The 109,729-nt window shown below is 67.7% G+C and carries 118 protein-coding genes, 2 tRNA genes and 1 pseudogene (1 of these 121 cut by a window edge); 31 read left to right on the forward strand and 90 right to left on the reverse strand.

Going from position 1 to position 109,729, the window contains the following annotated elements; translation table 11 throughout:
• The 9 genes and pseudogenes from KK131_RS14235 to grxD all read right to left on the reverse strand — a co-directional run.
• Nucleotides 1-314 (reverse strand): annotated as a pseudogene (locus KK131_RS14235) (nitrite reductase, copper-containing); the annotation flags it as partial.
• Between the two features lie 125 nt (nt 315-439).
• Complete coding sequence (locus tag KK131_RS14240) at nt 440-1,201, reverse strand: helix-turn-helix domain-containing protein (RefSeq protein ID WP_214557408.1); 762 nt, start codon at nt 1,199-1,201, stop codon at nt 440-442.
• A gap of 219 nt (nt 1,202-1,420) precedes the next feature.
• A tRNA-Asn gene (locus KK131_RS14245) sits at nt 1,421-1,497 on the reverse strand.
• A gap of 70 nt (nt 1,498-1,567) precedes the next feature.
• A complete protein-coding gene (gene ppnN, locus KK131_RS14250; RefSeq protein WP_214557409.1) occupies nt 1,568-2,968 on the reverse strand; it encodes a nucleotide 5'-monophosphate nucleosidase PpnN in 1,401 nt (466 codons plus the stop codon).
• 157 nt (nt 2,969-3,125) lie between these two features.
• Complete coding sequence (locus tag KK131_RS14255) at nt 3,126-6,389, reverse strand: carboxypeptidase regulatory-like domain-containing protein (RefSeq protein WP_214557410.1); 3,264 nt, start codon at nt 6,387-6,389, stop codon at nt 3,126-3,128.
• Between the two features lie 365 nt (nt 6,390-6,754).
• Nucleotides 6,755-8,467, reverse strand: coding sequence for a lysophospholipid acyltransferase family protein (locus KK131_RS14260; protein ID WP_214557411.1), 1,713 nt, complete (start codon nt 8,465-8,467; stop codon nt 6,755-6,757).
• 89 nt (nt 8,468-8,556) lie between these two features.
• On the reverse strand, nt 8,557-9,156 hold the full coding sequence (locus KK131_RS14265; protein WP_214557412.1) for a YhgN family NAAT transporter: 600 nt from the start codon (nt 9,154-9,156) through the stop codon (nt 8,557-8,559).
• Nucleotides 9,157-9,217: 61 nt separating this feature from the next.
• The gene (locus KK131_RS14270) at nt 9,218-9,988 is read right to left on the reverse strand and encodes an SDR family NAD(P)-dependent oxidoreductase (RefSeq protein ID WP_214557413.1); all 771 of its coding nucleotides are present in this window, start codon (nt 9,986-9,988) and stop codon (nt 9,218-9,220) included.
• Entirely contained in the window at nt 9,985-10,308 is a 324-nt protein-coding gene (gene grxD, locus KK131_RS14275; protein ID WP_214557832.1) for a Grx4 family monothiol glutaredoxin, read from the reverse strand. Before grxD ends, KK131_RS14270 begins: the two co-directional genes overlap by 4 nt.
• A 113-nt stretch (nt 10,309-10,421) precedes the next feature.
• Between grxD and KK131_RS14280 the strand changes: the two genes are divergently transcribed.
• The gene (locus tag KK131_RS14280; protein WP_214557414.1) at nt 10,422-11,000 is read left to right on the forward strand and encodes a Fe-Mn family superoxide dismutase; all 579 of its coding nucleotides are present in this window, start codon (nt 10,422-10,424) and stop codon (nt 10,998-11,000) included.
• A gap of 67 nt (nt 11,001-11,067) precedes the next feature.
• Here the strand turns inward: KK131_RS14280 and KK131_RS14285 are convergent, their stop codons facing one another.
• Entirely contained in the window at nt 11,068-12,222 is a 1,155-nt protein-coding gene (locus tag KK131_RS14285) for a 5-(carboxyamino)imidazole ribonucleotide synthase (RefSeq protein ID WP_214557415.1), read from the reverse strand.
• Nucleotides 12,219-12,719 carry a 5-(carboxyamino)imidazole ribonucleotide mutase gene (purE, locus tag KK131_RS14290; RefSeq protein ID WP_214557416.1) on the reverse strand — a complete coding sequence of 167 codons (501 nt, stop codon included), beginning with the start codon at nt 12,717-12,719 and terminating at the stop codon, nt 12,219-12,221. The genes KK131_RS14285 and purE overlap by 4 nt, the downstream gene beginning before the upstream one ends.
• 64 nt (nt 12,720-12,783) lie before the next feature.
• On the opposite strand from purE, the gene KK131_RS14295 reads away from it, so the two are divergent.
• The 4 genes from KK131_RS14295 to KK131_RS14310 all read left to right on the forward strand — a co-directional run bounded on the left by KK131_RS14295 (nt 12,784) and on the right by KK131_RS14310 (nt 16,736).
• Nucleotides 12,784-13,053, forward strand: coding sequence for a Trm112 family protein (locus KK131_RS14295; protein WP_214557417.1), 270 nt, complete (start codon nt 12,784-12,786; stop codon nt 13,051-13,053).
• Between the two features lie 125 nt (nt 13,054-13,178).
• A complete protein-coding gene (locus KK131_RS14300) occupies nt 13,179-15,431 on the forward strand; it encodes a DUF1631 domain-containing protein (protein WP_214557418.1) in 2,253 nt (750 codons plus the stop codon).
• Nucleotides 15,428-16,285, forward strand: coding sequence for a carboxylating nicotinate-nucleotide diphosphorylase (gene nadC, locus KK131_RS14305; RefSeq protein WP_214557419.1), 858 nt, complete (start codon nt 15,428-15,430; stop codon nt 16,283-16,285). The genes KK131_RS14300 and nadC overlap by 4 nt, the downstream gene beginning before the upstream one ends.
• Nucleotides 16,286-16,328: 43 nt before the next feature.
• Nucleotides 16,329-16,736, forward strand: a complete 408-nt coding sequence (locus KK131_RS14310; protein WP_214557420.1) for a DUF3301 domain-containing protein — start codon at nt 16,329-16,331, stop codon at nt 16,734-16,736.
• 45 nt (nt 16,737-16,781) lie between these two features.
• Here KK131_RS14310 and KK131_RS14315 read toward each other — a convergent pair whose 3' ends face one another.
• The 5 genes from KK131_RS14315 to petA all read right to left on the reverse strand — a co-directional run bounded on the left by KK131_RS14315 (nt 16,782) and on the right by petA (nt 20,593).
• On the reverse strand, nt 16,782-17,210 hold the full coding sequence (locus KK131_RS14315; protein ID WP_250887309.1) for a ClpXP protease specificity-enhancing factor: 429 nt from the start codon (nt 17,208-17,210) through the stop codon (nt 16,782-16,784).
• Nucleotides 17,211-17,220: 10 nt separating this feature from the next.
• Nucleotides 17,221-17,859 (reverse strand): glutathione S-transferase N-terminal domain-containing protein, encoded by a 639-nt coding sequence (locus KK131_RS14320; protein ID WP_214557422.1) that lies wholly within the window; start codon nt 17,857-17,859, stop codon nt 17,221-17,223.
• 73 nt (nt 17,860-17,932) lie between these two features.
• Entirely contained in the window at nt 17,933-18,673 is a 741-nt protein-coding gene (locus KK131_RS14325) for a cytochrome c1 (RefSeq protein WP_214557423.1), read from the reverse strand.
• A gap of 13 nt (nt 18,674-18,686) precedes the next feature.
• Complete coding sequence (locus KK131_RS14330) at nt 18,687-19,988, reverse strand: cytochrome bc complex cytochrome b subunit (RefSeq protein ID WP_214557424.1); 1,302 nt, start codon at nt 19,986-19,988, stop codon at nt 18,687-18,689.
• A complete protein-coding gene (petA, locus tag KK131_RS14335; protein ID WP_007507459.1) occupies nt 19,988-20,593 on the reverse strand; it encodes a ubiquinol-cytochrome c reductase iron-sulfur subunit in 606 nt (201 codons plus the stop codon). The genes KK131_RS14330 and petA overlap by 1 nt, the downstream gene beginning before the upstream one ends.
• 160 nt (nt 20,594-20,753) lie before the next feature.
• Between petA and KK131_RS14340 the strand changes: the two genes are divergently transcribed.
• Entirely contained in the window at nt 20,754-21,929 is a 1,176-nt protein-coding gene (locus KK131_RS14340) for a trypsin-like peptidase domain-containing protein (protein ID WP_214557425.1), read from the forward strand.
• 33 nt (nt 21,930-21,962) lie between these two features.
• Here the strand turns inward: KK131_RS14340 and KK131_RS14345 are convergent, their stop codons facing one another.
• Entirely contained in the window at nt 21,963-23,105 is a 1,143-nt protein-coding gene (locus KK131_RS14345; protein WP_214557833.1) for a lytic transglycosylase domain-containing protein, read from the reverse strand.
• A 235-nt stretch (nt 23,106-23,340) separates the two neighbouring features.
• Here KK131_RS14345 and miaB point away from each other — a divergent pair, with 235 nt between their 5' ends.
• A complete protein-coding gene (gene miaB, locus KK131_RS14350) occupies nt 23,341-24,693 on the forward strand; it encodes a tRNA (N6-isopentenyl adenosine(37)-C2)-methylthiotransferase MiaB (RefSeq protein ID WP_214557426.1) in 1,353 nt (450 codons plus the stop codon).
• A complete protein-coding gene (locus KK131_RS14355) occupies nt 24,690-25,184 on the forward strand; it encodes a GNAT family N-acetyltransferase (protein ID WP_214557427.1) in 495 nt (164 codons plus the stop codon). Before miaB ends, KK131_RS14355 begins: the two co-directional genes overlap by 4 nt.
• Before the next feature lie 27 nt (nt 25,185-25,211).
• Here the strand turns inward: KK131_RS14355 and KK131_RS14360 are convergent, their stop codons facing one another.
• Genes KK131_RS14360 through KK131_RS14375 form a run of 4 tightly spaced genes read right to left on the reverse strand, consistent with a single transcriptional unit; the run spans nt 25,212 to nt 28,913 of the window.
• Nucleotides 25,212-26,321 (reverse strand): ABC transporter permease, encoded by a 1,110-nt coding sequence (locus KK131_RS14360; protein ID WP_214557428.1) that lies wholly within the window; start codon nt 26,319-26,321, stop codon nt 25,212-25,214.
• A complete protein-coding gene (locus KK131_RS14365; RefSeq protein WP_250887310.1) occupies nt 26,318-27,271 on the reverse strand; it encodes an ABC transporter ATP-binding protein in 954 nt (317 codons plus the stop codon). The genes KK131_RS14360 and KK131_RS14365 overlap by 4 nt, the downstream gene beginning before the upstream one ends.
• Nucleotides 27,268-28,242 carry an HlyD family efflux transporter periplasmic adaptor subunit gene (locus tag KK131_RS14370; RefSeq protein ID WP_214557429.1) on the reverse strand — a complete coding sequence of 325 codons (975 nt, stop codon included), beginning with the start codon at nt 28,240-28,242 and terminating at the stop codon, nt 27,268-27,270. The genes KK131_RS14365 and KK131_RS14370 overlap by 4 nt, the downstream gene beginning before the upstream one ends.
• Nucleotides 28,239-28,913 (reverse strand): TetR/AcrR family transcriptional regulator, encoded by a 675-nt coding sequence (locus tag KK131_RS14375; RefSeq protein WP_214557430.1) that lies wholly within the window; start codon nt 28,911-28,913, stop codon nt 28,239-28,241. The genes KK131_RS14370 and KK131_RS14375 overlap by 4 nt, the downstream gene beginning before the upstream one ends.
• 110 nt (nt 28,914-29,023) lie before the next feature.
• On the opposite strand from KK131_RS14375, the gene KK131_RS14380 reads away from it, so the two are divergent.
• From KK131_RS14380 to KK131_RS14410, 7 genes are all read left to right on the forward strand, one after another.
• The gene (locus KK131_RS14380) at nt 29,024-30,004 is read left to right on the forward strand and encodes a PhoH family protein (protein ID WP_214557431.1); all 981 of its coding nucleotides are present in this window, start codon (nt 29,024-29,026) and stop codon (nt 30,002-30,004) included.
• On the forward strand, nt 30,001-30,462 hold the full coding sequence (gene ybeY, locus KK131_RS14385) for an rRNA maturation RNase YbeY (RefSeq protein ID WP_214557432.1): 462 nt from the start codon (nt 30,001-30,003) through the stop codon (nt 30,460-30,462). Before KK131_RS14380 ends, ybeY begins: the two co-directional genes overlap by 4 nt.
• Nucleotides 30,463-30,543: 81 nt before the next feature.
• On the forward strand, nt 30,544-31,383 hold the full coding sequence (locus KK131_RS14390) for a transporter associated domain-containing protein (protein ID WP_214557433.1): 840 nt from the start codon (nt 30,544-30,546) through the stop codon (nt 31,381-31,383).
• Between the two features lie 6 nt (nt 31,384-31,389).
• Complete coding sequence (locus tag KK131_RS14395) at nt 31,390-32,598, forward strand: DUF4105 domain-containing protein (RefSeq protein WP_214557434.1); 1,209 nt, start codon at nt 31,390-31,392, stop codon at nt 32,596-32,598.
• 52 nt (nt 32,599-32,650) lie between these two features.
• On the forward strand, nt 32,651-33,667 hold the full coding sequence (locus KK131_RS14400) for a magnesium and cobalt transport protein CorA (protein WP_214557435.1): 1,017 nt from the start codon (nt 32,651-32,653) through the stop codon (nt 33,665-33,667).
• A gap of 76 nt (nt 33,668-33,743) precedes the next feature.
• The gene (locus KK131_RS14405; protein WP_214557436.1) at nt 33,744-34,307 is read left to right on the forward strand and encodes an NUDIX hydrolase; all 564 of its coding nucleotides are present in this window, start codon (nt 33,744-33,746) and stop codon (nt 34,305-34,307) included.
• A gap of 214 nt (nt 34,308-34,521) precedes the next feature.
• Nucleotides 34,522-34,884 carry a hypothetical protein gene (locus KK131_RS14410; RefSeq protein WP_214557437.1) on the forward strand — a complete coding sequence of 121 codons (363 nt, stop codon included), beginning with the start codon at nt 34,522-34,524 and terminating at the stop codon, nt 34,882-34,884.
• Nucleotides 34,885-34,988: 104 nt separating this feature from the next.
• On the opposite strand, the gene KK131_RS14415 is transcribed toward KK131_RS14410, so the two are convergent.
• From KK131_RS14415 to KK131_RS14460, 10 genes are all read right to left on the reverse strand, one after another.
• Nucleotides 34,989-35,288: an STAS domain-containing protein gene (locus KK131_RS14415; RefSeq protein WP_056390516.1), complete on the reverse strand. Its 300-nt coding sequence runs from the start codon at nt 35,286-35,288 to the stop codon at nt 34,989-34,991.
• 10 nt (nt 35,289-35,298) lie between these two features.
• The gene (locus tag KK131_RS14420) at nt 35,299-36,486 is read right to left on the reverse strand and encodes a methyl-accepting chemotaxis protein (RefSeq protein ID WP_214557438.1); all 1,188 of its coding nucleotides are present in this window, start codon (nt 36,484-36,486) and stop codon (nt 35,299-35,301) included.
• Between the two features lie 17 nt (nt 36,487-36,503).
• Nucleotides 36,504-37,595: a chemotaxis response regulator protein-glutamate methylesterase gene (locus tag KK131_RS14425; RefSeq protein ID WP_214557835.1), complete on the reverse strand. Its 1,092-nt coding sequence runs from the start codon at nt 37,593-37,595 to the stop codon at nt 36,504-36,506.
• 85 nt (nt 37,596-37,680) lie between these two features.
• Nucleotides 37,681-38,322 (reverse strand): chemoreceptor glutamine deamidase CheD, encoded by a 642-nt coding sequence (gene cheD, locus KK131_RS14430; protein ID WP_214557439.1) that lies wholly within the window; start codon nt 38,320-38,322, stop codon nt 37,681-37,683.
• A complete protein-coding gene (locus KK131_RS14435; RefSeq protein WP_345777259.1) occupies nt 38,322-39,200 on the reverse strand; it encodes a protein-glutamate O-methyltransferase in 879 nt (292 codons plus the stop codon). The genes cheD and KK131_RS14435 overlap by 1 nt, the downstream gene beginning before the upstream one ends.
• A 1-nt stretch (nt 39,201) precedes the next feature.
• The gene (locus KK131_RS14440; protein ID WP_214557440.1) at nt 39,202-40,941 is read right to left on the reverse strand and encodes a methyl-accepting chemotaxis protein; all 1,740 of its coding nucleotides are present in this window, start codon (nt 40,939-40,941) and stop codon (nt 39,202-39,204) included.
• 14 nt (nt 40,942-40,955) lie between these two features.
• Complete coding sequence (locus tag KK131_RS14445; protein WP_214557441.1) at nt 40,956-41,462, reverse strand: chemotaxis protein CheW; 507 nt, start codon at nt 41,460-41,462, stop codon at nt 40,956-40,958.
• Nucleotides 41,463-41,568: 106 nt separating this feature from the next.
• Nucleotides 41,569-43,557 carry a chemotaxis protein CheA gene (locus KK131_RS14450; protein WP_214557442.1) on the reverse strand — a complete coding sequence of 663 codons (1,989 nt, stop codon included), beginning with the start codon at nt 43,555-43,557 and terminating at the stop codon, nt 41,569-41,571.
• Between the two features lie 8 nt (nt 43,558-43,565).
• Entirely contained in the window at nt 43,566-43,928 is a 363-nt protein-coding gene (locus KK131_RS14455; protein WP_027492089.1) for a response regulator, read from the reverse strand.
• 13 nt (nt 43,929-43,941) lie between these two features.
• Nucleotides 43,942-44,289, reverse strand: coding sequence for an STAS domain-containing protein (locus KK131_RS14460; protein WP_214557443.1), 348 nt, complete (start codon nt 44,287-44,289; stop codon nt 43,942-43,944).
• Nucleotides 44,290-44,468: 179 nt separating this feature from the next.
• On the opposite strand from KK131_RS14460, the gene KK131_RS14465 reads away from it, so the two are divergent.
• Both KK131_RS14465 and KK131_RS14470 read left to right on the forward strand, forming a co-directional pair.
• Nucleotides 44,469-45,611, forward strand: a complete 1,143-nt coding sequence (locus KK131_RS14465; RefSeq protein WP_214557444.1) for a flagellar hook-length control protein FliK — start codon at nt 44,469-44,471, stop codon at nt 45,609-45,611.
• A complete protein-coding gene (locus tag KK131_RS14470; protein WP_214557445.1) occupies nt 45,608-45,862 on the forward strand; it encodes a flagellar biosynthesis protein in 255 nt (84 codons plus the stop codon). Before KK131_RS14465 ends, KK131_RS14470 begins: the two co-directional genes overlap by 4 nt.
• A 26-nt stretch (nt 45,863-45,888) precedes the next feature.
• Here KK131_RS14470 and KK131_RS14475 read toward each other — a convergent pair whose 3' ends face one another.
• The 44 genes from KK131_RS14475 to KK131_RS14690 form a co-directional block, all read right to left on the reverse strand.
• Nucleotides 45,889-46,242, reverse strand: coding sequence for a DUF2802 domain-containing protein (locus KK131_RS14475; protein WP_214557446.1), 354 nt, complete (start codon nt 46,240-46,242; stop codon nt 45,889-45,891).
• On the reverse strand, nt 46,232-46,711 hold the full coding sequence (locus KK131_RS14480) for a chemotaxis protein CheW (RefSeq protein WP_214557447.1): 480 nt from the start codon (nt 46,709-46,711) through the stop codon (nt 46,232-46,234). Before KK131_RS14480 ends, KK131_RS14475 begins: the two co-directional genes overlap by 11 nt.
• Before the next feature lie 37 nt (nt 46,712-46,748).
• Nucleotides 46,749-47,771, reverse strand: coding sequence for a flagellar motor protein MotD (gene motD, locus KK131_RS14485; protein ID WP_214557448.1), 1,023 nt, complete (start codon nt 47,769-47,771; stop codon nt 46,749-46,751).
• Nucleotides 47,768-48,508 carry a flagellar motor protein gene (locus tag KK131_RS14490; RefSeq protein ID WP_214557449.1) on the reverse strand — a complete coding sequence of 247 codons (741 nt, stop codon included), beginning with the start codon at nt 48,506-48,508 and terminating at the stop codon, nt 47,768-47,770. The genes motD and KK131_RS14490 overlap by 4 nt, the downstream gene beginning before the upstream one ends.
• 5 nt (nt 48,509-48,513) lie before the next feature.
• Nucleotides 48,514-50,388 carry a chemotaxis protein CheA gene (locus KK131_RS14495; RefSeq protein ID WP_214557450.1) on the reverse strand — a complete coding sequence of 625 codons (1,875 nt, stop codon included), beginning with the start codon at nt 50,386-50,388 and terminating at the stop codon, nt 48,514-48,516.
• 13 nt (nt 50,389-50,401) lie between these two features.
• On the reverse strand, nt 50,402-51,043 hold the full coding sequence (locus tag KK131_RS14500) for a protein phosphatase CheZ (protein ID WP_214557451.1): 642 nt from the start codon (nt 51,041-51,043) through the stop codon (nt 50,402-50,404).
• A complete protein-coding gene (locus KK131_RS14505) occupies nt 51,040-51,447 on the reverse strand; it encodes a chemotaxis response regulator CheY (RefSeq protein WP_056390470.1) in 408 nt (135 codons plus the stop codon). Before KK131_RS14505 ends, KK131_RS14500 begins: the two co-directional genes overlap by 4 nt.
• Nucleotides 51,448-51,509: 62 nt before the next feature.
• Nucleotides 51,510-52,238 (reverse strand): RNA polymerase sigma factor FliA, encoded by a 729-nt coding sequence (locus tag KK131_RS14510; protein WP_214557452.1) that lies wholly within the window; start codon nt 52,236-52,238, stop codon nt 51,510-51,512.
• The gene (locus tag KK131_RS14515) at nt 52,235-53,170 is read right to left on the reverse strand and encodes a P-loop NTPase (RefSeq protein ID WP_214557453.1); all 936 of its coding nucleotides are present in this window, start codon (nt 53,168-53,170) and stop codon (nt 52,235-52,237) included. The genes KK131_RS14510 and KK131_RS14515 overlap by 4 nt, the downstream gene beginning before the upstream one ends.
• Nucleotides 53,171-53,184: 14 nt before the next feature.
• Nucleotides 53,185-54,453, reverse strand: coding sequence for a flagellar biosynthesis protein FlhF (gene flhF / locus KK131_RS14520; RefSeq protein ID WP_214557454.1), 1,269 nt, complete (start codon nt 54,451-54,453; stop codon nt 53,185-53,187).
• A gap of 127 nt (nt 54,454-54,580) precedes the next feature.
• Nucleotides 54,581-56,674 (reverse strand): flagellar biosynthesis protein FlhA, encoded by a 2,094-nt coding sequence (flhA, locus tag KK131_RS14525; RefSeq protein WP_214557455.1) that lies wholly within the window; start codon nt 56,672-56,674, stop codon nt 54,581-54,583.
• A 15-nt stretch (nt 56,675-56,689) separates the two neighbouring features.
• The gene (gene flhB, locus KK131_RS14530; RefSeq protein WP_214557456.1) at nt 56,690-57,826 is read right to left on the reverse strand and encodes a flagellar biosynthesis protein FlhB; all 1,137 of its coding nucleotides are present in this window, start codon (nt 57,824-57,826) and stop codon (nt 56,690-56,692) included.
• A 4-nt stretch (nt 57,827-57,830) separates the two neighbouring features.
• Nucleotides 57,831-58,601, reverse strand: a complete 771-nt coding sequence (gene fliR / locus KK131_RS14535; protein ID WP_214557457.1) for a flagellar biosynthetic protein FliR — start codon at nt 58,599-58,601, stop codon at nt 57,831-57,833.
• Complete coding sequence (gene fliQ / locus KK131_RS14540) at nt 58,598-58,867, reverse strand: flagellar biosynthesis protein FliQ (protein ID WP_007506969.1); 270 nt, start codon at nt 58,865-58,867, stop codon at nt 58,598-58,600. The genes fliR and fliQ overlap by 4 nt, the downstream gene beginning before the upstream one ends.
• An 835-nt stretch (nt 58,868-59,702) precedes the next feature.
• On the reverse strand, nt 59,703-60,452 hold the full coding sequence (gene fliP / locus KK131_RS14545; protein ID WP_214557458.1) for a flagellar type III secretion system pore protein FliP: 750 nt from the start codon (nt 60,450-60,452) through the stop codon (nt 59,703-59,705).
• On the reverse strand, nt 60,449-60,820 hold the full coding sequence (gene fliO / locus KK131_RS14550; RefSeq protein ID WP_250887311.1) for a flagellar biosynthetic protein FliO: 372 nt from the start codon (nt 60,818-60,820) through the stop codon (nt 60,449-60,451). The genes fliP and fliO overlap by 4 nt, the downstream gene beginning before the upstream one ends.
• 47 nt (nt 60,821-60,867) lie before the next feature.
• Nucleotides 60,868-61,215, reverse strand: coding sequence for a flagellar motor switch protein FliN (gene fliN / locus KK131_RS14555; protein WP_214557459.1), 348 nt, complete (start codon nt 61,213-61,215; stop codon nt 60,868-60,870).
• The gene (fliM, locus tag KK131_RS14560) at nt 61,212-62,228 is read right to left on the reverse strand and encodes a flagellar motor switch protein FliM (protein WP_214557460.1); all 1,017 of its coding nucleotides are present in this window, start codon (nt 62,226-62,228) and stop codon (nt 61,212-61,214) included. Before fliM ends, fliN begins: the two co-directional genes overlap by 4 nt.
• Nucleotides 62,229-62,244: 16 nt before the next feature.
• Nucleotides 62,245-62,778 (reverse strand): flagellar basal body-associated FliL family protein, encoded by a 534-nt coding sequence (locus tag KK131_RS14565; protein ID WP_250887312.1) that lies wholly within the window; start codon nt 62,776-62,778, stop codon nt 62,245-62,247.
• Nucleotides 62,779-63,030: 252 nt separating this feature from the next.
• Complete coding sequence (locus tag KK131_RS14570) at nt 63,031-64,152, reverse strand: flagellar hook-length control protein FliK (protein WP_214557461.1); 1,122 nt, start codon at nt 64,150-64,152, stop codon at nt 63,031-63,033.
• Nucleotides 64,153-64,252: 100 nt separating this feature from the next.
• A complete protein-coding gene (gene fliJ / locus KK131_RS14575; protein WP_214557462.1) occupies nt 64,253-64,678 on the reverse strand; it encodes a flagellar export protein FliJ in 426 nt (141 codons plus the stop codon).
• Nucleotides 64,675-66,042 (reverse strand): flagellar protein export ATPase FliI, encoded by a 1,368-nt coding sequence (gene fliI / locus KK131_RS14580; protein ID WP_345777260.1) that lies wholly within the window; start codon nt 66,040-66,042, stop codon nt 64,675-64,677. The genes fliJ and fliI overlap by 4 nt, the downstream gene beginning before the upstream one ends.
• Entirely contained in the window at nt 66,039-66,668 is a 630-nt protein-coding gene (locus KK131_RS14585) for a FliH/SctL family protein (protein ID WP_214557463.1), read from the reverse strand. The genes fliI and KK131_RS14585 overlap by 4 nt, the downstream gene beginning before the upstream one ends.
• Entirely contained in the window at nt 66,668-67,684 is a 1,017-nt protein-coding gene (fliG, locus tag KK131_RS14590) for a flagellar motor switch protein FliG (RefSeq protein ID WP_250887313.1), read from the reverse strand. The genes KK131_RS14585 and fliG overlap by 1 nt, the downstream gene beginning before the upstream one ends.
• A complete protein-coding gene (gene fliF, locus KK131_RS14595; RefSeq protein WP_214557464.1) occupies nt 67,674-69,377 on the reverse strand; it encodes a flagellar basal-body MS-ring/collar protein FliF in 1,704 nt (567 codons plus the stop codon). The genes fliG and fliF overlap by 11 nt, the downstream gene beginning before the upstream one ends.
• A gap of 47 nt (nt 69,378-69,424) precedes the next feature.
• A complete protein-coding gene (gene fliE / locus KK131_RS14600) occupies nt 69,425-69,751 on the reverse strand; it encodes a flagellar hook-basal body complex protein FliE (RefSeq protein ID WP_214557465.1) in 327 nt (108 codons plus the stop codon).
• 173 nt (nt 69,752-69,924) lie between these two features.
• The gene (locus KK131_RS14605; RefSeq protein WP_214557466.1) at nt 69,925-71,349 is read right to left on the reverse strand and encodes a sigma-54 dependent transcriptional regulator; all 1,425 of its coding nucleotides are present in this window, start codon (nt 71,347-71,349) and stop codon (nt 69,925-69,927) included.
• A 350-nt stretch (nt 71,350-71,699) separates the two neighbouring features.
• Nucleotides 71,700-72,284, reverse strand: coding sequence for a PilZ domain-containing protein (locus KK131_RS14610; RefSeq protein ID WP_214557467.1), 585 nt, complete (start codon nt 72,282-72,284; stop codon nt 71,700-71,702).
• A gap of 77 nt (nt 72,285-72,361) precedes the next feature.
• Nucleotides 72,362-72,646 carry a flagellar protein FliT gene (locus KK131_RS14615; RefSeq protein ID WP_345777261.1) on the reverse strand — a complete coding sequence of 95 codons (285 nt, stop codon included), beginning with the start codon at nt 72,644-72,646 and terminating at the stop codon, nt 72,362-72,364.
• Nucleotides 72,643-73,050, reverse strand: coding sequence for a flagellar export chaperone FliS (gene fliS, locus KK131_RS14620; protein ID WP_214557468.1), 408 nt, complete (start codon nt 73,048-73,050; stop codon nt 72,643-72,645). The genes KK131_RS14615 and fliS overlap by 4 nt, the downstream gene beginning before the upstream one ends.
• A gap of 17 nt (nt 73,051-73,067) precedes the next feature.
• Complete coding sequence (fliD, locus tag KK131_RS14625) at nt 73,068-74,462, reverse strand: flagellar filament capping protein FliD (protein ID WP_214557469.1); 1,395 nt, start codon at nt 74,460-74,462, stop codon at nt 73,068-73,070.
• 62 nt (nt 74,463-74,524) lie between these two features.
• Nucleotides 74,525-75,982 (reverse strand): flagellin, encoded by a 1,458-nt coding sequence (locus KK131_RS14630; RefSeq protein ID WP_214557470.1) that lies wholly within the window; start codon nt 75,980-75,982, stop codon nt 74,525-74,527.
• Nucleotides 75,983-76,107: 125 nt separating this feature from the next.
• Entirely contained in the window at nt 76,108-77,310 is a 1,203-nt protein-coding gene (gene flgL / locus KK131_RS14635; RefSeq protein WP_214557471.1) for a flagellar hook-associated protein FlgL, read from the reverse strand.
• 3 nt (nt 77,311-77,313) lie between these two features.
• Nucleotides 77,314-79,188 carry a flagellar hook-associated protein FlgK gene (gene flgK, locus KK131_RS14640; RefSeq protein WP_214557472.1) on the reverse strand — a complete coding sequence of 625 codons (1,875 nt, stop codon included), beginning with the start codon at nt 79,186-79,188 and terminating at the stop codon, nt 77,314-77,316.
• Between the two features lie 72 nt (nt 79,189-79,260).
• Nucleotides 79,261-80,337: a flagellar assembly peptidoglycan hydrolase FlgJ gene (gene flgJ / locus KK131_RS14645; RefSeq protein WP_214557473.1), complete on the reverse strand. Its 1,077-nt coding sequence runs from the start codon at nt 80,335-80,337 to the stop codon at nt 79,261-79,263.
• 16 nt (nt 80,338-80,353) lie between these two features.
• Nucleotides 80,354-81,577, reverse strand: coding sequence for a flagellar basal body P-ring protein FlgI (locus KK131_RS14650; RefSeq protein WP_250887314.1), 1,224 nt, complete (start codon nt 81,575-81,577; stop codon nt 80,354-80,356).
• Nucleotides 81,577-82,260: a flagellar basal body L-ring protein FlgH gene (gene flgH, locus KK131_RS14655; RefSeq protein ID WP_214557474.1), complete on the reverse strand. Its 684-nt coding sequence runs from the start codon at nt 82,258-82,260 to the stop codon at nt 81,577-81,579. Before flgH ends, KK131_RS14650 begins: the two co-directional genes overlap by 1 nt.
• An 11-nt stretch (nt 82,261-82,271) precedes the next feature.
• The gene (gene flgG, locus KK131_RS14660; RefSeq protein WP_214557475.1) at nt 82,272-83,057 is read right to left on the reverse strand and encodes a flagellar basal-body rod protein FlgG; all 786 of its coding nucleotides are present in this window, start codon (nt 83,055-83,057) and stop codon (nt 82,272-82,274) included.
• Nucleotides 83,058-83,106: 49 nt separating this feature from the next.
• Nucleotides 83,107-83,847 carry a flagellar basal-body rod protein FlgF gene (gene flgF / locus KK131_RS14665; protein ID WP_214557476.1) on the reverse strand — a complete coding sequence of 247 codons (741 nt, stop codon included), beginning with the start codon at nt 83,845-83,847 and terminating at the stop codon, nt 83,107-83,109.
• Nucleotides 83,848-83,894: 47 nt separating this feature from the next.
• Nucleotides 83,895-85,118, reverse strand: a complete 1,224-nt coding sequence (gene flgE / locus KK131_RS14670; RefSeq protein WP_214557477.1) for a flagellar hook protein FlgE — start codon at nt 85,116-85,118, stop codon at nt 83,895-83,897.
• A 37-nt stretch (nt 85,119-85,155) separates the two neighbouring features.
• Nucleotides 85,156-85,794 (reverse strand): flagellar hook capping FlgD N-terminal domain-containing protein, encoded by a 639-nt coding sequence (locus KK131_RS14675; RefSeq protein WP_250887315.1) that lies wholly within the window; start codon nt 85,792-85,794, stop codon nt 85,156-85,158.
• A gap of 34 nt (nt 85,795-85,828) precedes the next feature.
• A complete protein-coding gene (gene flgC, locus KK131_RS14680; RefSeq protein ID WP_056390382.1) occupies nt 85,829-86,245 on the reverse strand; it encodes a flagellar basal body rod protein FlgC in 417 nt (138 codons plus the stop codon).
• On the reverse strand, nt 86,245-86,646 hold the full coding sequence (gene flgB / locus KK131_RS14685) for a flagellar basal body rod protein FlgB (protein ID WP_214557479.1): 402 nt from the start codon (nt 86,644-86,646) through the stop codon (nt 86,245-86,247). Before flgB ends, flgC begins: the two co-directional genes overlap by 1 nt.
• A gap of 168 nt (nt 86,647-86,814) precedes the next feature.
• Nucleotides 86,815-87,747 carry a chemotaxis protein gene (locus KK131_RS14690; RefSeq protein WP_214557480.1) on the reverse strand — a complete coding sequence of 311 codons (933 nt, stop codon included), beginning with the start codon at nt 87,745-87,747 and terminating at the stop codon, nt 86,815-86,817.
• Between the two features lie 186 nt (nt 87,748-87,933).
• Here KK131_RS14690 and KK131_RS14695 point away from each other — a divergent pair, with 186 nt between their 5' ends.
• The 5 genes from KK131_RS14695 (at nt 87,934) to KK131_RS14715 (ending at nt 92,229) form a co-directional block, all read left to right on the forward strand.
• Nucleotides 87,934-89,238 (forward strand): methyl-accepting chemotaxis protein, encoded by a 1,305-nt coding sequence (locus tag KK131_RS14695; RefSeq protein WP_214557481.1) that lies wholly within the window; start codon nt 87,934-87,936, stop codon nt 89,236-89,238.
• Complete coding sequence (flgA, locus tag KK131_RS14700; protein ID WP_214557482.1) at nt 89,235-89,966, forward strand: flagellar basal body P-ring formation chaperone FlgA; 732 nt, start codon at nt 89,235-89,237, stop codon at nt 89,964-89,966. Before KK131_RS14695 ends, flgA begins: the two co-directional genes overlap by 4 nt.
• Before the next feature lie 108 nt (nt 89,967-90,074).
• A complete protein-coding gene (flgM, locus tag KK131_RS14705) occupies nt 90,075-90,398 on the forward strand; it encodes a flagellar biosynthesis anti-sigma factor FlgM (RefSeq protein ID WP_214557483.1) in 324 nt (107 codons plus the stop codon).
• The gene (locus tag KK131_RS14710; protein WP_214557484.1) at nt 90,395-90,841 is read left to right on the forward strand and encodes a flagellar protein FlgN; all 447 of its coding nucleotides are present in this window, start codon (nt 90,395-90,397) and stop codon (nt 90,839-90,841) included. Before flgM ends, KK131_RS14710 begins: the two co-directional genes overlap by 4 nt.
• A gap of 107 nt (nt 90,842-90,948) precedes the next feature.
• The gene (locus tag KK131_RS14715) at nt 90,949-92,229 is read left to right on the forward strand and encodes an HDOD domain-containing protein (RefSeq protein ID WP_214557485.1); all 1,281 of its coding nucleotides are present in this window, start codon (nt 90,949-90,951) and stop codon (nt 92,227-92,229) included.
• A gap of 45 nt (nt 92,230-92,274) precedes the next feature.
• Here the strand turns inward: KK131_RS14715 and KK131_RS14720 are convergent, their stop codons facing one another.
• The 7 genes from KK131_RS14720 to rsmD all read right to left on the reverse strand — a co-directional run bounded on the left by KK131_RS14720 (nt 92,275) and on the right by rsmD (nt 97,982).
• Nucleotides 92,275-93,309 (reverse strand): TMEM43 family protein, encoded by a 1,035-nt coding sequence (locus tag KK131_RS14720; protein WP_214557486.1) that lies wholly within the window; start codon nt 93,307-93,309, stop codon nt 92,275-92,277.
• Nucleotides 93,309-94,181: an MBL fold metallo-hydrolase gene (locus KK131_RS14725; protein ID WP_214557487.1), complete on the reverse strand. Its 873-nt coding sequence runs from the start codon at nt 94,179-94,181 to the stop codon at nt 93,309-93,311. The genes KK131_RS14720 and KK131_RS14725 overlap by 1 nt, the downstream gene beginning before the upstream one ends.
• 9 nt (nt 94,182-94,190) lie before the next feature.
• Entirely contained in the window at nt 94,191-95,915 is a 1,725-nt protein-coding gene (gene ggt, locus KK131_RS14730; RefSeq protein ID WP_214557488.1) for a gamma-glutamyltransferase, read from the reverse strand.
• A complete protein-coding gene (locus tag KK131_RS14735; protein ID WP_056390353.1) occupies nt 95,912-96,172 on the reverse strand; it encodes a YfhL family 4Fe-4S dicluster ferredoxin in 261 nt (86 codons plus the stop codon). The genes ggt and KK131_RS14735 overlap by 4 nt, the downstream gene beginning before the upstream one ends.
• A 149-nt stretch (nt 96,173-96,321) precedes the next feature.
• Nucleotides 96,322-96,825 (reverse strand): hypothetical protein, encoded by a 504-nt coding sequence (locus tag KK131_RS14740; protein WP_214557489.1) that lies wholly within the window; start codon nt 96,823-96,825, stop codon nt 96,322-96,324.
• A complete protein-coding gene (gene coaD, locus KK131_RS14745; RefSeq protein WP_056390349.1) occupies nt 96,818-97,357 on the reverse strand; it encodes a pantetheine-phosphate adenylyltransferase in 540 nt (179 codons plus the stop codon). The genes KK131_RS14740 and coaD overlap by 8 nt, the downstream gene beginning before the upstream one ends.
• A 43-nt stretch (nt 97,358-97,400) precedes the next feature.
• Nucleotides 97,401-97,982 carry a 16S rRNA (guanine(966)-N(2))-methyltransferase RsmD gene (gene rsmD, locus KK131_RS14750; protein ID WP_214557490.1) on the reverse strand — a complete coding sequence of 194 codons (582 nt, stop codon included), beginning with the start codon at nt 97,980-97,982 and terminating at the stop codon, nt 97,401-97,403.
• Between the two features lie 89 nt (nt 97,983-98,071).
• On the opposite strand from rsmD, the gene ftsY reads away from it, so the two are divergent.
• The 6 genes from ftsY (at nt 98,072) to KK131_RS14780 (ending at nt 102,320) form a co-directional block, all read left to right on the forward strand.
• Nucleotides 98,072-99,211 carry a signal recognition particle-docking protein FtsY gene (gene ftsY / locus KK131_RS14755; RefSeq protein WP_214557491.1) on the forward strand — a complete coding sequence of 380 codons (1,140 nt, stop codon included), beginning with the start codon at nt 98,072-98,074 and terminating at the stop codon, nt 99,209-99,211.
• Nucleotides 99,212-99,234: 23 nt separating this feature from the next.
• Nucleotides 99,235-100,302, forward strand: coding sequence for a membrane assembly protein AsmA (locus KK131_RS14760; protein WP_214557492.1), 1,068 nt, complete (start codon nt 99,235-99,237; stop codon nt 100,300-100,302).
• Nucleotides 100,299-101,360, forward strand: coding sequence for an A/G-specific adenine glycosylase (gene mutY / locus KK131_RS14765; RefSeq protein ID WP_214557493.1), 1,062 nt, complete (start codon nt 100,299-100,301; stop codon nt 101,358-101,360). The genes KK131_RS14760 and mutY overlap by 4 nt, the downstream gene beginning before the upstream one ends.
• A 53-nt stretch (nt 101,361-101,413) precedes the next feature.
• Entirely contained in the window at nt 101,414-101,692 is a 279-nt protein-coding gene (locus KK131_RS14770) for an oxidative damage protection protein (RefSeq protein WP_214557494.1), read from the forward strand.
• 82 nt (nt 101,693-101,774) lie between these two features.
• A tRNA-Phe gene (locus tag KK131_RS14775) sits at nt 101,775-101,850 on the forward strand.
• A gap of 131 nt (nt 101,851-101,981) precedes the next feature.
• Complete coding sequence (locus tag KK131_RS14780; RefSeq protein ID WP_214557495.1) at nt 101,982-102,320, forward strand: hypothetical protein; 339 nt, start codon at nt 101,982-101,984, stop codon at nt 102,318-102,320.
• 71 nt (nt 102,321-102,391) lie between these two features.
• On the opposite strand, the gene KK131_RS14785 is transcribed toward KK131_RS14780, so the two are convergent.
• On the reverse strand, nt 102,392-102,751 hold the full coding sequence (locus tag KK131_RS14785) for a hypothetical protein (RefSeq protein ID WP_214557496.1): 360 nt from the start codon (nt 102,749-102,751) through the stop codon (nt 102,392-102,394).
• A gap of 314 nt (nt 102,752-103,065) precedes the next feature.
• On the opposite strand from KK131_RS14785, the gene KK131_RS14790 reads away from it, so the two are divergent.
• The 3 genes from KK131_RS14790 to KK131_RS14800 all read left to right on the forward strand — a co-directional run bounded on the left by KK131_RS14790 (nt 103,066) and on the right by KK131_RS14800 (nt 105,579).
• Nucleotides 103,066-103,713 carry an HK97 family phage prohead protease gene (locus KK131_RS14790; protein WP_214557497.1) on the forward strand — a complete coding sequence of 216 codons (648 nt, stop codon included), beginning with the start codon at nt 103,066-103,068 and terminating at the stop codon, nt 103,711-103,713.
• A 19-nt stretch (nt 103,714-103,732) separates the two neighbouring features.
• Complete coding sequence (locus KK131_RS14795) at nt 103,733-104,896, forward strand: phage major capsid protein (protein WP_214557498.1); 1,164 nt, start codon at nt 103,733-103,735, stop codon at nt 104,894-104,896.
• Nucleotides 104,897-105,204: 308 nt separating this feature from the next.
• Nucleotides 105,205-105,579: a hypothetical protein gene (locus KK131_RS14800; RefSeq protein ID WP_214557499.1), complete on the forward strand. Its 375-nt coding sequence runs from the start codon at nt 105,205-105,207 to the stop codon at nt 105,577-105,579.
• Nucleotides 105,580-105,674: 95 nt separating this feature from the next.
• Here the strand turns inward: KK131_RS14800 and KK131_RS14805 are convergent, their stop codons facing one another.
• The 7 genes from KK131_RS14805 to KK131_RS14835 all read right to left on the reverse strand — a co-directional run.
• The gene (locus KK131_RS14805) at nt 105,675-106,727 is read right to left on the reverse strand and encodes an AAA family ATPase (protein ID WP_345777262.1); all 1,053 of its coding nucleotides are present in this window, start codon (nt 106,725-106,727) and stop codon (nt 105,675-105,677) included.
• A gap of 29 nt (nt 106,728-106,756) precedes the next feature.
• Nucleotides 106,757-107,716: a DNA-primase RepB domain-containing protein gene (locus KK131_RS14810; protein WP_214557501.1), complete on the reverse strand. Its 960-nt coding sequence runs from the start codon at nt 107,714-107,716 to the stop codon at nt 106,757-106,759.
• Entirely contained in the window at nt 107,700-108,017 is a 318-nt protein-coding gene (locus tag KK131_RS14815; protein ID WP_214557502.1) for a hypothetical protein, read from the reverse strand. The genes KK131_RS14810 and KK131_RS14815 overlap by 17 nt, the downstream gene beginning before the upstream one ends.
• The gene (locus KK131_RS14820; protein ID WP_214557503.1) at nt 108,014-108,655 is read right to left on the reverse strand and encodes a hypothetical protein; all 642 of its coding nucleotides are present in this window, start codon (nt 108,653-108,655) and stop codon (nt 108,014-108,016) included. The genes KK131_RS14815 and KK131_RS14820 overlap by 4 nt, the downstream gene beginning before the upstream one ends.
• Entirely contained in the window at nt 108,652-108,918 is a 267-nt protein-coding gene (locus KK131_RS14825) for a hypothetical protein (protein ID WP_214557504.1), read from the reverse strand. The genes KK131_RS14820 and KK131_RS14825 overlap by 4 nt, the downstream gene beginning before the upstream one ends.
• Complete coding sequence (locus tag KK131_RS14830; RefSeq protein WP_214557505.1) at nt 108,915-109,112, reverse strand: helix-turn-helix domain-containing protein; 198 nt, start codon at nt 109,110-109,112, stop codon at nt 108,915-108,917. The genes KK131_RS14825 and KK131_RS14830 overlap by 4 nt, the downstream gene beginning before the upstream one ends.
• A gap of 69 nt (nt 109,113-109,181) precedes the next feature.
• On the reverse strand, nt 109,182-109,729 hold the 3' portion of the coding sequence (locus KK131_RS14835; RefSeq protein WP_214557506.1) for a hypothetical protein. Its footprint extends 70 nt past the window's final position; only the last 548 of its 618 coding nucleotides appear in the window; its start codon lies beyond the right edge, outside the window; its stop codon occupies nt 109,182-109,184.

Here is a 109,729-nt window from a genome sequence, read left to right on the forward strand (position 1 = left end):
ACCGTGCCGCCGAAGGTCCAGAACGTGTAGCTCACCCCTTCGGAGATCGGCATCTCCTTCTCCACCACCTCCAGCTCCACGATCACCTTCGCCGGGTAGTTGCGGTTGACCGGCGGCGGTACCTGCGGCGGGCTGGTCAGCACCGCGTGGATCGGCTCGCCCTGCGGCGGGCCGAAGTCGCCATGGGTGGCGGCGATCGCGGCAGGGCTGGCGTCAGCCTCCCCCACCGGCGACACCGCGGCCGGCTTGCCGGAGCAGCCGGCGAGCGCCAGCATGCCGGCCGCGGCCAGGACAATGAACAACGAACGTGACATGGGTTTCTCCCTGTGGTTTCTGGCTGTGAGCCTAGGGAACCGTCAGGAAGCGCGCTTGACGTACGTCATTTCTGTCGATGGAAAACGGCGAGTGCGTCAAGCCGCCGCAGCTGCCGCGAAGGTGTTCAGTGCGACAGCAGATTCTTGCCGATCTGGCGCAACCCCTCGGGGTCGCGCAACAGCATTTCGCGCCCCTCGAGTTCGATCAGGCCCTGCTGGCGGAAACGGCTGAGCACGCGGCTCACCGTCTCAGCCGCCAGCCGCAGGTAGTTGGCGATGTCGCCACGCGACATGCTGAGATGGAAGCGCGTGCCGGAAAAGCCGCGCTCCTCGTAACGTGCGGCGAGATCAGTGAGAAAGGCAGCCATGCGCATGTCGGCGTTGTGGTCGCCGGCGAGCAAGGTGGCCATGCCGAGTTCCTTGCTGATCAGCCGGAACAGCCGCTGCTGTACCGCCGGCATGCGCGTGGCCAGCGCACTCATCGCGGGGAACGAGAAGCGGCAGAAATAGGCGGTATCCAGCGCGACCGCGTCGCACGGGAACTGGTCGGGATAGATCGCGTTGAGCCCGATCACCTCGCCGGGCAGGTAGAAGCCGAGCACCTGTTCGTGTCCATCGGGGTCGACCATGCTGGTCTTCACCGTGCCGGCGCGCACCGCGAAGATCGAGCGGAACGGGTCGCCGGTACGGAAGATGTGCTCGCCGGCGTGGAACGGCCCGACGTGCTCGACCAGGCAATGCAACTCGAGCAGCTCCGGCTTGCCGTAACCTTCCGCGATGCACGCGCCGGAGAACGCACAAGTGCGACAGAAGTGGGTCTCGTCACCGTCGTCGGCAATCGGATTGGGCGGTTCGGGCAGGCGGCCTGCCGGGTTGTTGCGGCGCATGGGGGACCTGTGGGCATCGCGCGGATCAGATCAGGCGTGGTCGGCACCGGCCATGACCGGTACGCCAACGCACGGCGAAATATATCGCGATGATACGCAATGGCGGCGACTGGCGTGGGGCGACCTGTGTGCCATGACGCCGCACCGGCGCATTCGTGCCTGTTTTGCACGGCACAAAAAGAACAAGGGCCGGCATTGCTGCCGGCCCTTGCTTGTATCTGGCGCCCGAAGTTGGACTCGAACCAACGACCCCCTGATTAACAGTCAAGTGCTCTAACCAGCTGAGCTATTCGGGCGTGAGCTGCGTAGTTTGCTGAGCGTGCGGCGAACTGTCAAGCCGCCGAGGAACGGTCGCCGCACTTTTTTTCAGGCGTTCAGTACCTGGTAGCACGGCTCGTACGCGGTGCCTCCGGGGAGCTTCATGCGGTGCTGTTCGACGAACGCCTGCAGCAGCTTGTCCAGCGCCCGCATGATGTCCGCATCGCCATCGATGACGAACGGGCCGTGCTGCTCGATCGCCTGCACGCCCTCCTCCTTCACGTTGCCGGCGACGATGCCGGAAAACGCCCGGCGCAGGTCCGCCGCCAGCTCGTGCCGCGGGCGCTCGTGGTGGATCTGCAGCGCGCGCATCGCCTCGTGGGTGGGGCGGAACGGCTGCTGGAACTCCAGCGGAATCTGCAGCGCCCAGTTGAAGAAGAATGCGTCCTTGGTATCCAGACGGTTGTGGCGCACTTTCTCGAGGCCCTTGACCATCGTTCGCGCCACCGTCTCCGGATCGTCCACGATGATCTGGTAGTGCCGGGCCACCTCGTCGCCCAGGCTGAGCCGCAGGAAGCGGTCGATCTGCTCGAAATAGGCGGCCGACTGGCGCGGCCCGGTGAAGATCAGCGGAAACGGCGTGCCGGCGTTGTCCGGGTGCAGCAGGATGCCGAGCAGGTAGAGGATTTCCTCGGCCGTGCCGACGCCGCCGGGGAACACGATGATGCCGTGGCCCAGGCGCACGAATGCTTCCAGCCGCTTCTCGATGTCCGGCATGATCACCAGGTGGTTGACGATCGGGTTCGGCGATTCGGCCGCGATGATGCCCGGCTCGGTGATGCCGATGTAGCGGTTGTGCCGGCGCCGCTGCTTGGCATGCGAGATGGTCGCGCCCTTCATCGGCCCCTTCATCGCGCCCGGGCCGCAGCCGGTGCAGATGTCCAGCCCGCGCAGGCCGAGCTGGTAACCGACCAGCTTGGTGTAGTCGTACTCCTGGCGCGAGATCGAGTGGCCGCCCCAGCACACCACCAGGTTCGGGTCGACCTGCGGTTTCAGGATGCGCGCATTGCGCAGGATCTCGAACACGCTCTGGGTCAGCGCGGCCGAGGCATCCAGGTCGTAGCCGATCTGCTCCAGCTGGGTCGACACGTAGACGATGTCGCGCACCACCGCCACCAGCAGCTCGTTGATGCCGCGGATGATCTGGCCGTCCACGAACGCCTGTGCCGGCGCGTTGGTCAGCTCGATCTTCATCCCGCGGTCCTGCTGCAGCACCTGGATGTCGAAATCCGGGTACTGCTCCAGGATCGCCCGCGGGTCGTCGCTGATGTTGCCGGAAGTCAGCACCGCCAGTGCGCAACGGCGCAGCAGCGCATGCAGGCCCGAGCCGCTGGCGCCGCGCAGGCGCGCCACCTCGTTGCGGGAAAGGACGTCCAGGCCGCCGATCGGGGAGATGCGTGCGCTGACGGTGCCGGGCTTTGCCGGCGCACCGGCGTATGTGTCGCTCATTCGAGTGCTTCTCCTTGCCGCTCTTCGCGGATCATGCGCCTGCGCCAAGCGGAGCAGGCCGCGTAGCTTCCCGCGCCGGTTGCGCATGGTCAAGCGCGCAAAAAAGAAGCCGGTGCCCGCAAGGGCACCGGCTCCAGGCTTCAAACCACCGATGCGCTTAGAACGTGTAGCGCAGCGTGACCATGGCCGACCAGCGCGACACCACGTTGGTCTTGGTGTTGCGACCGGCGTCGTAAATGATCTTCTGGCCCGGCTGGTAGTTGCCGCTCTTGTCGGTGGGCAGCGAGTAGATGTATTTGCCGTCCGCATCCACGCCTTCGTAACTGGCCAGCGTACGGGTGTACGGGAATCCGATGTAGCTCTGCTGGCCCCAGTCGTTGTTCAACAGGTTCATGAAGTTGTAGATGTCCAGGCGCAGCTCGCCCTTGTTGCCCTTGAAGATGCCGGGCACTTCCTGGCGGAAGCTCAGATCCACCTGGTTCACCCACGCCGAGGCAGCACGGTTGCGGCCGGCGATGGCACCCTGGTGGTCCTTCAGGTAGGAGTCGCTCTGAATGAAGTTGAAGAACTGGTCGATCGCCGCCTGGCTGGTGCCCGTCTTGAAGCTCACATCGCCCTTGTTCGGGATGTAGACCAGGTCGGTCTTGTACGAGTCGCCGTTGGCGTCGTTGCCGAAGACCCAGCTGTACGGCTGGCCGCTGTGGCCGTCGTAGAACGCGCTGACGCTGGTCACGTAATCGCCGAAGAAGCGGTGCTGCCAGGTCAGCGAAGCATTCAGGCGCTGCTTGATCGCATAGTTCGACGTGGACGCCACGTCCTCGTTCGGATTCACCCAGGCGTTGTTGGAGTAGTTCGAGCTGGCCTGGCTGGACACGCCCGGGTTCACCTCGGTGGCATTGCCGAAGGTCACGCCCAGGCTGCCGAACCAGCTCTCCGAGAACGGCTTCTTCAGCGACAGGGTCAGCGCCTCGGAGCGGCCCTTGTGGGTGTTGGTCAGCAGGGTCGACGTGCCGGAGAAACGCCGGTCCTGGTTGGCCCGCGCGTCGCCGGAGACGCTGCCCTCGCCCGGGGTCTTCCAGTACTGGTTGCGGCCGTCCGGCAGCACGCCGGTCGGCGCGCCGATATTGATGTTCTTGTAGAGAATGCCGTTGCGGGTGATGATCCGCTGGTATTCGGCCGAGAAGATCGTGCCCAGCCACGGCAGCTCGCGGTCGAACGCCAGGCTCATCTTCCACACCGACGGCAGCTGGAAGTTCGGGTCGACCGTGTCGACGTTCATCTGCGCGCTGCCCGGAGGCGGCAGGTTCTGGTTGAACGGATCGGCGCTGAACACCGGCAGCGTGTTGCCCACGCCGGGCTGCAGGCCCTGGTCGTTGAACACCGAGTAGGTGGCCACGGTCATGCCGTTGTTCTGGTACGGGTTGGTCATCCACACCGTCGGCGGGTTGGACTGGAACAGGCCCACGCCGCCGCGGAGCTGCATCATCCGCTCGCCGTCGAAGTTGTAGTTGAACGACAGGCGCGGCTCGACCAGCTTCATGCCGTCGATGGTGTTGTCGTTGCGGTACCCGAACGCGGTCGTGAAGGTCGGGTTGTAGATCGGCGAATCACCCGTCTTGTTGAGGTTCACGCGCACGCCGTACTGCACCGACAGGTTGCCGGTGGGCTGCCAGGTATCCTGCAGGAAGAAGCCGTACTGGCGCAGGGTCCAGGCGGCAGCCACGTCGGCCAGCGTGTAGCCCGCGGCCGGCTGGTAGAGGTTGTAGGAGCCGTAGATGCCCTTCTCGAAGTTGTCGATGCCATAGAACTCGTAGGCACCGAACTGGGTACGGCCGAACAGGTTGTAGATCTTGTTCTGCTGGAAGTCGACGCCGCCCTTGATGGTGTGTTCGTCCAGGTACAGCGTGCCGGCGAACAGGCCCTTCCAGGTCTTGATGTCCAGCACGTTGTAGTGGCTGAACTGATCCTCACCCAGGTCGACGTACGGCGCCCCGCCCGTCTGCTTGCCGTTCTTGATGGTCCGGGTGATGTCCACCCACACCTGCGGCTGCTGCGCATCGACCGTGCGCACCTGCGAGAACTGCGAGTAGCCGATCTTGGCCTCGGTGGAGAAGTTGCTGGTCCAGTCGTCGAACACCTGCAGCACGGTGTTCTTGGTGTCGCTGTTCTTGGTGTACCAGTAGCTGGTCAGGCCGATGGCATTGGAGGAGTTGCCCTGCACGATCGGCTGGGTTTCCTTGGTACGCTGGTAGGACAGGCTCGCGCGATGGTTGTCGGCGATGTTCCAGTCCAGCTTCATCAGGTAGCGCTTGTCCTGCAGGTTGGAAGTGCCGCCGCTGAAGGAGCCTGGCTTCAGGCCGAGGGCGTTCGCGGCATCGATGATGCGCTGCAGGTCGGCCGGCGAGACCTTGTTGGAGGTCGACGCACCGGTCAGCGAGGGATCCAGGCCGTTGGCCGAGTCGGCACCCAGGCCAATGGTCTTTTCCTTCTCGAAGTTCGCGAAGAAGAACAGCTTGTCCTTGATGATCGGGCCGCCCAGCGTCGCGCCGGCGGTCCAGTCGCTCTTGTAGCCCTTGTAGCCGCGGTTCTCGTCGAGCCAGCCGGCATTGCCCACCAGCTTGTCCGCATTGCGATAGGCGTAGTACACCGAACCGTGGAATTCGTTCGTGCCGCTCTTGGTCACCGCATTGATGTTGGCGCCGACGGTGTCGGAAGCCACGTCGAAGTTCGCGGTCGAGATGTTGTATTCCTCGATGGTGTCGGTGGACACCGGCGAGCCGATGTACGGCATGCCATTCGAGTTCAGGCCGAACGGGTCGCCGACGGAGACGCCATCGACGCTGATGTTGTTGTAGCGGCTGTTCTGGCCCATCGACGACATCGAACCGTCGCCACGATCGGTAATGACGATGCGGGGATCCAGGCGGGCGATATCCTGGATCGAGCGCCCCGGCGTGGGCGCCGCCAGCAGTTCGCGCTGCGACACGTTGGTCGAGAGTCCCTTGTTGTCCGGCGTGAAAGTTTGCGCCAGGGCCGTGGCCGAAACGGTGACGCCTTCCAGGTTCTTCGCTGCTATCGCACCCATGGTCAGGTTCACCGCGGTGCTCTGCGACAACTGCAGGTAGACCTTGTTCTGCTCGGCCTGGGTCAGGCCGGCCTTGGACGCCGTCACGTCGAACGGGCCGCCGACGCGCAGACCCTGCGCCGAATAGCGGCCATCCGCGTCGGTGGTGGTGATCTTGGTGGTGCCCGACGGCTCGTGCACGATCTGCACGGTGGCGCCCGCCACCGGCTGGCCGTTCGCGTCAAGCACGCGGCCACTGATCGAGGAGGAGGTGTCCTGCGCGATGGCAGGCACCGACGCCGCCAGCAACGAGGCAATGGCAAACGGCAGGAGTTTGGCGCGAATTCGGCTGTTCATTCTTGATCGACCCTCGGGCTCGCAACGAAAAAAAACTCTTGATTGGGGGCCAAAAAAAGCCCGACCTCGCCCGGCGCATGCCAGGCGCAACATCGACGCGATGCGTGACCCCAGTTGTGGTATTGCCGCGACTCCACGGAGCATGGAACCGCAAACCTCAGCTCGCCGGACCTTCCCGCCTGCGGCGATTGTTAAGCGATTTTAACGGTATTGTATGGCAATTTTGTAACATTTACACGTCAGTTGCGGTCGCCCAATTTCCCCAAGCCGCGACACGAACCTTTTGAAATCAGACAGATGGAGGCCGCCCCCGCGCCCCCATCGCCGCCATGTTGCATCACATCCGGCACGCTGCCCATACCCGATCAGTCGCGCTTGCCGAGATAGCGCGCACGCTTCGCCGGTTTCAGGTTGGCCAGGTCCAACATCACCAGGCCGTCCACGCAGCCGGAAAAATCCGGATCCTCGCCGAAGTCGAGGAACTGCACGCCGGCGGGCTCGACCAGGTCGACATATTGGCGATACAGCACCGGCATGCTGACGCCCAGCGCATCCAGATGGTGTTTCAGTTGGCCCAACCCCGCAGCGGCGTCCAGCCCCTCCAGCGCTGCGCGCACGCCCTGCACCACTTCAGGCGAGACAACGAAAGGCTGGCGTGCGGCGGCCAGCCCCGGCGCACCGAAATAATGCTGGTGCGCCGCCGCGATCCATTCGCGCGCCTCGCGCGGCAGGTTCACCGACATGCTGACCGGACCGAACAGGTAACGCAGTTCCGGATGCCGCTGCAGGTACAGGCCGATGCCCTGCCACAGCTGGTCCAGCGCGCGCGAGCGCCAGTACGCCGGCGCGATGAAACTGCGCCCCAGCTCCAGCCCCTGCGCCAACCGCGACTCCAGCGCCGGCGAGTAGTCGAACAGGCTGGAGGTGTACAGGCCGGCCATGCCGCGCTCGGCGATCAGCCGTCCGCCGTGGCCGAAGCGGTAGGAGCCGACGATGCGCAAGGCCTGCGGGTCCCACAGCACCAGGTGCTCGTAATGCTGGTCGTAGGCATCCAGGTCGCGTCGCGCGTTGGTGCCCTCGCCGACCTTGCGGAAGGTCAGTTCGCGCAACCGGCCGATCTCGCGCATCACCGCGCTGTCGGGTGTGCCCTTGAACAGCCAGGCCTGCTTGCCGTCGCCGAGATCGGCCAGTTTCTCGCAGCGCGCCAGTTCCGCAGCGACCTGTTCGACCGGCTCGGGCAAGGCCAGCGGCGCCTGTCCGCCAAAGACCAGGCCGCGATGCTGGCCGACCCGGTACACGTGCCGGCGCATCAGCTTCGCCGCCTGTGCCGGCGAACCGCCGCTGCGCTGACCTAGTTCCTCGGCGCCGACCAGCGCGCCGATGCTGAAACCGATCCGCCGCTTGCCCGGCGCCACCGCTTCGCGCGGCAGCATCGCCGTGCTCAGCGGCCTGGCCAGCATCGACAGGCCGTAGAACATCGCCGAATTGCGCGCCGAAACATGCACCGGCAGCACCGGTGCCTTGCTGCGCAACGACAACCGTGCGAAACCGTCCGACCAGCGGCCGTCGCGCACGCCGCCGGCACGCACGCGCGAGACCTCGCCGGCAGGAAACACGATCAGCGCCTCGCCATTCTCCAGCGCCCGATAGATGCCGCGCAGGCGCGAGGCAGCGCCCTTGCCGAACACGTCCACCGGCAGCAGCAGCTTGCCCAGTGGCGGTACCGTAGCCAGCCAGTCGTTGCCCAGGATGCGCACGTCGCGGCGCACCGAGCCGATCACCTGCAGCACCGCCAACGCGTCCTGCATGCCCAGCGGATGGTTGGCCACCACCAGCAGCGGGCCTTCCGCCGGAATGTTCTCGAGATCGCCCGGATTGACGTGATGGCTGGTGCCGAGCACATCCAGTACGCGATCGACGAAATCGAAACCTTCGGCGGTACCGACCCGATGCAATACACGGTTGAAACCGTCTTCGTCGGCCAGGCGTCCGAGCATGCCCGCCACCGGCCGGCGGAGGCGCGGGTACTGCGCCAGCCATGGCAGCCGTTCGACAAGGGACTGTTCGATACTCAGCATGTCTGCGTCCTCGGATTCCCCCCATCCTGGCGGCCGATTATGACAGCTGCACGATCACCCGAAGCGACGCTTGCGACGTCGTCGTCGTTTCAAACGCTCATGTGCAGGAACGACGCCACGCCGGCCATGAACATCTGCACCGACAGCGCGATCAGCAGCATGCCCATCACACGCTCCAGCGCAGTCAGCACGCTCTCGCCCAGCCAGCGGAACAGGTAGGTCGCACTGAGCAGGATCAGCGAACTGGCCAGCCACGCCAGCAGCAGCGCGATCGTCCAGTCGGCGGTGCGGCCGGGCTGGGTATTGGTCAGCAGCAGCAGCGCCGCCATCGCCGAGGGACCGGCCACGCCGGGTATCGCCATCGGCACGATGAACGGTTCGCCGCCGCCGGACTTGCCGAAGATGCCGCTGCCGTCGGCGGGCGGAAACACCATGCGGATGCCGATCAGGAACAGCACGATGCCGCCGGCGATGCTGATCGATTCCTGCTTCAGCTGCAGCAGCTTGAGGATGTACTGGCCGCCGAACAGGAACGCCAGCAGCACGCCCAGTGCGATCAGCAGCTCGCGCACCATGACGCGACGGCGCCGCTTCGGCGGCACGTCCTTCAGCAGGCTCAGGAACAGCGGGATATTGCCCAGCGGATCCATGATCAGGAACAGCAGGATGCCCGCCGACAATGTGGTCATCTGCGATTCCATCTCAACTCCATTCTCGTTGGGCGGGCGCCACGCCGGCACCGCCGGGCGTTCAGTCGACCCGCAAATCCAGTATGGCGCCACGCACCGGCGCACCCTGCGCGCTGAGCAGGTAGACCGCCGCCTTGGCCGCCGCATCCGGCAATGGCCGCTGCAGGATGTCTTCGCCGAAATACGCCAGTTGCCGCAGCGCCGTGCGCATCGGCCCGGGCAGCATCGCATGGGTGCGCAACGTGCTGCTATCGGTTTCCTCGTGCAGGATCGACACGAACCGCTCCAGCGCCGCCTTCGACGCGCCGTAAGCGCCCCAGTGCGCACGCTGCAGCAGTTCGGGATCGTCCAGCACGAATACCACGGCGCTGTCGCCGGCCTGGCTCAGCAGCGGCAGGCAGACCTGGGTCAGCGCAAACGGCGCGTTCACGTTGACGTGCATGGCGCGCAGCCAGGCATCCGGCTTGTGCATGCTTATGGGTGTCAACCCGCCGAAACTGACGGCCGCGTGCACGATGCCGTCGAGCCGGCCGAAGTCGCGCTCCAGCCCCTCGGCCAGCGCGGCGTATTCGCGCGGCGTGGCCACCTCCATGTCCAGCGGATGGATCACCGGCTCGGCCAGGCCTTCGGCCCGCATCGCGTCGTACAGCTGTTCGAGCTGACGCTTGCGCTTGCCGGTGATCACCACCGTGGCGCCGGCGCGCGAAGCCGCGCGCGCCACCGCGCCGCCGAGCCCGCCGTAGGCGCCGGTGACCAGCACCACGCGATCGGCCAGGGTATCGGCAGCCGGCTGCCAACCTGCGGGCAACCGTGAAACGGGCAGCGTCGTCAAGGCGCCACCCCGGCCACGTCGCTGGCCATGCGCGACAGCTCGCCGGCGGAGTTCAGGTCCTCGATGATGTCGCAGCCGCCGATCAGCTCGCCCTGGATGAACAACTGCGGAAAGGTCGGCCAGTTCGAGAAATGCGGCAGTGCCGCGCGGATCTGCGGATCGGCCAGCACGTTCACCGCATGGAACACGGCACCGGCTTCGGTCAACGCCTGGGCCGCACGACTGGAAAAGCCGCACATCGGAAATTCGGGCGTGCCTTTCATGAAAAGCACGATGGGGTGCGCGGCCAGCATCGCCTTGATTTGCTCGTTGATGTCCATAGCTCGGTGTTTCATCTTTACAATGCAGGCAGACCGATATTGTATCAGTCACCCGTCGGCTGCCGTTTGCTGCGCCGACACATCTCCCCCAGCCACCGCTAAGGAGCCTCATCATGGCGATCGAACTTCCACCGCTTCCGTACGAAAAGAACGCACTGGAGCCGCACATTTCCGCCGAAACGCTGGAGTACCACTACGGCAAGCACCACCAGGCCTACGTGACCAACCTCAACAAGCTGATCGAAGGCACCGAGTTCGCGAACGCGCCGCTCGAGGAAATCATCAAGAAGTCGTCCGGCGGCGTGTTCAACAACGCCGCGCAGATCTGGAACCACACGTTCTACTGGAACTCGATGAGTCCGAAGGGCGGCGGCGCACCGAGCGGCAAGCTGGCCGACGCGATCAACAAGGCGTTCGGCTCGTTCGATAAGTTCAAGGAAGAATTCAGCAAGTCCGCCGCCGGCAACTTCGGCTCCGGCTGGACCTGGCTGGTGCAGCGCCCGGACGGCTCGCTCGGCATCGTCAACACCTCGAACGCGGCTACCCCGATCACCGGCAGCGACAAGCCGCTGTTCACCACCGACGTGTGGGAACACGCCTACTACATCGACTACCGCAACGCCCGTCCGAAGTACGTGGAAGCGTTCTGGAATCTGGTGAACTGGGAATTCGCGGCCAGCAACCTGGCCTGATTCCCCCGGCTGAAACAGGAACGGAGCCCTCGCGGCTCCGTTTTTTATGCCAGCGCCTGCGCTTCGCTCAACCGAGTTCCGGCAGCACCGGCGCCACTTGCACCTCGCGCCCCAGCGCACTGGCAATCCCGCCCAATCGCGCTGCCAGCTGGCCGGCATCCGGCGCGCACACCGTGGCATGGCCTACCTTGCGGCCCGGCCGGGCCTGCTTGCCGTAGTCGTGCCAGTGCGCGTCGACCGCCTGCAGTACCGCCGAGGCGTCGGGCAGCTCGCCGATCCAGTTGAACATCGCCGACATGCCGCGCGCTCCGGTATCGCCCAGCGGCAGGCCGAGCACTGCGCGCACATGGTTCTCGAACTGGCTGGTGCGCGCGCCCTCGATGGTCCAGTGGCCGGAGTTGTGCACGCGCGGCGCCATCTCGTTGCCCAACAGCTCGCCGTCCCTGACGAACAGCTCCAGCGCGAACACGCCGACGTAACCCAGCCGCTCGGCCAGCGTGCGGGCCAGTTCGGTGGCGCGCGGCTGCAGCAGTTCGATGTCCGGCGCCGGCGCCAGGCTCATCGACAGCACGCCGTCGACGTGCCAGTTGCGGGTCAGCGGCCAGGTGCGGAAATCGCCGTCGCGGCTGCGCACGGCAAGCACCGACAGTTCGCGCTCGAACGGCACGAACGCTTCCAGGATCAGGCCATGTTTCGACGCCTGCGCGCCAAGCGCGGCCCACGCCGCATCCGCATCGGCCGGTTCGCGCAGCCGGAACTGGCCCTTGCCGTCGTAGCCGAGCCGGCGCGTCTTCAGGATCGCCGGTGCGCCGACCGCGGCCAGTGCCTGATCCAGCTGTTCGCGCGTATCCACCGTCATGAAGTCCGGAGTGGGCAGGCCGCACTCGCGGAACAGGGTCTTCTCGGCCAGGCGATCCTGCGCCACCGCCAGCGCCTGCGGTGCGGGGAATACCGCGACCCGCTCGGCCAGCCAGTGTGCCGTCTCGGCCGGCACGTTCTCGAAATCGAAGGTGACCACGTCGACCCGGGCGGCAAATGCCTCCAGGGCGGCGTAGTCGGTCCAGTCGGCCACTACCAGCGGCGCGACCTGCCCCGCACAGGCGTCAGCGGAACTGTCCACCGCCAGGGTTTTCACGCCCAGCGGTGCCGCCGCCAGCGCCAGCATGCGCGCCAGCTGTCCACCTCCGAGTACGCCCAGCACGGGCTGTCGCCGTTCGCTCACTGGCGCGGGTCCGGCTGCTCGATCACGGCCTGGGTCTGGCGTGCGCGCCAATTGTCCAGCGACGCGGCCAATGCCGGATCGTGCAAGGCCAGCACCGCCACGGCCAGCAAGCCGGCATTCACCGCGCCGGCACGGCCGATCGCCAGGGTGCCGACCGGGATGCCGGCCGGCATCTGCGCGATCGACAGCAGCGAATCCATCCCGTTCAGCGCCTTCGACTGCACCGGCACGCCGAACACGGGCAAGCGGGTCTTCGCCGCCAGCATGCCGGGCAGATGGGCGGCGCCGCCGGCACCGGCGATGATCACCTGGATGCCGCGCGCCGGGGCCTGCTCGGCGTAGCTGAACAGCAAATCCGGTGTGCGATGGGCGGAAACCACCCGCACTTCATGCGCCACGCCCAGCTCGGTCAGCACGTTCGCGCTGTGCTGCATGGTTTCCCAATCCGAACGCGAGCCCATCACGACGCCAACGCGCGGTCTGCTTGTTCCTGTCATGGCCGGACCGTCCAAAAACGGCTATTGTACGGGCTTTCCCTACCCCGGCACACCCAAGCGATCCATGGACAAGCGCCTACTCGACATCCTGTGCTGCCCGGTCAGCAAAACGCCACTGCGCCCGCTGGGCAAGCGCGAGCTTGATGCGCTGAACGACGCCATCGGCGCCGGCAAGGTCGACACCGTGGCCGGGGTCGCCGTGCGCGAGCGGATCAGCGAGGGCCTGATCACCACCGACCACAAGGTGATCTACCGGATCGAGGACGGCATTCCGGTGATGCTGCCCGAGGAAGGCATCGGCACCACCCAACTGGCCGGCTTCCCCGCAGCCTGAAGCCGTACTGGCGGTTCCCGGCGGATACCCGCGCATGACACGGACACCCGCTTTGCCTTATCGTCGACACCTGCGCGGCCCGTCCTGGATTCAGCTGCGCATCGCAATGCTTCAGGGGTTTGGCGATGAACGAAGCCAGTGATCCATCCCGAGTCATCAGCCTGAGCCAGCGCCTGGATCCGGCCAGCGAGCGCGTCGGCGAGTTGCTGGGTGCGGTGCGCAACATCGCCAGCAAGCGCTTGCAGCAATGGGTCGGCAACGCCTTCGAACACGTCGATGACGCGCTGTTCGACCTGGCCGAGAAAGCCGAGAACAATGCGGCCCAGATGCATTACTTCGACGGCATGCGCGAGGTGCGCAAGCGCCGTCCGGCGGTGGAACGCAGCTTCCTGGGCGCGATCAGCCGCAACATCGGCGAACTGGCCCATCCGCCGCAGCAGTCGCCCGGCTCGTCGACGTCGTTTGGCGCGGTCGAGCTGACCCTGGTGGCTGACAACGAGCTGGAAGAGTCGCTGGCGATCACCAGCATGATCGGCAAGAACGAATCGCGCCTGTCGCGCGACCTGTTCGCGGTCAACCAGCGGCTGTCGGTGATCTGCGGCGGCCGCAAGGTCGAGGACGCCAGCAATCCGGTGGCTCCGGCGATCCTGGCGCAGGCGTTCCGCCAGGCGTTGCACGAACTCAGCGCCGACATGCGGGTCAAGCTGATCATCTACAAGCTGTTCGACCGCTACGTGCTGTCGTCGCTGGAAGAGCTCTACCAGGAAATCAATACCGAGCTGGTGCGTGCCGGCGTGCTGCCGCAGCTGCGCCACGAAGTGCCGCGTGGCGACGCGAAGGCCGCGGGCGCTGCCGGCCAGGCGACGGACGAAGCGGCCGGCGAGATTCCCAGCGACCTGCTGCAGACCCTGCATGCGCTGTTCAGCGCGCGCCGCGGCCCTGCCGTCGGCGCCGGCATGCACGCGCTATCGAACGGCCCGCTGCCATCGGCGAACGAATTGCTCGGCGCACTCAGCGTGCTGCAGAGCCAGATCGCCAGCGCCGGCCCGTTGCCGTACGCGCAGCCGGACGATGCCGCCGCGCTCACCCGCGAGGTGTTGCAGCTGAAGGGCCAGTTGCTGACCCAGATCGGCGCGCTGCGCGGCGAGAGGCCCAGCCATGTCGCGACCATCGACGAGGACACCATCGACCTGGTCGGCATGCTGTTCGAATTCATCCTGGAGGACCGCAACCTGCCCGCCGCCATGCAAGTCATGCTGGCGCGGCTGCAGATCCCCTACCTCAAGGCGGCGATCCTCGACCGCAAGCTGTTCGCGCATCGCCAGCATCCGGCGCGGCGACTGCTGGACTGCCTGGCCGAACAGGCCAAGAGCTGGTCGGAGGAATCCGACCGCGACCGTCGCCTGCACGACAAGGTGAAGTCGATCGTCGACCAGTTGCTGCATGACTTCGACGACGACATGGGCATCTTCGAACGCCTGCTGGTCGATCTGCAGCAATTCCAGGACATCAACAAGCGCCGCTCCGAGCTGGCCGAGCAGCGCGTGGCCGAATCCACCCGTGGCCGCGAGAAACTCGAGCAGGCGCGCCGCCGCGCCGCCCGCGAGATCCTCGACCGCATCGGCGAGCACAAGCTGCCGCCGCTGGTGCACGGCGTGCTGGCCCGTGCCTGGGCCAACCACCTGGTGCTGACCCTGCTGCGCCAGGGCGAAACCTCGCCCGAGTTCAAGGGCGCGCTGCGTTTCGTCGACGACTTCATCGCCAGCACCAAGCCGGCCGTCACCCCGGAAAGCCGGCAGATGCTGCGGCAGATGCTGCCCGGGATCGAGCGTGCGCTGCGCCAGGGCCTGGCCAACGTGGCATTCCAGGAACAGGACATCGAGCGCCTGCTGGGCCAGTTGCACACCTATTACCGGCAGCAGCTCGGCGAAACACTGGATGCCACCGAGGTGGTCGCCGTCGACGAAGACGCCGCCATGCTGGCGATCCCCGACAGCATCCAGCCGGTCATCGACCACGACGCCACGCCGCAGGACAGCATCGAAGAAGACATCGTCGAGGCGCCGCTGGACAGCCCGGAATGGCACCAGGTGCAAGCATTGCAACCCGGTACCTGGCTGGAATTCTGCCTGCCCGACGAACCGATGACCCGCGCCAAGCTGTCGTGGATCAGCCCGATGAGCGGCCGCTACCTGTTCGTCAACCGGCGCGGCCTGAAGGTGGCCGACTACTCGCCGCAGGAGCTGACCGTGCTGCTCACCGACGGCCAGGCCCGCATGCTCGCCGCCAACGCGCTGTTCGACCGCGCGATGAGCGCCATCGTCGACAAGCTGAGCCAACCCGACACCGCCCCGCCCGCGGGTACGGCCGCCGAATGAGCCAGGTTCCATCGTTCGCGGCGCCGGACGCCGCGCAGATCGCCATCGATATCGAACGCGCCCTCGCCGAAGACCTCGGCCAGGGCGACGCCACCGCTGGACTGCTGCCGGTCGACGCCCAGGCCCATGCCGTGCTGACCTGCCGCGATGCGGCGGTGATTGCCGGCACGGCATGGTTCGACGCCTGCTTCCGGCGGTTCGACCCGGCCGTGCGGATCGACTGGCAGGTCCGCGACGGCGACCGGGTTGCCCCCGGCGCGGTGATCTGCCGCCTGTCCGGACATGCCCGTTCGCTGGTCACCGCGGAACGCTCGGCGCTGAACTTCCTGCAGTTGCTGTCCGCCACCGCGACGGTGACCGCGGACTATGTCGCCGCCGTCGCTGGCACAGCAGTGCGCGTGCTGGACACCCGCAAGACCATTCCCGGCCTGCGCCTGGCGCAGAAATACGCAGTGCGCTGCGGCGGCGGCCACAACCAGCGCATGGGCCTGTACGACGCGATCCTGGTCAAGGAAAACCACATCATCGCCGCCGGCAGCATCGCCGCCGCCGTGCAGGCGGCGCGTCGGCTGCACCCGGACCTGCTGCTCGAGGTCGAGGTCGAGAACCTCGACGAACTGGAGCAGGCGCTGCAGGCCGGCGTGGACCGGATCATGCTGGACAATTTCGGGCTGGCGCAGATGCGCGAGGCGGTGCGGCACACCGCCGGCCGCGTGCCGCTGGAAGTATCCGGCAACGTCGACCTGCGCACGATCGGCGAATACGCGCACACCGGCGTCGACTTCATCTCGGTCGGCGCACTGACCAAGCACGTGCACGCCGTCGACCTGTCGCTGCGCCTGCAACTGGACTGAACGCCAGCTTGCGCCCGGCCGCCTGCGCCCACACACTGCGGGGATGAGCGACCTTTCCAACCTGTTGCTGCTGCTGGCGCTTGGCGCCATCGTGGGGCTGTGGCTGAAGCTCAGCGTGGCGCGCGAACGCGCCGTGCAGGAAGCGCGGCAGCAATGCCAGCAGCACGGCCTGCAACTGCTCGACGAAACCGTCGGCCTGCGCGGCGTGCGCCTGCGCCGCGTCAACGGCCTGCGCATGATCGAGCGCTGCTACGGCTTCGAGGTGAGCATCGACGGCCACGACCGCGAATCGGGCCGGCTGTGGATGATCGGCAACGCGCTCAGCAGCCTGAGCCTGCCCACGATCGAACTGCTGCCGCACGAGGAGGTCGCCGCACGGAGCAACGCCCTGCCCCCGCCGTCCGGCAACGTCGTGCCACTGCGCCCGCGTCCGCGCGACCGGCTGAACTGAACACCAGTCGCGTTCGCCCGCTCCGGCGAACGCGACAGCGGATTCCTACTTGACCACCCGCAGATGCGGCGTGCTGCGCTTCGGCTTGTCGCCGCCGGCGTTGGCGCCCGGCGCCGGCGCGGTGTCGTCGGGCCCGGGAGCGGGCGGCGGCGTGTCGCCGCCTTCTTCCTCGGCCGGGAACATCATGCCCTGGCCGTTTTCCTGCGCGTACAGCGCCAGCACGGCCTGCACCGGGATCTGGATCGCCTGACTGACCCCGGAAAAACGCGCCTGGAAGCTGATCCACTCGTTGCCGAGATCGAGGTTCGCCACCGCGCGCATCGCCAGGTTGAGCACCACCTGGCCGTTCTTGACCACCTGCGGCGGCACCCGCACCCCGGCAAACCCGGCGTCGACCAGCACGTACGGGGTCAGGTTGTTGTCGCTGATCCAGTCATAGATCGCCCGCAGCAGGTACGGGCGATTGGTGGTCATCGGTACTGCTTCATTCTTGCTCATGGACTTGCCGCATCGCCTTTTCCTGATCGGTCATGCTGCGCGCAAAACCCTGACTATGGAACAAACGCTCGCCGTAATCGATCACCGGCTTGCCCTCGCGCCCCAGATCCACGCCCAGCCAGGGCAGCCGCCAGATCACCGGCGCCACCAGGCAGTCGGCCAGGCTCATTTCCGGGTTGAGGAAGAATTTCGCGGCCTTGAACAGCGGCACCGAGGACAGCAGGTGCCCGCGCAGGCGCTTGCGCGCCGCATCCGCGGGCCGGCCGCCGGCGCGGATGATGTCCACTTCGGTCAGCCAGTCCTTCTCGATGCGTACCGCGGCCACCCGCAGGCGCGCACGCGACTGCGGATCGATCGGCATCAGCGGCGGATGCGGGTAGCGTTCGTCGAGGTATTCGCAGACCACCGAGGTATCGAACAAGGTGAGGTCACGATCGACCAGGGTCGGCGTACTGGCATACGGGTTCAGGTCGACCAGGTCTTCCGGCGGCTTGGCCGGGTCCACCAGGACCCGTTCATAGCTGACCCCTTTGGCGGCCAGCACCAGCCGGGCGCGATGACATTGCACGTCGTCGGCGGTGGTGTAGAGCGTCAGTACGCTACGTGAGCGAGCGCTTGGGACCATGCGCAATTCCCCATCGGTGAGACGACTGCGGCGGCTCGTAGCCGCCGCAGTCGGATAATGCCATCCAGGCTGCTCAGTGGACGTCCTTCCAGTATTCCTTCTTCAGCATGGCGGCCAGAAAGGTGAAGAACGCCAGGAACAACAGCACCCACACGCCGTAATGATGGCGCTGCAGGGCAGCCGGTTCGGAAGCGTATTCCAGGAAGGTCGTCAGGTCGCGGCTGGCCTGCTGGAACTGCGCCGGGGTCAGCTTGCCCGGCTGCGACAGCACCAGCTTCTCCACCCGGGCGTCCTCGCCCGGCTTGGCTTCCGCCATCACCGCGGTCTGCAGGCCCTGCAGCTCCCACAGCGGGAACGGCATCGACGCGTTCGGGAACACCGTGTTGTTCCAGCCCACCGGGCGGCTCGGGTCCAGGTAGAACGAGTTGAGGTAGGCGTACACCCAGTCGGCGCCCTTCGCGCGCACTTCCAGCGACAGGTCCGGCGGAGCCTTGCCGAACCACTTGGCGGCCGACCCTTCCGGCATGTGCGAAACCACGGTCTCACCGAACTTGGCACCGGTGAAGTTGAGGTTCTGCATCACGTCCTGCTCGGTCAGCCCCAGGTCGCCGGCGATCCGCTCGTAACGCATGTACTTCAGCGAGTGGCAGCCGACGCAGTAGTTGAAGAACAGCTTGGCGCCGCGCTGCAGCGAGGCCTGGTCCTGCACGTTGGTGCCGGCCGCGGGCAACCCGCCCTCCTCCGACGCATGCACCGGCACGCTGCCGACGATCAGACCGAACGCCAACGCCACCGGGAAGATGTATCGCTTCATTAGCAGCTGCCGCTTAGTCATGCGTCGTCACCCGTTCCGGAACCGGCTTGGTCTTTTCCCAGCCGAAGTGTGTATAGGCCCAAAGGAATGCGAAGAACCCGAAGTAGATCGCCGTCATCACGCGGCCGAACAGGTTCTCCCAGAACGTCACGTCGACGTCGCCGAACCAGACCGGGATCACCTCGGCGGTGATGCCCGCGCCCACCGCGCCGAGCATGAAGAACGACAGCACGAACAGGCCCAGCGCCACCTTGAAACCGGTGCCGCGGTAGCGGATCGACTTGACCTTGCCGCGGTCGAACCAGGGCAGCAGGAACAGCACCGCGATCGAACCGAACATCGCGATCACGCCCCATACGGCCGAGCCGAGGAAGGACGGGATCATGCGCACGATCGCGTAGAACGGGGTGAAGTACCACACCGGCTTGATGTGCGACGGCGTCGCCAGGTTGTTCGCCGGAATGAAGTTGTCGTGTTCCAGGAACCAGCCGCCGAAGGTCGGCGCGAAGAAGATGATGAACGCGGCGATCAGCAGGAAGAAGCCCACGCCGACCAGGTCCTTCACCGTGTAGTACGGATGAAAGGGGATGCCGTCGGTCGGCTTCAGCGCATCCCAGCGGTTGCCCTTGGGCCCCTTCTTGATCTCCACACCGTCCGGGTTGTTCGAGCCCACCTCGTGCAGCGCGGCGATATGCAGCACCACCAGCAGCAGCAGCACGATCGGCAGCGCGATCACGTGCAGCGCGAAGAAGCGGTTCAGCGTGGCGTCGGCCGGCAGGAAGTCGCCCATGATCCACTCGACTAGGTCGCCGCCGATGTAGGGAATCGTGCCGAACAGCGAGATGATCACCTTGGCGCCCCAGAACGACATGTTGCCCCACGGCAGCACGTAGCCCATGAACGCTTCGGCCATCAGCACCAGGAAGATCAGCATGCCGAGCAGCCACACCAGCTCGCGCGGCTTCTTGTACGAGCCGTACATGATGCCGCGGAACATGTGCAGGAACACCACCACGAAGAACAGCGAGGCGCCGGTGGAGTGCATGTAGCGGATCAGCCAGCCCCACTCCACGTCACGCATGATGTACTCGACCGAGGCGAAGGCTCCCGCCGCGCTCGGGTTGTAGTTCATGGTGAGGAAGATGCCGGTGACGATCTGGTTGACCAGCACCAGCAGCGCCAGCGAACCGAAGTAGTACCAGAGGTTGAAGTTCTTCGGCGCGTAGTACTCGGTCATGTGCGCGCGGTACATCGGCATCATGCCCGGTGCGCGCTCGTTGACCCACTCGCCGATGCTCGTGAATACGTTGGCCATTAGCCAGCCTCCTTCGGATCCACGCCAATCTGGATGGTGCTGTCGTCGATGAAATGGTACGGCGGCACCGGCAGGTTCTTCGGTGCCGGCACGCCGGCATAGACGCGGCCGGCCAGGTCGTAGCGCGACTTGTGGCAGGGGCAGTAGAAGCCGCCCTTCCATTCCGGGTCGAACGGCTCGGGCTTGATCTCGGGCACGAAGTCGGGCACGCAGCCCAGGTGCGTGCAGATGCCGATCACCACCAGCCATTCCGGCTTGATCGAGCGTCCCTCGTTCTGCGCGTACTTCGGCTGCTGGTCGGCGGAGGCGCCGTCGGACTTGGGGTCCACCAGGCGCGAGTCGACCTGCGGCAACGTGGCCAGCTGTGCCTTGGTGCGGTTGAGCACGAACACCGGCAGGCTGCGCCACGACACGGTCAGCATCTGCCCCGCCTCGATCTTGGCCAGCGACTGGGTGACCGGAGCGCCAGCGGCCTTGGCGCGCGCGCTGGGTTCCCACGACTTGATGAAGGGCACAGCCGCCGACACGATTCCGATACCACCAACCACCGCGGTGGTTGCTGTCAGGAAGCGGCGGCGGCCATGATCGACGACTTCGTTCGCCATCAGGCTCTCCGGTACTTGCAATGTCATGCCAGTGGGGTTTGGGGCCCCGCAAAAATCGCGTTAGTGTAGCGTCAGGCCCCGCCCCGTACAATAAACCGCATCGCGGCGAAGTCCAGCCGCCGCAACACTCGCCACGATTGCCGGGACCTTTCCTTTCGACATGAAACATGCCGCCGGCACGCTCCTCTTCATCGCGCGCTTCGCCGTCCTCGGCCTGGCCATGGCCTTCGTGGTCGGCCTGTTCTGGCCCGGCAGCGGCGAGCGTCTGCGCGAACGCTTCGGCCTGACCGCGCCGCCGGCACAGCACGCCAGCCAGGGCCATGTCGGCAACGGCCCGGTCTCGTACGCCGACGCGGTGGCTGCCGCGGCACCGTCGGTGGTCAACATCTACGCGAACAAGATCGTCACCGAGCAGGCCGTGCGGATGTACGACAACCCGGTGCTGCAGCAATTGTTCGGCGGCCAGCCCACCACCTTCCAGCACCGCGAGCAGACCCTCGGCTCCGGCGTCATCGTCAGCGCCCAGGGCCAGGGCTACGTGCTGACCAACAACCACGTGATCGCGCACGCCGCGGACATCCAGGTGCTGCTGTACGACGGCCGCATCGCCAAGGCGAGCCTGGTCGGCGCGGACGAGGAGTCCGACCTGGCGGTGCTGAAGATCGAGGCCAGCAACCTGCCGGTGATCCACATCGCCGAACAGCCACTGCGCCCCGGCGACGTGGTGCTGGCGATCGGCAACCCGCTCGGCCTCAACCAGACCGTCACGATGGGCATCGTCAGCGCGATCGGCCGCCAGCTCAATGGTTCCAGCGCGGAAGATTTCATCCAGACCGACGCGGCCATCAACCTGGGCAATTCCGGCGGCGCGCTGGTCAACGCCGAAGGCGAGCTGGTCGGCATCAACACCTTGCTGATCGGCAAGGCCGCCGGTGCCGAAGGCATCGGCTTCGCGATTCCGGTCACCACCGCCAAGAAGGTGCTGGATCAGATCATCGCCACCGGCCACGTGGTGCGCGGCTGGCTCGGCGCCGACTACGCGTTCGTGCCGGTGGCCGCCAACGGCGGCCTGCCGGCGGCGGCGCGCGGTGCCCTGGTCACCGTGGTCTATCCCGGCAGCCCGGCCGCACTGGCCGGCATCCGGCCGCGCGACATCCTGCTGAGCATCGGTACCGACGACATCCTCGACCCGGCCGATTTGCGCCGGCACGAGGCTGCGCTCAAGCCCGGCAGCAAGGTGCAGGTCTCGGGCCTGCGCAACGGCAATCCGTTCCACGTCGAAGTCACCCTGGCCCAGCGCCCCGCGATGAGCGCCAGCGCCGAGCTGGACAATTGAATTCGTGAATCCGGCGGCCGGTGCCGGCGGGAATCAACCCGGCCCGCGCGATGCCAGCGGCGGATGGATCGCCGCGCCGTAGCGCCTGCGCAAAGTGTCCACGCGCTCCACATACACCTGGGTCTCGGCATACGGCGGCACGCCCTTGTAGCGCTGCACCGCACCGGGACCGGCGTTGTAGGCCGCGGCGGCCAGCCGCTCGTTGCCGTCGAAGTCGCGCAGCAGCAGGCCCAGGTAACGCGCGCCGCCACGGATGTTCTGATCGGAATTGAATGCATCCAGCACGCCCATGTCGCTGGCCGTGCCCGGCATCAATTGCATCAGCCCTTGCGCACCCTTGAGTGACAGCGCGCGCGGATTGAACGCGCTCTCGGCGTGGATGATCGCGCGCAGGAACGCCTCGTCGACACCGTACTCGATGCTGGCCGCGCGAATCGTGTCCGCGTATGCGGTGAGGTTGAGCGACACGCTGCCCCAGCGGATCGTCGAATGCAGGTTGCACGCGGCGCAGGTGGCGATATAGGTGAACAGCATGGTCACCGCATGGCCCTTGCCGCCGGCCGGGCGCAGGTTGGTGTACTCCACGCTGCCGTCCGCACGCACGATGCGGTACACCGCGCCGCGCAGGATCTTGTCCGCCGAGTCATCCGCCGCCGGCGCCGCCGTTGCCGCGGCTGTGTGCGATTCGCGATAGCTCCATTGTCCGGGCACACCGGCAGCAGCCGCTGGAAGTTTCCTGCGGGTCTCGGCCGAGCCCTGCACCGCTGCCAGCGACGTTTGTTCCGCCTGGACCTCGCCGATGCGCCGTGCGCTGGTTTCGACCGTCCCGCGCACGCCGGTCAGCGAGGTCGATTCGGCGCCGTTCGCCAGGAGGTTGCGCGCCGTGGTCGCGACCGAACCGGTTACCCCGGTCAACGACGCCCGTGGCGGCGGCGCCCGACGTCGTGACGTGGGCGCGGCATAGCTGCTGATCGCCTTGCAGCCGCGATACCCGACTTTGCTGCTGCTGAATACCGTCTCGCCGCTGGCGCCGGTGCATTGATACAGGACGCCGGCGCGGGCGGCCGGCCACCACAGCAGCACGCAGCCGAACGCGACCCCGCAAAGGATCGAACGTAATGGGAAGCCCCCGGCAGGCCGATCGGCGCTTCCCCCATGGCTTGCGACGCCGAACATGGGGCGCAGTGTGCCGCCATGCGCTGCCAACGCCAAGTGCGCGCGGGCGATTCCGTGGACTGCTGCTCCGAACCATGCGTACTTGGAGGGGCAGGCACTGCCGAAAGGCCGCTCACGGCCGGTGCAAGTGCTTGATCCGCCATGTCGAATTACTGGCAGGCGCGCCTTCACGCGGGTAAACTGCGCGGTTCGGCGGACCCTGCGTCCTGCCTCACGAAACCACGGTGTCCACGCCATGAGCGGCAAGCTTTTCATCAAGACCCACGGCTGCCAGATGAACGAGTACGACTCGGCCAAGATGGCCGACGTGCTGAAGGCCTCGCACGGCCTGGAGCTGACCCAGGACGAGTCCGAGGCGGACGTGATCCTGATCAACACCTGCTCGATCCGCGAGAAGGCGCAGGAAAAGGTCTTCAGCCAGCTCGGCCGCTGGAAGCAGCACAAGAAGGACGGCAAGCCGGTACTCATTGGCGTGGGTGGCTGCGTGGCGTCGCAGGAAGGCGCGGCGATCGTCAAGCGCGCGCCCTACGTGGACCTGGTGTTCGGCCCGCAGACCCTGCATCGGCTGCCGCAATTGATCGAGGCACAGCGGGCCAGCGGCCTGCCGCAGGTCGACATCAGCTTCCCCGAGATCGAGAAGTTCGACTGCCTGCCCGAGCCGCGCGCGGAAGGCCCGACCGCCTTCGTCTCGATCATGGAAGGCTGCTCGAAATACTGCAGCTACTGCGTGGTGCCGTACACCCGCGGCGAGGAGATCAGCCGTCCCTTCGACGACGTGCTGGTGGAAGTGGCCAAGCTCGCCGCGCAGGGCGTGCGCGAGGTGAACCTGCTCGGCCAGAACGTCAACGCCTACCGCGGCCCGACCTTTGATGGCGGCATCGCCGACCTCGCCGTGCTGATCCACGCGATCGCGCAGATCGACGGCATCGGCCGCATCCGCTTCACCACCTCGCATCCGCTGGAGTTCTCCGACTCGCTGATCGAGGCCTACGCCAACGTGCCGCAGCTGGCGAACTACCTGCACCTGCCGGTGCAGGCCGGCTCCGATCGCATCCTCGGCGCGATGAAGCGCGGCTACACAGCGCTGGAATTCAAGCAGAAGATCCGCAAGCTGCGCGCGGTGCGGCCGGACATCTGCGTGTCGTCCGACTTCATCGTGGGCTTCCCCGGCGAGACCGACGAGGATTTCGAGAAGACCATGAAGCTGATCGACGACGTCGGCTTCGACCAGAGCTTCTCCTTCATCTTCTCCGCCCGCCCCGGCACGCCGGCGGCAAAGCTCGCCGACGACACCCCGATGGCGGTGAAGCACGAACGGCTGGCGCGCCTGCAGGCCGCGATCAACGCGAACGCGAAGAAGATCAACGAGGCGATGGTCGGCTCCGTGCAGCGCGTGCTGGTGGAAAAGCCCAGCACGCGCAATCCGGACGAACTCAGCGGCCGTACCGAGAACATGCGCTACGTGAACTTCGCCGGCCACCCGCGCCTGATCGGCCAGTTCGTCGACGTGGTGATCACCGACGCGATGAGCAACTCGCTGCGCGGGCGCATGAAGCTGGCCGACGAAACGGCGGCGCTCGCTTCGTGACGACCGGGCTGGTGCTGCGGGAAATCGGCGCGGACGAGTTCGTGCGGGTGTGGCCGTTTTTTCTGCCGATCGTCGCGGCCGGCGACACCTATGTCTACCCGCTCGACCTGAGCCTCGAGCAAGCCCGTGTCATGTGGACCACGCCGCCGGCACGCTGCTTCGTGGCCGAGCGCGACGGCCAGGTGCTGGGCTGCTACCGACTGGCACCGAACTTCCCCGGGCTGGGCGACCACGTGGCCAACGGCAGCTACATGGTGGCGCCCGAGGCGCGCGGCCAGGGCATCGCCTCGGCACTGTGCGAACACTCGCTGGAACAAGCGCGACGCGCCGGCTTCACCGCGATGCAGTTCAACTGCGTGGTGGCCAGCAACACCACCGCGGTGCGGCTGTGGCAGCGCCACGGCTTCCGCATCGTCGGCCAGGTGCCCGCTGCGTTCCGCCACGCGCACCTCGGCCCCACCGACATCTACGTGATGCACCGCATGCTGTGAGCGGGTGGCCGCGCACAGCGCGACGGATCAATCCAGCCGCTTGCGAAAGCGCAGTATCGCCAGCGCCATCATCACCAGCGTGAACACCACCAGCGCGAGCACGTCGATCCACATCTCCCACAGGCCCGCGCCGCGCAGCATCACGCCGCGGATCAGGCGCAGGAAATGGGTCAGCGGCAACACCTCGGCGATCCACTGCACCAGCTTCGGCATGCCGGCGAACGGGAACATGAAACCGGACAGCAGGATCGACGGCAGGAACACGAAGATCATCATCTGCATCGCCTGGAACTGCGACTGCGCGCGTGTCGAGATCAGCAGACCCAGGGTGAGATTGGCGAGGATCAGCAGCCCCGACGCCAGGTACACGTCGAGCACGCTGCCGCGGATCGGCACGTCGAACAGCCACATGCCCAACGCGAGCACCACGCTGGTTTGCACCAGGCCGATCGCGACATACGGCAGCACCTTGCCGACCATCAGTTCGGAACTGGTCAGCGGCGTGGCGATCAGCAATTCCATGTTGCCGCGCTCGCGTTCGCGCACGATCGCGATGGCGGTGAACAGCACCATCGTCATGGTCAGGATCACGCCGATCAGGCCGGGCACGATGTTGACCGCCGAGCGTCGCTGCGGGTTGTAGAAACTGACCACGCTGATCCGCCCGCTTGCCGGCGTGCTGGTCAGCGGTGCGCGCATGTCCGGCTGGGCACTGTCGATCGGCGCCTGCGCAAGCTGCGCGGCGGCGCCCTGCACTGCCGTGTCGCTGCCGTCGACCAGCACCTGCGCCAGCTCGCGGCCGTCGATGCGGCGACGTTCGAAATCCGGCGGCACCACGATGCCGATGCTGATCCGGCCCTGGCGGATCATCGCCATCAGTTCCTGCGGCGTGTCCGCCCTCGCCACCGGCGCGACCACGCCGGTGGCCAGCATGTCCATCACCAGCGCGCGCGAACCGGCGGTGTTGGCCTGGTCGACGATGCCGGTATCGAGCCCGCGCAGGTTGGTGTTGATCGCATAGCCGAACAGCACCAGCTGGATCACCGGAATGCCCACGATCATCGCCAGCGTGACGTGATCGCGGCGCATCTGGCGCAACTCCTTGATCACGATCGCCCACAGCCGGCGCCAGTTCATGCGGCACGCTCCTCGTCGCCGTCGCCCTTGCGCGTGGCGGCGACGAATACGTCTTCGAGATTCGGCGCCGCCGCCGCCAGTCCGGCCTTCTGCCCGGCCGTAGCCAACGCCTTGTCCATGTCCGGCGTCGCGCCGTCGGCACCAGTCAGCACGCGCAAGGTATTGCCGACCTGGGCCACGCCGAGCACGCCCGGCACATCGACCAGCACGCGCTGGGCCGCGCGCGGGTTGTCCGTCTCGACGATGAAGGTGCGCCCCTCCAGTTGCGCGGTCAGCTCATGCGGCGTGCCGTCGGCAACCAGCGCGCCTCGGTCGAGGATCGCCAGCCGATGGCAGCGCTCGGCCTCGTCCATCAGGTGGGTGGACACCAGCAGGGTGGTGCCGATGTCGGCCAGTTCGAACAACTTCTCCCAGAAATCGCGGCGCGATTCCGGGTCGACCGCGCTGGTCGGCTCGTCCAGGAACAGCAGCTCCGGCTCGTGGATCACCGCGCAGGCCAGCGCGAGGCGCTGCTTCTGGCCGCCGCTCATGGTGCCGGCCAGTTGCTTCTGCCGGTCGCCGAAGTGGTACTGCCCGATCAGTTCGTCGATGCGGGCTTTCGTCTTCGCCTTCGGCACGCCCTGGATCGCGGCCAGGAACTCCAGGTTCTCGCGCACGCTGAGGTCCTCGAACAGCGAGAATTTCTGCGTCATGTAGCCGATGTGCGGGCGCAGCGCGTCGGCCTGCGCCGGGATGCGCAGGCCGAGCACCTCGATCTCGCCCTCGCTCGGCGTCAACAGGCCGCACAGCATGCGGATCGTGGTCGACTTGCCCGAGCCGTTCGGACCGAGGAAGCCGTAGACGCGTCTGGCCGGTACTTCGAGGTCGACATGATCGACCGCCACCAGCTTGCCGAAGCGCCGGGTCAGGCCGCGCGCGCGGATGGCCACGCCGTCGGCATCGGTGGTCATTTCGCGGCCCCGCGAAATTCGACGCGCACCGGCAGGCCGGCGGGAAGCTCGGCCGCATCCGCGCCCAGCGCGACCTCGGCGAGATAGCTCAGCCGCGCCGCGTCGTCGCCGATCAGCGCGTAGTACGGGGTGAAGTCGGGCTCGCTGCGGATCATCCGCACCTTGCCGGCATACGGCTGGTCGCGGCCGGCCACGAATACCCGGATCGCATCGCCCACATGCACCCCGGCGCGCTGCGGCTCGGGCACGTAGATGCGCGCATACGGCGCATCGCCGGCCAGCAGGATCGCCACCGGCGCGCCGACCGGGGCCTGGTCGCCCAGCTTGTACGGAAGGCTGTCGACCCGCCCGCCACGCGGCGCCACGATGTCCAGCTTGCCCAGCAGCACCTGCTGCGCGCTGGCCTGCGCCTCCGCCGCCGCGACGGCGGCCCGTGCCTGGGCGATCTGCTCGGGACGGGTGCCGTGCAACAGCTCGTCGAGCGCGGCCTGCGCCGCCGCCACCTGGCCCTCGGCGTTGCCCGCCGCGGCGCGGGCACGGTCGAGATCGGCCGCCGCCACATAACCCTTGCCCTTCAGCGGCGCCAGGCGGTCGTAATAGGCACGCGCCTCGCGCGCCTGCGCCTGCGCGGCCGCCAGGTTCGCCCGCGCCCTGTCGATGTCCTCCACGCGCGGGCCGGTCTCGAGCTCGGCCAGCACTTCATGCTGCTGCCGCACCTGCGCCTGGGCCGCGGCGAGTTCGGATCGGGTATGCGCGGGATCGAGCTGCAGCAGCGCCTGTCCGGCCGAGACCTGTTCGCCCTCGCGCACCTCGATCGCCACGATGCGCTCGGCGGCCGGTGCCGGCAGGGTGATGCGGTCGTATTCGAGCGTGCCCAGCGCCTGCGGCGGTTGCTTGCTGCAGGCGGCAAGGCCGGCGACCGCGAGCAGGATGGCCAGTGGCAGGCGACGAAGCGTGCGTGCGACGTTCATGCGGTTTCTCCGGATCCGGCTGCACCCGCGCCACGATCGAGCAGCGCAAGCGTGTGTCTGAGCATGGCCTCGGGTCCCAGCCCCTCGGCACCGAACGCGCGCCGCCAGATCGGCGCACCGGCGGCGGGGAACAGGGTCAGCCCGACCAGCGAGACGACCAGCAGGCGCGGATCGAGATCGGCATTCAGCCGTCCATCCGCCTGCGCCGCCGCGAAGCGCCGGGCCAGCAGCTGCGGCACGCCCGGAACGGCCTGGGCGAACAGCACTTCGCGCAACGCGCCGCCATCGCACAGCACCTCGCGCACCCATAGCGGCGGCAGCCATGGGTGGCGCGCCACCACTTCGCCGATGCCGCGCACGAAAGTTTCGATCAATACCCGCGGATCGTCGCCGACCTGTTCCAGTTGCACGCGCAGCGGTGCCAGGGCCGGCAACAGGCGCTCCTCGACCAGCGCCTGGACCAGCCGCGGCTTGTCGCCGAAGTAGTAATGCAGCATCGCGGGCGTGACCTCGGCCTCGCTGGCGATCGCGCGCAACGGGGTCGCGCCGATCCCCACCCGGGCGAACTGCGCGATCGCGGCATCCAGCAGGCGCGCGCGCAGGTCCAGGTCGTCGCCGCTGGGGCGTCCGGCGCGGCGCCCGGCTTTCGCACGCTTGGTCGAGGTAGCCATGCGCATAAATTAATTCAACATTTAATTGTACGCAACCGATGAAATCGTGCTCCTCACGGCCGACTGTCGTCATGGCTCTTCCGGCAGCGGCGCGCTACTCTCGCGCCCCTATGAGCGAACTCAACCAGCGCGATTTCATTCTCGACCCCGAAGACAATGCCCGCCTCGCCAACCTGTGCGGGCCGTTCGACGAGCACCTGCGCCAAGTCGAGCTGCGCCTCGGCGTGGAGATCAACCACCGCGGCAGCATCTTCCAGGTGATCGGCGAGGACGCCCCCGCCAGGGCCACCGAGAAGGTGCTGCGCGCGCTGTACGCCACCACCGAAGACGAGGCGTTGACCGGCGCGAAGATCAACCTGCAGCTGGCCGAATCCGGCATCGACGCGATCACCGAGGCGGCCGCCGAAGGCGCCCAGGAAGTGGTGATCAAGGTCAAGCGCGGCGTGATCAAGGGCCGCGGTCCGAATCAGGCACGCTACCTGCACGCGATCGCCAGCCACGACATCAACTTCGGCGTGGGCCCGGCCGGCACCGGCAAGACCTACCTGGCCGTCGCCAGCGCGGTCGAGGCGCTGGAGGCGAACCGGGTGCAGCGGCTGATCCTGGTGCGCCCGGCGGTCGAGGCCGGCGAGAAGCTGGGCTTCCTGCCCGGCGACCTGTCGCAGAAGGTCGATCCCTACCTGCGCCCGTTGTACGACGCGCTGTACGAGATGCTCGGCTTCGAGAAGGTGGCCAAGCTGATCGAGCGCAACGTGATCGAGATCGCCCCGCTGGCCTACATGCGCGGGCGCACCTTGAACGATTCCTACGTGATCCTCGACGAGGCGCAGAACACCACGGTCGAGCAGATGAAGATGTTCCTCACCCGCATCGGCTTCGGCACGGTGGCGGTGATCACCGGCGACGTCACCCAGGTCGACCTGCCGCGCAACACCCGCTCGGGCCTGCGCCAGGCGATCGAGGTGCTGCGCGGCGTCAGCGGCATCAACTTCACCTTCTTCACCTCGCGCGACGTGGTGCGCCACCCGCTGGTGGCGAAGATCGTGCGCGCCTACGAGGCGTTCGAACAGAAGGACGAGGACGGCGAATGAGCGCACCGCTGACGCTCGCCGTCGGCTACGCCGTGCCGCGCGCCGGCCTGCCCGCGCCGGCCAGCTTCCGGCGCTGGGTCGAAGCGGCGCTGCGCGGGGCGAAACGGCGCAAGAGCGCCGAGCTGGCGATCCGCATCGTCGACGCCGACGAAGGCCGTGCGCTCAACCGCGACTATCGCGGCAAGGACTACGCCACCAACGTGCTGTCGTTCCCCGTCGAACTGCCGCCCGGGGTGGCCCTGCCACTGATCGGCGACCTGGCGATCTGCGCCCCGGTGGTGCTGCGCGAGGCCGCCGAACAGGGCAAACCGCCGCGCGACCACTGGGCTCACCTGACTGTCCACGGCGTACTGCACCTGCTCGGTTACGACCATATCGAAGATGCCGAGGCCGAAGCGATGGAGGCGCTGGAAACCCGCATCCTGGCCAGCCTGGGCATCGCCGACCCGTACCGGTAGGGGTGTTTGTGCCCTGAACCGTCACGATTTTTCCGCTAGAATCGGCCTTCCGCCCGGTCTCGGGCAGAATCCCAACGAGTAATGAGCGACGACCCTGGCAGTACCAGCGGCCCGGCCCACCGAACCTGGTGGGATCGACTGGGCCACATGTTTTCCGGCGAACCGCGCAACCGCGACGAACTGATCGAGGAGCTGCGTTCCGCCCAGAGCAACGGACTGCTGTCCGCGAACACCCTCACCATGGTCGAGGGTGCGATCAAGGTCACCGAACTGAGCGTGGACGACGTGATGGTGCCGCGCGCGCAGATCGTGATGCTGGCGGCCGAGTCGCCGCTGCCCGACATCCTCGCCGCGGTGGTCGAATCCGGCCACTCGCGCTTTCCCGTGCACGGCGAGGACAAGGACGAGGTCCTCGGCATCCTGCTGGCCAAGGACCTGCTGAAATACTTCGGCGCCGCCGAGCACTTCGACATCCGCGCGATCCTGCGCCCGGCCGTGCTGATCCCCGAGTCGATGCGCCTGAACGTGCTGCTGGAGGAATTCCGGCTCAGCCGCAACCACATGGCGCTGGTGGTCAACGAGTACGGCGGTGTCGCCGGCCTGGTCACCATCGAGGACGTGCTGGAACAGATCGTCGGCGAGATCGACGACGAGCACGACGACGGGGAAGAGCCCGAGTTGATGCACGCGCAGCCCGGCGGCGACTGGCTGGTCAGCGCGCTGACCCCGATCGAGGATTTCAACGAACAGACCGGCGCCGATTTTTCCGACGAGGAATACGACACCGTGGGCGGCATGGTCACCTCCGAATTCGGCCACCTGCCCGAGGTCGGCGAGGAGGTCGGCATCGGCGACTACCTGTTCCACGTCACCGAAGCCGACGACCGCCGCGTGCAGCAGTTCCGCGTGGTCAAGCAGTAAGGCCGCATGAACCTGATCAGCCGCAACCTCCTGCTGCTCGCGCTGTCGATGCTGGCCCTGCTCCCGCCTGCCCATGCCAGCGTCGCCAACGCCCCCGGCGCCAACCTCGAAGTCTCGCTGGTCACCTACGGCCCCGGCGAAACCTACTGGGAGCGCTTCGGCCACGACGCGATCGAGCTGCGCGACACGGCCTCGGGCGAGGCGGTCAACTTCAACTACGGCGTGTTCGATTTCAGCGAGAAGAACTTCCTGCTGAACTTCGCCCGCGGCCGCATGCACTACCTGATGGACGCCGCGCCCAGTGGCCTCGACGAGAGTTTCTACGTCGAGGCCGGCCGCTCGATCACCCGCCAGCAATTGGCGATGACTGCCGACCAGGCCACTGCGCTGCGCGACTTCCTGCTGTGGAACCTGCGCCCGGAGAACGCCGGCTACGCCTACGACTACTACGTCGACAACTGCACCACCCGCGTGCGCGACGCGCTGGACAAGGCACTCGGCGGCGTGCTGGAAAGCCGCCTGAAGGCACGCCGCGGCGGCATGACCTACCGCCAGCAGACCGACCGGCTGATGAGCGCGCAGCCCTGGCTGATGCTGGTGCTCGACCTGGGCCTGGGGCCGTACGCCGACCAGCCGCTGGACGCCTGGCAGGAAAGCTTCCTGCCCGAGGTATTGCAGGCGCAACTGCGCGAGGTGCGCGTCGACGACGGCCACGGCGGCCTGCGTCCGCTGCTGCAGGCCGAGCGACTCGTCTCGCCGAACCGGCTGGAGGCACCGCCGGCAACCGCGCCCGACCTGCGCCTGCCGCTGGCCCTGGCCGGGCTGCTGCTGGCCGCGCTGATCGTGCTCGCCCACCGCCGGTGGCCCGCCGGCTACGCCCTGCTCGGCACGCTGTACCTGCTCGCGGCCGGCCTGGTCGGCCTGTTGCTGCTGGTGCTGTGGACGCTGACCACCCACCACTCGGCGTGGGCCAACGCGAACCTGCTGCTGTTCAATCCGCTGGCCTTCCTGCTGCTGCCGGCACTGTGGCGCTCGCGCCGCGGCTACGCCGCCTCGCGCTTCATCGACGGCGTGATCGCCGTGCAATTGCTTGCCTGCATGGTCGCCGTGCTGCTGCACCTGCTGCCCGGCACCGTGCAGCAGAACCAGCCGTGGCTGCTGTTCGCCCTGCCGTGCTGGCTGGCGCTGGCCTGGAGCCTGCGCCGCCATCGCTGATGCCCCACCCCGCGCAATTGCCCCGCCCATCGGCGCGGGGCATGATGCGCGCATGAATCCGATCACGTCGTCGAGCGCACCGCCGACCAGCGACCAGCCCATGGTGGTCAACTGCATCGCCTACCGAAAGGACGGCAGCCGGATCGGCGACGTCACCATCGACGCGATCAGCGACGTGCTGACCGAACCGGACACCTTCGTCTGGGTCGGCCTGTACGAACCGGACGAGGATCTGCTGGAAAAGATCCAGGACGAATTCGGCCTGCACGACCTGGCGATCGAGGACGCGCACGCCGCGCACCAGCGCACCAAGCTGGAAGCCTACGGCGACTCGCTGTTCCTGGTGGTGCAGACCGCGCAGCTGATCGGCGGCGAACTGGCTTTCGGCGAAACGCACATCTTCTTCGGCCCGCGCTACCTGGTCACCGTGCGCCACGGCGCCTCGCAGTCCTACGCGCCGGCGCGGCGCACCTGCGAACACGCGCCGGAACTGCTGGCGAACGGCCCCAGCTACGGGCTGTACGGCGTACTCGATTTCATCGTCGACAATTTGTTGCCGATCGTGCGCGACTTCCGCGAGGAAGTGCACCAGCTCGAACACGACATCTTCGGCGAGACGTTCAAGAGCAGCACCGTGCGCCGCCTGTACGACATGCAGCGCGACCTGATGACGCTGCGCCTGGCGGTGGCGCCGCTGCAGGACATCATCAACCAGCTGATCCGGCTGCACCCGAACCTGATCCCCGAGGTGCTGCACGCGTACTTCCGCGACGTCTACGACCACGCCTTCCGCGTCAACGAGGCGATCGGCGCGATGCGCGAGATGCTCACCGCCGCGATCAACGTGAACCTCTCGCTGGTCAGCCTGCGCCAGAACGAGGTGATGAAGAAGCTCGCCGGCTGGGCCGCCATGCTCGCCGCGCCGACCCTGCTCACCAGCTGGTACGGCATGAACTTCGCCCACATGCCCGAGCTCAGCCGCCCCTGGGCCTACCCCGCGATCATCGTGGTGATGGCCAGCGTCGTCAGCGGCATCTACATCGGGCTCAAGCGCGCACGGTGGCTGTAGCTCGGGCCACAGCCGGTTGTCGCTGCCGCCGGGAACGGTCACCATGTCGGCTGGTTTTCCCCGCACCCGATGACCGATGAACGATTCCGCCAGCCGCATCCCCGCCGACGCCAACGCCCCGGTGGAAACCCTGCATGAAGGCCGCTGGCTGAGCCTGCGCAAGCGCGGCCGCTGGGAGTACGCCGAACGCAACAACCCCGGCGGCGCGGTGATCATCCTGGCGGTGACGCCTGCGGACAAGGTCTTGTTCGTCGAGCAGTACCGCGTGTCGATCCTGCAGAACACCATCGAGATGCCGGCCGGCCTGGTCGGCGACCTGGCCGGACAAGCCGACGAAAGCGCGCTGCTGGCCGCCCGGCGCGAACTGGAGGAGGAAACCGGCTGGCGCTGCCAACGGGTGGAATTCGTCCATCGCGGCCCGTCGTCCTCGGGCATGAGCACTGAGATGATCACCTTCGTGCGCGCCTGGGAGCTGGAAAAAGTCGGTCCCGGCGGCGGCGACGAAACCGAGAACATCGTGGTGCACGAAGTCCCGCGCCGCGAGGCGGGCGCCTGGTTGTTCGCGCGAGCCGCCGAAGGCTATTCGATCGACCCGAAATTGTTCGCCGGGTTGTGGTTCATCGAGCACCCTGGCCGGTAAACCACCACGGCAACGAGAAGCCCCGGCCAGGCAACGCCCCCGGTCGGCGCCACGCGACACACGGTGCGGTGCGGTGTCGTGCATCGCCCGGCACGAACGTGACTTCATGGCGAGCCTAAAGATTCCGGCGTGCCGGCCGATTCCGAGGATGTGGACCTTTGTCGCCCCCGGCCGGTCCCCTACCTGGCTTCCCTGGACCTACGGATTCGTGCCCATGAAAACGCTGCTTCTCTCCGCCTCGCTGATCTTCCTCCCGCTGGCCGCCCACGCCGCCTGCGCGCCCACCGACTTCGCCATCAAGGATGTCAAGCTGTCCGCCAACGGCACGGGAGGGTCGACCCGACTCGTCCTCAGCGGCGAACTGGTGAACAACTGCGCCGAACCCGCTGCCGCGCAGATCAACATCGACGTCAAGGACTCCGGCGGCAAGGTGATCCAGAGCAAGCAGGGATGGCCGGCCGGCACCACCAACATCGCCCCTGGCGCGGCTGCGAGGTTCGACTTCGGCAAGCGCTTCCGCTACCAGTCGGACATGGCCGCCTATACGGTCTCCGTGATTTCCGTGCGCGCCTGGTAGACCCGGCAACCGCACCTGCTGCAACAAGCAAAAAGGCCCCGCACGGGGCCTTTTTGCTGTCCGGCTCACGGGCCCCGGCGGACTGACCGCCGCCCGGCGGCGTTTCAGTGCAGCACGAACAGCTTGTCGAAACCGGCCACGCGCAGCGTGCTGCGCAATTCGTTGCCGGCATTGACGATGCGGATCTCGGCGCGATCGGCGCCGGCATGCTCGCGCAGCAGCAGCAGCATGCCCAGTGCCGAGCTGTCCATGCTGGTCACCTCGCCCAGGTCGATGACATAGCTGCGGGCCGCCTTGCCGCTGTCCAGGCAGGCCTCGTGGAAATCGCGGTGGATGCTGAAGTCGAAGCGCTGGCCCAGTTGCAGGGTCAGGCAATCGTGTTCGCTGTCGTGATGGACGATCATGCTGTGCTCCTCAGAACAATTCGATCTCGCCGGCGTCCATCGAGCTCTGCAAGGCAGGCCCGCGCGAGCGCAGGCGTGCCTTTTCGCGCTGGATGGCCAGCCGGCTGCGCACCCGTTGGGCGTGTCCTGCCAGCGCGTCGGCGTCGATCGGGCCACAGGCCAGTTCCTCGATGTCGCGCGTGCACTCGCCCACGACCTCCTGCAACTCGACCAGCCGGGTGCGGGTCTGCCGCAGCAGCTGGCTGAGGATGTCCTCGAACTGCAGCGAGCGGATGGTGGTGGAAACGTCGCTGCCGAGGCCGCGATTGATCTCGACCACCTGGTCGGCGACCGCGCTGGTGCGCGCATCGCTCTCGGTGACGTGGGCCATCATCGCGTCGATGCCGCCCTTGGCCGACAGCGCCACGTTGAGGTCCTGCGAGGCCATGGCGCCGACCAGGCCGCGCAACTGCTCCATCGCCGCGCGGGCGCGCTCGACGTGGCTGCCGATCTGTTCGTTGAACTGGTTGGAGTTGCTGGCCAGGCTGCGGATCTCGCCGGCCACCACGGCGAAGCCGCGGCCGGACTCGCCCGCGCGGGCCGCCTCGATCGCGGCGTTGAGCGCCAGCAGGTTGGTTTCCTCGGCGATCGTGCTGACGTTCTTCAGCAGGCCGAACACCGCATCCATTTCCTTCGCCATGCCGTCGATGCGGTAGACGATGCGCAGGCTTTCGCGCGACATCTGCACGACCATGCCCACGAAATGCTGCAACAGGTCGCTGGTGCGGGCGGCAAAGTCCTGCACCGACACGCCGCCGTTCTGCACGTCGATGATCTGCTTCAGCAGCGACTGCTGCAGTCCCGTCTTGTGCGACAAACCGTCGAACCCGCCGCCCAGCTCGGACACCGCATCGCGCAACAGGTCGAGCCCCTGGTGCAGCTCGCGGGTGGCATGGCCCAGCTCGTCCACCAGCGCGCCGCGGACGTCTTCCAGCGCCTCGCGCACGGGCGCGCTGTTGCCTGCTGCGGCGGCCGGTGGCGGCGCCTCCCGCGGGCGCCGGCTTTCGACGATCCACACCGCGGTGAGCGCGGCGATCAGCAAAGGCGCCAGCCACGCCGGATGCCAGAGCAGCGCCAGCACCAGGGCCAGCATGCTGGCAAGCCAGCCGTAGGGCGGACGTTTGGCGAAATGCCGGACCAATTGAGACAGGACAACCATGAGCCGATATCCGTGGGTCAGGTGCGCGAAGCGCCGTCGCGAGGTTGGCGCGCCAGCGTGAGCAGGCGCGCCGCTATGTGATCCAGCGGCAGCATCTCGGCTGCCGCATCGAGTTTCCAGGCGGCACCGGGCATGCCCCATACCACCGAGCTGGCCTCGTCCTGCACCAGGGTCGCGGCACCGGCCTGGCGCAGTTCGAGCAGGCCGCGCGCGCCGTCGTCGCCCATGCCGGTCAGCAGGACGGCGATGGTGCCGGCTCCCGCACTGGCCGCCATGGAACGGAACAGCACGTCCACGCTGGGCTTGTGCCGATTCACCGGCGGGCCATCGTGCAGCCGGCACACATACTTGGCGCCGTCCCACATCACCAGCAGGTGCTGGCCGCCCGGGGCGATGTAGGCGTGGCCGGTCTGGATCGGCTGGCCATCCTGGGCTTCGCATACCCGCATCGCCGAACAGCGGTCCATCCGCTCCGCGAACGGGCCGCTGAACGCGGCGGGGATATGCTGGGTGACCAGGATCGGCGGCGCGTCGGGCGGCATCGCTTCCAGCACCACGCGGACCGCTTCGGTGCCGCCGGTCGAGGCGCCGATCACGATGACCGGACTGCCGCCGCGCGTGCCCGCCGTCTGCACGCGAGGCAGCACCGCGTCGGCCGAAAGGCGCGGCGCCACTTCCAGTTTGCGCACCACCGTGCGGGCGCGCGGCCGGGCCTTCGCGGCAAGCTTCACCTTGGCGCAGATCTCCTGCGCCTTCTCGCCGAAACTGCTGGCCAGGTCGCTGCTGGGCTTGGCCAGGAAATCCACCGCGCCCAGCTCAAGTGCGCGCAGCGTCACCTCGGCACCCTGCACGGTCAGCGACGACACCATCACCACCGGCATCGGCCGCAGGCGCATCAGGTTTTCCAGGAACGTCAGCCCGTCCATGCGCGGCATCTCGACATCCAGCGTCAGCACGTCCGGATCGAGCTGCTTGATCTTCTCGCGCGCGATCAGCGGGTCGGCGGCGGTGCCGACCACCTCGATCCCGGGATCGCAGGCAAGCATCGTCGTCATCAGCTTGCGCACCAACGCCGAATCGTCGACCACCAGGACACGCACTTTTTCCATCGCCATCCATCTCACCTGCCAGAAAACTCAAGCCGCGTCGCATCGACGGCGGCCTCGCCGGCCTTCCGCGGAGCCGAAGCCGCCGCTAGAAAAGCTCGACCTCACCCTTTATCGGGTCATTTGCCAAACGCTTGAGGTAAATGCGCTCGTCGGCCACCAGCGCCACGTCGTCGTGACGGCGCAGCATGCGCACGCGCGCACGGCCGCTGTGGGGGAAGAACTGCAGTTGCCGGGGGTACACGTCGCCGAGGTCCGATGCGCACAGGTTCAGCTTTTCGGCGGCGATATAGCGCTGCACGAAATCGATATTGCGCCGCCCGATGTCGGTCAGCTGCGCCAGCACGCGGCCGCCGCCGAATATCTTGACCTGCAGGTCGGCGCGCTGGCCGCCGGCGACGAGGATCGCGTTGATCAGCTGCTCCATCGCGTCGCTGCCGTAGCGCGCCGCACGGCCGACGGTGGATGTCCAGCTGTCACGCTCGCCGCGCGGTTCGGGCAGCATGAAGTGGTTCATGCCGCCGATGCCGCGGCGCGCATCGTGGATGCAGGCCGATATGCAGGAGCCGAGCACGGTGGTGACCAGCTCGTCCCGGGTGCTGACATAGAACTCGCCCGGCAACACCTTCACCGTCATGCGCGATTGCGCCGGGTCCCAATACCGGTGCAGGTGCTCGAAACCCGGCAGCACCGCAGCCTCACCCTGCCTCCTGTCGGCCACCGCGACCATCAACCGGGTTTCCGGTAGACAGTGCGCCCGATCAGTTCGAATTCGTCGTTGACGCCGAGCAGCGATTCGGAATGGCCGAGAAACAGATAGCCGCCCGCCGGCAGCAGCTCCGCGTAGCGATGGAACAGGCGCCGCTTGGTCGGCTGGTCGAAGTAGATCACCACGTTGCGGCAGAAGATCGCATCGAACGGTCCGCGCATCGGCCACGGGTGCAGCAGGTTCAGCGGCTCGATGGTGACCAGCTCGCGCAGGCGCGGATGGACGCAGGCCAGCCCTTCGTACGCGCCCTCGCCGCGCAGCATCCAGCGCCGGCAGCGCTCAGCGCTGATGCCGGCCAGGCGTTCCAGCGGATACACGCCCTTGCGCGCGGTCTCCAGTGCCTGCGGCGACAGGTCGGTGGCCAGGATCTTCGCATCCAGCCGGCTGCCGCTCTGCTCGATCGCTTCGGCCAGCACCATTGCCAGCGCGTAGGGTTCCTCGCCGGTGGAACAGCCCGCCGACCAGATCCGCAGACGATCGCCTTCGCGGCGCCTCTCGCGCAGCCAGCGCGGCAACAGTTCGCTGGCAAGCAGGTCGTAGTGATGCATCTCGCGGAAGAACGACGTCACATTGGTGCTGATCGCGCTGGCCAGTTCGCCCAGCTCGCCGTGCGGATCGCGTCGCAACAGCTCGCAATAACTGCCGAAGTTCGGCAAACCCAGCGCACGCAAGCGGCGGAACAGGCGGCCCTGCACCAGTTGCCGCTTGTGCTCGCCCAGCGCGATGCCGCAATGCTCGAGAACGAAGGCGCGCAGGTACTGGAAGTCGGCATCGCCCAGCAACGGGCCGCCGTCGCCGGAGGCGATGCCGTGATCGAACGTGCCGGGCACCGCGCTCACTTCAGAATTCCTTCCACATGCCTGCTTCGCTGGTGGCTTCGACGGCCGCACGCAACGGACGGACGGGTGCCGGGGTGCCGCGCACGGTGGCGAACACCGCTTCGGCCTCGGCTGCTGCGCTCTTCGCCCGCGTCGGCGCGGGCGATGCAGCCGGTGCCGCGCCGCTTCCGTTCAACTGGAAGAAGCCGACCTGCTGGGTCAGTTCGCCGGCTTGCTCGTGCATGGCGCGGGCGGCCGCCGCGGCCTCCTCGACCAGCGCGGCGTTTTGCTGGGTCATCTCGTCCATCTGCATCACCGCATTGTTGACCTGGTCGATGCCGGCGGATTGCTCGTGGCTGGCCGCGGCGATCTCGGCCACGATGTCGGTGACCTTCTTCACGCTCTCGACGATTTCCGCCAGCGCCTTGCCGGACTGGTTCACCAGCTCCGAACCACAGCGCACTTTTTCGGCGCTGTCATTGATCAGCGCCTTGATCTCCTTCGCGGCGCCGGCGCTGCGCTGGGCCAGGCTGCGCACCTCGGTGGCCACCACCGCGAAGCCGCGGCCCTGTTCGCCGGCACGCGCCGCCTCCACCGCCGCGTTCAGCGCCAGCAGGTTGGTCTGGAAGGCGATCTCCTGGATCAGCCCCACGATGTCGGTGATCTTGCTGCTGGACGCGTTGATCTCGCTCATCGCGACGATCGCCTTGCCGGCCACCTCGCCGCCACGCTCGGCCTGTTCGCGGGCGCCCCGTGCGAGCTGGTTGGCATGGCTGGCGTTTTCCGCATTCTGCTTGACGGTGGAAGTCATCTGCTCCATCGACGAAGCGGTTTCCTCCAGGCTCGATGCCTGCTCCTGCGTGCGCTGGCTGAGGTCGTCGTTGCCGCGGGCGATCTGCTGCGCCGCCGTGCTGACCGCATCGGAACCGAGGCGCACTTCGCCGACGGTCAGGGTGAGCCGCTCGTCCATCAGCCGGAACGCCTCCAGCAGGCGGCCCAGCTCGTCCTTGCGGCGGGTGACGATGTTGTGCCCCAGCTGGCCCTGCGAGATGGCGTTCGCCACGCGCACGGCCCGGTTGAGCGTGCCCACGATCGAGCGGATCAGGAAGAACGCCATCAGCACGGCCAGCAGCATGCCGGCGCCGAGTGCGGCGAAAGTCATCAGGCGGATGCGCTGGTAGCTGCTCACGGCCGATTCGTACTGCTGCCTGCTTTCGTCGACCTGCATGGCGATGAGCTTGTTCATCTCCGCGCTCATGATCGTCACGTTCGGCAGCACGTCGGAGTAGAGCAGCGCATTGGCGCCTTCGTCGGCCTGGTTCAGCGCATCGGTGATCTCGGTCATCGACGAGGCCACGTCGCCGCGGGCGCTCTCGAACGCGCTCCACTGCTTCTTGACCGCCGGCGACATCCTGCCCGCACCCAGTTTCTTCAGCAGCGCCGCGTCCGTCACCGCGGCCTTGGCCACCTCCGCGAGCTTCTGCTGGACGATCGCCTTGTCGTCCTTGTGGAAAGTCGCCTCGCTCAGCGAGATGAAGCTGTTCAGCGACCCGCGCGCCACCTCGTTGATGCTGGTCAGCGGAATCAGTTCGTCCTGGTAGATCTGGCGGGCGCTTTCATTCGCGCGGGCCATGCCACCCAGTCCGATCCAGGCGCCTACCAGCAACATCACGCACAACAGGCCGAGCACGCCGATCAGGCGCATCTTGACGGTCAGCGTGGTCAGTCGGGCCAGGTAAGCCTTCAAATTCTTCATCTTCATCTCGATTTCCCGGGTCAGGCGGCGACTTCAACGTCCTGGACGGCCGGCAACGCCGCGTCCAGTGTTTCCACGTCCTCTGGACGCATCAGTTTTTCCACGTCCAGCAGCATCACCATGCGTTCGGCGTGGGTGGCAAGCCCTTTCAGATAGCGGGTGTCCACGACCGCGCCCATGTCGGGCACCGGCTTGATCGCCGTCGGGTCGATGTCGACCACGTCGGATACCGCATCCACCACGATGCCGAACAGGCGCTCGGCGATGGCGACGATGATCACCACGGTGTCGTCGCCGTAGCTTTCGCGCTGCAGGCCGAAGCGCAGGCGCAGGTCCATGATCGGCACGATCGCGCCACGCAGGTTCAGCACGCCCAGCACGTAATCCGGCGTCTGCGGAATGCGGGTGACGCGCGACCAGCTGCGGATCTCGCGCACGGCCAGGATGTCCACGCCGTACTCCTCGTCGGCCAGGCCGAAGGTGAGTTGCTGCAACGGCGGTGCCGCGGCCCGTTTGTCTTCGTACATGGGGTCTTCGTACATGGGGCGATAGCCTCGTGACGGACGTCTGCGCGTCCTGCTGCCTTCTGTGTCGGCGCGAACGCCGGTAACTTGAGTGCCCGCACGCGTTCGATCAGGCAGCCTTGCTGCGCTGACCCAGCCGCACCACGCCACCCACGTCGACGATCAGCGCGACCGAGCCGTCGCTGAGGATGGTCGCGCCGGAGATGCCCTGCACGCGCCGGTAATGCGCTTCCAGCGACTTGACGACCGCCTGCTGCTGGCCGAGCAGGTCGTCGACCAGCAGGCCCACGCGCCGGCCGTCCTCCTCGATCACCACCACGATGCCGCGTTCGATGTCGGTGACCGCATCGCCGCAGGCGAAGGCGCGATGCAGCCGCATGATCGGCAGGTATTCGTCGCGGAAGTGGAACACCTCGCCGCCGCCGGCGATCCGGCGCACCGCGTCGGCGCGCAGGCGCAGCGACTCGACGATCGAGGTCAGCGGCACGATGTAGCGTTCGCTGCCCACGGCGGTGACCAGGCCGTCGATGATCGCCAGGGTCAGCGGCAAGGTGATGGTGAACGTGCTGCCCTTGCCGGGCACGCTGCGCACGCCGACGCTGCCGCCCAGATCGCGCACGTTGCGGCGCACGACGTCCATGCCCACGCCGCGGCCGGAAAGGTCGGTGGCCTGCGCAGCGGTGGAAAAGCCCGGCTGGAAGATCAGTTCGGCCACCTCGGCGTCGCCGAGCTCCTGTCCCGCGGCGACCAGGCCGCGTTGCTGCGCCTTGGCCACGATCGCGGCACGGTTGAGTCCGGCGCCGTCGTCGCTGATCTGCACCACGATGTTGCCGCCTTCGTGGTACGCGTTGAGCTTGAGCGTGCCGGTTTCGGATTTGCCGGCGGCCTTGCGTTGCGCCGGCGACTCCAGGCCATGGTCGATCGCATTGCGCACCAGGTGCACCAGCGGGTCGCCGATCTTCTCCAGCACCGTCTTGTCCAGTTCGGTGTGCTCGCCATGCAGCTCCAGCCTGACCCGCTTGTCGAGCTTGCGCTCCAGGTCGTGCACCAGGCGCGGAAAGCGGTTGAACACGGAGGCGATCGGCAGCATGCGGATGCGCATGACGCTTTCCTGCAGCTCGCGCGTGGTGCGTTCGAGCTGCACCAGCCCGTCGCGCAACCGGCCCAGCTGGGACAATTCGAATTTCTCGCCGATGTCGCTGAGCATCGACTGGGTGATCACCAGCTCGCCCATCATGTTGATCAGCGCATCGACCTTGTCGATGCCCACGCGGATCGAGCTGCCTTCGCCGGAAGCGGCGGCCGCCTCGCGCACCGGCCGCGGCGTGGCCGCCGCCGGCACCGCGATTTCCGGCGCCGGAGCATCCGGCACCGCCGCGGCATCGACCAGCGGCGCGACGGTCAGCTCGCAATCGCCGTCGAGCCAGTCGAATACCGCGTCGACGTCGCCGCGCGCGACGGCGCCGTGCAGGCGCAACTCCCAGCCCAGATGGCACTGGCTCGGGTCGAGCTCGGCCAGCTGCGCCGGCGCGCTGTCGGTGATGAACGCGCGCACCACCTCCAGGCGACCCAGTTGCTGCAGCTCGCGGAACAGCCGCAACGGATCGTTGCCGGTCTGCAGCAGGTGCGGCATGGCGGTGAATCCGATAGTCCAGCCGCCTGCCGGTGCCGCCGCAGGCGCGGCCGCGCCGGACGGCACGGCAACCTCGCCGCTGACCAGCTGCACCAGCTCGACGCGCAGCGCCTCGCTCTCGGCGTCGGCCACCGGCTGGCCCTGGCTCGACCGCTCCAGCATCGCGCGCAGGCAGTCGACCGAGCGCAGCAGCAGCTCGATCAGCCCGGAATCCACCGCCCGGCGTTCGCTGCGCACCTCTTCCAGCAGCGATTCGGCGACATGGGTGAACGCGGCCACGTCGGCGAACCCGAATGTCGCGGCGCCGCCCTTGATCGAGTGCGCAGCGCGAAAGATGGTATGCACCAGTTCGTGGTCGGTCGAACCCGAATCCAGCGCCAGCAGCGCGGCCTCCATCGCGTCGAGCCCTTCCCGGCTTTCCTCGAAGAAAGTCTTGTGAAACTGAGTCAGGTCGACCGCACTCATGGCGTTCCTTAACCCAGCACGCGCTTGACGGTGGCCAGCAGTTGTTCCGGATCGAACGGCTTGACCAGCCAGCCGGTGGCGCCGGCCGCCTTGCCTTCCATCTTCTTCTCGGTATGCGACTCGGTGGTCAGCATCAGGATCGGCACGCCCTTGTAGGCATCCATCGCGCGCAGCTCGCGCACCATCGCGATGCCGTCCATCACCGGCATGTTGACATCGGCCAGCACCAGGTCGAACGAGCTGCCGCGCGCGACATCCAGCGCCAGCTGCCCGTTTTCGGCCTCGGCCACCTCGTGCCCGGCGCCGCGCAGGGTGAACGCCACCATGCCGCGCATCGAAACCGAATCGTCTACTGCAAGAATCTTTGCCATGCCACCACCTCGTTCAGGCCAGCCCTGCGGCCGGCAGTTCCAGTATCCGTGCCAGGCCAAGCAGGCCGGCCGCCTCGTTGATAGCCTCGCTCGCGCCACGCCAGCCCAGCGTGCCGCCGCGTGCTTGAAGTTCGCGCTGGAACAACACCAGCAACTGCAGGGCCGCGGTGTCGGCACGCTCCACCTGGCTGCCGTCCAGCACCACGATGGCGCCCTGTTCCAGCGCACCCAGCAGTTTCGCCTTCAGCGCGGCCTGGGCGGCGATGCGGCAGTCCGCCGGAAGCACCACCACGGCCGCGCCGTCCGCCACCGGCTCCCGTTGCCTGTCCTCTTTCTGCTTCGCCGCCCGTTTGCCGGCCATGCCGCCGCTCCACTCGCGCTACTGCGCTGACGAGGACTTATCGGCCACGGGCGCGATCGCTTTAGGGCGTCGTGAGGCAGTCTGCCGGCGCCGAACGCGGCTCAAGTTCGCCTGCGCGCGGCCGATGTCCTTCAGGACGAACCCATTCGCACCCACGGCGCCCGCGTGCAGGAACCGACTTGATCATCCAACCGACCAGCCTGGCCGCCCTCACCTGGGCCGGTGCCGCCTCCGGCACCACCGCGCCAAGCTGGCGCATCGGCACCGTGCTGTCGGCGCGGCCCCTGGGCGTGAACCCGCAAGGCCTGCTGATCCTGCAGATCGGCGCCCTCGCGGTGGAGGCGGACGTGCCTGGCAGCCAGTTGCCGGCGCAGTTCCAGGTCCGCGTATTGAGCCTGGGCGCGCAGCCGCAACTGGAGGTGCTGTCGCTTCCTGCCGACCCGACGTTCCAGCGCGTGCTGCGCGAGCGCCTGCCCCAGCAGAACGGCTATGCGCCCCTGCTGGCCACCCTGGGCGCGCTGGCCCAGCGGCCGGTACTGCGCCAGTTGCCGCCGGACCTGCGCACGGCACTGGCCCTGCTCGAGCAGTCGCTGCGCACTCCCGCCGAAATCACCCGTGGCGAAGGTCTGCGCGAAGCCATCAGCCGCAGCGGCCTGTTCTTCGAATCCCGGCTGGCCAGCCCGCACGGCAACCTGGCGGCGCTGGCCGAGGACGACTGGAAAGGTGCGCTGCTGCGCCTGGCCGGCTTGCTCGACCGGCGCGCCACGGCGCCGCCGGCGCCGGACCGCAGCGACGCCGCGCCGCCGCTGCTGCAACGCGGCGTGCAAGCACAGCCACGCCTGCCACTGCCGCTGGCGCCCGCCGACGATGCCGTGGACCCGTTGCTGGATCGCCTGCATGGCGACGTGAAGGCGGCGCTGGCGCGGGTGGAGGTGGCCCAGCTGGAGGCCAGCACCAATCCGCTGTCGGCGTGGATGATCGAGATTCCGCTGCAGGGAGAGGACGGGCGCGACGTACTGCAGCTCCAGCTGGAGTTCGCCGCCGACCTCGCCGACGGCACTCACGGCTGGACGCTCGGCTTCGCGCTGGACTTGCCCGCACTGGGCCCGGTGCAGGGCGAGCTGCAATTGCGCGAGCCGCGGCTGGCGGTGCGCCTGTGGGCCGAACAGGCGGAGACCGCGCAGCGGATGGAACGCCAGTTCGGCCCGCTGCGCCAGCGGCTCGCTGCCTGCGGCGTCCTGCTCGACCAGTTGAGTTGCCAGGTCGGCTTGCCGCAGCCGCTGGGCCGGCACAGCTCCGTGCTGCTGCAGGCCACTGCATGAATACGCCATCGCCTCCGCGCCGGGTCAGCCTGCGGCTGGCCAGCGGCAACCATGCGCAGATCAAGGCGATGCCGCCCGAGTCGCTGGAAGTCCTGCTGGCGCGTGCGCAGGCGCTGGGCCTGCCGCTGCATCACGATCCCCAGATCGCCGCCTTGCTGGCGTCGCTGCGGTTGCGCGACGACGTGCCGGTGCTGCTCTACGCGGCTGCCGCCTCGGTGCTGGCCGCCGTCTACGACGCGGCCGAAGAGTGATCGGCCCCCGCCACGCCGCACCCGAATCAGGGATTGGCCGGATGCATCTGCAGGACCAGCCGCGCCTCGTCGCGCGACAAGCCGCAGCGGCTGACCAGCTGTTCCACGTCGGCGCCTTCGCGCGCCAGCTGCTGGGCCAGCTCGTAGGACTGCCGCGCCGGCGGCGGTTGCTGTTCGAGCCGGCCCACCTGGCGCTCCAGCCGCCCCAGCGCCGTCACCAGCATCGAGGTCGGCACGTCGGTGCGGGCATGGGCTGCGTCGTGCGACAGTGCGGCGACCTGCCGTTGCAACTCGCGCAACTGGCGCCAGCCATGGAACAGCAGCGCCGACTGCGCCAGCGCCAGCAGCAGCAAGACGCCCACGCCGGCTTCAAGCCACATGGCCGCTCCCATCGCCCGCCCGGCACAGCCGGCGGACATCGAGCAAGGCCACGAAGCCGCCTTGCCAGGCCAGCACGCCGCTGACCGGGTCGTCGTCGCGGCTGGCCCGTCCCGGCGGCGGCGGCGCGATGTCGATACCGTCGCTGCACAGCAGTTCGCCGACCGCGTCCACCAGCAGGCCGACCCGCTGGCCGGCGTGCGACAGCATCACCACGCGCACCGTGGCCGGATTCGCCGCCGGCAGCGCCGGCAGGCCCAGCCGGCAGCGGCCGTCCATCACCGGCACGATGCGCCCGCGCAGATGCCGCACGCCCAGCAGGTCGGGGGCGGCGCCCGGCACCGGCGTCAGGTCGCCATCGCGGATGACTTCGCTGACGTCGTCCAGCGGCGCCGCATACAGCTGCGTCCCGATACGGAACGACAGCCAGTGCCGGGTACGCGCTTCGGGCGCAGAGGCGGCGGCATTCATGCGTCTACTCCATGGTCGGTGGCTGCGGTCATCGGTTTCATTTGCTCGAATTGGTCCGGTGAGCCGGTCCGCCGGCGACGACGTCGGGCAGTGCGGGACTTTCGGCGCCACTCGCTACCCGGGCCGGCGTGCCGTTGCTGCCACTGCTGACGCGCACCGTGGGCATCATCTCGACGATCGGTGCCGGCGCGGTCGCGAGCCCGGCCACCTCGTCGACGTGCTCGGGCGTGACGTGGTCGCGCGGCACGGCCGGGCGATCGCTCATCACCACCACCAGCACGCGCCGGTTCTGGTTGCGGCCTTCCACGGTGGCGTTGTCGGCGACCGGGCGCATTTCGCCCCAGCCGATGATGCCGAGGCGCGCGGGAGCGATCCCGGTCATGGAAAACAGGCGCGCCACGCTGGCCGCCCGCGCCGCCGACAGTTCCCAGTTCGACGGATACAGCGCGTTGCTGATCGGCACATCGTCGGTGAAACCCTCCACCCGCAACGGGTTGCCGAACCGGGCCAGGATCGCCGCCAGGTCGCGCAGCACCGCATTGGCCGGCTCCGACAGCTGCGCCACGCCGCTGGGGAACAGGATGTCGGTGCGGATCTCGATCTCCAGCCAGTCGGGCTTGTGCCGCACCACCACCAGCTTGCGGTCGATCAGCGGCTGCAGCGCCTTGCGCACCTGGTCCTCGATGCGCCCCAGGTTTTCCTGCTGTTGCTTCGACTGGTGGCCCGCCTCGCGTCCGCTGCCGCCGCTCGCCGGCACCGGATGCGGCGGGATCGGCACCGCGATCGGCACGATCGACGAACCCGACTGGCCGGCCGGCGCGGCGATCGCCGGCGCGATGTTGTGCGGCCGGATGCGGGTCGGCGGCAGTGGCGCGATCGCGTGGCTGGAACCGTTGAACGCCTCGATCAGCGACTCGGACATCACCCGGAACTTGCCTTCGTTGACCACCGACACCGCATACATCACCACGAAGAACGCGAGCAGCAAGGTCATCAGGTCGGCGTAGGGGATCGCCCAGGCCTCGTGATTGACGTGTTCCTCGTGTCTGCGCCTTCTCATGCCACGTAACCTTGCAGGCGCGCCTCGATCTGCCGCGGGTTGTCGCCCTGTGCGATCGACACCAGGCCCTCGATCAGGATCTCGCGCATCTGCGTCTGCTTGTGGATCAGGCCCTTCAGCCGCGCCGCCATCGGCAGCATGAACAGGTTGGCCAGCGCCACGCCGTAGATGGTGGCCACGAAGGCCGCGGCGATGCCATGGCCGAGCTTGCTCGGGTCGGCCAGGTTCTGCATCACCGCCATCAACCCCATCACGGCACCGATGATGCCCAGCGTGGGCGAGTAGATGCCGGCCATCTCGTATACCTTGGCCGCCGCCAGATCGATCGACTCGCGGGTTTCCAGGTCCACCTCCAGCACGCTGCGGATCGCTTCCGGCTCGCCGCCGTCGACCAGCAGCTGCAGCCCCTTGCTGACGAACGGGTCGGGCTCCGCCTCGATCTGCGGCTCCAGCCCGAGCAGGCCCTGCCGGCGCGATATCTCGCTCCAGCCGACGATCCGGCTGATCAAGTCGCCCGGCCTGTGCTGGGGCGGCCGGTAGACCATCGAGAGCATCTTGAACGCATGCTTGAGCACCTTGCCCTGGGTCTGCACCAGCAGGGCCGCGGCCGTGCCGGCAAAGACGATCACGAACGCCGCCGCATTCCACAGCGCACCGACGGTGGATCCCTTCAGAACGGTGCCGACGATGATGACCAGGAAGGCCAGAATGGTGCCGATGATGCTTACCAGATCCATGGCGGTCAGCCGGCCGGTTGCAGCGAAGCGGAAAGTTGCCCGGCATCGCTGGCCAGGCCGGCCAGGTCCATCACCAGCGCCAGCCGGCCATCGCCGGTGACGGTGGCCCCGGCAATGCCCGGCACGCCGTCGAACAGGGGGCCGAGCGGCTTGACGATGACGTCCTCGCGACCGAGCACCTCATGCACCAGGCAGCCCAGCCGCTGGTGGCCGATGTGCAGCACCGCCACGTGCCGGCCCGCGGCCGCCACCGCTCCGGCCCAGCCGACCAGGTTGACCAGCGGCAGGGCGCGGCCGCGATGCCTGGCGACCAGGCGGCCGTCCAGCAGGCAATCCTGGCCGTCGTCGAGTTCGAACACCTCCTCCACGTTGCCCATCGGCAGCGCGAGCAGGCGCGTGTCCACGCGCACCATCAAGACGCGCAGCACCGCCAGGGTCAGCGGCACGGTCAGTTCCAGTTCGCTGCCGTGACCCAGGCTCGAATGCACCTGCAAAGTGCCGCCGAGCTCGGTCACGCGCGTCTTCACCACGTCCATGCCGACGCCACGGCCGGAGATGTCGGAGACTGCGGCGGCCGTGCTGAAGCCGGGACGGAAGATCAACTCGTAGCATTCGCCTTCGCTCAGCCGCGAGGCCTGCACGGCGTCGATCACCCCCTTCTCCACCGCCTTGCGGCGCAGGATGTCGGGGTCCATGCCGCGGCCGTCGTCGTGCACCGCGATCACGATGCGTTCGCCGCGCTGGCTGGCCGACAGGCATACCCGGCCCTTGCGCGGCTTGCCGGCAAGTGCGCGCTCGTCCGGCATTTCCACGCCGTGATCGAGTGCGTTGCGCAGCAGGTGGATCAGCGGATCGGCCAGCGCCTCGACCAGGCTGCGATCGAGGTCGGTGCCCTCGCCTTCCAGCACCAGCTCCACTTCCTTGCCGAGCTGGCGCGCCAGGTCGCGCACGATCCGCGGGAAGCGCTGGAACAGCCGGCCCACCGGCTGCATGCGCATGCCCATGACGGCGGTCTGCAGTTCGTCGGTGACCCGGTCCAGCTCGCTGGCCGCGGCGACCAGGGCCTCGCTGCCGTTGCGCGCGGCCAAGCTGAGCAGCCGGTTGCGCACCAGCACCAGCTCGCCGGCATGGTTGACCAGCACGTCCAGGCGTGCGGTATCGACCCGCACGGTGTTCTCCGCCGGCGCCGCATGATGCGTCGCTGCGGCCGCAGCAGGTTTCGCTGCGGCCGTTTCGGCCACCGCCGCCGGCGCCACCGTGGCTGCCGCGGCCGGCTGCCCGGCCTTGCCGTGCAAGGCGTCCAGCAGCGCCTCGAATTCGTCGTCGTCGATCGTCGCGGACGTGGCCGGCACGGCCGGCAACGCCGCCGGCGTGACGGTGCCCGGAGCGGCGCTGCCGTACATGCTGTCCAGCAGGGCCTCGAATTCGCTGTCGTCGATCGCGCCGCCATCCGCCGACGGCGCCGGGGCGGCCACCGGCACGACGACCGGGGCCGGCCGGGTTCCCGGCAACAGCGATTCCAGCAGCGCCGCCGGCGGCACGCCCAGCGGCGCCCCGGCGCCCACCGCCGCCATCATGTCGTTGAGCAGGTCGAGCGCCTCGAGCAACGCGTCCATGTGGATGGCGCCGAGCACCACGTTGCCGTTGCGGGCTTCGTTGAGCAGATCCTCGGCGTGGTGGCACAGCACCACCATCGGTTCGAGCGCCAGGAACCCGGCGCCGCCCTTGACGGTGTGGAAGGCGCGGAACACCGCATTCAGCAGTTCGCCGTCACCCGGCGCCGCTTCCAGCCCGACCAGCTGCTCGCCCAGGCGCTGCAGCAGTTCACCCGCCTCGACCAGGAAATCCTGGCGCAGCTCGCTGTCGAATTCCGCGTTCACGACCGGCGACTCGTCAAAACCCGAATTCGCTGAGCAGGCGGTCGGCATCTTCCTGGCTGGACACCTTGACCGCGCTGGCCGGCGCCTCGCTGCCGGCCAGCGCGCCGGTCAGGCGCACCAGCTCCAGCAGCGACGATTCGACCGTGCCGATGAAGCTGGCGACCTTCTTGATGCGCTGTCCGGTCAGGTCCTGCCACGACTGCGCCAGCACCATGTCGGCGAGGCCGTCGCGGCAGCTGCCGGCGAACGCCACGGCCTCGCGCGCCAGCACGGCGGCGGCATCGTTGCCGTTCGTCCACTCGAGCACCTGGCCAGCGTTGCGCGTCAGCGATTCGGCCTGGGGCCGCATGCGCTCGGCGAAGTCGAGGCTGCGGTGCGCCGCCTGCGCGCTCATCTCCAGCGCGTCCTGCAGGTGCTGGCGCGCGTCGGCCACGATGCCGGGCACGCCTTCCTGGGTCAGTTCGCCGCCGAGCCGGCGCACCGCGTCGTGCAGGTCGCGGGCCAGCTGGCCGAGCGCGCGGAACAGGCGCTGCTCGCGCTGGCGCACCATCACGTCCAGCGCCTGCTCGAACGCCGGGCCGTCGGGGCTGTTCAGCAGGTCGCGCAGTTCGGGCGGCAGCGTCTCGTCGATGGCGAGGGGGGAAGAGAGGTTCATGCGCTGACTCCGCTGGCGGCGATCCGTTCGAAGATCTTGGTGAGCTTTTCCTTGAGGGTGACCGCGGTGAACGGCTTGACGATGTAGCCGTTCACGCCGGCCTGCGCGGCGGCGATGATCTGGTCGCGGTTGTTCTCTGCGGTGACCATCAGCACCGGCAGGCCTTTCAGCGACTCCTCCGCGCGGATCGCGCGCAGCAGGTCGATGCCGGTCATGTTGGGCATGTTCCAGTCGGTCACCACCAGGTCGAACGGCTGGCTGCGCAGCAATACCAGCGCGTTCTCGCCGTCGTCGGCCTCCTGGATCAGCGGGTTGCTGAAACCCAGCTCGACCAGCAGGTTGCGGACGATCCGCCGCATGGTGGAAAAGTCGTCCACCACCAGGATTTTCATGTTCTTGTCCAAACGCTTTCTCCACGTGCGGTACAGGCCGAGGTCCGGCCGCGGGGATTTGAGGGGTTACTGGATCAACTGCGCCAGCCGGTGAGTCTCGCGCGCAGCCGGATGACCGCCTGTCCATGGATCTGGCAGACGCGCGACTCGCTCACGCCGAGCACGGCACCGATCTCCTTGAGGTTCAACTCCTGCTCGTAGTACAGCGACATCACCAACTGCTCGCGCTCGGGCAGGCCGCCGATCGCCTCGGCCAGCGCCTCGCGCATGCCGTCGCGCTCGATGTTTTCCGATGGCCCCAGGCTGCCTTCGTCGACCACGTCGAGCACCGTGCTTTCCTCGCCGTCGTCCGACGCGGTAAGGCTGAGCAGGCGCACGCAGGCCGCGTCGGCGAGTACCTGGTGGTACTCCTCCGCGCTGATGCCAAGCCGCCGCATGACTTCGGCGTCGTCGGCCTCGGCGCCGGTCTCGGTCTCGATCTGGCGGATCACCTCGGCCACTTCGCGGGTCTTGCGGTGCACCGAACGCGGGGTCCAGTCGGTGCGGCGCAATTCGTCCAGCATGGCGCCACGGATGCGGATGCCCGCATACGTCTCGAAGCTGGCCCCGCGATCGAGGGCGAAGTGGCGTGCCGCCTCCAGCAAACCGATCATTCCTGCCTGGATCAGGTCGCCCACGTCGACGCTGGCCGGCAATCGCCCCATCAGGTGATAGGCGATCCGCCGGACCAGCGGCGCGTGCCGACGTACCAGTTCGTCGGCACTTTCGCGGGAAAGTTGCAGATATTCCGAAGCCACGCTCATCTCGGCACCCCACCCACCGGTGTTGCCCGGCCACCAAAAAAAGCAATCCGGTCGAGACCCGCGCGGTCGGGTTCCACCCACTTATCGACCGCACCGGCCAAATTCTTGAATGCCAGCGCGGAATGACTGGACGGCCACAGGTCGACCACCGCGCACTGCCGGCGGATGGCCTGGCGCAGGCGCTCGTCATGCGGCACCCAGCCGCCCAATTCGATCACCACGTCGAGGAAACGGTCGCTGACCCGCGCCAGCTTCTGGTGCAGCGCCCGTGCATCGCCCTCGTTGCGCACCATGTTGGCGACCATGCGGATGCGCCGCACGCCGAAATCGCGGCTGAGCACCTTGGTCAGGCCGTAGGCATCGGTCAGCGACGCCGGTTCGTCGCACACCACAACGATCACCTCGGCGGCGGCCGCGGCGAACATCGTCACGTTGTCCGAGAGGCCGGCGGCGGTATCCACCAGCAGGTATTCGGGCGGCTGCGCCAGTTCGTCGAACGCGCGGATGATCGCGGCGTGTTCGCCGTTGTCGAGTTGCGCCAGCCGGCGCGCGCCGGAACCGGCCGGCACCACCCGCAGGCCGCGCGGCGCGGGCAGCATCAGCTCCTCCAGCGTGCACTCGCCGTCGAGCAGGTGACCGACGTGGCGCGACGGCGTGAGACCCAGCATCACGTCGACGTTGGCCAGGCCCATGTCGGCGTCCAGCAGCACCACGTCATGTCCGGCGACCGACAGCGCCATGCCCAGGTTCACCGCCACCGTGCTCTTGCCGACGCCGCCCTTGCCGCCGGCCACGGCGATGGTGCGGCAATGCCGGCGCGCGGCGGGCGCGACGGCCAGCAGGCTGCTGGCCTGGTGGGCGGACGGCACGTCCGCCGCGGGCCGGCTGCTCATGGCCGACAACATCTGCTTCAGTCCGGAAGCCTGGTCCATTGCCAATACTCCACTCATGCGCTGGCCACCGCGAAGCCGAAGCGCTCGGCCATCAGGCCGTCGTCGGGCATCTGTGTCTTCAGCGACTGCGCGGCGCGGCATACCAGCACGCGCGCATCCGCCGTGGCGATGTCTTCGGGCACGCGCTGGCCGTCGGTGGTGTAGTCCAGCGGCAGCCGGTGGCGGATCAGCACCGACAGCGCGCCGCCCAGCGCCGGGGCTTCGTCCAGCTTGGTCAGGATGCAGGCGTGCGGCTTCAGCGGCAGGTATGCGCGCACCGCTTCGTCCAGCGCCTGCGACTGCGCGTTCGCCGCCAATACCAGGCAGGCGCGCAGGCCGCTGGCATCGGCAAGGATTTCCAGTTGCTGGGTGAGCCGCGGATCGCTGCCTGCGACGCCGGCGGTATCGATCAGCACGGTATGGCTGCCGCGCAGCATCTCCAGCACCTTGCGCAGGCTTGCCGCGTCGTAGGCCGGATAGACCCGCGCGCCGAGCAGCCGGCCGTAATGTTCCAGCTGCGCGGCGGCGCCGATGCGGTAGTGATCGGTGCTGACCAGCGCCACCTTCTCGGCGCCATGGCGCATGACCGCGCGGGCCGCCAGCTTGGCGATGGTGGTGGTCTTGCCCACGCCGGTCGGCCCCACCAGCGCGATGACCCCGCTGTCGTCGCCGCACAGGTCGCGGCCGCTCACCGTCAGGCTGCGGCTGAGCATGCCCAGCGGCAGGTAGCGCGCCTGCTCGGCGCTGATCTGGTCGGGCAGCTCGGCCACCAGCGCCCGCGCCACGTCGGCTTCAATGCCCAGCCGCGTCATCTCGCGCAGCACCCGCGCGCGCAGCGGCTGGCGCCGCTCCATGTCGTTCCAGGCCAGGCTGGACAGCTGCATTTCCAGCATCTCTCGCAGGCTGCCCAGCTCGCTGCGCATCTGCGCGGTGTCCTGTGCGGCCTGCTCCACCAGCGGGCGCATCGCCGGCATGTCGTTCGCCGGGGACAACGGCGGCGGCACGGCCACGGCGACGGGCGGGCGCGCCAGCAGCGCGGCAGGCGGCGTCTCCGCGACGCGCGGTTTCGATGCCGCCTCCGCCTCGGCAGGCGCCGCCGCGAGCGGTGCGCCGTGCCGGGCCGCCTCGCGCACCAGCGACTCGTCGTAGTCGATCGCGGCAACCACCTCGATGCCCTCATCCAGCCGGCGCGTGGACAGGATCACCGCTTCCGGCCCCTGCTCCTCGCGCACCTCGCGCATCGCCTGGCGCATGTCCGGCGCCACGAAACGTTTGATCTTCATGTGTGCTCGCTCCGCGAGCGGGATTCGGGATTCGGGATTCGGGATTCGTCAAAAGCCGGAGCGCCGCAAGCTCGCCGCGTCGTCTGCTCTTCCGAATCCCGAATCCCGAATCCCGTCATCCCGGCTCTCATCGACCCAATGCCTGTACCAGTCGCACCCGACGGTTGTCGGGCACTTCGTTGTAAGCGAGTACGTGCAGGTTCTGTGCCACGTGGCGGGTGAAGCGTGCGAGCCATGGCCGCAGCAGCGGCGCGACCAGCAGCACCGCCGGTTCGCCGCTCAATTCCTGGCGCCGCGCGGCGTCGGCCACGCTCTGCTGCAGGCGGTCGGCCAAGCCCGGTTCCACCGCGGCGCCGGCCACGCCACCGCCGCCGGAGAGCGAGCCGAGCAGGATCTGTTCGAGCTCGGGCGCCAGCGTGATCACCGGCACTTCGGTGCCCAGCCCGGTGATCTCCTGCACGATCTGCCGGCCCAGCGCCACGCGCACGGCGGCGGTCAGAACGCCGGGATCCTGACTCTGCCCGGCATGCTCCGCCAAGGATTCGACGATGCTGCGCATGTTGCGGACCGGCACCCGCTCGGCCAGCAGGTTCTGCAGCACCTTGACCACCACGCCCAGCGACAGCCGCTTGGGCACCAGGTCCTCGACCAGCTTCGGTGCGTTCTGCGCCAGCCGGTCCAGCAGCTGCTGCACGTCCTGGTGGCTGAGCAGCTCGTGCGCGTGGCCCTGCAGGATGTGCGACAGGTGCGTGGCGATCACCGTGGCCGGGTCGACCACGGTGTAGCCGTAGCTCTGCGCCAGCTCGCGCTGGCCGCTCTCGATCCACACCGCCTCCAGCCCGAACGCCGGGTCCTGCGTGGCGATGCCCTGCAGGGTGCCGTGCACCTGGCCCGGGTTGATCGCCATCAGGCGCTCGTTGTGCACCTCGGCCTCGCCCATCGGCACGCCCATCAGGGTGATGCGATAGGTGTTCGGGCCGAGGTCGAGGTTGTCGCGGATATGTACCGCCGGTACCAGGAAGCCGAGTTCCTGCGACAACTTGCGGCGCACCGACTTGATCCGCCCCATCAGCTCGCCGCCCTGGTGCACGTCGACCAGCGGAATCAACCGGTAGCCCACTTCCAGGCCCAGCGGATCGACGCTGGCCACATCCTCCCAGCCCAGTTCCAGCCGCTCGGTCGGCGCCGTGGCGACCGGCTTCTCGGCGATCGACTCGGCCAGTTTGGCGCGGGTATCGCGCTCGCGCTTGAGCAGCATCCACGCCGCGCCGGCGCAACTGGCGCCGAGCAACAGGAACGCCACGTTCGGCATGCCCGGAATCACGCCCATCACGATCAGCACCGCCGCCGCCACGCCGAGCGCACGCGGCTGGCCGAACACTTGGCCGATCACCTGCTTGCCCATGTCCTGCGATTTGGACACGCGGGTGACGATGATCGCCGCGGCGATCGACAGCATCAGCGCCGGCACCTGCGCGACCAGGCCGTCGCCGATGGTCAGCAAGGTATAGGTCTTCGCCGCTTCGCCGGCGGACAGGCCGTGCTGCATCACGCCGACGAAGAAGCCGCCGACGATGTTGATGATCAGGATCAGGATGCCGGCGGTGGCGTCGCCGCGCACGAATTTGGAGGCGCCGTCCATCGAGCCGTAGAAATCCGCCTCCTCGCGCACTTCCTGGCGCCGCTCCCGGGCCTGCTCCTGGGTCAGCAGGCCGGCGTTGAGGTCGGCGTCGATCGCCATCTGCTTGCCGGGCATCGCATCCAGGGTGAAGCGCGCGGTCACTTCCGACACGCGGGTGGCGCCCTTGGTGACCACCACGAAGTTGATGATGGTGATGATGGCGAACACCACCAGGCCGACCGCGAAGTTGCCGCCGATGACGAACTCGCCGAACGCCTCGATCACCTTGCCGGCGGCGCCGGGGCCGTCATGCCCGTGCAGCAGCACCACGCGGGTGGAGGCGATGTTCAGCGCCAGCCGCAGCAGGGTCGCCATCAGCACCACCGTGGGGAACGCGGCGAACTCCAGCGGCCGCATCACATAGACCACCGCCAGCAGGATCACCAGCGACAGCGCGATATTGAAGCTGAACAGCATGTCGAGCAGGAACGGCGGCAGCGGCAACATCAGCATCGCCAGCATCACCAGCATCATCACCGGCGCGCCAATGCCACGTCGCGCCAGGTGTTTGAAGTTGCCCAGTACGTCTGCACCCGTCATGGATTTGACTCGTCGTTATTCGCGGTAAGGCCCCATCAGGTCCGGATCGACCTCGGGGGTTGGCGCTGCCGGTGGTGTCTCGCCCTGCGCCGCGGCTTGCTTCAGCTGGTAGACGTAGGCCAGGACCTGGGCCACCGCCACATACAGCGCCGCGGGGATTTCCCGACCCAGTTCAGTCGTTGCATACAAGGCGCGTGCCAACGGCGGCGCCTCGACCAGGGGAATGCGATGCGAGCCCGCCACCAGGCGGATCTGCTGAGCCAGCACGTCGACGCCCTTGGCGATCACCCGCGGCGCGCCCATGCGCCCGTCGTCGTAGCGCAGGGCCACGGCGAAGTGGGTCGGGTTGACCACCACCACGTCGGCCCTGGGCAGCTCCTCCATCATTCGCCGGCGTGCCTGCGCCTGCTGCACCTGGCGAATGCGCCCCTTCATCTCCGGGTTGCCCTCGCTCTCCTTCATCTCGTCGCGGATCTCCTGCCTGGTCATGCGCAGGTTCCTGGCGTGGTCGAATTTCTGGTAGAGGGCGTCGATGCCGCCGATCAGCGCCAGCATCGAGCCGAACCACAGCGCCGCGCGGCCGAGCAGGCCGATCGACTGCGCTATCCCGGCCATGACCGAGCCGCGGCCGGTGGCCTGCAACTCGCCTTGCCAGTGCCGCAACAGCAGGGCCAGCACCGCGCCGATGAACAACAGTTTCAGCAGCGCCTTGCCCAGCTCGACCAGCCCGCGCATCGCGAAAATCTTGCCCAGCCCCTTGATCGGGTCGAGCCGCTCGAACTTCGGCTGCAGCGCCTGCGCGCTGAAATTCAGCCCGCCCAGCAGCAGCGGCGCGGCCAGCGTGGCCAGCATCGTCGCCACCGCCACCGGCGCGAACAGGCTGAGCGCCTCGCTCATCGCCGCGTGCAGCGTGCGCCCCGGCAAGGCGTCGGAAAACAGCGCCTCGCGCGAATAGCCCAGGCCCAGCGAAAAAATCTGCCGGGCATGCAGGAACGCGCTCTCGCCGCTGCTCATCAGCGCCGCCACGCCAGCCAGCACCACCAGCGCGCCGGACAGGTCGCGCGATCGCGGAACCTCGCCCTTCTCGCGGGATTCGCGCTGCTTTTTTTCGGTAGGTTGTTCGGTTTTTTCCTGGTCGCTGTCGTCGGACACGGCGTCAGCTCCCGAACAGTTCGCGCATCAGCGACCAGGCGTCGTCCTGCAGCGCCTCGAACGCGCCCGGCAGGCTGCGCAGCGCCAGCCACAAGGCAATGAAACCCAGCGACACGGTGATCGGAAAGCCCACCGCGAACAGGTTCATCGAGGGTGCCGCGCGGCTGATCGCGGCGAAGCCGATGTTCACCACCAGCAGCGAGGTCATCGCCGGCAGGGCGACGCGCACGGCACCGGAAAACAGCTCCGCCGCGAAGCCGACCACCGCGTGCAGGCCGTTGGCGTTGATTGCCGGCACGCCTGGCGGCAGGCCGTGGAAGCTGTCGGCAAGCAGCGCGATGAGGCGCAAATGGCCGTCCATCGCGAGGAACAGCAAGGTCACCAGCAGCAGGTAGAACTGGCTCAGCACGTTCGAGTTGCCACCGGCCTGCGGATTGACCACCTCGGCAAAGCCCAGGCTCATGCTCTGCCCCACCAGCTCGCCGCCGAACGACACTGCCTCGAACACCAGCTTCAGCACGAACCCCACCGCCGCGCCGATCAACACCTGCCCGGCCATCGTCGCCACGCCGTCGCCGCTGAGCGGGTCGATCGTCACCGGCGCCAGCGGCGCCAGCACCAGTGACAGCACCACCACCACGCCGATGCGGATACGCGCCGAAACCACCGTCGCACTGAACACCGGCGCCACCAGGCACAGCCCGCTCACCCGGCCGATCGCCCAGAACAGGCTGCCCAGCCACGACGGCAACTGCGCCAGGTCCAGCGCCGTCATCTGACCGCGCCCGGCAGGCTCTCGATCAATTGCGTGGTGTACTGCACCAGCAGGCGCAGCATCCACGGCCCGGCGATCAGCGCCACCAGCGCCATCGCGATCAGCTTGGGGATGAAGCTCAAGGTCATCTCGTTGATCTGCGTGGCCGCCTGGATCACGCCCACCAGCAGACCCACCGCCAGCGCGGTCAGCAGCAGCGGCGCGGCCACCAGCATCGCCACGTACAGCGCGTGCTGGCCGATCTCCATGATGGATTCGGGGGTCATGGGCGGACTCCGGCGTAGTAACCGACGAAGAGCTTCCGCTCCCTCGTGACTGTAAGAGCGCACACCGTGCGCGATGCTCTTGTCACGTCCAAAGCGCAAAGCATCAGAAGCAAGAGCTTTCGTGCGCCTACGGCGCCCGAGTTACTTTCTCTTTGCGTGCTCAAAGAGAAAGTAACCAAAGAGAAAGAGCACCCCGCTTGGCGCTTGCCGGGCATCCTGCCCGGCAAGTCCGTGAGCCGGGGCCGGGCTTTTCGAGCGGGCATCCTGCCCGCGCGAAAAGGCGAATCCATCCATGGATTCGCCCGCTGCGCGGCCTGTCGACCCCGCCTCACCGCCGCGCAAGGGACCCCGGGTAGAGCAGCGGGCCATCCTGGCCCGCACTCGGTGATGAAGCTGAAAAACGAAGAGCGAGAGCCAGAGCAAAGCGACGCTTTGCCGTGGCTTTGCTCCTTCTTTTGATCTGGCTCCTCTGAAGAGTGCGCGCAGGATGCGCGCTGCTCTACCGGGGCCCCTCTGTAGCGGCGGGCGGGCGAAGGAAAGCCCGCAGGGTGGCCGGCAGGATGCCGGCCAGTTTTTCGCCAGCACAGGGATGTGCTGTCGAAAAACCCCGTAGCCCGGCCGCGAACTTTCCGGGCAGGATGCCCGGAAAGCGCGAAAGCGGGGTGGCCTTCTCTTTGGGTTACTTTTCTCTTGGCCACGCAAGAGAAAAGTAACTCGGCTGCCGCAGGCAGACGAAAGCTCTTGCTCTGAAAGTTCTTCGCTTTGAATGCGGGGACAAGTGAGAGCATCGCCCGCGAGCGGGCTCCTACGAGAGCCTCGGCCAACTGGTGCGCGCTCACGTGTAGAAACTCCCGGCCAGGGTGCCGAGCAGCAGCGTCCAGCCATCCACCAGCACGAATAGCATGATCTTGAACGGCAGCGAGATGATCATCGGCGAGACCATCATCATGCCCATCGACATCAGCACGCTGGCCACCACCAGGTCGATGATCAGGAACGGGATGAACAGCAGGAAGCCCATCTGGAACGCGGTCTTCAGCTCGCTGGTGAGGAACGCCGGCATCGCCACCTTGAACGGCACGTCGGCCTTGCTCGCGTAGGGCTTTTCGCCGGCCAGTCGGGTGAACAGTGTCAGGTCGGCCTCGCGCGTCTGGTCGAGCATGAACTGCTTGAACGGCGCCGACGCCGCCGGCAACGCCTGCTCGGCAGCGAGCTGGCCGTCCATGTACGGCTTCACGCCGTCGGCATAGGCGCGATTGAGCACCGGCGACATCACGAACAGGGTGAGGAACAACGCCAGCCCCAGCAGCACCTGGTTCGGCGGGGTCGATTGCGTGCCCAGCGCCTGGCGCAGGAAACCGAGCACGATGATGATGCGGGTGAACGAGGTCATCATCAGCGCGATCGCCGGCAGCAGGGTCAGCGCCGTCATCAGCGCCAGCACCTGCAGCGACAGCGTCCAGCTCTGGCCGCCGCCGGGCACGTTCTGCACGTTGACCAGCGGGATGCCCGGCGGCGGCGCCGCCAGCGCTGCCAGCGGCAACAGCAGCAGCGACGCGGCAACGATCCAGCGCCACGTCCTCATGAGCCGCGCTTCCAGCGTGTCAGCAGCTCGCCGAACGCGGGCAGCGGCGCAGCGGCGGCTTGCTCGATCGCGACAGGCTCGGCCGGCGTGCCGTCGTAGACGTGCAGCGTGCGCATGCCGCCCGGCCCCACGCCGACCAGCAGGCGCTTGCCGTCGGCGTCGAGCAGCAGCACGCGGTCGCGCGCGCCCACCGCCATCGCCTCCACGCAGCGGATGCGCCGCCCGCCGGGCCGGCTGCGCGCCTGCAGGCGCCGGCTCAGCCAGCCCGCCACGAAAATCATCGCCACCACCGCGGCCAGGCTGAGCAACACGCGCAACAACTCGCCGCCCACGTCGACCTCAGCGGCGGGAATAGCGACAGGCGCCAACGCAGCGAGCCGAATCCCGAATCCCGAATCCCGAATCACGGCCGTCGTCACCGCAACTTGCGCACGCGTTCGGCCGGACTGATCACGTCGGTCAGGCGGATGCCGAACTTCTCGTTGATCACCACCACCTCGCCATGCGCCACCAGGGTGCCGTTGACGAACACGTCCAGCGGCTCGCCGGCGGCGCGGTCCAGCTCCACCACCGAGCCCTGGTTCAACTGCAGCAGGTTGCGGATGCTGATGCGGGTGCGCCCGACTTCCATGGCCAGGGTCACCGGCACGTCGAGGATCATGTCGAGGTTGACCTCGCCGCCGTCCGCGGCGACGCCGTGCAGGGGATCGGGTTCGACGCGGGAGGCGGTATCGGCGAACGCGCTATCGCTGTGCTGGCTCATGCGGGATTCTTCTCTATGGAATGGTCGCCGGCCGGGTGTCTTTCGCGACGACCGGCCTGGACATGGAAACGTACGGCGTTGCGGCCGTTGGACTGGCCGTAACGGCCGCGGAACACCGGCACGTCCTCGGCATAGACGGTGGCCAGCTCCGGCAACTGCACCGGGATCACGTCGCCGGGGCGCAGATGCAGAAACTCGCCGAGATTCAGTTGCGCCTCGAGCAGCAGCGAACTCAGGCCCACCTCCGCATCGAGCACCTCTTCCTGCAGCAACTCGGCCCAGCGGTCGTCACGATCGGCCCGGTCGCTCTGCACGCCGGCGTCCAGCAGGGTGCGGATCGGCTCGACCATCGCGTACGGCAGGGTCAGGTGGATCTCGCCACCGCCACCGTCGAGTTCGACGTGGAAGCGCGACACCACCACCGTCTCGGTCGGGCTGACGATGTTGGCGAACTGCGGGTTGATCTCGGAGTTCTGATATTCGAACTGAAGCTCCAGCACCGGTGCCCACGCCTCGGTCATCGCGCCGAACAGCTCTTCCAGCATGATCTGGATGACGCGGTTCTCGGTGGCGGTGAAATCGCGGCCCTCGATGCGCGCGTGAAAGCGCCCGTCGCCACCAAAAAAATTGTCGATCACGGTGAACACCAGGCGCGGCTCGAACACCACCAGCGCGGTGCCGCGCAGCGGTTTGATGCGCACCAGGTTGAGGTTGCTCGGCACCGCCAGGCTGTGCACGTACTCGGCGAACTTGATCATCTTCACGCCCAGCACCGAGACCTCGCAGGTCTTGCGCAGCACGTTGAACACGCCCAGCCGGAAGAACCGCGCGAAGCGCTCGTTGACCATCTCCAGGGTCGGCAAGCGCCCGCGCACGATGCGGTCCTGCTGGGTGAAGTCGTACGCGATCACCGCGTCGCTCGGCAGCGGCTCGTCGCTGCCGGTGGCCACCGAGCCGCCGCTTACGCCGTCCAGCAGCGCATCGATTTCGTCCTGGGAAAGCAGATCGCTCATGCGCGTGCCATCCCGGTCACTGCATCACGAAACTGGTGAAGTACAACGCGTCGATGCCGGGCCGGCCGAGCCGCGCCCGGACGATCTTGCGTACCGCAGCGAGCGCTTCGCCCTGCAGCTTCTGGCGCCCGGCGGCATCGCCGATGATCGCGAAGTCCTGGTTGCTGAACAGCGCCACCAGCGCATCGCGGATCACCGGGTCGGCGGCCCTGGCCACCTCGATCGCCGCGGGGTCGTGCGACATCAGGGTGACCCCGACCTGCAGGTAGCGCAGCGATTCGGCGTCGCGGAAATTCACCACGAAAGCCGGGTCCAGCGGCAGGTAGAGTTCGACCCCGACAATCTTCGGCGCCGACTTGCCGCCACCGGCCGACACTGACGGGCGTGACTGCCAGACATAGCCGCCGATGCCCAGCGCCAGCAGCACGACCGCCGACACCGCGATCACCGGCAACTTGCGGCTCTTGCGCTCCGGCGGGGTTTCGACCACCTCACCGGCTTGTCCGTCATCGACCATGGAAACCTCGATCTGCAAATGGTTGGAAGACATGCGCGATGCATGCACCCTCCATCAAAAGCAAACCGCGTGCCATCGTCGGAATGCCTTGCTGCAGCTCGATCCGCGGCGGTTGCCGCAGGCTTGCGGCGCTTTCTTGACGCCTGCCAAGGCGTCGCCGCGACGCGATCACGGCGGGCCTTCCATCAGCGCGAGATCGTCTCCCGCCCCGCCGGCGCGGGAACAGGAAACGACGGGCCACGGGGCCACGCCACGCATGCCGGCGGCGAGGTATTCCGTGCGGACTCAGGCGAACGCGTCGAGCAGGCCGACCTTGCCCAGCGACACGGGCGAGCCGCCATGCACATCGCCGATCTCGTCCACCGCGGTCGTGCCGCCATCTCCGGCGTGGCCGCGGCGGTCGCCGCGACCGTGCTGGCCGACTTCGGTGTGGCCGAGCGAAAGGCCGTGCCGCGCCAGCATCTGGTCCAGCTGCGGCAGGCTCTGCTGCACGGCCGAGACCGCCGCGGGGTGTTGCGCGCTGAACACCACGTCGACACGCCCCTGCGTCACGCTGACGTTTACGTCGAGCGAGCCCAGTTCCTCGGGGTGCAAGCGGATCCGCGCCTGCTTGATGTCCTGCCCGCCCAGCCAGGCCACCTGCTGGCCCAGGTCCTGGGCGAACGACTGGCTCCCCAGCGGCGAGGGCAATTGCAGCTGATGCACTGCCACCGGCGCGGCGGCAGCGGGAGGAGCCGACAGCGCCGCCAGCCCCCGCCGCTCCGATGAATCCTTGTCGGCAGCGGTCGACGCCGGCAGTGCGGCATGGGCCATCGCCAGCATGCTGGCCGCCACCGGCACGGTGTTGGCGGGTGCGGCGGCCGGGCTGCCTGTTGCACCGAGCTGGAGCACGGCGGCAGCCCTCGCGTCGCTGGCCACGGTCTTGCCCGCCTGCGCCAGCGCTCCGGCGACTGCCCCGGCGCCGCCGGCGACAGGCGGCAAGCCCGCGACCGACGATCCCAGCAGGACGAGCATGGCACCTGCCATGGCGGAGGCCGGCTGGTCGTCCGGTTCGCTCTTGTCCGCCTTGGCCGCCGGCTCGCCCGTCGTCGGCACGATTGCCTCGGCAGCTTGCGCGGTTGCCACAGCTGCCGGTGGCGGCGCCGGCACGGCAGCCGGATTGGCCGGTATCGTGGAATCCGCTGGCGGATCGAGCGGCGGCGGCGCTGCCGGCAGGTGCTTGCGGCCATCCTGATCGTTCGGCGCGCCGTTCGTGCTTTCGGCGTCACGCTGTTGCCGTGCGGCATGCAGCTGGCTGCCGAAGCCGGCCGCCGTGCCTGCGCCATCGCGCGGTTCGGCGGCTGCGGCGGGTCGCGACCCGGCCGTCGCGGCGGCGCTGGATGCGGTAACGGGGACGGAAGCGGTCATGGCAGAGACAATCCTTCAGCAATGAATGCGTGCGGCTTGCCGCGGCACGTGCGGCAGGACCGCGCGGTCCGGAGAGACAGCGACAAGACGGCCGCGATCCTCATCGCAGCCGCCTGTACTGCATGCGTTCGTCGACCTCCGCCTGCTCGTGGCGGTCGGCGGCCCGGCGTTCTTCTTCGCGGTGCTGTGCGACCACGCTGTCCAGCGCGCTTTCGCGGGCGTGCGCCCGCCGCCAGTGATCGCGCACCTGCGCCAGGTGGCGGTTCTGCCGGGCCACCTCGGCCTCCTGCTGCAGGATCGCCCGGTCGATCCGTTCCACGAATTGCTGCCGGTTGAGCAGCGCCGCCACGCTCTGCGCGCCATCACCGCCCGCCGCATATTCCTGCCGATAGCGCTGCAGTTCGCTGAGCTGGTGCTCGGCCCTGGCCAGCAGTTGCTGCTGCGTCGCCAACTGCGCCAGCGCATCCTCGCTGCGCTGCCGGGCCTGCTCCACCGCCGGCTGCAATTGCTGCGCCCGCGAACTCATCCGGCCACCTGCCCGGCGAGGGCGTCAAGTTTTTCGATCGCCACTTCAAGCGCCATCGGCTCATCCACTTCCTGCTGCAGGAAAGCGCGCAACTGCGGCCACATCTCGATCGCCTGGTCGACCTGCGGATCGGAACCTTTCTGGTACGCGCCCACCGCGATCAGGTCGCGTTGCTGGCGGTAGGCGGAATAGACCTGGCGGAAACGCTGCGCCGCGCGCAGGTGTTCGCGCGTCACCACCGCCGGCATCACGCGGCTGATCGATGCCTCGATGTCGATGGCCGGGTAATGGCCGGCTTCGGCGAGGTCGCGCGACAGCACGATATGGCCGTCCAGGATCGCGCGCGCGGCGTCGGCGATCGGGTCGTGGCGATAATCGTCGCCCTCGGTCAGCACGGTGTAGAACGCGGTGATCGAACCGCGCCCGTCGGCGTCGTTGCCGGCGCGCTCGACCAGGGCCGGCATCATCGCGAAGACCGACGGCGGATAACCCTTGGTCGCCGGCGGCTCGCCGATCGCCAGCGCGATCTCGCGCTGCGCCTGGGCGTAGCGGGTCAGCGAATCCATCAGCAGCAACACGCGCTGGCCACGGTCGCGAAACCATTCCGCGATCGCGGTGGCGTACTGCGCGCCGCGCAGGCGCTTGAGCGGCGGGGCATCGGCCGGCGCCGCGACGATCACCGCGCGCCGCCGCCCTTCCTCGCCCAGCGTGTGTTCGACGAATTCCTTCACTTCGCGGCCGCGTTCGCCGATCAGGCCGACCACCACCACGTCGGCGTTGGTGTAGCGGGTCATCATGCCGAGCAGGGTCGACTTGCCGACGCCGGAACCGGCGAACAGGCCCAGCCGCTGGCCGCGGCCGACGGTGAGCAGCGCGTTGATCGCGCGCACGCCGACGTCCAGCGGCGCGTCGATCGGCTTGCGCGCCATCGGGTTGATCGGTTCGCGCTTGAGCGCGGCGTGCTCGTCCGACTCCAGCGGACCGAGCCCGTCCAGCGGCACGCCATCGGCGCCGACCACCCGGCCCAGCAAGCCCAGGCCCACCGGCAGGCCGCCGCTGCGCGCATACGGGCGCACCCGCGCATTCGGCAGCACGCCGTGCATGTCGCCCACCGGCATCAGCAGCAGGCGTTCATCGGCAAAGCCGACCACCTCGGTCTCGAGCGTGGCGCCGTCGGCCGTGTCGACCAGGCAGCGCGCGCCCAGCGCGGCTTCGCAACCTTCCGCCTCCAGCGTCAGGCCGACCACCCGGCGCAGGCTGCCTTCCACCATCAGCGTGCGCTCCGCTTCGGCACGGGCGCTGCAGCGCGCCAGCTGCCGTTGCCAGCGCGTTTGCCGGGCGGCGATGACGGCGTCGATGCTCACGCGCCGGCCACCCCGTCGCCGGCATCGTCGCCGAGCACGGCGTCGATCATCGCCGCCAGGCGGGTTTCCACCCGCGCGTCCAGCCGCGAACGTTCGCTCTCCAGACGGCAGTCGCCGCGGCTCAGTGAGGGATCGGCCAACAGTTGCCAATGGCCTTCGACGGCACCCGACTCGCGCAGCAAGGCCAGGTCGGCTGGATGCAGGTGCACGCGCAACTCGCGCGTGGCGGCCGGCAAGGCGGTAGCGGCCTGGCGCACCGCCTGGACGACCAGCGCGGGCGACAGCTGCAGCTCATGCGCAATCACCCGCTGCGCCACGACCATGGCCAGGCGCGCCAGCTCCTGCCCGGTCTGCTCGTCGAGAACCTGCAGCGGCCGCGCCGCGGCGTCATACAGCGCGTCGAGCTCGGCCATGCGCTGGCGCAATTGCTGCTGCGCCGCGGCCAATCCTTCGGCGCGACCCGCCGCATAACCTTCTTCGCGCGCCTGCTGCTCGAGCGCCGCCAGCTCGCGCACGGTCGGTTGCGGCGGCGTGTTGGCCGCCTTCGACGCGGTCGACTGGACGCCCACGTTGGGCAGCTCCCAGCGCTGGAAATCCGCTGCCGCGTTGTGGATCGTGGCGCTCATCAGACGAATTCATCCCCGCTGGAAGCGAGGCTGAGCTGCCCGGCATCGGAAAGCTTGCGGGCGATCGCCAGCACTTCCTTCTGCGCCGCGTCGACCTCGCTCAGGCGCACCGGCCCCTTCACCTCGAGGTCGTCGCGCATCATGTCGGCGGCGCGCTTGGACATGTTGGCGAAAATCTTCTCGCGCACCTCCGGCTCGGCGCCCTTCAGCGCCGTGATCAGGGTTCCCGACGGCACTTCGCGCAGCAGGGTCTGCATGCCGCGGTCGTCCAGCTCGGCCAGATCCTCGAACACGAACATCAGGTCCTCGATGCGTCCGCCCAGGGCCTCGTCCAGGCTGCGGATGGCCGCCATCAATTCGGTCTCGCGGCTGGTTTCCATCGCGTTGAGGATGTCGGCGGCGGCCTTCAGCCCGCCGACGCTGGCGGACTTGAGTTTCTTCGTGTTGCCGGAGAACTGGCGCTCCATGATCTCGTCCAGCTCGTTCAGCGCATGCGGCTGCACGCCGTCGAGCGTGGCGATGCGCATCACCGCGTCGGAGCGCACGCGCGGCGGCAGGTAGCCGATCACCTCGGCGGCCTGGTCCGGCTCCAGGTGCGCCAGCACCAGCGCGATGATCTGCGGGTGCTCCTGGTTGATCATCTCGGCGATGGCGCGGCTCTCCATCCACTTCAGCGACTCCAGCCCCTTGCTGCTGCGCCCGAGCAGGATGCGGTCGATCAGCCCGCCGGCCTTGTTCTCGCCCAGCGCATTGACCAGGATCTTGCGGATGTATTCCTCGGTGCCGACGCCCAGCGAGGTCTGCCGGCCCATGTCTTCGTTGAGCCTGGTCAACGCGTGTTCGACATGTTCGCGCGACACGCTGCTGAGCGCCGCCATCGCCGTGCCGACCGCCTGCACGTCGCGGGCGCTGAGGTGCTTGAGCACTTCGGCGGCGTCCTGCTCGCCCAGCGTCAACAGCAGGATTGCCGCACGCTGCGCGCCATTGATGGGCGCATCGGAACGATTAGTTGCCATCTTCGCTCACCCAGTTCTTCACGACTTGCGCCACCTGTTTGGAGTTTTCGCCGACCATCCGCCTGGCCTGGCCGACGCGTTGTTCATACGAGAGCGTCGGCATGACACCGCTCAGCCGGGCCGGCTCGTTGGCTGCCGGATCGTCGTCGACGCGCACCGAGATCTGCGGCATCGGCGACGGCAGCGCGCGCGCCGCCGTTTCGCCCCGCAGCAATCCTTTCAGCAGCGGGCGCAGCAGGCCGAACGCCACCAGCAGCGCGATCAGCACGCCGATCCCCTGCTTGACCAGGTCCATCACGCCCGGTCGTCCCCACAGCGGGGTTTCGGGCAACGCATCGAGCGCCGGGCCGCGCTGGAATGCCTGGTTGACCACGCTGACGCTGTCGCCGCGGGCGGCATCGAAGCCCACGGCGTTCTTGGTCAGGTCGGTCAGGTGCTGCAGCTCCTGCGCACTGAACGGCACCGCCTTGGGCGTTGCCGCCGGATCGTCGGCCGCATCGCCCGGCTTGTCGGGACTGACCAGTTTGTCGTCCAGCACCACCGCCACGGTAAGTCGGGCCAGCCGCCCGGCCGGATCGCTGACATGGCTGATGGTGCGGTCGAGCTCGTAGTTGCGGGTGGCGCTGCTGGAGCTCTCGCCCGGGCTGGCGGTCGCCGCCGTCGCCGTCGCGGCCGCCGTCTTGCCGGCGTCCGGCTTGGCCGCCGTGGGTTGCGCGACCATGCTCGGCGGCTGGTTGCTGAGCGCGCCGGGCACGCCGCCGGCAGTAGCATCCGCGCCGCGCCGCTCGCTGCTGGTCTGCTCGCTGCGCAGCGCCGGATGTTCGTGGCCGAACGTCTCGGTGGCTTTCTCGGTCCGGCTGAAATCCAGGTCGGCATGCACCTGCGCATGCACCCGGCCGGGGCCGACCAGCGGCATCAGCAGCTCCTCGATGCGCTGGGCGTAGGTGTTCTCGATACGCGTGGCGATGCGCAGGCGGTTGTCGCCTACCGCGCCCGGGCTTTCCGGATCGGTGGTCAGCAACTGGCCCTGCTGGTCGATCACGGAAACCTGGCCCGCTTCCAGGTTCGGCACGCTGGCCGCCACCAGGTGCACGATCGCCGCCACCTGGCCGGCATCGAGCTGACGGCCCGGATACAGGGTGACCAGCACCGACGCGCTGGCTTCCCGGCTGTCGCGGATGAACGCGGAGGGCTTCGGCAGCGCCAGGTGCACGCGCGCCGCGCGCACCGACTGCAGCCCGCCGATGGTGGCGCCCAGATCGGCTTCCAGCAGTTGCTGGTAGCGGGTGCGCTCGGCCAGGTCGCTCATGCCGAACGGCGAGTCGGCGGCCGGCAGCGCGCTGCTGGCGGCGCTGCCCTGGGGCAGGCCTTTCGCGGCCAGCTTCAGTCGCAGGGCGGCCAGGTCGGCGGCCGGCGCCATGATCGACGAGCCGTCGCTGCTCAGCTGGTAAGGCGTATTGCCCGCCTGCAATTCCTGCGTGATCGCCGAGGCGTCCTTCTGCTCCAGGCCGGCATACAGCAAACCGTAGTTCGGGCCGCGCGACCACAGCACCACGGCCACGCCCAGGGCCACGGCTGCGGCCACCGCCACCAGCAATAGGAGTTGCCGCGTGGCCGGATTGCGCGCGATGTGCTTGAGGGGATCCAGGCGCGAACCGTTGTCGGCGGTCGTCGCGATGGCGTTGTCTGCCATGGTGCTGCTCTTGGGCTAGGGGGCGAAGCCGGATCGACGCGTGCGCGTCAGACCGGCATGTTCATGATTTCCTTGTACGCGTCGACCAGCTTGTTGCGCACTTCGACCATGGTGCGCAGCGAGAGGTCGGCCTTCTGCACCGCGATCATCGTGCGACCGAGGTCCGCACCGGGATCGCCGCGCTCGAAACTCGCGGCCATGCGGCCGGCTTCCATCTGGTTGCGGCCCACGGCGGAAATGGATTGTTTGAGAACGTCGGAAAAATCGGCTTGCCCGCCGACCGGAGCCGCCTTGAACGCGGTTTCCGGCGGGCGCACCTGCGCCGTCATCTGGCGCATCTGTGAAAGCAGGTTGTTGACGTCGATCGTGCTCATCGCGGTGCGTCCTCATGACGGATTCCCGACGCGTGACGGGGTTTCGAACAGGTGACTGCAGGAGACGTGCCAGCTTCTTTAGGGATTCGGGATTCGGCAAAAACCGGAGCACCGCAAGCTCGCCGCGCAGTCAGCTCTTTCGAATCCCGAATCCCCAATCCCGAATCCCGGCCTCAAGCCGCCAGGCTGTTCTGCAACCCGTACTTGCGCAGCTTCTCCACCAGGGTGGTGCGCTGCATGTGCAGCAGGCGCGCTGCGTGCGCCACCACGCCGCCGGTGGCATCGAGGGCCTGGCGGATCAGCCCCACTTCGATGTCGGCCAGGTGATCCTTCAGGTCCAGGCCATGCTCGGGCAGGATGCGCAGCGATTCGGATACCGGCTGCACGCCGGCCTCGGCCGCCGGCAACTCGTCCTCCATCAGTGCCAGCAGGGCCGCGCCGTGCACCTCGTCGCCGACCTGCTGGTCGCGATATTTCTTCGGCAGGTCGCTGCCGCGCACCTCGCCGTGCGGGAACAGGATCGCCATGCGCTCGACCAGGTTGGAAAGCTCGCGCACGTTGCCCGGCCAGGCATGCGCGCGCAGCGCCTGCATCGCGCCGGCGCTGAAGCGCACCACGCCCAGCCCGCGGCGGGCGAGGCGCTGGTTGAATTCGCCGATCAGGATCGGCAGGTCTTCCAGCCGCTCGCGCAGCGACGGCAGCTCGAGCGGGAATACGCTGAGGCGATAGAACAGGTCTTCGCGGAAGCGGTCGCTGGCGATCGACTGCTCCAGGTTGCGGTGCGTGGCGGCAATGATGCGCACGTCGCAGCGCAGGGTCTTGCTGCCGCCAACCCGCTCGTAGGCGCGTTCCTGCAGCACGCGCAGCAGCTTCACCTGCATCGGCAGGCTCATGTCGCCGACCTCGTCGAGGAACAGCGTGCCGCCTTCGGCCATTTCGAAACGGCCCTTGCGCGCGCTGATCGCACCGGTGAAGGAACCCTTCTCGTGGCCGAACAGCTCGCTCTCCAGCAACTCCGCCGGAATCGCCCCGCAGTTGATCGCCACGAAGGGCTTGTCCCGGCGCGGCGAATGCTCGTGGATCGCACGCGCCACCATTTCCTTGCCGGTGCCCGATTCGCCCAGTACCAGCACGGTGGAATCGAATGGCGCGACCTGGCGGATCAAGCCGTTGACGCGAACCATCGGCGCCGAGTTGCCGACAAAACGCAAACCGCTGGACTGGCCGCCAAGCAGGCGCGCATAGATGTTGCGCATGGCCTCGGCCATCTTCTCGTAGCGCAACGGGAACGCGAGGGTCGCCACCCGCGCGGCAAACGGCGACGCCGGCGCGCTGAAGCGTTCGACCCAGGGCGAGTCGCTGGCCAGCAGCACCGGAACGTGCGAGGCGGCGGCGCCCAGCAGGGCCAGCTGGCGCTCCGCCTCGGCGGCATCGTCGACGCTGCCGACGTACACGGCGCGCCAGGCATGGGTGGATTCGTCCATCTCGCGGCAGGCGTTGCCATGCTGCGGCCGGTAGCCAAGGAAGTTGAGCGCCGAGAGCACGGAATCGACGCGTGTTTCGTCGGACTCGATGACCAGGAAGTCGAATTTCTGCATCGCTTTCTCCTTACCACACTGCTTTGTTTGGCGGCCCCATGCTTCCGGCGGAACCGCTTTTTCATCGATGCCGGGGTTTCCGTTGCCGGCCTGATGAACCATGAGCAATAAGGAGGCCAATTTTTCAGGCCATCGCGACGGTAAAACGTCACCTGTCGGAAAAGCGGACGCCGCCACGCCGGCGAACATGCGCCTGCGTGTCCTGTAACTGCATGAAACATGAACCGTTTACCCGATATCCACGGCGTGGCCCTGCACCCGTGCCAGGTGTGATCGGCGTCGAAGGAACCGGGAACCGGGTTGCGTAATTGCGAACTGCATCACATCCGGTCTGTGGACCAAATCGCGTCTCAACCAACCGGCTGACGCGACCCTGCCACTTTGCGTCGGTGATGGCGGAAAACCAGTCGCTCAATTGCGTCACCCAATGCATCGCCGAGCGGCGCAAAGACCACGAACACCCGGCCATCGTCGAATTGACGCTCCACCCGCGCGGCGAGTTCAAGCGGCAGGCTGCGGCAAAGGTCGAAACGGATGCGCAGCAGCAACCCGCCGCCGGCCGGCGCCAGGCCCGCGGGCAGGATCGCGCCTATCGCATTGAAGCGCAGCAGTTGCCGCGGCGGCAGCGTGCTGCCGGGCACCAGCAGGTTGTTGACGATTTCCACGAGCACGTTGAGCTTGGCGTCCATCCGCAGCACCTCCTGCATCAACGGGCTGTCGTCCTCGCCGGTATCGGCGCGGCGCTCCTCCAGCGCGGCGATGGCCGCCAGCGTGTTGGCGTTGCGGTCGGAAAGCTGCTGCAGCTGTGCCTGCGACGGCGGCCAGGCGAGCGGCTCGCAATCGGCGTGCAGGCTCTCTTCGCAGCTGACCCGTTGCTCGAAATCGTCCCAGCTGCCTGGGGTCGTACTGCCAGGAGTCATGCTGTCTGAGGTCATGGCGCGGCTCCGCGACGCGGTGATGCCGAGGCCGCCACGCCGGCGGCTTCGGGGATAAGGTCAGCAGCCGCGGCCTGTCACGGCTGGGCGTAGGCGGCGATCGCGCGGGCGCGGCCGGTTTCCCGCCGCCACTGTTCGGCTGCCGAATCCCGTGCGCCGCCGACGATCGCCTGCAGCTGGCGATCGTACGCCAGAATCTCGCCCAGCCGGGCGAGGCTGTCCGGGTCGGACGCATGCCGGCGCAGCAGCAGCGGCTCGCGCTCGACCTCCAGTTCGATCAGGCGGGACCATTCCTGCGCGCGCGCCGCGGCCAGCATGCTGCGGGTCAGCTGCAGTGCGTGTTCCAGGATGTCCGTGCTCACGCGCTGACCGCGGGCTGGGCCGCCGCAGGGGCAACCTTCACCCAGCTGTCGCGGATAGGCTGCAGCAGGTTGCTGACCTCGTCGATCAGGGCGGCATCGTCGCGCAGGTTGGCCTGCAGCAGGCGACGGCTCATGTAGTCGTACAGCGAATCCAGCCTCCCGACCAGCACCGGGTCGGCCTTGGGATCGAGGCTTCCGCGCAATCCGCCGAGGATCTCGATGCAGCGCGAGATCGCCTCGCCCTTGGCGGCGACCTCGCCACGGACCATGTGCGCACGGGCCTTCACCAGCCGCTCCAGCGCACCGTCCATCAGCAGCGTGATCAAGCCGTGCGGGTCCGCCGACTCCACGCCACCATGCGAGCGGACTTGTTGATAGGCGCCTGCGCCGTAGCCGAATGCCATGACCGTCTCCCGGAAACTTATTTCTTGTTGGCGTTGGTGAGCGCGTCGAACTGCTGCTGCAGATAAGTGCTGGTGCTGTTGAGTTTGGACATCAGCGTGTCGAGCGCGGTGAACTGCGCCTGATAGCGCGCTGTGAGGCTGTCCATGCGGGCGTTCAGCGCGGTCTGCTGGTCGCCCAGGTCCTTCAGCTCCTGGCTGATGCTGTCGGTGCGCCCGGCCAGCACGCCGCCGTCGCCGACCCATTGGGTCAGCTGCGCGCCCAGCTGGGCGGAGAAGCCGTTGTCGCCGCCGAACAGGTCGCCGACCTGCTTGCCGCCATCGCCGAGTGCGGCGGAAAGCTTGTCGTTGTCGAGCTTCAGGGTGCCGTCCACCTGCAACGAAATGCCGATCGAGGACAGCGTGGCGCCGTTGGCGCTGCCGCCGATGATCCGCGACAAGGTGCTGTTGATGCCGTTGAGCGTGGCGTCGCCGATCATCGCGCCGGCGGTCTTGCTGGTGGCATCGTACTTGGTCAGGTTCTGATAGATGCCGACGAAGCTGTTGTAGGTGCTGACCAGGTTGGTCAGCGCGCTGGTGGCCTTGGACGGGTCATCGGCCACGCTCACCGTGCTGATGCCCAGCGTGGACAGGTTGAGGGTGAGTCCGTCGATGGCCGTGCTGACGCTGTTGCCGGCGCTGTTCGCGGCCAGGCCGTCGATGGTGTAGAGCGCGTCGCTGGCCGCGTTGATCACGCTCAGGCCGTTGCCGCTGGAAGCCGCCGGATCATAGTTGAGCGCCGCGAGGCCGCCGTCGCCACCGCTGCTCGACACCTTGAAGCCGTTGGCTGCGCCGGTGCGGGTGCCGCTCAGCACCAGGTGCGCGCCGTCGGTGCCGTTGACGATGGTGGCGCTGACGCCGGGGTTGTCGCTGGCCTTGTTGATCGCGTCGCGGATCGATGCCAGCGAACCATTGCTGCCATCGATGGAAAGATTCATGGCCTGGCCTCCCACCGTGATGGTGAGGGTACCCGTGCCGACCTGGGTGCTGCTGTCGGTGAACGCGCCGGACGACGCCTTGAGGGCGCTGGCCAGCTGGGTCACTTCGATCTTGTAGTTGCCGGCCACGGCATTGCCGGTGGCGGTGGCGTTGAGTACATCGGTATCGCTGCTGGTGACGTTGTGCGCGCTGAACGCGCTGCCGTCGCTGATCGAGGCCATGGCCGACTGCAGCGCGGAGAGCGCGGCGTTGATCTGGCCCAGGGCCGAAAGCTGGGTGTTGGCGGAAGCGGCCTGGCTGGTGATCTGGTTTTGCTGGGGAGCCTTCCTGGCCGCCACCAGCTGGCTGACCAGGGTGGCCACATCGAGGCCCGATCCGACGCCCATCGAGGTCAACAGGCCCGTGGTGGGTGTCGTGGAATTGACGGTAATCGCCATGATCGGGCTTTCCTGGTTTCAGTGGAACGGCCGCGGACATCCGCGGCCGTTCCGGTGACAAGTTACTGCAGCAGCTTGAGCACGCTCTGGGTCGAAGCGTTGGCCTGCGCCAGCACCGAGACGCCGGCCTGCTGCAGGATGTTCGCGCTGGACATGTTCGCGGTCTCGGCAGCGAAATCGGCATCCTGGATCTGGCTGCGCGACGAGCTGAGGTTCTGCGAGATGGTCTGCAGGTTGGCGATGGTGGAGTCGAAACGGTTCTGCACCGCGCCGAGGTCGCTGCGCATGGAGCTGATGGTGCCCAAGGCGGCATCGATGCGGCTGATGGTGTCGTTCGCGCCACTGACCGTCTTGACGTTGCTCGAGGCCAGGTCGCCGCCGATGGCGATGGCCGTGGCGCCGGCGCCGCTGAAGCCCAGGTTGCCCGCGCCCGCAGCGGCCTTGGCGCCGTTCACGGTCAGCGCAGCCTGCGCGTTCAGATGCATCTCCTTGCTGCCGCTGTCGTAGTAGGCGGAGACACCGGCAATGCCCTTGCTGTTGATCGCATCGACCAGGCTCTGGGCATCCTTGTAGCTGCCTGCCATGTCGGTGCCGTCGATGGTCAGGTCGCCGGCGGCGAGGGTCAGGTTGGCGGGAGTACCCGCCACGGCGTCGGCACCGGCAACGTTGCTGTTGACGAAGGCCGCATCGGCGCCGCCGATGGTCATCGCGCTGCTGGCGCCGGTGGCCGTGGTGGTGATGGTGAAGCCGTTGGCACCGCTGGCGGCGACCGTGTACTTGCCCGCTGCCGCCGCGTTCAACTGCCCCTGTACCGCAGTGACCATCGCAGCCTGGGTGCCGTAGGCGGCGTTCAGGCTGACCGCGTTGCCGTCGACCGTGAATGCCTTGCTGGTCGTGCTGTAGTCGAAGCCGGCCACGCCGTTCACCGTAGCCACCGACGCGGTCGCCGCGCTGGCGCCGGACAGGAACAGGCTGCTGATGTCGCCGGTCGCCGAGGTGGCCATCTGGCCGACCTGCTTGGCACCCGCGCCCTGGCTCAGGTTCACCGAGATCGTCTCGCCGACGTTGGCGCCGATCTGGAACGCGGCGCTGCCGAAGGTGCCGTCAAGCACGTGGCGGCCGTTGAACGTGGTCTGCTGCGAGATGCGGGTGATTTCCGACAGACGCTGCTGCACTTCGGCGTCCAGCGCGGCGCGGTCGCTGTCGGAGTTGGTGGCGTTGGCCGACTGCACCGCCAGCGTGCGGATACGCTGCATGTTGTTGGTCACCTCGTTCAACGCCGACTCGGTGGTCTGCGCCAGCGAGATACCGTCGTTGGCGTTGCTGACGGCCTGGTTGAGGCCGTTGATCTGGGTGGTGAAGCGGGTGGAAATGGCGAGGCCGGCGGCATCGTCCTTGGCGCTGTTGATGCGCATGCCAGAGGAGAGGCGCGAGATCGCGGTGGCCAGCTTGCTCTGTGACGTCGCCAGGTTCTTCTGGGCATTCAGCGAGCTGATGTTGGTGATGACACTCATGACCATGGGAATTCTCCGAATCGGGGTGGTGTGCCGATGTGAGTCGGCTCAGACAATCCGGCGGGGATTCACCATTGAATGCATCCGCCTTGTGAACTGTTTCGACCCCCACCACCGAAACTTGAGTCTTGTCAACGCAAATAATCGAACAATTTTGAACCCTGGATCTTGGTGAACGTCTGCTGCGCCGCCTGCAGCGCCGTGGTCTGCGCACCGAGCTGGCTGATCGCGTCGTAGTAGTTCAGATCCTGCACGTCCGACAGCGCGCTCTTGTACTGCAGGGCCAGGTCGTCGTTGAGCCCGCTCTGCTGATCGAGCGCGTTCATGCGCGCGCCGACCATGCCGCGCGTGCGCGTGATCATGTCGATCGCCTGGTCGAGATTCGCGAACTGCGTGTTGATGCTGTTCTGCATGTCGGCGCCGCCGCCGTTGGGCTGGCGCAGCGTGTTGATGATGTTGTCGAGCGTGGTGAACACGTCCTGTTTGGCCGAGGCGCCCAGCGAGAAGGTGTCGCCTGCGTCGGGCACGCCGCTGAACGCCACCTGCGCGCCACGGAAGGTGATGCTGCCGCCGCTGGTTGCGCCGTAGCCGCCGCTGTCCAGCACCGTGCCGGTGCCGTCGCGCACTTCATACGCATCGGCGGCGGTGAACACGATGCTGTAGTCGCCGCCATCCCATGCCGAAGGGTTCGCGTTGGGATCGCTGACGCTGCTGGCACCGGCCACCGCGCTGCCCGTATTCGCCGCGCCGGCGCTGACCGCGAACTTGCCGTTTCCGGTGGGAATGTCGGCGAACACCGCACTGCCCGGATCGCCGGTGGCCACCTGCAGGCCGGGCCCGGCGGCGACCATGCGCTGGCCGTCGTCGCCCAGGTAGCTCACGCCGTTCTGCGAGGCGAACGGCGCCGTGCCGGTGCGGTTGCCCGCGAAGATGTAGTCGCCCTGGCCGTCCTTGCTGTTGGCCTGGCCGAGCAACTGCTGGCGCAGCTGCACCATCTCGGCGGCGATGTCGCCGCGGGTGTCGTCGGTCTGCGAGCCGTTGGCGGCCTGCAGCAGCAGCGTGCGCACGCGGCCCAGCACGCCGCTGACGTTGGACAGGGTCTGGTCTTCCAGGCCCAGCCGCGCGTTGGCCGTGGTGATGTTGCGCTGGTACTGCGCGACGTCCGCGGTCAGATGCGACAGATCCAGCGCGCGTGCCGCGCCCACCGGATCGTCGGACGGCTGGTTGATGCGCTTGCCGGTGCTCAACTGGATGTTGAGGTCGGACAGGTCGCTCTGCCGGTCCATCATGCTGCCGACGGACTGCTGCTGCATCCAGCTGGTGGAGACTCGCATGGCTTACCCCCTCACGGCGCTGAGCAGCGCGCCGAAGATATTGTTGGCGGTGCTGATGACCTGCGCGGAAGCCTGATACGCCTGCTGGTAACGCAACAGGTTGGCGGCCTCCTCGTCCAGGTTCACGCCGGACACGCTCTGCTGCGAACTCATCGCCTGGTGGTACACCGCGGTCTGCGTGGTCAGGTCGTCGCTGGCCAGCGCACCGGCGCTGCCGACCTGGCTGACCAGCTGGCTGTAAGCGCGGCCCGCGCTGGTGACGCCGCCATCAAGCACGCCGAGATTGGCGACCTTGCCCAGCATCAACGCATTGCTGTTGTCGCCCTGCGCATTGCTGTTGGCCTGCACGCCGAAGCTGTCGCCGGCCTGCGGTGCGCCGCTGAGCTGCATGCTCCAGCCGTTGTGGACGATCGGCTGGCCCGGGGTGAAGGCCTGCGCCGGGCCGCCGTCGATGCTGTAGCTGGTGGCCGAGGCGAACACGACGGAACTGCTGTTGAACAGGTTGGCGTCGCTGCCGTCGCTGATGCTGACGCCGGGCGCCGCCGTGCCGGTGTTGCCGGCCGCGGCGGTGGCCTTCAGCGGCGCGGCGGCGGCGATCTTGTCGGGGTCGTCGATCGCCACCGAAAAACTCGCGGCGGCGTTGCGGCTGGGCTGCACGCGGAAACTGTCGCCGGCACTGGCGCCGCCGCCCACCACCAGGCTCAGCCCGGCAGCGACGAACGGATCGGCGCTGGTGCCGCTGCCGCTGAGCGCGACGCTGCTGCCGTTGGTGTCGCGCAGGCTCCAGTTGCTGCCGTCGTAGCTCAGCACATAGTCCTTGCCGGTCAGCGCGCCGATGTCGCCGATGCTCGCGTCCAGCGTGCCGCTGCCGCTGTTGGTGCTGGCCGCCTGCACAGTCGGGCCGGCGACATCGAAGAACGTGCCGCCGATCTTGCCCTGCAGGTCCGCGCCCTGCGCATGTTGCGCATTGAAGGCGCTGGCCAGCGCCTGCGCGGTGCGCCCCAGCTGGTTCTGCGCGGGATCCAGCACGTTGCTGCGGAAATCCAGCAGCGCGCCCAGGGTGCCGCCGCCGATGCGACCGCTGAGCACGTTGCCCGAGGCCGCGCCGACCACTTCCTGGCGGGTGGCGTCGTACATGTTGGGCGCGGCACCCAGCGCATGCGCCTCGGTACCGGTGACCAGCGCCTGGCCGTTGCCCACGAACACGCTGATGGTGTTGTCGTTCTGCGGCACCACGCTGATGCCGACCTGGCCGGCCAGCTTCTTCACCAGCGCATCGCGCTGGTCGAGCAGGTCGGCCGGCGGCGTGCCGTCGGTGGCCTGCGAGGAGCGGATCAGCCCGTTCAATTTGGCGATCGACCGGCTGTCGCTGTTGATCGAATCGACGGCGTCGCCGATCTGCTGCTGCACCTGGCCGGAAAGCTGGTTGAACTGGCCGGACAGCGCCCGGAACGTGCTGGCGAGTCCGCCGGCCCGGGCCAGCAGCACCTGGCGCGAAGCCGCATCCGACGGCGCGTTGGCCATGTCCTGCACGGCGCCGAAAAAACTGTCCAGCGAAGTCTGCAGGTTGCTGCTGCCGGAAAGCTGGTTGTTGAGCTGGCCGGTGAGGCTGGCCATGGCGCTGGCGCGCCCCTGTCCGGAGCTGGCCGACCACAGCGAGCTGTTCAGGAACTGGCTGTACGCACGCTGCACCGCCACGGTATTGACGCCCGTGCCGACGTAGTAATTGCCCTGCCCTTCCGGCAGCCGGGCGCCGAACGACACCAGCTGGCGGCTGTAGCCGTCGGTGTTCGCGTTGGCCACGTTGTGGCTTACCGTACTGAGCCCGATCTGCGCGGCAAGCAGCCCGGACACGCCGGTCGAAAGCATGTCAGCCATGGAACATCCTCAACGCATGGAGCACCGCCGGAACGGCACGGCACGTGACAACGGTAACGGCCGGACGGGTGTTCACTTGAGCTCGCCCGACAGCCGGAGTGCCGCCAGCGCCTCGCGCATCTGCGGGCTGTTGGCGATTGCGGTGATCTTGGCGACGTACGACGGGTCGGTCGCGTAGCCTCCGTTCACCAGTGCGCGCGCGAAGCCGGCGACGTTCTCGCCCTGGCCCAGCGCCTGCGCATAGCGCGGGCTGTCGGCCAGCAGGCTGGCGTAGTCGGCGAACGATTCGGACGGCGAGTCGTAGGCGCGGAACTGGTCGCGCCGGCGCACCGCCACGCCGTTCTCGTACTCCAGCGTAGGCACGCTGACCTTGTCGCCGTCCCAGCTGCTGCCGGCCTTGATGCCGAACAGGTTGTTGCTGCTGCTGCCGTCGCCATGGCTGGGCAGGTGCTTGCCCCAGCCGGTTTCCAGCGCCGCCTGCGCCAGCAGCGCGCGCACCGATACGCCAAGTTTTTTCGCGGCCAGCTCGGCGTGCGGCGCGAGCGCGCGGACGAAGCCCACCGGGTCGCCGCCCGGCAGCAGCTTCGCCGCGGTGCCGGCCACATCCAGTGCGCCCTGCGCCATGCGGTCCAGCGCCTGGCGCCACGCCGAGCCGGCATCGGCGGTCGAGGGCATCGCCATGATGCCGTTGCTGCCGGCCGTGCCGTCGGCACCGTCCGCCGCACCGCCGTCGGCACCCAGTTGCAGCAGGGCGCGCACGTTGGCGTTGGTCACGTCGGCGACGGGCGCCGGCAACGGGCCATGGACGTCGGCGGCGGCCGCATCCGGCTTGCCGCCGAGCTGGCGCACCAGCATCTTCGCGATGCCGAGGCCGTTGCGGCCGTTGGCCAGGCTCAGCGACAGCTGCTGGTCGAACATGTCGCGGTACGAATTGACCTGCTCGCTGCCGGCGATGTCGCTGCCCATGCTGGCGTTGGCGTCGCGCATCGACTTCAGCATCATCTGGGTGAAGATCGCCTCGAACTGCCTGGCCACGGCCGGCAGCGCGCTCTTGCCGCCGTCGCTGCGCGCCTGCGCGCGCAACTGCTGGAACCCGGACAGTTCGGTCCAGGTATCGAGCGCGGGCGATGTGCTGTTGATCGGCGTCATGATCCCGTCACCTGGCTCAGATCACCACGAGGTCCGCATGCAGCGCGCCAGCCTGCTTCAGCGCCTGCAGGATCGAAATCAGGTCGCTCGGCGTGGCGCCGACCTGGTTCACCGCGCGCACGATGGCGTCGAGACTCACGCCGGGGCCGAACTTGAACATGTGCGCGCCCTCTTCGCTGACCTGCACGCTGCTGCTCGGCACGATCGCGGTCTGCCCCTGGCTGAACGGCGCCGGCTGGCTGACCTGCGCCTGCTCGCCGATGGTGACCTGGATCGCGCCGTGCGCCACCGCGGCGGCGCTGACGCGCACGTCCGAACCGATCACCACGGTGCCGGTGCGCGAGTTCACCACGATCCGCGCCGGGGCATCGCCCGGCTGCACGTCGAGGTTCTGGATCGCGCCAAGCCACGCCACTTTCTGCGACGGGTCCTGCGGCCCGCGCACGGAAACCGAACCGCCGTCGAGCGGCTGCGCGGTGCCCGCGCCGTAGGCCCGGTTGATCGCCGTGGCGATGCGGGTCGCCGTGGTGAAGTCGGCCGTGTTGAGGTTCAGCATCAGGTCGCCGCCACTGGCGAACGACGAAGCCACCACGCGTTCCACCGAGGCGCCGTTGGGAATGCGCCCGCTGGCGGAAATGTTCACCTGCACGCTGGAGCCGCTCTTGCCCTGCGCACTGATGCCGCCGACCACCACGCTGCCCTGCGCCACCGCGTAGACGTTGCCGTCCGCGCCGCGCAGCGGCGCCATCAGCAACTGGCCGCCGCGAATGCTCTTGGCGTTGCCGATCGAGGCGACGGTGACGTCGATGGTCTGGCCCGGCTTGGCGAACGGCGGCAGATCCGCCGTCACCATCACCGCCGCGGCGTTCTTCAGCTGCGGCCGCGCGCTGGCCGGCACGGTGATGCCGAACTGCTGCAGCATGTTCTCCAGGCTCTGCGTGGTGAACGGCGCCTGCGTGGTCTGGTCGCCCGAGCCGTCCAGGCCCACCACCAGGCCGTAGCCGATCAGCTGGTTGCTGCGCACGCCGGCCACCTGCACCAGGTCGCGGATCTTGTCGGCGTGGGCGGGAGCGATGAATCCCAGCAGAAGTACGAGGGTCGCCACGCACAGGCTCCTCCCCCTGCACGCAGGGGGAGGCTGGGAGGGGGTAAAGCTTGTGATCTTCCAGCGAAGAGCACCCCACCCCAACCCTCCCCTGCAAGCAGGGGAGGGAGTAAGAGCACGCGGCATGGCATTCATCAGAACGGCATCCACTTGGAATTGAAGAAGCGCGACAGCCAGCCGCGCGTGTTCGCGTCGGCCAGGGTGCCGCGGCCGGTGTAGCTGATCCGCGCGTCGGCGACGCGGGTGGACGGCACCACGTTGTCCTGGCCGATGTCCTGCGGGCGCACGATGCCGGAGATGCGCACCAGCTCCTGGCCCTGGTTGATGGTCAGCCACTTTTCGCCGCGCACCAGCAGGTTGCCGTTGGTGAGGCGCTGCGCCACGGTGACGGTGATCTGCCCGACGAGTTGGTTGCTCTGCGTGCTGGAGCCGGCACCGTCGAAGCTGCGCTCGCCGTCCAGCCCGATGTTCGCCACCTTGCCGCCGATCGACAGGTTCTGGCCGAGCACGGTGGGCGAGGCGATGTTGGCCTTGTCGGTCTTGCTGGTGCTGGTGGTGGCCTTCTTGCTGGCCTGGGTGCTCTCCACCAGCGCCACGGTGAGGATGTCGCCGACGCGGTGCGCGCGCGGGTCGGCGAACAGCTCCATGTTCTGCTCATCGTGGTAGATCGAGCCGTCGGCCTGCGCCGGCGCGATCTGCTGCGCGGGCGGCGGCGTCGGCGCCCATTCGGCATCGTCGTGCGCGCGCGGGCCGCTGGCGCAGCCGGCCAGCAGCGCGAGTGCACACAGCAGCAGCGAAAAACGGCAGCGATCAAACATCACGGCGTGTCTCAGGTCTTGTTGGTGAGGAACTGCAGCATCGAGTCGGCGGCGGACACCGCCTTGGAGTTCATCTCGTAGGTGCGCTGGGTCTCGATCATGTCGACCATCTGCTCCACCACGTTGACGTTGGAGCTTTCCAGCGCGCCTTGCGCCAGCGTGCCCAGGCCGTTCAGGCCCGGCTGGCCGATCTGCGGCGAGCCGCTGGAGGCGGTTTCCAGATAAAGGTTGTCGCCGTTCGGCTGCAGGCCGGCGGGATTGATGAAGTCGGCCAGCTGCACGGTGCCGATCTGCTGCGTCGCGGCCTGGCCCGGCACGCTCACGCTGATGGTGCCGTCGCTGCCGATGGTGATGCTTTGCGCGTTGGCCGGAATGCTCACCGCGGGATCCACCGCGTAGCCGTTGGCGGTGACGAGCTGGCCGTTCTGGTCCATGTGCAGCGAGCCGTCGCGGGTATAGGCGATGCTGCCGTCGGGCATCGTCACCTGCAGGAAGCCGCGGCCCTGCACGGCCACGTCCAGCGAGTTGCCGGTCTGCTCGATGTTGCCCTGGGTGAACAGCTTTTCGCTGCCGACCACGCGCACGCCGGTACCCAGCATCAGGCCGGCCGGCGCCTGGGTCTGCTCGGTGGTCTGCCCGCCCGGCTGGCGCAGGTTCTGGTAGACCAGGTCCTGGAACGAGGCGCGCGCGCTCTTGTAGCCGGTGGTGTTGGCGTTGGCGAGGTTGTTCGAGATCACGTCCATGCGCGTCTGCTGCGCATCGAGGCCGGTCTTGGCTACCCACAGGGATGAGAACATGTCGAAGGACTCCGTCTGGACGTCTGGATGTCTTTATGAATTCGTGCGGTCAGGTCATCTGCAGCAGGCGCGAAGCCGACTGCGCGTTTTCGTCGGCGCTGTGGATGGCGCGGATCTGCAATTCGTACTGGCGCGACAGCTGGATCATCTGCACCAGCGTCTGCGACGGGTTGACGTTGCTGGACTCGAGCACGCCGGACTTCAGCGTCACCACCGGGTCGGCGTCCGCCGTGACGCCGTTCTTCAGGTGCATCAACCCGTCGCTGCCCAGCGCGAGCTGGTCGGTTGCCGGGTTGACCAGCTTGATGCGGCCGACCGCGGCGATCGTCTCCGGGCCCTGCCCCATCGGCACCACGGAAACCGTGCCGTCGGCGCCGATGTTCATCTGCGCGCTCTGCGGCACGCTGATCGGGCCGCCGTCGCCAAGCACCAGGTTGCCGCGGGCATCGGTGAGCAGGCCGTCGGGGGTCAGCCGCAGCTCGCCGGCACGCGTATAGCCTTCGCTGCCGTCGGCGCCCTGCACCGCGATCCAGCCCGCTCCCTGCACGGCCACGTCCAGCTCGCGGCCGGTCTCGACCTGGCCGCCCTCGCGCATGTCCACGCCCAGGCCCTGCGCCACGCCGTTGATCCGCGTGGGCATGCCCGGGCCCTGCACCGACAGCGGCTGGAATGCCGACAACTGCGCCTTGAAGCCGACCGTGTCGGCGTTGGCCAGGTTGTGCGCCACCTCCGACTGCTCGCGCATCATCTGCGTGGCGCCGGTCATGGCTACATAGAGCGAACGATCCATGGAAAACCTCGATGCACTCTCCCGAAGTGGCGGGAGAATGCGCTACGTCAGTTGCGGATGTTGATGATGGTCTGGGTCAGCTGGTTGTCGGTGGAGATCACCTGCGCGTTGGCCTGGTAGTTGCGCTGCGCCTTGATCATGTTGACCAGCTGTGCGGTGAGGTCGGCGGTGTTGGACGCCTCCAGCGCACCGGCCTGCACGCTGCCGAAGGTGCCGTTGCCGGCGGCTCCCATCACCGGCGTGCCGGAGTCGAACGATGCCGCCCAATTGGTGTTGTCCAGCTGGCGCAGGCCCTGTTCGTTGGAGAACTGGGCCATGGCCAGCTGCCCGAGCGCCGTGCTCTGGCCATTGGAGTACTTGGCCTGCACCACGCCCTCCCGCGACACGTCGATGCTGGACAGGATGCCGGTCGGATAGCCGTCCGGATTGATCGCGCTGGCCGCGTAGGCATTGCCGAACTGGGTGGCCTTGCTCATGTCCAGGCTGAGCTGCATCGGATCGGCGCCGGGGCTGACCGAAACCGCCGGGAAGTTCAGCTTGCCGTTGGCCGGTGCGACCAGGGCGCCGCTGCTGTTGAAGGTCAGCTGCTGCGCCGCACCGGTCGACGTGCCGTCGATGTACAGGTGCGCGTCCCACACGTTGGCAGCCGCGTCCTTGACGAAATACACGGTGCCGTTGTGGGTGGCGCCGAGGGAGTCGTAGGCGGTGAATGGCGTGGACTGGTTGAAGCTGGTCGGATCGTTGACCGGATCGAACGCCGTGGCCGGAGCGACCGCGTCGGACGGCAGGTTCAGCGACATCTGCACCGAGCTGGTCGCCTTGGCGGCGTTCTGCGAGGTGAGCAACTGCAGGTCGGTCATCGTGCTGTTGTCGAAGCTGCCGTTCGCGGCAGGCGGGAACACCTGCAGGCGCTGGCCGTTGGCATTCGTCACGTAGCCGTCATGGTCTTTCAGGAATGCACCGGCGCGGGTATAGGAATAGCCCTTGCCGTCGCGCAGGGTGAAGAAGCCGTCGCCGCTGATGGCGAAATCCAGGCTGTTGTTGGTCGTCTCGACGCTGCCGGCGGTAAATTGCTGGGCCACGTTGGTCAGCCGCACGCCGCTGCCGGTCTGGCTGGAACTGAGGTTGGGTCCGGCCGCGTTGAACAATTCGGCGAACTGCGCGCGCGAACCCTTGAAGCCGGTGGTGGCCGTGTTGGCGATGTTGTTGGCGGTAACCTCGAGATCCTTCGAGGCCGCGTTGAGACCGCTCAAGGCAATGTTGAAAGGCATCGGGATAATTCCTCTGTGTTGAAGCCCCGCGGGGCCATCAGTTGATCTGCGCGACCTGACTCAGCAGGACCCCACCAAAACCGTCCACGTCCAGATAGGTGCCGTCGCTTCCGGTCATGCCCACGCCATTGACCTTGCCGCTGACATAGGTGGCCACGGCGGTGTTGCCGGCCTGCGCCTTCAAACCGTAGGTTCCCGTTGCCAGTGCCGTGCCGTCGTCGCCCTTGCCGTCCCAGTGGAATGCCACCAGTCCCGACGCGGGCGTGCCCAGGTTCAGCGTGCGCAGCACGTTGCCGTCGGCGTCGGTGACCTGCACCAGCACCGCCTTGCCGCCGTCGGGCACGTTGACCGCACCGTCCAGGCCGCTGGCCTGCAGCTGGCCCGCCGCCGAGGGCACGGTGACGTTGCGCCCGACCATGCCGCTGGCCTGCAGCAGCTGATTGCCCTGCAGCGACTGGCTCAGGCTGTCGAACGAGGCCTGCAGCGATTGCGTGGCCGAGACCTGGCTGATCTGCGCGAGCTGGCTGAGCATCTGCGACGAATCCATCGGCTTGGTCGGATCCTGGTTGCGCATCTGCTGCGTCAGCAGGCTCAGGAAGTCGGCCTGGCTCAGGGTCTTGTCCTTGCCCGCGCTGGCCGCCTGCGCAGCGCTGGAACCCACGTTGGAAACATTCATGCCGCTCATGCCGTGTGCCTCATGGGTTGCCGCCTCACTTGCCGAGATCCAGCGTCTTCTGCATCAGCTGGCGCGTCGAATTCATCACCTCGACGTTGTTCTGGTACGAGCGCGAGGCGGAGATCATGTTGACCAGCTCGTCCACCGGGTTGACGTTGCTGCTGTAGACATAACCGTCGGCGTCGGCCAGCGGGTTGCCGGGTTCGTAGCGGCTCGGTATCGCCGCCTGGCTCTCGGTGACGCCGAGCACCTGCACGCCTTCGCCCGGCGCATCGCCGCCGTCCAGCCGGCTCTTCACGGCGGCGAACAAGGGTTCGCGCGCGCGGTAGGCCGCTTCCGGCGTGGTCGCCACGCTGTCGGCATTGGCGAGGTTGCTGGCCACCGTGTTCAGGCGCAGCGACTGTGCCGCCATGCCGGAACCGGCCACGTTGAAAATCGAGAAGAGCGACATCAGCCCTGGCCTCCGTTGATGGCGGTGCGCAGCATGCGGATCTGTGCGGTGATGAAGGACAGGCTGGCCTGGTAGTGCACGCCATTGGCGGCGAAGGCGGCCTGTTCGGCCTGCGCGTCGACGGTATTGCCGTCCATGCTCGGCTGGGTCGGCACGCGGTACGCCAGCCCGTCCGCGGCCTGGTCGGCTGCGCCGATCTGGCCGGGTCCGGTCGTCTGCAGCGGCAGCTTGTCCGAAGCGCCGCCCGCGGCGGCCAGCACCTTGCGGAAGTCGACGTCGCGGGCGAGATAGCCCGGCGTGTCGGCATTGGCCAGGTTGTTGGCGAGCACCTCGGTACGGCGCTGCCACAGCTCCAGTGCCTGGGTATGTATGCCGAACAGGTTGTCAGGGGTCAGGGACATCGCTTCGCTCCGCGTGCAGTTGCCGCACGGAGCTGGAGGCAAATTGCATGCCACCATGGGAAAAGCGTTGCTGCTGCTGGGCTGGTGCGGCAACTGGCGGCGCCGCCATCGCAGCGGTGCCGCGGAAAGACGGATTGTTGACGCCGGGCGGAGCGAGCCGCCGGAACGTCAGTCCGCCGGCGCCGGATCGGGCAGCAGTTCCAGCACCGCCTGCGCCAGCAGGTCCGGCTGGAACTTGGCGACGAAGCAGTCGGCCTTGACCTCCTTCACCATTGCCTCGTTGAAGATGCCGCTGAGCGAACTGTGCAGCACCACCTTGAGCTGGCGCAGGCCCGGCGCCTCGCGGATCGCACGGGTCAGCGCATAGCCGTCCAGCCGCGGCATCTCGATGTCCGACACGACCAGCCTGACCCCATCGGCGGGATCGCCCGCCGCAAGTTCCAGCAGGCGGTCGAGCGCCTCGCGGCCATCCGTCGCCACCACGCATTCGATATTCATCTGCTTGAACAGGTTGACCAGCCGGCGACGGACAATCAGCGAATCGTCGACCAGCATCACCCGTCGCGGAGCCAGCGAACGGGCGCCGGCCACGCGCTGCATCTGCACGGACAGCTCGGCCGGCGCCGCGTCGATGCTGGCCAGCACATGCTCCACGTCGACGACCGCCATCAGCGTGCCGTCGATCCGGGTCACCGCATTGACCCGCGCGCCGAAGCCCAGGTTGCTGGGCGGCGCCACCAGCGTTTCGCCCGCGCACTGCACCATGCGCTGCAGGTCCGCCACCAGGAAGCCCTGCACCGAACGGCTGAACTCGGTCACCATCAGGTGCGCGGACTCCACGTCGCGCAGCGGCGCGTAACCCAGCGCGGCGGCCAGGTCGATCACCGGAATGGTCTGTCCGCGATAGTCGCAACTGCCGGCCAGCAACGCGTGCACGCCCGGCATGCGCTCCAGCGGCGGCCGGCGCAGAACCTCGCGCACCTTGAATACGTTGATGCCGAACAGCTGCTCGTCGCCCAACCGGAACAGCAGCATCGCCACCCGGTTGTGCCCGGCCAGCCGGGTGTGCTGCTCCACTTTTTCCAGCAACGTGCCGCCCATGCGGACTCCTCGGGTGCGTTGCCGCCGTGGCGGCTGTATGCGGTGGCTATCGGCCGGAACGCGGCGCGCTTGAGCGGCCATTGCCGCGCCGTCTCCATGGCATGCGACTTGCTTCCTCAAGTTTCGAAGGTTTTTGTCGATGCAGCGGTTGCACTCCCGCGCCATACCCAAGGTGACGTCCGCCCCATGAGCTTGATCTGGAACCAGCACCTCACTGCCCTGGTGGAGGCTGCTGCCGCAGGCGACGACGCCCGGGTCGCCGCGCTGCGACACCGATACCCGCGCGCAGCGCGGGCGCTGGCGCCGCTGCTTGCCCGCGTCGCCAGCCGACCACCCGCCTCCGTGGCCCTGCAGACCGTGGAACAGCAGAGCCTGGTGCTTGGCGCGGTACAACAGCTGTCGCGCGAGCAGGCGGCATTGGAGAAGGCTGCCGGCGAAGGCCGCAGCAGCGTCGATCGTTTGACGGACGGCAGCGCCGGTATCTCGACGGCACTGCAGCAGATCGGTGCCGACCTGGACCGGGCCAGCCAGGCCGGACAGACCGGCGAACACAGCGTCAGCGAGCTCGACGGCCAGTTGCGGCTGCTGCGCAGCGCGCTGTCGGCGATGAACCGCAACCAGAGCAAACTGGCCGAGCAGGTCGCGCAGATCCGCAAGCTGACCGGCGTGGTGCAGGAGATCGCGCACCAGACCAACCTGGTGGCGTTGAACGCGGCGATCGAGGCCGCGCGTGCCGGCGAAGCGGGCCGCGGCTTTGCCGTGGTTGCCGACGAAGTCAAGCAACTGGCGGAAAAAACCACGCTCACCACCACTGAAATCGAGACGGTCACCGGTTCGATCGGCGACTTTTCGCTGCAGCTGGACGGCGACGTGCAGCACGGCCTGCAGCAACTCGAGCGTGCGCAGGCCAGCGTCGGCCAGTCCGGCGCCACCCTGCACGAGGGCAGCGAAGTCCTGCGCACGGCGAGCGGACGCATCCACAAGCTGCAGCAGAACCATGACGTGCAACATGCGCGCGCCACCGCGGCCCAGGCCGCGCTCGGCGCCCTGCAGCGCCGCGGCAACGAGGCGCGCCGCCAGTCCGACTCGCTGCACCGCGCGGCCTTGCTGGCGCACCGGCTGGGGCTGGACTGGCTGGAAGGCGAAAGCGGCAACGACCCGGCCAGCCTCAGCCTGACTTTGCGCGAGGCGGCACTGAACCTGCGCCAGGCGATGGAACTGGCGCTGCTGGAACCGGGCGCACTCGACCGCCGCTGGTTCGACACCCATGCGATCGACCGCAGCATCGACCGGCTGGGCGCCCTGTACCAGGGCCATCCCGCCAGCGCAGGCCTGAACGACAGCGGCGCCCGACTGTGCGAACAGGGCAGCCGCTTCGTCACGCTGCTGTGCGATGGCCAGCTCGAACAGGCCACCGCGTTGTCGCAGCAGATGGAGTCCGGGCGCGAGGCCCTGCTGGGGCAACTCGGCGCCCTGTTGGCGGACGCATGAAGGAACGCCGCGGCACCGCCACCGGCTTGCTGGCCGCCATGCTGTGGCTCGGCGCAACGTGGTCCGGGAACGCCCACGCCGACGGCGCATCGGCTGCAACGCAATCGCTCGACAGCGTGCGCGCCGCGGCCGAACAGGCCGTGCGCGAGCACTATGCGCTGCCGGGCAGCCGCGTCGTGGTCAGTTCCGCGCCGCTCGACCTGCGCCTGCAACTGGCCGCCTGCCGCGAGCCGCTGCGCGCCGCGATTCCCCCCTATGCGACAGCCTCTTCGCGCATGACGGTCCGGGTACAGTGCCCGCAGGACGGCGGCTGGACCGTGCGGGTGCCGCTGAAGCTGCAGCTGTTCCGCAGCGTGCTGGTGGCCAGCCGGCCGCTGCAGCGCGGCGACGGCTTGAGCGCCGCGGACGTGCGCGCCGAAGAGCGGGACGTCACCCGGCTCGGCTACGGCTATATCGAGAACCTCGGCCAGGCGGCCGGCCGCACGCTGGCCCGCTCGGTGGCCCGCGGCAGCGTGCTCTCGCCCGGCGCCCTGGGCGGCCGGCGCATGGTGCGCGCCGGCGACCACGTGGAAATGGTGGCCCGGCTCGACGGCATCGAGGTGCGCGCGGCCGGCGTGGCGATGGGCAGCGGCGACAACGGCGCCCGGCTGCGGGTGCGCAACGAAAGCTCGGGCAAGGTGGTCGACGCGATGGTCAGCGCCCCTGGCGTGGTGGTGGCGCTGCCATGAGTCCGCAAATCGACCCCGGCATCGCCACTCTCGCCACTCGCCCCTAAAGTTTCCGCGAAACCGGCCGATCTGACAGTTACAGGGCCACACCCCAGCGAGAACGGACCCATGAATACAACCATTCCCAACAACGGCTTGCCGAAATTCACGCAGGCCACCGGCAGCTCGGGCAGCGGCCCGTCGACGACGGCCGCCAACCCCTCGGACGCCGCCGCTACCGCGCCCAAGGCCGATGATCAGGTCAAGCTGACCGATTCGGCCCTTGCGTTGCAGGAAGCCGCCCGCACCGGCGACACGTCGGTGATCGATTCGCAGCGGGTGGAGCGGCTGCGCCAGGCGTTGGCCGACGGCAGCTACAAGGTCGATGCCGGACGCATCGCCGACCGCATGCTCGCACTGGAGCAGCAACTCGGCGGCACGGGCAAGGCATGAACCGGCAACTGCAGCACGAGCTGGACGATGCGCTCGGCGCGGTGCTGGGCGACATGCAGCAGGCGGTCGACCAGCTCGCCCAGGTGCTCGAGGCCGAGCGCTCGGCGCTGGACTCGCGCGACTTCGACGCACTCGATCAAGCAGGCACGCGCAAGCAGGCCATCATGCTGCAACTGGAACAGCTCGATGCCGAGCGCCAGCAGCTGGCGCGCGAACGGCCGGCCGTCGCGGCCGCATCGACGCCGCTCTGGAGCAAGGTCGTGCAGAAACTGCAGTACTGCCACCTTCTCAACCAGCGCAACGGCGGCGTGGTCAGCCAGCGGCTGGGCCAGACGCGCCGGGCGCTGGCCGTGCTGACCGGCCATGCCGGCGAGAGCGAACTGTACGGCCGCTCCGGCGAACTGCATGCCAGCTTGCGCTCGCAGGTACTGGCCGCGGTATGACATCGAGATGAGAGACGGCACCGCCACCTGTCCGCGCAAACGATCTTCCCACTGACCACGAAGCAGCCGCCTCCGGCGTGGCTTCGCGTTAACCGCGACGACCGATCATGAGCAACCCCAACGCCTCCACCGACGCCCTCCCCGCTGGCTCCCCAGGTTTCCATGGCGTGCCGACGTCGGTGCCGCTGCCGGTGCTGCGCGTACCGATGCTCGACCGCGAGCGCCAGCTGTTCGCTTACGAGATCGTGTTCCATCGCGAGCCCGGCGACGAACAGACCCTGCTGCAGTGCGTGCTGTCGACCATCACGGACGGCGCGCTGACCCGGCTGGTGCGCGGCAACCGCGCGTTCCTGAACATGCCGGCCGAGCTGTTGCCGGAGGATTCCGACGTCTTGCTGCACCAGCCGCGCCTTGGCGTGGTGCTGCAGCCGCAGGTGGCCGCCGACGCGGCGCTGATGAGGCGCCTGCAGCAGATGGCGCAGCGCGGCTGCCAGTTCATGCTCGACGCGACCGGCATCGACCTGGAAAGCAGCCTGCCGCTCGAAGCGCTGCTGCAGATGGTGCAGCTGGTGCGGCTGGATGCCAGCCATCTGACCCCGCAGCGGCTGAAAGAACACGCCGAACACCTGCACCTGCGCGGGATCCAGGTGGTTGCCGGCCACGTCAACGACCATCCGACCTACGAACGCTGCCTGGAACTGCCGCTCGAGGCGATCCAGGGGCGCTACCTGCTGATCCCGCAACCGGTGGCGGTGCCCGTGCTTACCGCCAACCGGCTGAGCATGCTGCGCCTGATGCGCGTGCTGCAGGAGAGCAATCCCGGACCGGTGGAACTGGGCAACATCATTCGCGACGACGCGGTGCTCAGCTACAAGCTGCTCAGCTGCGTCAACTCGGCCTACTTCGCGCTGCCGCGGCAACTGAAATCGGTGCAGCAGGCCGCGATCTTCTTCGGCGTCACGCGCATGCGCAACTGGATCGACACCATGTCCATGTGCGGCATGGACGACCGCCCGCCGGAGCTTCTGCGCGCCGCGCTGATCCGCGCCCACATGTGCGAGAAGCTGGCCAGCGGCATGCCCAACGGCCATCCGGAGATGGCCTTCACCGTGGGCCTGTTCTCGCTGCTCGACACCTTGATGTGCGCGCCGATGGAGTTCCTGCTGGCCCACCTGCGGCTGGTGCCGGAAATCAGCGACGCGCTGACCGGCCGCGGCGGCCCGTTCGCGCCATTGCTGAAACAGATCCTCGCCTGGGAAGCCGGCGAGCTGACCAGCGAACACGCCATGCCGCAGCGCATCCAGCGCATGGCCACGATCTACCTGGGGGCGACGCAGTGGGCCGACCAGGTCTATGCCTCGGCCAGCGGAAAGCAGGCCACTGCGTAACTGCCGGATATCTTCCGAGCGGCCTTCGCAAGAAGATCCTTTCACTCAGCGCGCGCGGCGCAGCCGCCATCCGGTGAGCACCAGGCCGAGCACCGCCAGCGCCAACCAGGCGCACATGGTCCGCGTATCGTCGCCGAGCCAGAGCACGCTGGCCACGACGCCCACGACCAGCGCGCCCAGGCCAAGGGCCAGCAGCGGATCGCGCCGGTCGCGCTGGGCCGAGAGCAGCAGGAACGCACCCAGCGACGCCAGCAGCACGGCCAGGATCCGCCAGCTCGACACGAACTCGGGCGGGATCGGCAAATCCGGAAAAATGTCCAGCACCGGCACGTCGCCGACCTGCACGACGTAGCCCTTGCCGTCGGCGGCATCGGTGGCCGCCACCAACTGGTCGCCGTCGATGCGCCCGACGACGGTCAGCTCCTGCAGGGGCACCTCGTTCCAGCTCACCCGCACGTCGCCCAGCCGCGGGTCGCCCGGTCGCGCGCTGGTCACCAGATAATCCTGGTAGCGGCTGAAACTGGCCGCCAGGTTCTCCGGCAAGGAGCCGGGATCCGGCGTGATCCGCTGCGTACCCGGTATCGCGTGCAGCAGCACGGGCCCCAGCTTGAATCCGCCGATCTGCACCAGGCCGGCGTCGAACTGCTTGCCGCTGATCGGGAAGCTGACCGGGTTCGCGTGCCCCTTCGGATCCTCGAAGTGGCCGGCGTCGAGCAGGTGGTCGACCCAGTCCAGTTCGTAATGCACGCTGCTGCCGACGCGCACCTCGCGCCACTGGAACATCTCCACGTGGCGCACCAGCGTCGTGGTGTTCACCCGCAGGTTGAAATCCGGATCGTGCGGCGCCTCCACCACGGTCGGCGTGCCGACCACGCGCACCATGGAGCCGTGCTGGCCGGCCCCCGGTTGCGCATTCGCCCCCAGGTCGACCACCTCGCCGCCATGCAGGCTGGCCACCGCGCGGTAATTCAGCAGGCTGCGGGCAGTCATCGCCACCAGGCCGATCCCGGCCAGTACCAGCAAGGCGCCGACGACGTTCAACACCAGCCCCCGCATGGCTATTCCCTTGCGCAAATCCATCAAGCCGCTCCAGCCTGGCGATGCGGCGGAACGCCGCGCAACTCGCGCTGCTCGTCGGCGGTGCCGAAACGGCCGCGTTCGTCGCGCGTCACCCGCGCCAGCGCGCAATCGTGGTCGTGGGTGAAGAACAACCGCACGTCGCGCGCCAGCTTGTCTTCCAGGAACACGCGCTTCTCGTCGATCAGCTTCTCCGGCCAGCGGTCGTAGCCCATGGTGATCGGCAAGTGCACCCAGAAGCGGCCGGGGATCAGGTCGGCGCAGAACACCACGCCGCCGACTTCGGCCAGCATCAGCCCCGGCGTATGGCCGTCCGAAAAGAAGAAGCGCACCGACTCGCCCAGCGTCCGCGAATGCTCGCCATCGACCAGCTCCAGCCGGCCGCTGGCTTCCAGCAACGGCTGCAGTTCCGGCACGAACGAGGCACGGTCGCGCGGATGCGGCTTCAGCGCACGGCGCCAATGCTCCGCGCCCACCACGAAATGCGCGTTCGGGAACAGCAGCTGCGGCGGCCGGCCTTCCTCCCATGCCGCCAGCAGGCCGCCGGCATGGTCGAAGTGCAGGTGCGACAGCACCACCACGTCGATGTCCGCATCGGTCAGGCCGGCCTCGGCCAGCGAGTCCAGCAGCACGTGCCGCGATTCGACCACGCCATAGCGCTCGCGCAACGCCGGCTCGAAGAACGCGCCGATGCCGGTCTCGAAGAGCACGTTGCGACCGTCCAGGTCCTTCACCAGCAGGCAGCGACAGGCCAGCGGAATGCGGTTTTCGGCATCCGGCGCGATCCAGCGCGACCACAACGCCTTCGGCGCATTGCCGAACATGGCGCCGCCATCGAGTTGCTGCGAGTTGCCGAGTAGCGAGAACAGTTCCATGGCCTGACCTTACTGCACCTTGCCCAGCCCCGACGGCCGGCGCGGGTCGCTGGCGGCGTCGAGCTGGTTGGCCTTGCGGTCCCAGGTGACCACGTTCATGAAGCCCCACGACTCGCGCGGCTTCAGCGTGTAGCCCATCTTCGTCAGCGCCTCGCTGGTGGCGGCATCGAAGGTGCCATCTTCCACGTTCACCACGTCCGGCAGGTACTGGTGATGGAAGCGCTTGTGCGCGGCGATCTGCTGCGCGCTCTCGCCGTCGATGAAATGCAGGATGCCTTCGAGCACCTGGGTGATGATGGTCGAGCCGCCGGGCGAGCCGATCACCGCGGTGCGGTCGGCGCCGATCACGATGCTCGGCGACATCGACGACAGCATGCGCTTGCCGCCCTTCGGCGCGTTCGCCGCGCTGCCGAGCAGGCCGTAGACGTTCGGCTTGTTCGGCACCAGCGCGAAGTCGTCCATTTCGTCGTTCAGCAGCACGCCGGTGCCCGCGGCGACGAAGCTCGAACCCATCGTGTAGTTCACCGTCGAGGTCACCGCGGCCATGTTGCCGTCGGCGTCGATGATCGAGAAATGCGTGGTGTGCATGCCCGGCTCGGGCGCCTCGGCGCGCGGCAGCATCGACGACGGCGTGGCCTTGTCGTGCAGGATGCCCTGGCGCAGGCCAGCGGCGTAGTACGGCGACAGCAGCATGTCCAGCGGCATCTGCACGAAATCCGGATCGCCCAGGTAATCGTTGTGGTCGCGGAACGCGCGGCGCATCGCCTCGACGATGTAGTGCACGCGCGTGGCCTGGTCCATCTTCGTCAGGTCGTAGCCGGACAGGATGTTGAGGATCTCGGCGATCGCCACGCCGCCTGACGACGGCGGCGGTGCGGTGATGATCCTGTAGCCGCGATAGTTCACGCTGATCGGCGTGCGCTCTTTCGCCCGGTAGTTCTCCAGATCGGCCAGCGTCCAGTTGCCGCCGGCCGCACGCACCGCAGCGACCAGCTTCCGCGCCGTCTCGCCGCGATAGAAGCCGTCGTCACCATGGGCCGCAATCAGTTCCAGCGTGCGTGCCTGGTCCGGGTCGCGCCAGATCGCGCCTTCCGCGGGCGGCTTGCCGTTCGGCAGATACTTCGCCGCCGAGGCGGGCCAGCGCGCGAGGTCCTTCTGCATGCTGGCGATCGCGCCGCGCAGGCGCGCATCCGGTTCGAAGCCGTCGCGGGCGATGCGGATCGCCGGCGCCAGCGACTGCTGCAGCGACAGGCGGCCATAGCGTTTGGCGATCAGCACCAGGCCGGCCGGCTGGCCCGGGATGCCGGCCGACAGCGGCCCCTTCAGCGCACTATCGCGGTTCGGGCTGCCGTCCGGGTTGAGGTAATCCTTCGGATTCACCGCCGCCGGCGCGGTCTCGCGGGCGTCGATGAAGACATTGCGGCCATCCTTTGCCTGGTGCAGCACGGCCATGAAACCGCCGCCGATGCCGGAACTCTCCGGCTCCACCACCGACAACGTGGCCGCCACCGCGACCGCCGCGTCGAACGCATTGCCGCCCTTGGCCAGCACTTCGAGGCCGGCCTCGGTGGCATGGAAGTTCGCGCTGGCGATGGCCGCATGGCCGGGACGCTGCTGCGCGGCCTGGGCCGCTGCAGCCGGCGCGGTGTTCGGCGCGCCGTCGGCGGCGAATGCGGCACCGCCGACCAGCAGCAGGCTCAGCCACAGCACCCGCCAGTTCATGGAAAACCTCATGCCGCGGACTCCTTCGCCATCAGGTGGCGGTACTTGAGTTCAAGCTGCTCGCGCGATTCGACGTGGTCCGGGTCGCTGATGATGCATTCGACCGGGCACACCACCACGCACTGCGGTTCGTCATGATGACCGACGCACTCGGTGCACAACGCGGGGTCGATCACGTAAAACTCCTCGCCCAGCGAGATTGCCTTGTTCGGGCAAGCCGGTTCGCAGACGTCGCAATTGACGCAGGTGTCGAGGATTTTCAGGGACATCGGTCGATACTACATGCTGGGGTGCAACGCCTGGGGAGAGCGTGCCGGTACGCCGGCGACCTCGCAGCGACCAAGCATCCAGCGCCCTCGTGCAAGGCCGAGGGCGCTGCTTCAGAGCTGCGCCGGCGCTGCCGGCGCGGCGAACCCGCTTACATCGCGACGAAACGGACCGTGGCGCCGGTCGGCTTCAGCACGTCGTCGACACGCTGCTGGTCGGCCTGGTCGCCGATGAACAGGATGATCACGTCCTTGAACGAACCGGGCTTGGCATCCTTGAACGCCTCCGTCACCAGGTCGGCGGTCTTGGCCGAATCCGGACCGGCAAACACCAGCATGTTGCCCGGCAACACGCCGCGCGCGACGGTGTCCTGCACGTTCGACAGCTGACGGCCGCGGCCGGCCACGGCCTCCTCGGAATCACCGGCCGGCACCAGGTACGGGTACGGACGGTCGGCCTTCATGCCCTGCATGTTGTTCTGCACGATCTGGCCGAGATAGGCGTTCCACGCCTTGGTGTCGTTCGGATCGGTCGGCTTGGTCGCCTGCTGGCTGGCCTGCTGGCCGGCCTGTTCGGTGGCTTCGTGTTTGCCGCAGGCGCTCAGGGCCAGACTGGCGGTCAGCGCGATGGCAGCGATGAGAGCGAACTTACGCATGGTTGTCACCTTCCGTTTCGGGTTGCTTGTTGTGGCCGGTCCGGCCCTTCTGCCAGCGCTGCCGCATGGCCTGTTGTACCGCCGGATGCACGAAACCGGAAATATCCCCGCCGAGGCGGCCGATCTCGCGCACCAGCGACGAGGAGATGAAACTGTATTGCTCCGCCGGCGTCAGGAACAGCGTCTCCGCCTGCGGGATCAGATGCCGGTTCATGCTGGCCAGTTGGAACTCGTACTCGAAATCCGACACCGCACGCAGCCCGCGGATGATCACGCCGGCGCCGATCTGCTCGACGAAGGTGGCCAGCAGGCAGTCGAAGCCGCGCACCTCCACGTTCGGCAGGTCGGCCAGTGCCAGCCGCGCCAGGGTGATCCGCTCGCCGATGCTGAAGCCGGGCCCCTTGCTGGAACTGTCGGCCACCGCCACCACCACCTTGTCGAACAGCGGCGCGGCTCGCGTCACCAGGTCGGTATGACCGTTGGTGATCGGGTCGAAGGTGCCCGGATAGACGGCCAGGCGCGGATTGCCCAATGGTTTGCTCACGAGACGGAGGAAGGCGGTAGCGGAATTGACCCTAGCTTAACGGAAGCGCGCGCCGATAGAGCGCAAAACGCACCTCGCCGGCCTGCCCTTCGCGGTGCAGTTGCCAGTTCGGCGGCAGTACCGGCGCATCGCCGCGCGGCGATTCCACGTAGACCCACCCCCGCGTGGCCAGCCAGCCACCCTGCTCCAGTTGCCGCGCCAGCGCCGGCCACAGCCCCAGCGCGAACGGCGGGTCGAGGAAGACCAGGTCGTACGGTTGCGCCGTGCCCTGCAGGAACAGGCTCGCGTCGAGCACCGCCACCTGGCCGGCGCCGGCCTTGAGCCGCGCCAGGTTCGCGCGCAGCGCCTGCGCCGCGCGCGCATCGCGCTCGACGAACTGCACGCCGGCCGCGCCGCGCGACAGCGCCTCGATGCCGAGCGCGCCGGTGCCCGCGCACAGGTCCAGGCAGCGCGCGCCGTCGATCACAGGCGCCAGCCAGTTGAACAGGGTCTCGCGCACCCGCTCGGGAGTGGGCCGCAGACCCGGCAACTCCGGCACGTCGAGCCGCGAATTGCGCAGGCTGCCGCCGATGATGCGGATCCGTCCCGCCGCGGTCTTGCGCCCGCCATTCATGCCGCCGGGTCCTCGGCGGCCGGACCTTCAACGGCCCGTACAGGTTGGAGTGTTAGCATGCCGGCCATTGTCTTTGAATCACGGCCGCAATGCTCAAATTCTGGAAGAAAAAACCTGCCGGCAAGGACGCGGAGCAAGCCACCGCCAAGGCACCTGCCGACGCCATCGTGCCGGAAAGCGGCGACGGAACCCTGCACGAAGCACTGGCGGAAATTCCCGCGCCCGCCGAAACCCAGCCCGAAACCGAGCGCTTCGTGGCGCCGGTCAGCGAACCCGGCGCCGAAGAACCGGCGCCGACCAGACGCGGCTGGCGCGAACGGTTGTCCGGCAATGCATTTGCGCGCAGCCTCGGCTCGCTGTTCGTGCGCCATCCCAAGCTCGACGACGACCTGCTCGACGAACTGGAGACCACCCTGATCACCGCCGACGTCGGCGTCGAGGCCAGCACCGAGCTGGTCGAGGGTCTGCGCAGGCGCATGCACAAGCGCGAGTTCGCCGACGCTCCGGCACTGCTGGCCGCGTTGCGCCAGGCGCTGGTGGCCCTGCTCAAGCCGGTCGAGCAGCCGCTCGACGTGCGCGGCAGGCAGCCGTTCGTGGTGCTGGTGGTCGGCATCAACGGCGCCGGCAAGACCACCACCATCGGCAAGCTGGCCCGCCGCTGGCGCGACGAACGGCGTGCGGTGATGCTGGCCGCCGGCGACACCTTCCGCGCCGCCGCGGTCGAGCAGCTGAAGACCTGGGGCGAACGCAACCAGGTGCCGGTGATCTCGCAAGGCCAGGACGCCGACGCCGCCAGCGTGATCTTCGACGCGCTGCAGGCGGCGCGCTCGCGCGGCACCGACGTGCTGATCGCCGACACCGCCGGCCGATTGCATACCCAGGGCGGCCTGATGGACGAACTCGGCAAGATCGCCCGCGTGCTGAAGAAGCTCGACGCCGACGCGCCGCACGAGGTGCTGATGGTGATCGACGGCACCACCGGCCAGAACGCGGTCAGCCAGGTGCGCCAGTTCCGCCAGATCGTCGGCGTCACCGGCCTGGTCGTGACCAAGCTCGACGGCACCGCCAAGGGCGGCGTGGTGTTTGCGCTGGCGCGCGAGTTCGGCCTGCCGATCCGCTTCGTCGGCCTGGGCGAAGCTGCCACCGACCTGCGCACGTTCGAAGCCGAGGCCTTCGTCGACGGCCTGCTGCCGGCCAGCCTCGGCGGCGAGACGCAGGGCCATGACTGAACCACGCAGGCGAGGTTGAACGAATGTCGCGCCGACTGCGTCTGATCCTGCTGGTACTTGGTGGCTTCGCGCTGGCGGCGGCGCTCGCTGCGGTGGTCGCCGTCTACCTGCTGCTGCAGCCGGAGCGCTTCACCCGCATGCTGCAGGCCCAGGCGCGCACCGCCGGGCTCGAACTGAACCTGGCCAGCCCGGCCAGCCCGGCCCTGTTCCCGCGGCCGGCGCTGGACCTGGACGGCATCACGCTCAACGCCGAAGGCGCCGGCGCGCCGATCCTGCTGGCCGCGCACGGCCAGCTGGTGTTGCCATGGCATACCGTGCTCGGCGGTCCCACGGTGATCTCGCAACTGCAGATCGAATCGCCCCGGGTCGACCTCGACGCGCTGCAGGAGTGGCTCGCCGCCCTGCCCGCGCAACCCGAGGGCGCGCCGCCGAACATCCCGCGCATCGACACCGGCGTCAGCATCAGCCACGGCAGCGTGGTGCGCGGCAACGAGGTGCTGCTCGGCAACGTCTCGCTCGAAGCCGGCAGCCTGATTTCCGGCCAGCCATTCCCGCTCGGCCTGTCCGCCGTCACCGCTGCGGGCACGCCGCTGCAACTGCGGCTGTCCGCCACGCCGCGCATCGAAGGCAACGCGCTGCAGTTGAACAACATCACCCTGCACCTGTCGCAGGGCAGCGCGATGACGCTCGCGCTCACCGGCAACGCGCACTGGCACGGCGCCGCCGACGCCGCCGCCAGCCTTGTCGGCAAGCTCGACCAGGCCAACGCCGGCCAATACGACATCTCGCTGCTGCTGACCCCCGCCGACCAGAGCAACCCGCTGCTGCTCGCGCTGAAACTCGACGGCCCCGCCAACCACGCCGACCTGCGCCTGCCGCCACTGGCGCTGGCCCACTGGTGGAGCCGGCTGGGTGATCCGCAAGGGCCGCAATTGAGCGTGCCGCCGGGCAGCGGCCACGCGGAAATCGCCAAGCTCGAAGCCGGCGGCATCAGCATCGAAGGCCTCACCATCCACGCCGGAGACGACGTGCCCGCGCCATCCGGAACTGCGGCCGCACCGGCGAAACCCTCCGGCAAGAAGCAGCCATGACCGCGTCCCTGGCCACCCGCTTGCTGCGCTGGTTCGACCGGCACGGCCGCAAGGACCTGCCGTGGCAACACGCGCTCGACGACGGCCGGCGCGACGCCTATCGCGTATGGCTGTCCGAGGTGATGCTGCAGCAGACCCAGGTCGCCACCGTGGTCGGCTACTTCGAGCGCTTCGTCAACGCGCTGCCCACCCTGCCCGACCTCGCCGCAGCCGACGAAGACACCGTGCTGGCGCTGTGGTCCGGGCTCGGTTACTACCGCCGCGCGCGCTTCCTGCACCGTGCCGCGCAGCTCTGCGTCGAGCGGCACGGCGGCGAACTGCCGCGCGACTTCGCCGCGTTGAGCGCACTGCCCGGCATCGGCCGCTCCACCGCCGGTGCGATCCTGGCGCAGGCGCACGGCCTGCGCTTTGCCATACTGGACGGCAACGTCAAGCGCGTGCTGACCCGCTACCACGGCATCCACGGCCACCCCGGCGAAAGCGCGGTGGAGAAGCAGCTGTGGCAACACGCCGAGGCGCATACCCCGGCCAGCCGTGTCGCCGACTACACCCAGGCGATCATGGACCTCGGGGCGACGCTATGCACACGCTCGCGCCCACGCTGCGAGGACTGCCCGCTGGCCGCCGACTGCATCGCCCATCGCGACGGCCTCACCACGCAACTGCCCAACCGCAAGCCGTCCAAATCCATTCCCACCCGCGCCACCGTGATGCTGATCCTGCGCGACCGCCACGGCCGCGTGCTGCTGGAACGACGCGGCCCGCAGGGCGTGTGGTCCGGACTGTGGAGCCTGCCCGAAGCGAGCGACCCGGATGGCGCCTGGCGCATCGCGCAGCAGCACGCGCAGATCGACGACGCGCAGGCGCTCGCCCCGTTCACTCACGTGTTCAGCCATTACCGGCTCGATATCGAGCCGCTGCTGTTCGACCGCGCGACAGCGCAGCGCGGCATCGCCGATAATCCGCAGTTGCGCTGGTGCAGCGCCGGCGAGCTCGGCGCACTCGGCCTGCCCGCGCCGGTGCGCAGCCTCCTGCTGCAGATCAACGACAGCGCCTGAGCAGACCCGCAAGCTGTATCCGTCACCGTGGCAGCCTCACCAGGATTCGAACCATGAGCCGTACCATCCACTGCACCAAGCTCGGCATCGACGCCGAAGGCCTCGACTTCGCCCCCTGGCCCGGCCCACTCGGCCAGCGCATCTACGCCGAGATCTCCAAGCCTGCCTGGCAGCAGTGGCTGGCCCATCAGACCACGCTGATCAACGAATACCGACTCAACCCGCTCGACCCGAAGTCACGCAAATACCTCGGCGAACAGATGGAGAAATTCCTGTTCGGCGGCGACTTCGCCCAGGCCGCCGGCTTCACTCCGCCCGACCACGAGTCTTGACGAAACGCCGTGCATTCGGTCTAATGCGCGGCTCCACGCATCATCGACAACCCTCACGGTCGTCCCTGATCGCCAGGTTCCCGGCCGGGTAGCTCAGTTGGTAGAGCAGGGGATTGAAAATCCCCGTGTCGGCGGTTCGATTCCGTCCCCGGCCACCATAAAAACAAAGACTTAGCCCGCTCTCACCCAGCGGGCTTTTTCTTGTGTCCGGCCCGTGTCCGGCTGGAAGCTGGCGCGGCGAATACCGCCGGAGTAGCCTCGAACGCCGGGGAAACTCAGGGGAACACGGATGAAGATTTTTGCAGGCCTCGCGCTTATCGGTGCGCTCGCTGGGTGCAGCACGTACCAGGCGCATAGCAACCTCGCCACACCTTACGCAGCTACGAACGCAAGTCGGGTGCAGATTCTTTATTCCCCGCCGCAGCGGGCGTATGAGTCCATCGGCATTGTCTCAGCCAAGCGCTACAAGCCCGGCTGGACCGACCCGACAGTGAGCGATGCCATTCCGCAATTGCAGGCAGCGGGCGCGGAGATTGGCGCGGATGCCGTCATCGTCCGAAACGATCAGCGGATGAATGATCGACACGTAGTCGTCGAAGGCGAAGCGATCAAATTCACGTCGCAATAGCCCGGAACGTCTCGCCGAAATGAAAAACGCCACCGTTGCGGGTGGCGTCGAAGACGTCAAGGATTCGGCGATCAGATCATGCCGTACTTTTTGCACATCTGCTCGGCGATATTGGTGTCCCCATCGTCGATGCTCAGCACCATGGCGACAGGTTCCTTGAGGTGCTCAGTGAAAACAGCGCCAAAGAAGTACACGTACCCGACATATGCGCCATAGCTATTTTTGGCGTTCAGTAAGCCACAAAGCGTGCCTTTACTATCAAGTGACACGTCCACGTCTTTGAACTTCAGCGAATCGGCATCCTTGAGAGTGGACTGCAGCGAATCTTTGATGGCTGCAAGTTCTTTTGGTGTTGCCGCCCTCTTGGCGGTTTGAGCATGTGCGCCAGCGAGCACCATCACCGCGAGCGCAGCCGCAAAGATCCGTTTCATTGTGCCCCCCCCCCTGTTTCGCGCCGTTGCAGCGCCAATGCAGCATAGCGCCCCGGTTCGTCGGTTCCACCTGACATGTGTGGTGTCGGCTACTGCCAGACACCTAGTCGGCTCGGGCCAGACTCGCGGGACACGGCAGGATCGCGCAATGGGTCAGCTGGCGGTGCCGGCGATTTGCGCGCGGGCATGTAAGCCATTCCCTGCTGCCGTCTCGTCACTTTTGATACTGACGATTTCGTCAGTATTATCAATAACTTGCATAAGTCTTTAGACGCATGTAGCGTGCCGACCAATCACTGGTCGGGACGATCGCCATGCAAATGCTTGAACTGAAACTCGCCGCAGATCCAGCCGCCGCCGGCAGCTTTACAGGCCTCGCGAGCACCCCCGATCTGGACCGCAGCGCGGACGTTATCGAGCCGGGTGCATGGGCGCAGACGTTGGCCGCGTGGCAATCGCGAGGCGGCCGCATCCCGCTGCTGTATCTGCACCGGCAGGATGACCCGATCGGCGCGATTACCAGCGCCAGTGCCACCGGCCGCGGGCTGGAAGTCGCCGGACAAATTGCCATCGCCACGCCGACCGGCGCGATTGCGTATGAGCTGGCGAAGGTGGGCGGACTGTCGCTGTCGATTGGCTACGTGATTCCTGCAGGCGGGGCGACGATGGTCGGCAACGTGCGGCACATCCGCGCGATCGACCTTTACGAAATTTCCCTTGTACCCATCGCAGACAACCCCGCGGCCATCGTGTCGTCGGTGAAGTCGGCGAAGGAATGCAAAACCATCCGCGAGTTCGAGCACCTGGTGCGGGATGCACTGGGCCTATCCGCTCGCGGAGCGAAACACCTAGCGGCCGTGGGCTGGCCGGTGCTGCATCGAGATGATGCCGCACAGCGTCGAGACGATGCGCCGCCCAGCGTAACCGCTCAACAGGTGCGGCAAGCGCTGCGCCTCTCCTAATCGAATCGAGGCAAAAATCATGGATAACGAAATCATCGAAGCCGTGCGCGAGCACGCGGAAAAGATCGAGGCAAAGGCCGCGGCCGATCGTCTGGAAATCAAGGCACTGAAGGATGCGAACGCCGAACAGGCCGAACTGGTCAACGGCATGGCGCAGGAAATCGCCGAGATGAAGACGGGCGCGCGAATCGTCGGCGGTAATTTCAACGCTGCGCCGTCCCCGTCGGCGGAGTTCGTCAAGTCGTCACAGCTGCAGGCCATGCGCGACGGCGCGAACGGTACAGGCCGCGTCACGCTCAAAAGCGGCGGTCTCAAGCTGCTGACCAAGGCCATCTCGAATACTGGCGTGGGTCAGTCGGGCGACCAGTCCTACAGCGTCGCGCCGGATCGTGACAGCAGCAACTTGTGGGCAAACCCCCAGCGCCGTCTGTCGCTGATCGACGCCATGCCCACGTTGCCGGTGGGCACCGCGACGTTCCTTTACATGCAGCTGTCGGGATACGCGAACGCTGCAGCCGTGCAGGCAAAGGAAGGCGACGCCAAGGCACAAGGCAGCATGCCCACGGCCGAAGTCACCGCCAACATTGCGACTGTCGCCCACTTCGTGCGGTCCAGCCAGCAGGTGATCGACGACGCTCCGGCGCTGGCGTTCCAGCTCGATAACCTGCTGTCGTATGGCTGCATGTCGAAACTGGAAAACCTGTTGATTAACGGCACCGGTGGCGCTGGCCAGATCAAGGGTCTGCTGGCGTATGCAACGCCCTTCGCTGCTGCTGCTGACGCCGCGGCGGATCGTATCGGCGAGGCACTGGACGAGCTGGACAGTAACGGCTGGCACGCGTCGGTGATTGTCTTGTCGCCGGCCGACTGGGGTGCCATCCAGCGCGAGCGGTCGACCACCAACGGCCAGTATGTGCTGGGCAGTGCGCGCAACCCGGCGCCGCCGTCGTTGTGGTCGGTCCCCGTGGTGACGTGTCCGGCGCTGGCGGCAGGTACTGCCCTGGTGCTGGACGCTTCGCAGCTAGCGTTGCTGGATCGTCAGGAAGTCGTGGTCGCATCGAGCCGCGAGGATGGCAGCAACTTCACCACGAACATGGTGACCACGCTGGCCGAACTGCGCGCCGGCCTCGCTGTGTTCTCGCCGGGCGCGGTGCTGTCGGTGGATCTGACGCCGACCACGTAAGGGACAACGGCCGCGGTATGTGCGATCGGGGCGGCCAGCAATTGCATACCCGACGCATGTCGCCCAGCTGGCGGTGGTGACTCCAATACAACACCAGCATGCAGCGGTACGCGGTAGCCCTCGGGCGCATCAGCACGCCGAGCCCTGCAGACCAGCCCCCGGCCAGCGCAATCTGGTGCGGGGGCAACCCGCGAGTAATTACAGCTACCGGGAGGGCGGGTGCAAACCTCCCGCATCGGTCACTGTGGACCGCGTGGGCAACTGGGCTTTCGCATCCGCAAATCAGATTTTTCAGCGCAGGAGGTTCCATGCCAGCAAAACGCAAGCCCGCCGCGCTGCAGGAACTGAACGGCGCATGGCGCAAAGACCCCCAGCGCAGGCGCATCCAGCCCACCGCCACCGGGCCTATAGGTGCGCCGCCGAAGCAATCAGCACTCACATTCGAGCAAGCCTGGCGCTACCTGGTGAAGTGCGCCCCCGATGGCGTACTGGCCGACCGTGATCGCGTCTGGCTGGAAGTGGCTGCGCATCTGCTGCTGCAGTTCCGCGCCGACCCAGCCAACATGCATCCCGCGAAGCTGTCACGGCTCACGGCCTGCCTATCGGCGTTGGGTCTGTCCCCGGCTGACGCCTCGCGCGTCGTGGTCGCACCCGCCAAGCCCGAACACTCCGACTTCGATTGACGCTGTGCCGGTTCATCGCGCACCTTTTTGTGCGCTCCTTTATCCCCACACCCCTAGCGCGTGGAACTGGCGCAACTGGCGCAGCTCCTTTGCGCTCATTGGTCTATTGCGCCGATTGTAGGAACTGGCGCAATTGGCGCAATTGGCGCAGCTGCAATTACAAAGCGCTGCCTTAATTTCCGGGCGCTATTTTGGAAGTCCTCCGCAGTGATTTTCCCGGCGCGCTGCAGATCGGTGATTGCGGCCCAGAATGCTTCGCGCCCGCGCGGCCCCCGCAAGTGCGTCGGCAGATCAGGGAAGTTTTCCAGTAGCTTCTGTGTGGTCGCCGGTCCGGTGCGCCCGGTCGACACCGTCACACCGTCCGCAATCGCTGCCGCAATCGCCGCCATTACCGCGTCGGCATTGCTAGCGTGCTCGGCGCCGTCGCCGCTGTCATCAGGGACCAGCACGCCGCTATCGGTCCAGCGCAGGCGCACGGGCTCCGCTTTGGCCCCCAGGTTGGCCTTCTCCTGCACCAGTTGGACACCATCACGATCAGCCAGTAACGCTAGCCTTGACCGGGCGCTGTTGTGCCACCCGGTCGACCCGGAGTAACTGTTGCCGGCACTGCCATAGCGCGCTGCATTTTTGTCGATGTGTGCGAGGAGTAAAACACCCGCTTCGTTGCGATGCCCCAGCCCGGCCAGCGTCCGCACGAACACGCGCACGGCTCGGCGGTCCGACTCGTTGAAATCGACCGCATCACTGGCATTGTCAATCACAATCAGGCCGGCATCGCCGACAGCTGCGCGAAGCTCAATCAGTGTCGGTGTTTCCTCGATCTTCCGGCCGGAATAAGCGCCGGTCTCAGCCATCAGCGCCGAAAGGCTGCCGCTGCCATCAAGCAATCGTATGTTGCGTCCAACAGCAGCAGGGTCCAAACCGTATGCGGCGCAGATCCTGCGCAGACGAAGGCGCACGATATCGCCGCCATCCTCCAATGAAGCAAACAGAACAGGGCGGTGCTCCGTCTCGAAACCGGCCCACGGTGCGCCGACAGCTACATGAGCTGCGACGGTCAGCGCGAGATTTGTTTTTCCTGAACCGCCATGACTGCCCAGCAAAGTAAGGTGTGCGCAAGGGATCAATGTTTGCACGACGTAGCGCACGGGCTTCACCTGCGCGTGTGCCAAGTCGCTCAGATCGACGGGGCGCAACACACCCCCCCCCCGGCCTCAGCTGGCAGTGGCTGATGGCCGAATATCTCCGCGGGATCGACTACGGGCGACCAGTCACCCGCCGTCAGATGCTCTACTGCGCCCGCGACCGCCCGTGCAATTTCATCGGGCGCCATCTCGCGCGACCACCGCCCTGCATCGGCCATTGCTTTCAGTGTGGCGATCGCTTCCCCGCGTTGCAGCCCAGCCAGCACCAGCTTGCGCGACAAGCTCAGCAGATCTTCGTGGCGGCCGGTCTCGATCGGCTCACTGTCGGCACGCTCGACCGCGGGCGCTTGCTGGCGAGTGGTCGGCGGAAAGGCTTCCAGCAGCTGCTCCGCAGTGAACCGCGGGTGCGCGTTCCAATGCAGTACGCGGGACATGAAAGGCGAGCCCTTCACGTGGATGAATCCGGGCAGGCGCATCACGCGGGGCAAGTCGCACACACTGGCATCGCTACCGAAGCGGGCGGCGATGGCCTGTTGCAGCGGCTTGAACTGCGCCAGCGGCAGTCCATCACAGAGCCAGTAGGCATGGAAGCGGCCGGGGCTGGACTCGACAACCATATGCGCCTGCAGGTCGCAGGCCAGCACGGGTGCGAGGGGTGCGCCATCAAGGTCAGCGAACACGGCACGAACGCGGGTTATCTCGCGCGCCTTGTGTCCGCCCTGATTGACCACCACGAACACGCCGCGGCCTGCGGCGCTGTCGGCGACCAGTGCTTCCGCATGCTGCAGTAGCGAGCCGGTGTAGTTGCGACCTGTGCCGTTTCCCAAATCGGGAAAAGTGCGGAAGCAAAAGTCTGAAGTTGCCGGATCGGTCCATTGGAGGAACAAGGCCGCGGCGCTAACATCCACGTGCAGCCCGCGCCCATTGGTCTGCATCTCGCCGCCTCGGTCCTGCACGATCGGGGCGGCTTCATTTTCAGCGGGTCGTTTCATCGTTCTGTTCCTTCATTCGATCCAGCGCGCGATACGCCGCGGCAATACAGCGCACGGCAACACGCACGACAGCGGTAGCACCATCCACGTCTGGTGCGGGGCGCGCAGACATGGTGTATAGCGCGCGTGCGCACTGGTGCAGTGATTGCGGCGCCTCGTCGGGGACGATCAGCCGTCCCAGGTGCAGCGCGATCAGATCCAGCTCGCTGAGCACGGAAAGCGCCTGCGCATGCCTCGGCGTTTCTGGCCAGCCGTCGATGGCCGCGGCAAGGTTCCGCAGGCGTTCGGCGGCGGCACTCACGGTCGGACCCTCTTTGCGATCGCACCACGCGCTGCCGTCACCTTCTCCAAGCTGTCCAAAGGATCGACGGATCGCATCGGGTACAAACGCACAAAGGAGGCGACGGCGCGGCCGAACTCACACATGGATGCCGTCGGGTTTCGCACCCAGTCAAAGCGGCTTAGTGAAGGCTGCATGCGTTCGGCCTTCAGGTCGGCAAGCTCGGCGCGCACTTCGCCCAGTTCTGCCAGCAGCTCCGATTCATCCGCGCGGCCGGTAGCGTCGCGCTCTACGTCGTCGGCCAGTTCGGCCAGCACTTCCAGTGTGACCTGCCGGTTCTCAGCCATCGCGCGACTCCATGCCATGCTGCGCGCGATCAATTGCGCCGTGGACTGGCCGCCATAGCCGGGCGTCAGCCACAGCCGTAGCAAGTCCAAGGATTCACGATCGGCGGCCATGCGGGTCAGAGCCAAGATGCAATGGACAGCCATCCAGACGTCGGCGGCATCGGGTTGGTCTGACGCGTAGCAGTCAACGATGATCGACCAGCCTTGTGCCTCGGCTCGATGGTTCGTGTAGATGCCGCCGTCTTCCATTTCCGGCGAAATGGCGTCCAGAGCTTCCACGATCGCGGCATGATTTCTGGTCGCGCCGGTCATCGCTGCACCTCGACGCTGAAAGCGATCAGCGCGCGTCGCAGGGGCTGCAATGCTTCGGCATTAATGGCTGGCAGGGAATCAAGCCGTGCTAGCGCATCCGCCCAGTCAGTACCGCCGCGGCGCAAGGATCGGATGACTGGACGCATGAGCGCCACCACGGTCAACTGATAATCAGGCGGCACCTGCTGCGCCAGATGGGTCAGTGCCAGGTCGGCAGCATCGGCCAGGTCGTCGCGAGAGGAATTGAGGGCCAGCGCGATCATGCTTGCGGCTCCGGTTCCTGCCGCTGCGAATCCAGCCAGCCGGCGATGTCACCGGCACGGTATAGCACCCGGCCGCAGACTCGCAGGAACGGCGGGCCGCGGCGCAGCCGGCGCCAGCGTTCGAGAGTCACCGGCGAACGCTTCAGAACTGCCGCCGCTTCGCGGGGAGTGAGATTTTCTTGCGTGGTATTCATGAGTTACACCCTCGTTGGTTGGGTGTAACCCATCATCTACATGGCGAAAGCCATTGCACCGGATTCATTTCAGGAAAGAGTGCGCCGCCGCTTCCATGCCGCCTGCACCACTGCCGGGGACAGTTGCACGCAGCCCAGCGACCACGACCGCGCGACGCGCTCGAACACCTCGGTTTGTAGCAGCTCCGGGTGATTGGCCTGTTGCAACCGGACCTCGAAAACTAACGCGGCGTCGCGTCCTTCATCGTCAGCGTCAGCTGGCCGGTTACCTCGCTTTCCATCGCGACCGGCGCCGCACGCGCGATAGATGGCATTCGCCGGTCTTGCATCGCTCAGGTCACCGATCGCACCCGCTATCGCCTCAAGTCGTGGTGTGAGCCATGCCGCAAGGTCGACTGGAATCGTTTCCGTAATGCCGGCAGCTGCCTCCCTATACCGCTGTGCCGTATCAGGCCGGCTGAGTTTGCCGCCTAACTCGTTCTGCAGGCGAACAGCTTTTGCAACGGCATCCGCGGGCTTAGGGTAGTTGCGAACGTCACGCAACACAGCGCCGACCTCGGCTAAACGTGCGGACAACCATCCCTCGCCGATCCATGCCGCGGCGGTTAAATAGGCTC

This window comes from Rhodanobacter sp. LX-99, assembly GCF_018599185.1.
Classification (GTDB): Bacteria; Pseudomonadota; Gammaproteobacteria; order Xanthomonadales; family Rhodanobacteraceae; genus Rhodanobacter.

Excerpts from the sequence above, each read along its gene's own strand:
- mutY (WP_214557493.1), top strand. The coding sequence starts at position 100,299 with ATGACCGCGTCCCTGGCCACCCGCTTGCTGCGCTGGTTCGACCGGCAC.
- KK131_RS14790 (WP_214557497.1), top strand. The coding sequence starts at position 103,066 with ATGCAAATGCTTGAACTGAAACTCGCCGCAGATCCAGCCGCCGCCGGC.
- KK131_RS14365 (WP_250887310.1), bottom strand. The coding sequence starts at position 27,271 with ATGACCACCGATGCCGACGGCGTGGCCATCCGCGCGCGCGGCCTGACC.
- KK131_RS14425 (WP_214557835.1), bottom strand. The coding sequence starts at position 37,595 with ATGGAAAAAGTGCGTGTCCTGGTGGTCGACGATTCGGCGTTGGTGCGC.
- flgK (WP_214557472.1), bottom strand. The coding sequence starts at position 79,188 with ATGGCTGACATGCTTTCGACCGGCGTGTCCGGGCTGCTTGCCGCGCAG.
- KK131_RS14405 (WP_214557436.1), top strand. The coding sequence starts at position 33,744 with ATGAACGATTCCGCCAGCCGCATCCCCGCCGACGCCAACGCCCCGGTG.
- KK131_RS14695 (WP_214557481.1), top strand. The coding sequence starts at position 87,934 with ATGAGCTTGATCTGGAACCAGCACCTCACTGCCCTGGTGGAGGCTGCT.
- KK131_RS14470 (WP_214557445.1), top strand. The coding sequence starts at position 45,608 with ATGAATACGCCATCGCCTCCGCGCCGGGTCAGCCTGCGGCTGGCCAGC.
- KK131_RS14340 (WP_214557425.1), top strand. The coding sequence starts at position 20,754 with ATGAAACATGCCGCCGGCACGCTCCTCTTCATCGCGCGCTTCGCCGTC.
- ftsY (WP_214557491.1), top strand. The coding sequence starts at position 98,072 with ATGCTCAAATTCTGGAAGAAAAAACCTGCCGGCAAGGACGCGGAGCAA.
- fliR (WP_214557457.1), bottom strand. The coding sequence starts at position 58,601 with ATGACGGCGCTGGACCTGGCGCAGTTGCCGTCGTGGCTGGGCAGCCTG.
- KK131_RS14420 (WP_214557438.1), bottom strand. The coding sequence starts at position 36,486 with ATGGTTGTCCTGTCTCAATTGGTCCGGCATTTCGCCAAACGTCCGCCC.
- KK131_RS14415 (WP_056390516.1), bottom strand. The coding sequence starts at position 35,288 with ATGATCGTCCATCACGACAGCGAACACGATTGCCTGACCCTGCAACTG.
- KK131_RS14565 (WP_250887312.1), bottom strand. The coding sequence starts at position 62,778 with ATGTCTTCCAACCATTTGCAGATCGAGGTTTCCATGGTCGATGACGGA.
- KK131_RS14380 (WP_214557431.1), top strand. The coding sequence starts at position 29,024 with ATGAGCGAACTCAACCAGCGCGATTTCATTCTCGACCCCGAAGACAAT.
- KK131_RS14800 (WP_214557499.1), top strand. The coding sequence starts at position 105,205 with ATGCCAGCAAAACGCAAGCCCGCCGCGCTGCAGGAACTGAACGGCGCA.
- KK131_RS14570 (WP_214557461.1), bottom strand. The coding sequence starts at position 64,152 with ATGACCGCTTCCGTCCCCGTTACCGCATCCAGCGCCGCCGCGACGGCC.
- ggt (WP_214557488.1), bottom strand. The coding sequence starts at position 95,915 with ATGAGGTTTTCCATGAACTGGCGGGTGCTGTGGCTGAGCCTGCTGCTG.
- KK131_RS14315 (WP_250887309.1), bottom strand. The coding sequence starts at position 17,210 with ATGACCACCAATCGCCCGTACCTGCTGCGGGCGATCTATGACTGGATC.
- KK131_RS14795 (WP_214557498.1), top strand. The coding sequence starts at position 103,733 with ATGGATAACGAAATCATCGAAGCCGTGCGCGAGCACGCGGAAAAGATC.
- KK131_RS14735 (WP_056390353.1), bottom strand. The coding sequence starts at position 96,172 with ATGTCCCTGAAAATCCTCGACACCTGCGTCAATTGCGACGTCTGCGAA.
- KK131_RS14760 (WP_214557492.1), top strand. The coding sequence starts at position 99,235 with ATGTCGCGCCGACTGCGTCTGATCCTGCTGGTACTTGGTGGCTTCGCG.
- KK131_RS14585 (WP_214557463.1), bottom strand. The coding sequence starts at position 66,668 with ATGAGCGCCACGATCCACAACGCGGCAGCGGATTTCCAGCGCTGGGAG.
- KK131_RS14740 (WP_214557489.1), bottom strand. The coding sequence starts at position 96,825 with ATGCGTAAGTTCGCTCTCATCGCTGCCATCGCGCTGACCGCCAGTCTG.
- fliS (WP_214557468.1), bottom strand. The coding sequence starts at position 73,050 with ATGGCATTCGGCTACGGCGCAGGCGCCTATCAACAAGTCCGCTCGCAT.
- cheD (WP_214557439.1), bottom strand. The coding sequence starts at position 38,322 with ATGGTCGCGGTGGCCGACAGGAGGCAGGGTGAGGCTGCGGTGCTGCCG.
- KK131_RS14605 (WP_214557466.1), bottom strand. The coding sequence starts at position 71,349 with ATGCAGAAATTCGACTTCCTGGTCATCGAGTCCGACGAAACACGCGTC.
- KK131_RS14475 (WP_214557446.1), bottom strand. The coding sequence starts at position 46,242 with ATGTGGCTTGAAGCCGGCGTGGGCGTCTTGCTGCTGCTGGCGCTGGCG.
- KK131_RS14280 (WP_214557414.1), top strand. The coding sequence starts at position 10,422 with ATGGCGATCGAACTTCCACCGCTTCCGTACGAAAAGAACGCACTGGAG.
- KK131_RS14820 (WP_214557503.1), bottom strand. The coding sequence starts at position 108,655 with ATGACCGGCGCGACCAGAAATCATGCCGCGATCGTGGAAGCTCTGGAC.
- flgJ (WP_214557473.1), bottom strand. The coding sequence starts at position 80,337 with ATGACGCCGATCAACAGCACATCGCCCGCGCTCGATACCTGGACCGAA.
- KK131_RS14320 (WP_214557422.1), bottom strand. The coding sequence starts at position 17,859 with ATGGTCCCAAGCGCTCGCTCACGTAGCGTACTGACGCTCTACACCACC.
- KK131_RS14395 (WP_214557434.1), top strand. The coding sequence starts at position 31,390 with ATGAACCTGATCAGCCGCAACCTCCTGCTGCTCGCGCTGTCGATGCTG.
- KK131_RS14460 (WP_214557443.1), bottom strand. The coding sequence starts at position 44,289 with ATGGCCGGCAAACGGGCGGCGAAGCAGAAAGAGGACAGGCAACGGGAG.
- KK131_RS14375 (WP_214557430.1), bottom strand. The coding sequence starts at position 28,913 with ATGGCTACCTCGACCAAGCGTGCGAAAGCCGGGCGCCGCGCCGGACGC.
- KK131_RS14725 (WP_214557487.1), bottom strand. The coding sequence starts at position 94,181 with ATGGAACTGTTCTCGCTACTCGGCAACTCGCAGCAACTCGATGGCGGC.
- ybeY (WP_214557432.1), top strand. The coding sequence starts at position 30,001 with ATGAGCGCACCGCTGACGCTCGCCGTCGGCTACGCCGTGCCGCGCGCC.
- fliE (WP_214557465.1), bottom strand. The coding sequence starts at position 69,751 with ATGAGCACGATCGACGTCAACAACCTGCTTTCACAGATGCGCCAGATG.
- flgM (WP_214557483.1), top strand. The coding sequence starts at position 90,075 with ATGAATACAACCATTCCCAACAACGGCTTGCCGAAATTCACGCAGGCC.
- fliF (WP_214557464.1), bottom strand. The coding sequence starts at position 69,377 with ATGGCAGACAACGCCATCGCGACGACCGCCGACAACGGTTCGCGCCTG.
- KK131_RS14720 (WP_214557486.1), bottom strand. The coding sequence starts at position 93,309 with ATGGATTTGCGCAAGGGAATAGCCATGCGGGGGCTGGTGTTGAACGTC.
- KK131_RS14500 (WP_214557451.1), bottom strand. The coding sequence starts at position 51,043 with ATGAACCTCTCTTCCCCCCTCGCCATCGACGAGACGCTGCCGCCCGAA.
- KK131_RS14390 (WP_214557433.1), top strand. The coding sequence starts at position 30,544 with ATGAGCGACGACCCTGGCAGTACCAGCGGCCCGGCCCACCGAACCTGG.
- KK131_RS14345 (WP_214557833.1), bottom strand. The coding sequence starts at position 23,105 with ATGTTCGGCGTCGCAAGCCATGGGGGAAGCGCCGATCGGCCTGCCGGG.
- KK131_RS14785 (WP_214557496.1), bottom strand. The coding sequence starts at position 102,751 with ATGAAACGGATCTTTGCGGCTGCGCTCGCGGTGATGGTGCTCGCTGGC.
- KK131_RS14410 (WP_214557437.1), top strand. The coding sequence starts at position 34,522 with ATGAAAACGCTGCTTCTCTCCGCCTCGCTGATCTTCCTCCCGCTGGCC.
- KK131_RS14255 (WP_214557410.1), bottom strand. The coding sequence starts at position 6,389 with ATGAACAGCCGAATTCGCGCCAAACTCCTGCCGTTTGCCATTGCCTCG.
- KK131_RS14650 (WP_250887314.1), bottom strand. The coding sequence starts at position 81,577 with ATGAATGCCATGCCGCGTGCTCTTACTCCCTCCCCTGCTTGCAGGGGA.
- KK131_RS14610 (WP_214557467.1), bottom strand. The coding sequence starts at position 72,284 with ATGACCTCAGACAGCATGACTCCTGGCAGTACGACCCCAGGCAGCTGG.
- KK131_RS14490 (WP_214557449.1), bottom strand. The coding sequence starts at position 48,508 with ATGGATCTGGTAAGCATCATCGGCACCATTCTGGCCTTCCTGGTCATC.
- ppnN (WP_214557409.1), bottom strand. The coding sequence starts at position 2,968 with ATGAGCGACACATACGCCGGTGCGCCGGCAAAGCCCGGCACCGTCAGC.
- KK131_RS14445 (WP_214557441.1), bottom strand. The coding sequence starts at position 41,462 with ATGTACGAAGACAAACGGGCCGCGGCACCGCCGTTGCAGCAACTCACC.
- nadC (WP_214557419.1), top strand. The coding sequence starts at position 15,428 with ATGAGCCAGGTTCCATCGTTCGCGGCGCCGGACGCCGCGCAGATCGCC.
- motD (WP_214557448.1), bottom strand. The coding sequence starts at position 47,771 with ATGAGAAGGCGCAGACACGAGGAACACGTCAATCACGAGGCCTGGGCG.
- KK131_RS14510 (WP_214557452.1), bottom strand. The coding sequence starts at position 52,238 with ATGAGCGTGGCTTCGGAATATCTGCAACTTTCCCGCGAAAGTGCCGAC.
- KK131_RS14690 (WP_214557480.1), bottom strand. The coding sequence starts at position 87,747 with ATGGGCGGCACGTTGCTGGAAAAAGTGGAGCAGCACACCCGGCTGGCC.
- flgA (WP_214557482.1), top strand. The coding sequence starts at position 89,235 with ATGAAGGAACGCCGCGGCACCGCCACCGGCTTGCTGGCCGCCATGCTG.
- KK131_RS14480 (WP_214557447.1), bottom strand. The coding sequence starts at position 46,711 with ATGAATGCCGCCGCCTCTGCGCCCGAAGCGCGTACCCGGCACTGGCTG.
- miaB (WP_214557426.1), top strand. The coding sequence starts at position 23,341 with ATGAGCGGCAAGCTTTTCATCAAGACCCACGGCTGCCAGATGAACGAG.
- KK131_RS14675 (WP_250887315.1), bottom strand. The coding sequence starts at position 85,794 with ATGAATGTTTCCAACGTGGGTTCCAGCGCTGCGCAGGCGGCCAGCGCG.
- KK131_RS14825 (WP_214557504.1), bottom strand. The coding sequence starts at position 108,918 with ATGATCGCGCTGGCCCTCAATTCCTCTCGCGACGACCTGGCCGATGCT.
- fliJ (WP_214557462.1), bottom strand. The coding sequence starts at position 64,678 with ATGAGTTCGCGGGCGCAGCAATTGCAGCCGGCGGTGGAGCAGGCCCGG.
- KK131_RS14240 (WP_214557408.1), bottom strand. The coding sequence starts at position 1,201 with ATGCGCCGCAACAACCCGGCAGGCCGCCTGCCCGAACCGCCCAATCCG.
- fliN (WP_214557459.1), bottom strand. The coding sequence starts at position 61,215 with ATGAGCCAGCACAGCGATAGCGCGTTCGCCGATACCGCCTCCCGCGTC.
- KK131_RS14810 (WP_214557501.1), bottom strand. The coding sequence starts at position 107,716 with ATGAAACGACCCGCTGAAAATGAAGCCGCCCCGATCGTGCAGGACCGA.
- flgG (WP_214557475.1), bottom strand. The coding sequence starts at position 83,057 with ATGTTCTCATCCCTGTGGGTAGCCAAGACCGGCCTCGATGCGCAGCAG.
- KK131_RS14330 (WP_214557424.1), bottom strand. The coding sequence starts at position 19,988 with ATGGCCAACGTATTCACGAGCATCGGCGAGTGGGTCAACGAGCGCGCA.
- KK131_RS14780 (WP_214557495.1), top strand. The coding sequence starts at position 101,982 with ATGAAGATTTTTGCAGGCCTCGCGCTTATCGGTGCGCTCGCTGGGTGC.
- KK131_RS14450 (WP_214557442.1), bottom strand. The coding sequence starts at position 43,557 with ATGAGTGCGGTCGACCTGACTCAGTTTCACAAGACTTTCTTCGAGGAA.
- KK131_RS14400 (WP_214557435.1), top strand. The coding sequence starts at position 32,651 with ATGAATCCGATCACGTCGTCGAGCGCACCGCCGACCAGCGACCAGCCC.
- KK131_RS14770 (WP_214557494.1), top strand. The coding sequence starts at position 101,414 with ATGAGCCGTACCATCCACTGCACCAAGCTCGGCATCGACGCCGAAGGC.
- grxD (WP_214557832.1), bottom strand. The coding sequence starts at position 10,308 with ATGGACATCAACGAGCAAATCAAGGCGATGCTGGCCGCGCACCCCATC.
- flgE (WP_214557477.1), bottom strand. The coding sequence starts at position 85,118 with ATGCCTTTCAACATTGCCTTGAGCGGTCTCAACGCGGCCTCGAAGGAT.
- flgL (WP_214557471.1), bottom strand. The coding sequence starts at position 77,310 with ATGCGAGTCTCCACCAGCTGGATGCAGCAGCAGTCCGTCGGCAGCATG.
- fliG (WP_250887313.1), bottom strand. The coding sequence starts at position 67,684 with ATGGCAACTAATCGTTCCGATGCGCCCATCAATGGCGCGCAGCGTGCG.
- KK131_RS14265 (WP_214557412.1), bottom strand. The coding sequence starts at position 9,156 with ATGACCACATTGTCGGCGGGCATCCTGCTGTTCCTGATCATGGATCCG.
- KK131_RS14300 (WP_214557418.1), top strand. The coding sequence starts at position 13,179 with ATGAACGAAGCCAGTGATCCATCCCGAGTCATCAGCCTGAGCCAGCGC.
- KK131_RS14715 (WP_214557485.1), top strand. The coding sequence starts at position 90,949 with ATGAGCAACCCCAACGCCTCCACCGACGCCCTCCCCGCTGGCTCCCCA.
- KK131_RS14710 (WP_214557484.1), top strand. The coding sequence starts at position 90,395 with ATGAACCGGCAACTGCAGCACGAGCTGGACGATGCGCTCGGCGCGGTG.
- KK131_RS14455 (WP_027492089.1), bottom strand. The coding sequence starts at position 43,928 with ATGGCAAAGATTCTTGCAGTAGACGATTCGGTTTCGATGCGCGGCATG.
- flhA (WP_214557455.1), bottom strand. The coding sequence starts at position 56,674 with ATGACGGGTGCAGACGTACTGGGCAACTTCAAACACCTGGCGCGACGT.
- KK131_RS14440 (WP_214557440.1), bottom strand. The coding sequence starts at position 40,941 with ATGAAGATGAAGAATTTGAAGGCTTACCTGGCCCGACTGACCACGCTG.
- KK131_RS14630 (WP_214557470.1), bottom strand. The coding sequence starts at position 75,982 with ATGGTCATGAGTGTCATCACCAACATCAGCTCGCTGAATGCCCAGAAG.
- KK131_RS14515 (WP_214557453.1), bottom strand. The coding sequence starts at position 53,170 with ATGGACCAGGCTTCCGGACTGAAGCAGATGTTGTCGGCCATGAGCAGC.
- KK131_RS14360 (WP_214557428.1), bottom strand. The coding sequence starts at position 26,321 with ATGAACTGGCGCCGGCTGTGGGCGATCGTGATCAAGGAGTTGCGCCAG.
- KK131_RS14310 (WP_214557420.1), top strand. The coding sequence starts at position 16,329 with ATGAGCGACCTTTCCAACCTGTTGCTGCTGCTGGCGCTTGGCGCCATC.
- fliM (WP_214557460.1), bottom strand. The coding sequence starts at position 62,228 with ATGAGCGATCTGCTTTCCCAGGACGAAATCGATGCGCTGCTGGACGGC.
- flhF (WP_214557454.1), bottom strand. The coding sequence starts at position 54,453 with ATGAAGATCAAACGTTTCGTGGCGCCGGACATGCGCCAGGCGATGCGC.
- purE (WP_214557416.1), bottom strand. The coding sequence starts at position 12,719 with ATGACAGGAACAAGCAGACCGCGCGTTGGCGTCGTGATGGGCTCGCGT.
- rsmD (WP_214557490.1), bottom strand. The coding sequence starts at position 97,982 with ATGAATGGCGGGCGCAAGACCGCGGCGGGACGGATCCGCATCATCGGC.
- KK131_RS14325 (WP_214557423.1), bottom strand. The coding sequence starts at position 18,673 with ATGAAGCGATACATCTTCCCGGTGGCGTTGGCGTTCGGTCTGATCGTC.
- petA (WP_007507459.1), bottom strand. The coding sequence starts at position 20,593 with ATGGCGAACGAAGTCGTCGATCATGGCCGCCGCCGCTTCCTGACAGCA.
- KK131_RS14295 (WP_214557417.1), top strand. The coding sequence starts at position 12,784 with ATGGACAAGCGCCTACTCGACATCCTGTGCTGCCCGGTCAGCAAAACG.
- fliQ (WP_007506969.1), bottom strand. The coding sequence starts at position 58,867 with ATGACCCCCGAATCCATCATGGAGATCGGCCAGCACGCGCTGTACGTG.
- flgC (WP_056390382.1), bottom strand. The coding sequence starts at position 86,245 with ATGTCGCTCTTCTCGATTTTCAACGTGGCCGGTTCCGGCATGGCGGCA.
- KK131_RS14830 (WP_214557505.1), bottom strand. The coding sequence starts at position 109,112 with ATGAATACCACGCAAGAAAATCTCACTCCCCGCGAAGCGGCGGCAGTT.
- flgH (WP_214557474.1), bottom strand. The coding sequence starts at position 82,260 with ATGTTTGATCGCTGCCGTTTTTCGCTGCTGCTGTGTGCACTCGCGCTG.
- flgF (WP_214557476.1), bottom strand. The coding sequence starts at position 83,847 with ATGGATCGTTCGCTCTATGTAGCCATGACCGGCGCCACGCAGATGATG.
- fliD (WP_214557469.1), bottom strand. The coding sequence starts at position 74,462 with ATGGCGATTACCGTCAATTCCACGACACCCACCACGGGCCTGTTGACC.
- fliP (WP_214557458.1), bottom strand. The coding sequence starts at position 60,452 with ATGAGGACGTGGCGCTGGATCGTTGCCGCGTCGCTGCTGCTGTTGCCG.
- flgB (WP_214557479.1), bottom strand. The coding sequence starts at position 86,646 with ATGTCCCTGACCCCTGACAACCTGTTCGGCATACATACCCAGGCACTG.
- KK131_RS14370 (WP_214557429.1), bottom strand. The coding sequence starts at position 28,242 with ATGAACGTCGCACGCACGCTTCGTCGCCTGCCACTGGCCATCCTGCTC.
- KK131_RS14260 (WP_214557411.1), bottom strand. The coding sequence starts at position 8,467 with ATGCTGAGTATCGAACAGTCCCTTGTCGAACGGCTGCCATGGCTGGCG.